84 protein-coding genes and 2 pseudogenes are annotated in these 99,600 nt (G+C 45.9%); 51 read left to right on the plus strand and 35 right to left on the minus strand.

The genetic code is table 11. The features are described 5' to 3' along the window. Positions 1-278: 278 nt before the first annotated feature. Positions 279-626, minus strand: a complete 348-nt coding sequence (locus tag F0232_RS19140) for a RidA family protein (protein WP_004737155.1) — start codon at positions 624-626, stop codon at positions 279-281. An 87-nt stretch (positions 627-713) separates the two neighbouring features. On the opposite strand from F0232_RS19140, the gene F0232_RS19145 reads away from it, so the two are divergent. Continuing rightward, positions 714-962, plus strand: a complete 249-nt coding sequence (locus F0232_RS19145; protein WP_105057654.1) for a DUF3624 domain-containing protein — start codon at positions 714-716, stop codon at positions 960-962. Positions 963-1,195: 233 nt separating this feature from the next. On the opposite strand, the gene argH is transcribed toward F0232_RS19145, so the two are convergent. From argH to argC, 4 genes are all read right to left on the minus strand, one after another. Next, complete coding sequence (gene argH, locus F0232_RS19150; protein WP_004737153.1) at positions 1,196-3,070, minus strand: argininosuccinate lyase; 1,875 nt, start codon at positions 3,068-3,070, stop codon at positions 1,196-1,198. A 347-nt stretch (positions 3,071-3,417) separates the two neighbouring features. Continuing rightward, a complete protein-coding gene (locus F0232_RS19155; protein ID WP_063522850.1) occupies positions 3,418-4,629 on the minus strand; it encodes an argininosuccinate synthase in 1,212 nt (403 codons plus the stop codon). Positions 4,630-4,742: 113 nt separating this feature from the next. Then, positions 4,743-5,531 (minus strand): acetylglutamate kinase, encoded by a 789-nt coding sequence (gene argB / locus F0232_RS19160; protein WP_105057655.1) that lies wholly within the window; start codon positions 5,529-5,531, stop codon positions 4,743-4,745. Positions 5,532-5,543: 12 nt separating this feature from the next. Beyond that, the gene (argC, locus tag F0232_RS19165; protein WP_105057656.1) at positions 5,544-6,548 is read right to left on the minus strand and encodes an N-acetyl-gamma-glutamyl-phosphate reductase; all 1,005 of its coding nucleotides are present in this window, start codon (positions 6,546-6,548) and stop codon (positions 5,544-5,546) included. 154 nt (positions 6,549-6,702) lie between these two features. On the opposite strand from argC, the gene argE reads away from it, so the two are divergent. From argE to F0232_RS19180, 3 genes are all read left to right on the plus strand, one after another. Next, the gene (gene argE, locus F0232_RS19170; RefSeq protein WP_102426332.1) at positions 6,703-7,839 is read left to right on the plus strand and encodes an acetylornithine deacetylase; all 1,137 of its coding nucleotides are present in this window, start codon (positions 6,703-6,705) and stop codon (positions 7,837-7,839) included. Between the two features lie 251 nt (positions 7,840-8,090). Continuing rightward, positions 8,091-10,727 (plus strand): phosphoenolpyruvate carboxylase, encoded by a 2,637-nt coding sequence (ppc, locus tag F0232_RS19175; RefSeq protein WP_171731011.1) that lies wholly within the window; start codon positions 8,091-8,093, stop codon positions 10,725-10,727. A gap of 349 nt (positions 10,728-11,076) precedes the next feature. Further along, positions 11,077-11,616: a PadR family transcriptional regulator gene (locus F0232_RS19180; protein WP_008219678.1), complete on the plus strand. Its 540-nt coding sequence runs from the start codon at positions 11,077-11,079 to the stop codon at positions 11,614-11,616. Positions 11,617-11,739: 123 nt separating this feature from the next. On the opposite strand, the gene metF is transcribed toward F0232_RS19180, so the two are convergent. From metF to F0232_RS19195, 3 genes are all read right to left on the minus strand, one after another. Continuing rightward, positions 11,740-12,639 (minus strand): methylenetetrahydrofolate reductase, encoded by a 900-nt coding sequence (metF, locus tag F0232_RS19185; RefSeq protein WP_004737146.1) that lies wholly within the window; start codon positions 12,637-12,639, stop codon positions 11,740-11,742. 276 nt (positions 12,640-12,915) lie between these two features. Further along, complete coding sequence (locus F0232_RS19190; protein WP_105057657.1) at positions 12,916-15,327, minus strand: bifunctional aspartate kinase/homoserine dehydrogenase II; 2,412 nt, start codon at positions 15,325-15,327, stop codon at positions 12,916-12,918. A 2-nt stretch (positions 15,328-15,329) separates the two neighbouring features. Next, entirely contained in the window at positions 15,330-16,511 is a 1,182-nt protein-coding gene (locus F0232_RS19195) for an O-succinylhomoserine (thiol)-lyase (RefSeq protein ID WP_061033612.1), read from the minus strand. A 208-nt stretch (positions 16,512-16,719) separates the two neighbouring features. Between F0232_RS19195 and metJ the strand changes: the two genes are divergently transcribed. Next, positions 16,720-17,040 (plus strand): met regulon transcriptional regulator MetJ, encoded by a 321-nt coding sequence (metJ, locus tag F0232_RS19200; RefSeq protein ID WP_004415993.1) that lies wholly within the window; start codon positions 16,720-16,722, stop codon positions 17,038-17,040. 181 nt (positions 17,041-17,221) lie between these two features. Here the strand turns inward: metJ and F0232_RS19205 are convergent, their stop codons facing one another. Then, positions 17,222-18,511 (minus strand): malic enzyme-like NAD(P)-binding protein, encoded by a 1,290-nt coding sequence (locus F0232_RS19205; RefSeq protein WP_008219668.1) that lies wholly within the window; start codon positions 18,509-18,511, stop codon positions 17,222-17,224. 333 nt (positions 18,512-18,844) lie between these two features. Beyond that, complete coding sequence (rpmE, locus tag F0232_RS19210; RefSeq protein ID WP_004737142.1) at positions 18,845-19,063, minus strand: 50S ribosomal protein L31; 219 nt, start codon at positions 19,061-19,063, stop codon at positions 18,845-18,847. 331 nt (positions 19,064-19,394) lie between these two features. Here rpmE and priA point away from each other — a divergent pair, with 331 nt between their 5' ends. The 7 genes from priA to rraA all read left to right on the plus strand — a co-directional run bounded on the left by priA (position 19,395) and on the right by rraA (position 27,348). Then, on the plus strand, positions 19,395-21,596 hold the full coding sequence (priA, locus tag F0232_RS19215) for a primosomal protein N' (RefSeq protein WP_105057658.1): 2,202 nt from the start codon (positions 19,395-19,397) through the stop codon (positions 21,594-21,596). A gap of 240 nt (positions 21,597-21,836) precedes the next feature. After that, on the plus strand, positions 21,837-22,841 hold the full coding sequence (cytR, locus tag F0232_RS19220; RefSeq protein WP_004737140.1) for a DNA-binding transcriptional regulator CytR: 1,005 nt from the start codon (positions 21,837-21,839) through the stop codon (positions 22,839-22,841). A 122-nt stretch (positions 22,842-22,963) separates the two neighbouring features. Next, on the plus strand, positions 22,964-23,503 hold the full coding sequence (gene ftsN / locus F0232_RS19225; protein ID WP_105057660.1) for a cell division protein FtsN: 540 nt from the start codon (positions 22,964-22,966) through the stop codon (positions 23,501-23,503). A gap of 201 nt (positions 23,504-23,704) precedes the next feature. Next, complete coding sequence (gene hslV / locus F0232_RS19230; RefSeq protein WP_004737138.1) at positions 23,705-24,253, plus strand: ATP-dependent protease subunit HslV; 549 nt, start codon at positions 23,705-23,707, stop codon at positions 24,251-24,253. 55 nt (positions 24,254-24,308) lie between these two features. Further along, complete coding sequence (hslU, locus tag F0232_RS19235) at positions 24,309-25,649, plus strand: HslU--HslV peptidase ATPase subunit (RefSeq protein ID WP_061033610.1); 1,341 nt, start codon at positions 24,309-24,311, stop codon at positions 25,647-25,649. 189 nt (positions 25,650-25,838) lie between these two features. After that, positions 25,839-26,756, plus strand: a complete 918-nt coding sequence (locus F0232_RS19240; RefSeq protein ID WP_061033609.1) for a 1,4-dihydroxy-2-naphthoate polyprenyltransferase — start codon at positions 25,839-25,841, stop codon at positions 26,754-26,756. Between the two features lie 73 nt (positions 26,757-26,829). Further along, a complete protein-coding gene (gene rraA, locus F0232_RS19245; RefSeq protein WP_004737135.1) occupies positions 26,830-27,348 on the plus strand; it encodes a ribonuclease E activity regulator RraA in 519 nt (172 codons plus the stop codon). A 95-nt stretch (positions 27,349-27,443) separates the two neighbouring features. Here rraA and zapB read toward each other — a convergent pair whose 3' ends face one another. Then, complete coding sequence (gene zapB / locus F0232_RS19250) at positions 27,444-27,686, minus strand: cell division protein ZapB (RefSeq protein WP_008219652.1); 243 nt, start codon at positions 27,684-27,686, stop codon at positions 27,444-27,446. 324 nt (positions 27,687-28,010) lie between these two features. Between zapB and glpX the strand changes: the two genes are divergently transcribed. The 3 genes from glpX (at position 28,011) to F0232_RS19265 (ending at position 30,289) form a co-directional block, all read left to right on the plus strand. Next, on the plus strand, positions 28,011-29,018 hold the full coding sequence (gene glpX / locus F0232_RS19255) for a class II fructose-bisphosphatase (protein WP_102424375.1): 1,008 nt from the start codon (positions 28,011-28,013) through the stop codon (positions 29,016-29,018). Between the two features lie 179 nt (positions 29,019-29,197). Beyond that, positions 29,198-29,824, plus strand: a complete 627-nt coding sequence (locus F0232_RS19260) for a metalloregulator ArsR/SmtB family transcription factor (protein WP_061033608.1) — start codon at positions 29,198-29,200, stop codon at positions 29,822-29,824. Positions 29,825-29,941: 117 nt separating this feature from the next. Further along, positions 29,942-30,289, plus strand: a complete 348-nt coding sequence (locus F0232_RS19265) for a DUF3135 domain-containing protein (protein WP_105057661.1) — start codon at positions 29,942-29,944, stop codon at positions 30,287-30,289. A 65-nt stretch (positions 30,290-30,354) separates the two neighbouring features. Here F0232_RS19265 and F0232_RS19270 read toward each other — a convergent pair whose 3' ends face one another. Both F0232_RS19270 and F0232_RS19275 read right to left on the minus strand, forming a co-directional pair. Continuing rightward, positions 30,355-30,777 carry a DUF805 domain-containing protein gene (locus F0232_RS19270; RefSeq protein WP_105057662.1) on the minus strand — a complete coding sequence of 141 codons (423 nt, stop codon included), beginning with the start codon at positions 30,775-30,777 and terminating at the stop codon, positions 30,355-30,357. A gap of 64 nt (positions 30,778-30,841) precedes the next feature. Further along, positions 30,842-31,189 (minus strand): 5-carboxymethyl-2-hydroxymuconate Delta-isomerase, encoded by a 348-nt coding sequence (locus F0232_RS19275; protein WP_008219643.1) that lies wholly within the window; start codon positions 31,187-31,189, stop codon positions 30,842-30,844. Positions 31,190-31,424: 235 nt separating this feature from the next. On the opposite strand from F0232_RS19275, the gene tpiA reads away from it, so the two are divergent. Then, positions 31,425-32,195, plus strand: a complete 771-nt coding sequence (gene tpiA / locus F0232_RS19280) for a triose-phosphate isomerase (protein ID WP_008219641.1) — start codon at positions 31,425-31,427, stop codon at positions 32,193-32,195. A 149-nt stretch (positions 32,196-32,344) separates the two neighbouring features. Here tpiA and pfkA read toward each other — a convergent pair whose 3' ends face one another. From pfkA to F0232_RS19295, 3 genes are all read right to left on the minus strand, one after another. Further along, positions 32,345-33,307: a 6-phosphofructokinase gene (pfkA, locus tag F0232_RS19285; protein WP_105057663.1), complete on the minus strand. Its 963-nt coding sequence runs from the start codon at positions 33,305-33,307 to the stop codon at positions 32,345-32,347. 317 nt (positions 33,308-33,624) lie between these two features. Then, positions 33,625-34,533, minus strand: a complete 909-nt coding sequence (gene fieF, locus F0232_RS19290) for a CDF family cation-efflux transporter FieF (protein ID WP_050649603.1) — start codon at positions 34,531-34,533, stop codon at positions 33,625-33,627. A 164-nt stretch (positions 34,534-34,697) separates the two neighbouring features. Beyond that, entirely contained in the window at positions 34,698-35,207 is a 510-nt protein-coding gene (locus tag F0232_RS19295; RefSeq protein ID WP_105057664.1) for a CpxP family protein, read from the minus strand. A 180-nt stretch (positions 35,208-35,387) separates the two neighbouring features. Between F0232_RS19295 and F0232_RS19300 the strand changes: the two genes are divergently transcribed. The 4 genes from F0232_RS19300 to trmL all read left to right on the plus strand — a co-directional run bounded on the left by F0232_RS19300 (position 35,388) and on the right by trmL (position 38,707). Next, positions 35,388-36,077, plus strand: coding sequence for a response regulator (locus F0232_RS19300; RefSeq protein WP_061033603.1), 690 nt, complete (start codon positions 35,388-35,390; stop codon positions 36,075-36,077). Further along, positions 36,077-37,456 (plus strand): envelope stress sensor histidine kinase CpxA, encoded by a 1,380-nt coding sequence (gene cpxA / locus F0232_RS19305; RefSeq protein ID WP_061033602.1) that lies wholly within the window; start codon positions 36,077-36,079, stop codon positions 37,454-37,456. Before F0232_RS19300 ends, cpxA begins: the two co-directional genes overlap by 1 nt. Positions 37,457-37,532: 76 nt before the next feature. Then, on the plus strand, positions 37,533-38,150 hold the full coding sequence (locus F0232_RS19310) for a superoxide dismutase (protein ID WP_061033601.1): 618 nt from the start codon (positions 37,533-37,535) through the stop codon (positions 38,148-38,150). A 77-nt stretch (positions 38,151-38,227) separates the two neighbouring features. Beyond that, positions 38,228-38,707 carry a tRNA (uridine(34)/cytosine(34)/5-carboxymethylaminomethyluridine(34)-2'-O)-methyltransferase TrmL gene (gene trmL, locus F0232_RS19315; protein ID WP_004737121.1) on the plus strand — a complete coding sequence of 160 codons (480 nt, stop codon included), beginning with the start codon at positions 38,228-38,230 and terminating at the stop codon, positions 38,705-38,707. A 131-nt stretch (positions 38,708-38,838) separates the two neighbouring features. On the opposite strand, the gene F0232_RS19320 is transcribed toward trmL, so the two are convergent. Continuing rightward, positions 38,839-39,363 (minus strand): FxsA family protein, encoded by a 525-nt coding sequence (locus F0232_RS19320; RefSeq protein WP_102426101.1) that lies wholly within the window; start codon positions 39,361-39,363, stop codon positions 38,839-38,841. A gap of 284 nt (positions 39,364-39,647) precedes the next feature. Here F0232_RS19320 and aspA point away from each other — a divergent pair, with 284 nt between their 5' ends. The 11 genes from aspA (at position 39,648) to F0232_RS19375 (ending at position 54,222) form a co-directional block, all read left to right on the plus strand. Continuing rightward, the gene (gene aspA, locus F0232_RS19325; protein WP_061033599.1) at positions 39,648-41,099 is read left to right on the plus strand and encodes an aspartate ammonia-lyase; all 1,452 of its coding nucleotides are present in this window, start codon (positions 39,648-39,650) and stop codon (positions 41,097-41,099) included. Positions 41,100-41,279: 180 nt separating this feature from the next. Further along, a complete protein-coding gene (locus F0232_RS19330) occupies positions 41,280-42,587 on the plus strand; it encodes an anaerobic C4-dicarboxylate transporter (RefSeq protein WP_105057665.1) in 1,308 nt (435 codons plus the stop codon). A gap of 508 nt (positions 42,588-43,095) precedes the next feature. Further along, positions 43,096-44,544: a YfcC family protein gene (locus tag F0232_RS19335; RefSeq protein WP_105057666.1), complete on the plus strand. Its 1,449-nt coding sequence runs from the start codon at positions 43,096-43,098 to the stop codon at positions 44,542-44,544. A gap of 767 nt (positions 44,545-45,311) precedes the next feature. Further along, on the plus strand, positions 45,312-46,535 hold the full coding sequence (gene arcA / locus F0232_RS19340; protein ID WP_061033596.1) for an arginine deiminase: 1,224 nt from the start codon (positions 45,312-45,314) through the stop codon (positions 46,533-46,535). A 71-nt stretch (positions 46,536-46,606) separates the two neighbouring features. Then, complete coding sequence (arcC, locus tag F0232_RS19345) at positions 46,607-47,518, plus strand: carbamate kinase (protein ID WP_105057667.1); 912 nt, start codon at positions 46,607-46,609, stop codon at positions 47,516-47,518. A gap of 141 nt (positions 47,519-47,659) precedes the next feature. Then, positions 47,660-48,670 carry an ornithine carbamoyltransferase gene (locus F0232_RS19350; protein WP_105057668.1) on the plus strand — a complete coding sequence of 337 codons (1,011 nt, stop codon included), beginning with the start codon at positions 47,660-47,662 and terminating at the stop codon, positions 48,668-48,670. 482 nt (positions 48,671-49,152) lie between these two features. Further along, the gene (gene pyrB, locus F0232_RS19355; protein ID WP_004737111.1) at positions 49,153-50,082 is read left to right on the plus strand and encodes an aspartate carbamoyltransferase; all 930 of its coding nucleotides are present in this window, start codon (positions 49,153-49,155) and stop codon (positions 50,080-50,082) included. A gap of 15 nt (positions 50,083-50,097) precedes the next feature. Continuing rightward, positions 50,098-50,562 carry an aspartate carbamoyltransferase regulatory subunit gene (gene pyrI, locus F0232_RS19360; protein ID WP_004737110.1) on the plus strand — a complete coding sequence of 155 codons (465 nt, stop codon included), beginning with the start codon at positions 50,098-50,100 and terminating at the stop codon, positions 50,560-50,562. A gap of 327 nt (positions 50,563-50,889) precedes the next feature. Then, positions 50,890-51,378 carry an arginine repressor gene (locus F0232_RS19365; protein ID WP_004737108.1) on the plus strand — a complete coding sequence of 163 codons (489 nt, stop codon included), beginning with the start codon at positions 50,890-50,892 and terminating at the stop codon, positions 51,376-51,378. A 174-nt stretch (positions 51,379-51,552) separates the two neighbouring features. Beyond that, a complete protein-coding gene (locus F0232_RS19370; protein WP_061033593.1) occupies positions 51,553-53,382 on the plus strand; it encodes a protein-disulfide reductase DsbD in 1,830 nt (609 codons plus the stop codon). Positions 53,383-53,592: 210 nt separating this feature from the next. Beyond that, on the plus strand, positions 53,593-54,222 hold the full coding sequence (locus tag F0232_RS19375; RefSeq protein ID WP_076655813.1) for a response regulator transcription factor: 630 nt from the start codon (positions 53,593-53,595) through the stop codon (positions 54,220-54,222). On the opposite strand, the gene F0232_RS19380 is transcribed toward F0232_RS19375, so the two are convergent. Then, positions 54,219-55,970, minus strand: a complete 1,752-nt coding sequence (locus F0232_RS19380) for a potassium/proton antiporter (RefSeq protein ID WP_061033591.1) — start codon at positions 55,968-55,970, stop codon at positions 54,219-54,221. The two genes, F0232_RS19375 and F0232_RS19380, sit on opposite strands and share 4 nt — an antisense overlap. Before the next feature lie 401 nt (positions 55,971-56,371). Between F0232_RS19380 and F0232_RS19385 the strand changes: the two genes are divergently transcribed. The 4 genes from F0232_RS19385 to F0232_RS19400 all read left to right on the plus strand — a co-directional run bounded on the left by F0232_RS19385 (position 56,372) and on the right by F0232_RS19400 (position 60,327). Then, positions 56,372-56,638, plus strand: a complete 267-nt coding sequence (locus F0232_RS19385) for a DUF4212 domain-containing protein (RefSeq protein ID WP_008219570.1) — start codon at positions 56,372-56,374, stop codon at positions 56,636-56,638. Between the two features lie 10 nt (positions 56,639-56,648). Beyond that, positions 56,649-58,352, plus strand: coding sequence for a sodium:solute symporter family protein (locus F0232_RS19390; RefSeq protein ID WP_061033590.1), 1,704 nt, complete (start codon positions 56,649-56,651; stop codon positions 58,350-58,352). A 190-nt stretch (positions 58,353-58,542) separates the two neighbouring features. Further along, positions 58,543-58,929, plus strand: coding sequence for a hypothetical protein (locus F0232_RS19395; protein ID WP_004737102.1), 387 nt, complete (start codon positions 58,543-58,545; stop codon positions 58,927-58,929). Between the two features lie 12 nt (positions 58,930-58,941). Beyond that, entirely contained in the window at positions 58,942-60,327 is a 1,386-nt protein-coding gene (locus tag F0232_RS19400; RefSeq protein ID WP_105057669.1) for a lyase family protein, read from the plus strand. Between the two features lie 79 nt (positions 60,328-60,406). Here the strand turns inward: F0232_RS19400 and F0232_RS19405 are convergent, their stop codons facing one another. Further along, positions 60,407-63,838, minus strand: coding sequence for a PAS domain-containing hybrid sensor histidine kinase/response regulator (locus tag F0232_RS19405; protein ID WP_105057868.1), 3,432 nt, complete (start codon positions 63,836-63,838; stop codon positions 60,407-60,409). A 130-nt stretch (positions 63,839-63,968) separates the two neighbouring features. Next, positions 63,969-65,150: a 3-phenylpropionate MFS transporter gene (locus F0232_RS19410; protein WP_105057670.1), complete on the minus strand. Its 1,182-nt coding sequence runs from the start codon at positions 65,148-65,150 to the stop codon at positions 63,969-63,971. A gap of 232 nt (positions 65,151-65,382) precedes the next feature. Between F0232_RS19410 and F0232_RS19415 the strand changes: the two genes are divergently transcribed. From F0232_RS19415 to fis, 9 genes are all read left to right on the plus strand, one after another. Beyond that, complete coding sequence (locus tag F0232_RS19415) at positions 65,383-67,215, plus strand: DUF294 nucleotidyltransferase-like domain-containing protein (RefSeq protein WP_171750958.1); 1,833 nt, start codon at positions 65,383-65,385, stop codon at positions 67,213-67,215. Between the two features lie 11 nt (positions 67,216-67,226). Next, complete coding sequence (locus F0232_RS19420) at positions 67,227-67,859, plus strand: 3'-5' exonuclease (RefSeq protein WP_061033586.1); 633 nt, start codon at positions 67,227-67,229, stop codon at positions 67,857-67,859. Positions 67,860-68,077: 218 nt separating this feature from the next. Beyond that, positions 68,078-70,027 carry an acetate--CoA ligase gene (gene acs / locus F0232_RS19425; protein WP_105057671.1) on the plus strand — a complete coding sequence of 650 codons (1,950 nt, stop codon included), beginning with the start codon at positions 68,078-68,080 and terminating at the stop codon, positions 70,025-70,027. Positions 70,028-70,346: 319 nt separating this feature from the next. Continuing rightward, on the plus strand, positions 70,347-70,796 hold the full coding sequence (aroQ, locus tag F0232_RS19430) for a type II 3-dehydroquinate dehydratase (RefSeq protein ID WP_008219552.1): 450 nt from the start codon (positions 70,347-70,349) through the stop codon (positions 70,794-70,796). 72 nt (positions 70,797-70,868) lie between these two features. Then, positions 70,869-71,336, plus strand: a complete 468-nt coding sequence (gene accB / locus F0232_RS19435) for an acetyl-CoA carboxylase biotin carboxyl carrier protein (protein WP_061033584.1) — start codon at positions 70,869-70,871, stop codon at positions 71,334-71,336. Between the two features lie 15 nt (positions 71,337-71,351). Next, on the plus strand, positions 71,352-72,695 hold the full coding sequence (accC, locus tag F0232_RS19440) for an acetyl-CoA carboxylase biotin carboxylase subunit (protein ID WP_008219548.1): 1,344 nt from the start codon (positions 71,352-71,354) through the stop codon (positions 72,693-72,695). A gap of 189 nt (positions 72,696-72,884) precedes the next feature. Further along, positions 72,885-73,772: a 50S ribosomal protein L11 methyltransferase gene (gene prmA / locus F0232_RS19445; RefSeq protein WP_008219546.1), complete on the plus strand. Its 888-nt coding sequence runs from the start codon at positions 72,885-72,887 to the stop codon at positions 73,770-73,772. A 139-nt stretch (positions 73,773-73,911) separates the two neighbouring features. Then, entirely contained in the window at positions 73,912-74,880 is a 969-nt protein-coding gene (gene dusB / locus F0232_RS19450; RefSeq protein ID WP_008219544.1) for a tRNA dihydrouridine synthase DusB, read from the plus strand. A gap of 23 nt (positions 74,881-74,903) precedes the next feature. After that, the gene (fis, locus tag F0232_RS19455) at positions 74,904-75,200 is read left to right on the plus strand and encodes a DNA-binding transcriptional regulator Fis (RefSeq protein WP_004729744.1); all 297 of its coding nucleotides are present in this window, start codon (positions 74,904-74,906) and stop codon (positions 75,198-75,200) included. Positions 75,201-75,328: 128 nt separating this feature from the next. Here fis and zntR read toward each other — a convergent pair whose 3' ends face one another. Beyond that, on the minus strand, positions 75,329-75,760 hold the full coding sequence (gene zntR / locus F0232_RS19460; RefSeq protein ID WP_008219537.1) for a Zn(2+)-responsive transcriptional regulator: 432 nt from the start codon (positions 75,758-75,760) through the stop codon (positions 75,329-75,331). 22 nt (positions 75,761-75,782) lie between these two features. On the opposite strand from zntR, the pseudogene F0232_RS25260 reads away from it, so the two are divergent. From F0232_RS25260 to purD, 3 genes and pseudogenes are all read left to right on the plus strand, one after another. Then, positions 75,783-75,906 (plus strand): annotated as a pseudogene (locus F0232_RS25260) (phosphoribosylamine--glycine ligase); the annotation flags it as partial. A 179-nt stretch (positions 75,907-76,085) separates the two neighbouring features. After that, complete coding sequence (gene purH, locus F0232_RS19465) at positions 76,086-77,693, plus strand: bifunctional phosphoribosylaminoimidazolecarboxamide formyltransferase/IMP cyclohydrolase (protein ID WP_105057672.1); 1,608 nt, start codon at positions 76,086-76,088, stop codon at positions 77,691-77,693. Positions 77,694-77,826: 133 nt separating this feature from the next. Further along, on the plus strand, positions 77,827-79,116 hold the full coding sequence (gene purD, locus F0232_RS19470; protein WP_105057673.1) for a phosphoribosylamine--glycine ligase: 1,290 nt from the start codon (positions 77,827-77,829) through the stop codon (positions 79,114-79,116). Positions 79,117-79,276: 160 nt separating this feature from the next. Here the strand turns inward: purD and F0232_RS19475 are convergent, their stop codons facing one another. Both F0232_RS19475 and hupA read right to left on the minus strand, forming a co-directional pair. Continuing rightward, complete coding sequence (locus F0232_RS19475) at positions 79,277-79,981, minus strand: DUF1481 domain-containing protein (RefSeq protein ID WP_105057674.1); 705 nt, start codon at positions 79,979-79,981, stop codon at positions 79,277-79,279. Between the two features lie 47 nt (positions 79,982-80,028). Then, positions 80,029-80,301, minus strand: coding sequence for a nucleoid-associated protein HU-alpha (hupA, locus tag F0232_RS19480; RefSeq protein WP_004729753.1), 273 nt, complete (start codon positions 80,299-80,301; stop codon positions 80,029-80,031). A 270-nt stretch (positions 80,302-80,571) separates the two neighbouring features. On the opposite strand from hupA, the gene F0232_RS19485 reads away from it, so the two are divergent. Further along, positions 80,572-81,723 carry a CNNM domain-containing protein gene (locus tag F0232_RS19485; protein ID WP_105057675.1) on the plus strand — a complete coding sequence of 384 codons (1,152 nt, stop codon included), beginning with the start codon at positions 80,572-80,574 and terminating at the stop codon, positions 81,721-81,723. Positions 81,724-81,803: 80 nt separating this feature from the next. On the opposite strand, the gene F0232_RS19490 is transcribed toward F0232_RS19485, so the two are convergent. After that, on the minus strand, positions 81,804-82,391 hold the full coding sequence (locus F0232_RS19490; protein ID WP_061033578.1) for a YjaG family protein: 588 nt from the start codon (positions 82,389-82,391) through the stop codon (positions 81,804-81,806). A gap of 71 nt (positions 82,392-82,462) precedes the next feature. Between F0232_RS19490 and F0232_RS19495 the strand changes: the two genes are divergently transcribed. Continuing rightward, positions 82,463-83,389, plus strand: a complete 927-nt coding sequence (locus F0232_RS19495) for a D-2-hydroxyacid dehydrogenase (protein WP_105057676.1) — start codon at positions 82,463-82,465, stop codon at positions 83,387-83,389. Further along, positions 83,389-83,982 (plus strand): uracil-DNA glycosylase family protein, encoded by a 594-nt coding sequence (locus F0232_RS19500; RefSeq protein ID WP_105057677.1) that lies wholly within the window; start codon positions 83,389-83,391, stop codon positions 83,980-83,982. Before F0232_RS19495 ends, F0232_RS19500 begins: the two co-directional genes overlap by 1 nt. Positions 83,983-84,089: 107 nt before the next feature. Here F0232_RS19500 and hemE read toward each other — a convergent pair whose 3' ends face one another. Further along, positions 84,090-85,157: a uroporphyrinogen decarboxylase gene (hemE, locus tag F0232_RS19505; RefSeq protein ID WP_105057678.1), complete on the minus strand. Its 1,068-nt coding sequence runs from the start codon at positions 85,155-85,157 to the stop codon at positions 84,090-84,092. Positions 85,158-85,456: 299 nt separating this feature from the next. Next, complete coding sequence (nudC, locus tag F0232_RS19510; RefSeq protein WP_105057679.1) at positions 85,457-86,266, minus strand: NAD(+) diphosphatase; 810 nt, start codon at positions 86,264-86,266, stop codon at positions 85,457-85,459. Positions 86,267-86,431: 165 nt separating this feature from the next. On the opposite strand from nudC, the gene rsd reads away from it, so the two are divergent. Then, positions 86,432-86,929 carry a sigma D regulator gene (rsd, locus tag F0232_RS19515; RefSeq protein ID WP_105057680.1) on the plus strand — a complete coding sequence of 166 codons (498 nt, stop codon included), beginning with the start codon at positions 86,432-86,434 and terminating at the stop codon, positions 86,927-86,929. Positions 86,930-87,196: 267 nt separating this feature from the next. On the opposite strand, the gene rpoC is transcribed toward rsd, so the two are convergent. From rpoC to tuf, 9 genes and pseudogenes are all read right to left on the minus strand, one after another. Next, positions 87,197-91,399, minus strand: a complete 4,203-nt coding sequence (gene rpoC, locus F0232_RS19520; protein ID WP_061034323.1) for a DNA-directed RNA polymerase subunit beta' — start codon at positions 91,397-91,399, stop codon at positions 87,197-87,199. Between the two features lie 92 nt (positions 91,400-91,491). Continuing rightward, the gene (rpoB, locus tag F0232_RS19525) at positions 91,492-95,520 is read right to left on the minus strand and encodes a DNA-directed RNA polymerase subunit beta (RefSeq protein WP_008224041.1); all 4,029 of its coding nucleotides are present in this window, start codon (positions 95,518-95,520) and stop codon (positions 91,492-91,494) included. Between the two features lie 234 nt (positions 95,521-95,754). Beyond that, positions 95,755-96,123 carry a 50S ribosomal protein L7/L12 gene (rplL, locus tag F0232_RS19530; protein WP_061034324.1) on the minus strand — a complete coding sequence of 123 codons (369 nt, stop codon included), beginning with the start codon at positions 96,121-96,123 and terminating at the stop codon, positions 95,755-95,757. A gap of 57 nt (positions 96,124-96,180) precedes the next feature. Beyond that, positions 96,181-96,675 (minus strand): 50S ribosomal protein L10, encoded by a 495-nt coding sequence (gene rplJ, locus F0232_RS19535; RefSeq protein ID WP_004737075.1) that lies wholly within the window; start codon positions 96,673-96,675, stop codon positions 96,181-96,183. A gap of 238 nt (positions 96,676-96,913) precedes the next feature. Then, complete coding sequence (rplA, locus tag F0232_RS19540; protein ID WP_061034325.1) at positions 96,914-97,618, minus strand: 50S ribosomal protein L1; 705 nt, start codon at positions 97,616-97,618, stop codon at positions 96,914-96,916. A gap of 4 nt (positions 97,619-97,622) precedes the next feature. Further along, on the minus strand, positions 97,623-98,051 hold the full coding sequence (gene rplK / locus F0232_RS19545; RefSeq protein ID WP_026084318.1) for a 50S ribosomal protein L11: 429 nt from the start codon (positions 98,049-98,051) through the stop codon (positions 97,623-97,625). Between the two features lie 212 nt (positions 98,052-98,263). Then, a complete protein-coding gene (nusG, locus tag F0232_RS19550; protein ID WP_032549909.1) occupies positions 98,264-98,812 on the minus strand; it encodes a transcription termination/antitermination protein NusG in 549 nt (182 codons plus the stop codon). 13 nt (positions 98,813-98,825) lie between these two features. Next, positions 98,826-99,203, minus strand: coding sequence for a preprotein translocase subunit SecE (gene secE / locus F0232_RS19555; protein ID WP_004737071.1), 378 nt, complete (start codon positions 99,201-99,203; stop codon positions 98,826-98,828). Between the two features lie 223 nt (positions 99,204-99,426). Beyond that, a pseudogene (gene tuf / locus F0232_RS19560) lies at positions 99,427-99,600 on the minus strand (elongation factor Tu); the annotation flags it as partial.

Genomic DNA, 99,600 nt, shown 5'->3' on the forward strand with positions numbered 1-99,600 from the left:
TTCCCGACTACGCTCCTTCGTCACTATCGGGAATGACGTTGATTTAGTTAAGCAACTAAGTCCAAACTTAATCCGTCATTCCAGAACTGAGGGACGAAGTATCTGGAGTCTCTTATCAAACATAAACAGAGATTCCCGACTACGCTCCTTCGTCACTATCGGGAATGACGTTGGTTTAGTTAAGCAACTAAACCTAAACTTAATCCGTCATTCCAGAACTGAGGGACGAAGTATCTGGAATCTCTTAAAACCGTTACTTATAGCTAAATGCGAGAGAATTACTTCTCAGCTGCAATCACAGAGATCTCAACTAGTAGTGCTTCACGAGCCATGTCGCCAGTCACACATGCGCGAGCAGGAGCATGACCTTCTGGAACCCATGCATCCCATACCGCGTTCATTTCTTGGAAGTCTTTCATGTCTTTCAAGTAAATGGTTGCTGACAGCATGTGCTCTTTGTCGCTGCCTGCTTGCTCAAGTAACGCTTCTACTTTATCTAGCATCGTCTGTGTTTGCTCTGTAATGCCTTTTGTTGCATCCGCACAAACTTGGCCACATAGGTAGATAGTACCGTTGTGTTTAACAATACGGCTCATGCGTTGCTTGGTTTCTTGGCGCTCAATCATCGATCTTCTCTCTCTATGTCACCGTGATCCAATATCTTGTGACGTGGTATTATCAGGGCAACAAGCATAACGCGAATCAAGCCCAAGATGACATGTCTTCATTGCAATAAAAATGAAAAAATCTTCAACAAACTCGGTCGCTGCCAACGTTGTATGAATCAGCTCACTGTGTTGTCGATATTGAGTTGGGGAGTATGGTGGCTGTTTTTCCGGGAAGATCCGAAAACCATCAACGCCATCGCTTTGATAATGGCGGCTTTCGCGTTTAGTGGCTTATTGTCGCTGCATTGGATAATGAAGTTTGTGGTGCTGCCTTTAAGGAACAAAAAGCGTTAGCAGAAGTGTTTGTTGGATAGGCGACAATAGTTAGATACTAAGTTCAATTATCGAGCTCTTACCTTTCGCCAAACGGCAGATAGAAAAAAGCCCCAAAACCAATCGGTTTTGGGGCTTTCTTAGAAAATTCTAAGAAAAAGCAGTGGTACTTTAATAGACCGGGCTTTTCTTAGTTTGTTCCCAAAAAAGATCGGATTTTTGATCTTTTTTTTAGGGACCATAAAATCAATGCCTTATGCAACATTCACCTTAGCAATAATCTGCTCGACCAAGTTCACTTCCAAAGCCACTTCATCACACGCATGTTGACGAGGACACTGGTCGCAATCTTTCAGTACCTTCTCAGGTAGCAGAGATTTCGATGTTGGTAAGAAATCATGCTTCATGAAGAACTCTGGAGTACGAGTCAGCACAAACACTTTCTTGATGGCCATTTGGCGTGCTTTCTCAACCAAGTGCTGAACAATAGCGGTTCCCTGCCCTTGACCTTGCCAACCAGCTTCAACGCCCAGTGAACGTATTTCCGCTAAGCCAGAGTCATACACATAGAGCGATGCACAACCGGTCACTTCACCATGATGTTCTGCGACGGCGAATGAGCCAATATCACGCACCAGTTCATTACGAGAACGAGGTAGATTTTCACCCATGTTAGCCCAGTAAGCGACCATGCCTTCCAACGCTTCAATGTCAGTCAAACGAGCAGGACGAACCTTAACGATAGAGGTATCACGCTGCGCCAAACGCTTCTCAGCTTGGTCCACCGCGTAAGCCACTTGCTTCGGTGATACACCACCTAGCGCACTACGTTTTTCAAGACACGATTCAATGGTCAGGATGTCGTACACATCTTCTTCTATCACCTCAGAGAACTCTTTCATCTCTGCAATGGTTAACTCTTCTAGAGCGCAGCCTTTCGCGATCGCCGCAACGACGGTTACGCCTACGATATGGTGAGCTTCACGGAAAGGAATGCCTTTCGCTACAAGGTAATCGGCCAGTTCCGTAGAGTTCGCATAACCCTGCTTCGCCGCTTCAAGTGTACGCTCGCCGTTCACTTTGATGCCGTCAAAACAGAGTGCCGCCATTTCCATACAGTCATTCCAAGTATCTAAAGCGTCGAACAGACCTTCTTTATCTTCTTGCATGTCTTTGTTGTAAGCCAAAGGCAGTGCTTTCACTGTCATCATCATGCCAGCAAGTGAACCGTATACACGGCCTGTTTTACCACGAATAAGCTCTAGCGCATCCGGGTTTTTCTTCTGTGGCATCAGAGATGAACCTGATGTCACGGTATCCGCTAACTCGATGAAGTTTGATTCACCAGAGTTGTAGAAAATCATATCTTCCGCAAGACGCGAAAGGTGAAGCATAGAGATAGAAGCGATAGACATCAGCTCCATCACATGATCACGGTCAGATACTGAATCTAGAGAGTTGCGCGTTGCACGACGGAAACCTAAGTTGTGAGCTAACTCTTCACGGTCCATCGGGTAAGCGGTTCCAGCAAGGGCACCAGAACCCAGCGGACATGTATCTAGACGCTTAATTGCATCATTCAAACGCGAGTAATCACGCTCAAACATTTCAACGTAAGCCAAACACCAGTGAGCAAACGTTACTGGCTGAGCACGTTGTAAGTGAGTGTAGCCAGGAAGCACAGTACCTTGATGCTGAGAAGCAACATTAACCATTTGGCTCTGCAGGCGATCAAGCGCTAGCAGCAGTTGGTTACCTTGCTGACGACACCACAGTTTCAGGTCTGTCGCCACTTGGTCATTACGAGAACGGCCAGTATGAAGCTTTTTACCCAAATCACCGACTTTACCGATAAGTTGTTGCTCAACCCAGCTGTGAATGTCTTCTGCATCAGAACGTAGAATCTGTTCAGGATCTTCCATCACCTCAAGTTTTAGCTCATTCAGCGCTAACTCAAGCTTCTGCTGCTCTTCTTCTGTTAATACGTTGACCGACAGTAGAGCTTTAGACCAGGCAATTGAGCCCACAATGTCTTGCTCAGCCAATCGGTAATCAAAACGAAGAGAATCGTTAAAATCTTTAAACCGGGTGTCTGCTGCTTGGGTAAATCTACCGCCCCATAATGCCATTGTGTATCTCCTAATTGCACAGTGCTCACTGTTTTTGCAAATGATAATTCTGATTAAGATTCAGTATTTTTCTGATGGTTTAAACTTACGGCAATTCAAAATGAAAATAAAGTATTAATTCATTTTTTTCACATATTTATTCACCAAAAGATTCATCCATTGATTCTTTACAGCGTAGAGCGCGAATTATATGCCATCCCATAGTAAAAACCGAAGCTGATTTATTAGGCGATTAGAAAGTAAAAAGCCCACTCACTAATCAATAGTGAGTGGGCTTTGCATAATCATGTCTGTTTACTGGCCTTCAATATTTCAGTGAAGGCTAGCTCACTAACTCATTGTTAGTATTACTTTTGACTATTTAGAGCACGGATACGGCTTGATAGCGAGTAAAGACGGATGAAGCCTTCAGCATGGCTTTGGTCGTAAACTTCATCTTCACCAAAGGTTGCAAACTCTTCTGAGTATAGGCTGTTGTCAGAACGCTTCTGAGTTACCGTTGCGTGGCCTTTGTAAAGCTTAACAACTACCTCACCGTTAACGTCTTGCGCTAGCTCTTCTGTCGCAGCAAGAATTGACTTACATAGTGGAGTGAACCAACGGCCATCGTATACAAGGTGAGAAGCTTTAACGCCTAGCTCTTCACGGAATTCGAATGCCGCTTTATCAAGAACTAGTTGCTCTACTGCACGCAGTGCTTCCATCATGATAGTACCACCCGGAGTTTCGTAACAACCACGCGACTTCATACCAACAAGACGGTTCTCTACGATATCGATACGACCAACACCGTGCTTAGCACCCTTCTCGTTCAGGTAAACCAGTGCGTTGTATGGCGTCATTGTTTCACCGTCAACGGCAACCACTTCGCCCTTTTCTACTTTAAGCGTCACTGTTTCAGATTCGTTTGGCGCTTGCTCAGGGTCTACCGTCCAAGCCCAGCAATCTTCGTTTGGCGCGTTCCATGTATCTTCTAGTACGCCACCTTCTGTAGAGATGTGCCATGCGTTTGCATCACGCGAGTAGATCTTAGTCAGAGAAGCAGTACAAGGGATGTTACGCTCAGCTAGGTAATCCAGACATTCCTCACGGCTCACTAGATCCCATTCACGCCATGGTGCAATTACGTGTAGGTCTGGTGCTAGTGCAGCGAATGCACCTTCAAAACGAACTTGGTCATTACCTTTACCCGTACAACCGTGACACAGTGCGTCTGCACCTACTTTACGCGCAACTTCAACCTGTGCCTTAGCAATGATTGGACGAGCCATTGAAGTACCTAGTAGGTATTTGCCTTCGTAGTAAGCACCGGTTTTTAGCGTTGGGAAGATGTAATCAGCAACCATCTCTTCTTTAAGGTCCGCGATGTAACACTCAGAAGCACCTGAAGCTTTTGCTTTCTCTTCAATGCCTTCTAGTTCTTCAGCACCTTGGCCAACATCCGCGACAAACGCCACTACTTCACAGTCATAGTTCTCTTTCAACCATGGGATGATTACTGATGTGTCTAGACCGCCAGAGTAGGCTACTACAACTTTCTTTACGTTAACTTTGCTCATTTTCTTTCTCCTAGTTTCCATACTGCACATGGCGGTCAGCGTTGGAAATGACTTCATAATTATATGTTTATTTAATTTGTCTAAATTCTTTAAGTAGTGACTCGCAGTGAGGCCTACTGAGGTAAAAACTGTGTTCCTATGCTTTTACCTGAAAACAGTTGTGTTAGCTTTTCTGGGTATCGCCACGTAGCGACTTCGATTGGTCGTCCAAGGTCGTTAGCAGCTTCTAGTGCGGCTTGAACCTTCACGATCATGCCGTCAGTAATCACTTTCCCTTCGATAAGCTCATCAGCTTGCTGCTGGTTAAGGCTTGGAATTAGGTGACCTTTGCCATCTAGTACGCCACTTACATCAGAAAGCAGTACCAGCTCAGCATCAAGTGCACCAGCAACGGCTACTGCTGCTTGGTCTGCATTCACATTCATCAGTTGTCCTTGCTCAGTAAGACCAATTGAACTAATAATTGGCAGTGCGCCCGCATTAAGAATCGCTTGCAGAACGGTTGAGTCGCCCGGCTCCGCTTTTCCTACCGCGCCCAGTTCAGGGCTCAGTTCGCTCACTTTGCATAAACCACCATCTGCAAGGCTCAAACCAACGGCATTGATACCGTCTTTAATCGCCTGACCTTGAAGTAGTTTGTTGGCTGTGCCCGCTAATGCACCAGCGATCACTGGGATCTGATCATAAGGAGTAACACGTAGCCCTTCTTTCTTAACGGTTTCGAGGTTCAACTTATTCATCAAGTCATCAACAAGGTAGCCGCCGCCGTGAACAATCACGATTGGTCGTTGTGCTTGTTGTTGGTAAGCAGAGATCGCACCAAATAACTTGCTAAGTGTTTCACCACAAGATAGCGCAGCGCCACCTAACTTTATGATTAATGGTTGATTATTAAGGCTCATATCTAGATTTCCTTACACTAACGCAGTTAATGGCGCAAAACCATAACGTAAATTTAAACACTGCATCGCTTGGCTAGATGCACCCTTTAATAAGTTATCAATCGCTGAAACAACGATGATGTGTTGACCTTGAACCTTCCAACCTAAATCGCAGAAAGGTGTCTGTTCTACATCTTGAATTCTTGGCAATGTCTCTTCGAGTAACCTTACGGCTGGCTTGCCTTGGTAAGCTTGTTCAAAGGCATCTTGTACCTGTTGTTCTGTCACGCCCTGAGCCAGCTTCATAGTAATGGTCGCTAAAATGCCGCGCTTAAAATTGCCTAGGTGCGGAGTGAAAATCACATCACATCCTAAATGTGCTGCCATTTCAGGTTGATGACGGTGGTTAAATACACCATAAGCTTGCAGGCTCACTTCGCAGAAGCTGTTGACCATGGTCGCCTTACGACCCGCTCCAGTAACCCCGCTGGTCGCGTTAATCACAGGCCACTGGTTCTCGTCCAGTAACTTAGCTTCAACTAAAGGCTTAATCGCCAGTTGTGATGCCGTTGGGTAACAACCTGCGACTGCAACAAGCTGAGCTTCTTTAATCTCTTGCTCATTCCATTCCGCTAAACCGTAAGCCGCTTTATCTAGCCACTGTTCATGTTGGTGTTCAAAGCCGTAAAACTCTTGGTAGAAGTTTTCGCCTTTAACTCTAAAAGCACCTGATAGGTCGAATACTTGGCAATCATTCTCTAGAAAGATAGGAGCTAGGTCATGACTCACTTCATGTGCTGTCGCTAGGAAAATCACATCAGACTGCTTTGCCACTTCTTCTGGATTCGTTAATGGCTGTACTGGCATATCAATCAAGCCCGCTAACTTACCGTGCAGTGCTGCAATAGGTTTACCTGCGTCTACACTATTGGCTGAGACATACAAACCTGATAGCGTGAGCTCAGGGTGTCTGTTTATCATTAGAGCCAGTTCTGCTCCTGTGTAGCCGCTTGCGCCAATGATCGTGGTTTTCAACATCTCAACACATCCATTTCTGAGGTAAGTTACATTTCAAAATTTGACTATTCATACTTAATTTTTAGCTTTATTTGATTTCTTATGCATTAAATATGATTTAATATGTGTTTTACCGACTTATAGTTTTCCTGTCAATAGTAGAAGTGAAGATATTATGCAATTACCGAGTTTCCTTGAGGTCTATAAAGGCCTAATTTCCACCGACTCTATTAGTTCTACGGATCCAAGCTGGGATCATGGCAACGAGAAAGTGATCGAAAAAATGGCTCAATGGTTTAAAGATCTGGGCTTTAGCGTAGAAGTCGTGGAAGTTGAGCCTGGCAAGCATAATATGATCGCAAAAATGGGCTCAGGCGAAGGCGGCTTATTGCTGGCTGGACATAGTGATACCGTGCCATTTGATGAAGGGCGTTGGAATTTCGACCCTCACGCACTGACAGAACACAACAATCGCTTCTACGGATTAGGTACTGCCGACATGAAAGGCTTTTTCGCCTTTATCTATGAAGCAGTAAGAAAGATGGATTGGAGTAAACAGGCGAAGCCACTTTATGTATTGGCAACCTGTGATGAAGAGACCACCATGCTAGGTGCGCGTCATTTCACTGAAAACGCACCGTTTAAACCGGATTACTGCATCATTGGTGAACCGACCAGCCTAGTACCGATTCGCGGGCACAAAGGCCACGTGGCGAATGCAGTGCGCGTAACCGGTAAATCAGGTCACTCTTCAGATCCAGCATTAGGCGTTAACGCTATCGAAATCATGCATGAAGTGCTGTTTGCTTTGATGCAGCTGCGCGACAAATTAATTAAAGAGTACCACCACCCAGGGTTCGCTATTCCAAGCCCGACACTAAACCTAGGTCATATTCATGGTGGTGACAGCGCTAACCGTATTTGTGGTTGTTGTGAACTGCACTACGACGTGCGCCCTTTACCGGGTATCAGCTTAGACGGTTTAGATAACATGCTGCGCAGCGCACTCAAAGAAGTGGAAGCGAAGTGGCCGGGCAGAATTGAGATTACGCCACTGCACGAACCTATCCCAGGTTACGAGTGTCAGCACGACCACCCATTTATCGGCGGCATGGAATCCGTTTGCGAAACTGAATCACAAACCGTGAACTACTGTACCGAAGCACCTTTCCTTCAAGAACTTTGCCCAACCTTAGTTCTGGGTCCGGGCTCAATTGACCAAGCTCACCAACCGGATGAATTCTTAAGCTTTGATTTTATCGACCCAACGATTGACGTACTGAGTAAATCTATTCGTAAATATTGTTTCTAGTTATTGCCACCCTTGCGATACTTTTTTATAAAAGCTGCCCTAAAAGGTGGCTTTTATTCTGTTATCCCTGCCAAAGCCTGATCTTGTAATTAAATTTCACTTTATTCCGAAGTCTTGGAAAATTTACTTCTCCCGCATTTCGAAAACTAATAATTGCAAACTTAGAATGCTTTATTTGACTAGATACAGCAGTTTTCGCTAGATTGTGTACTTAACAAGGAACAATGGATGTAATTTTTTTACGAGGCAGGATGACAATGAACGAGAAATACGCCGCTCTCAAGAGTAACGTAAGCATGCTGGGACGCTTGCTAGGTAACACAATCCAAGATGCACATGGTGACGTTATCTTAGAGAAAGTGGAAACTATCCGTAAACTTTCCAAATCCGCCCGCGCAGGCAACAAAGCTGACCGTGACAGCCTAGTTGAAGAAATCAAAAACCTGCCGAACGAACAACTCACTCCTGTTGCTCGTGCATTTAACCAATTTCTCAACCTCACCAACATGGCAGAGCAATACCACACCATCTCTCGCCACTGTGAGGAGCATGTTTGCGAACCAGACGTGCTGCAATCTCTATTTTCCAAATTAAACCAAAACGACATCAGCAAGCTAGATGCAGCTCAAGCTGTTCGCGACCTGAACATTGAGCTCGTTTTGACTGCACACCCAACAGAAATCACTCGTCGCACCATGATCAACAAGCTGGTGAAGATCAACGAGTGTCTGTCTAAATTAGAATTAAGCGACCTATCACACAAAGAGCGCGTGAAAACCGAGCGTCGCCTAGAGCAACTTATCGCTCAAGGTTGGCACTCTGATGTGATTCGTCAGCAACGCCCTACGCCACTCGATGAAGCGAAATGGGGCTTTGCGGTTGTAGAAAACTCGCTATGGGAAGCCGTGCCTGATTTCCTACGTGAAATGGATGGTCGACTTAAAGGCTACCTTGGTGAAGGCCTGCCGATTGATGCACGTCCAGTTCACTTCTCATCTTGGATGGGCGGTGACCGCGATGGTAACCCATTCGTAACGCACACTATTACCAAAGAGGTTCTGCGCCTATCTCGCTGGAAAGCGGCAGACCTTTACCTAGGCGATGTTAATGAGCTGATTACCGAACTGTCGATGACTAAGTGTAATGATGCGGTTCGTGAACTAGCCGGTGATGAGCACGAAGCTTACCGTGCAATCCTGAAGAACCTACGCACTCTACTGAACAACACGCTAGAAGTGCTGGATGCAAAACTGCATGACACCGAGGTTCCGAAGAAAGAAACACTACAGAACATCGACCAACTTTGGACACCGCTTTACGCCTGTTACCAATCGCTGCACGAATGTGGCATGGGCGTAATCGCGGATGGCTCCCTACTGGATACCCTGCGCCGCTTAAAAGCATTCGGTGTGCACCTAGTACGTCTCGATGTTCGTCAAGAAAGTACCCGTCACTCAGATGTGCTGTCTGAACTGACTCGCTACTTAGGCATTGGCGATTATGACCAATGGAGCGAGCAAGACAAGATTGCTTTCTTAACCAATGAATTGAGCTCTAAGCGCCCGCTGCTTCCTCGCGATTGGGAGCCATCTGAACAGGTTAAAGAGGTTTTAGACACCTGTAAGGTCATTGCTGCTCAACCTCGTGAAGCCTTCGGTGCTTACGTGATTTCAATGGCTCGCACAGCATCAGATGTACTGGCTGTTCACTTGCTACTGCAAGAATGTGGCTGCCCATACCGCATGGACGTGTGTCCACTGTTCGAAACGCTAGACGACTTGAACAACTCAGAAGCCGTAATGAAACAGCTAATGAGCATCGACTTGTACCGTGGCTTTATCCAAAACCATCAAATGGTGATGATTGGATACTCTGACTCAGCGAAAGATGCTGGCGTAATGTCTGCAGGTTGGGCTCAGTACGACGCAATGGACAAGTTGGTTAAGGTTTGCGACGAAGAAGGCATTGAACTGACTCTATTCCACGGTCGTGGCGGTACGGTTGGTCGTGGTGGTGCTCCGGCGCACGCAGCCCTTCTTTCTCAGCCACCTAAGAGCTTGAAAGGCGGCTTACGTGTAACTGAGCAAGGCGAAATGATCCGCTTTAAGCTTGGCTTGCCAGATGTTGCAGTAAACAGTTTCAACCTATACGCAAGTGCGATTCTAGAAGCGAACCTTCTGCCGCCACCAGAACCTAAACAAGAGTGGCGTGACCTAATGGAAGTGCTGTCTCAAGTCTCTTGTGAGGCTTACCGTAACGTGGTTCGTGGCGAAGAGAAATTTGTTCCTTACTTCCGTCAAGCGACACCTGAACTGGAGCTAGGCAAACTGCCTCTTGGTTCTCGCCCTGCTAAGCGTAACCCGAACGGCGGCGTAGAAAGCCTACGTGCAATCCCATGGATCTTCTCTTGGAGCCAAAACCGTTTGGTACTTCCGGCATGGCTAGGCGCTGGTGAAGCGATTCAATACTCAGTAGACCAAGGGCATCAAGCCCTACTGGAAGAGATGTGTCGTGAATGGCCGTTCTTCTCTACCCGTCTAGGTATGTTGGAAATGGTGTACTCGAAGTGCAACATGGAAATCGCTAAGTACTACGACCAACGTCTTGTTGACGAAGAGCTATTACCGTTAGGTGAATTGCTGCGTGAACAGCTACAAAAAGATATCAAAGCCGTACTAAATGTTGAGAACAACGAGAACCTAATGCAGAGCGACCCTTGGGGGCTTGAGTCGATTCGCCTACGTAACATCTACGTAGAGCCATTGAACATGCTTCAAGCTGAGCTGCTGTACCGTACTCGTAAGTGCGAAACACCACCAGCTGAGTTAGAAGAGGCGCTAATGGTGACTATTGCAGGCATTGCTGCAGGCATGCGAAACACCGGTTAATTAGTGATTTCTACTACAAGATAGACAAAAGGTCGCCTCGTGCGACCTTTTTATTTCAACAAAATGACCATGATGAGTTTTTTATCAGTTTTTTGGGTTATTTTATCCATGTATTCTACTTTATGCTTATTATTTAGATATACTACTGCTCCACTGCGGAAACACTCAAAAATCATAATCTGCAGTACTTTGACCAATAAACTGGTCGACCTAGGTGATAAACGGCTTTGTAAGGTGACATAACCAACCCATGAGTTGGTACAACTTAAACATAACCAATATAACGTGCCACTAGAAGCACACTTGATGTTTAAGTATTTGTTTACTGTTTACCATTTGGATTTCAGACATGTCATTACCACACGTAATTTTAACCGTTCTAAGTACACGCGACGCTACTGGTTACGATATCACAAAAGAATTCTCTGCAAGCATCGGTTACTTCTGGAAAGCTAGCCATCAACAAGTTTACCGTGAGCTAAATAAAATGGCTCAGAACGAACAGGTAACTTGCGTGCTTGAACCTCAAGAAGGCAAACCTGATCGTAAAGTTTACTCTATCACCGATGCTGGCCGTAGTGCTCTGGGTGAATGGTTTGAACAGCCGACTGCACACCCAACGGTTCGTGACGAATTCTCAGCTAAGCTAATGGCTTGTGCTGTACAACCTTCTGACGCGTACCGTGTACAACTTTCTGAACTTGTAGAAGAATCTCGCAAATTGGTTTCTCATTACCGTGAAATCGAAGCGGCTTACTACGCAACACCAGCAACGCTAGACAAGCAAGCTCGTCTTGAGCGTCTAACGCTTCGTCGTAACCTACTTATCCGTGAAGCATGGATTGTATGGGCTGAAGAAGTACTGCTTGAGCTTGGTGCTATCGCTTAAGCAGAAGCTAGAAGCTAGAAGCTGATAGAAAAATAAAAGGCTTGAACTCTTAGAGTCCAAGCCTTTTTTGTATCTGTAGGATTTGAATTAAACAGCGATGCTTTACAGGAGCTTAAGCTTTACTTAAAGCGCAGCAACTTGCGGACGAACACCTAACGTGTGGCAAAGTGCGTAAGTCATTTCTGCACGGTTTAGCGTGTAGAAGTGGAAGTCTTTCACACCTTCACGGCTCAGTGTACGAACCATATCAATCGCTTGGCTAGCACCAACAAGCTGACGAGTCGTTGGATCATCATCCAAGCCTTCAAATTGCTTCGCCATCCAGCCTGGTACTTTTACGTTATTCATCGCAGCAAAGCGAGACGCTTGCTTAAAGTTAGAAACTGGTAAGATACCCGGTACAATCTCAACATCAACGCCAGCCGCTACACAGCGGTCACGGAAACGTAGATAGCTCTCTACATCAAAGAAGAACTGAGTGATGGCACGATTTGCACCGGCATCCACTTTACGTTTTAGGTTGATAAGATCTGATTGAGCGCTTTTCGCTTCAGGGTGAACCTCTGGGAATGCCGCCACTGAAATATCAAAGTCGTGACGAGATTTGAGTAGCTCAACGAGGTCAGATGCGTACATTTCTGGTGCACCACCGCCTGGGGGAATATCACCACGCAGCGCAACGATGCTCTCAATACCATTTGCCCAGTAATCGTCAGCAATTTGGATTAGCTCTTCACGGCTCGCATCAATACACGTTAGGTGCGGAGCCGCTACTAGACCTGTTTGGTTTTTGATCTCTTTAATGATTGAGTGGGTACGGTCACGCTCACCCGAGTTTGCACCGTAGGTCACTGATACAAATTTTGGTTGAAGCGTTTTAAGACGGTGAACAGAATTCCACAGGGTCTCTTCCATCTTTTCACTGCTTGGTGGAAAAAACTCAAATGACACATTGATGTTGTCAGAAAGCTCAGCGATATTCTGATTTAAAGCGTCGATATGACTAGCGTGTGTGTATCCCATCTTACTCTCCCTGTGGCAAAAGCAACCACTAAAATCTCAAATCCTCAAACGACGTTTAGACGTCTATATGTCCACAGAATGTATTGAATACGATTTAATGTCAACAGATCCATTATGAATTTTTCTCAAGTAGAACGTGAGTAAAACTCAAGTCGTTAGATGGGTCGCAAAGCAGAAATAAGGAAGAAAAAAGGCTGAGAAACACATCGTGCTTTCAGCCTTATCTATCTTAGTGAATAGTATGCTATTTACGTGTCGTAGCAAATGATCTGAGTATTAGAACAAGCTCGACATTCGGTTCAAATCAGACTGAATTGCACCAGCCGTTACTTCACGTCCAGCACCTGGGCCACGAATAACCAATGGGTTATCTTTGTACCATTTACTCTCAATCGCAAAGATATTGTCGCAAGGCAGCAAGTTCGCCAAAGCGTGCTCTTTCGATAACGCTTCAACACCTACCGTTGCTTTACCGTTCTTCTCTAAACGCGCGACGTAACGTAGCACCTTTTGTTGCGAATGTGCTTTCTCCAAACGCTCCGCTAGCTCTTCACTCAGCACAGAAGCTTTGTCAAAGAAGTCATCCACCGATAGGTCTTGCAGCTCTTCAGGAACCAGTGATTCGACTTTTACGTTTTCAGGTTCAATATCTAAGCCCGACTCACGAGCCAGAATCACCAACTTACGCATCACGTCTGAACCATCGAGATCAGCACGAGGATCTGGTTCTGTCAGGCCTTGTTGCCATGCTAAATCCACCAGCTCGCTGAACGGCACCGTGCCATCAAACTGCTGGAACAACCAAGACAAAGTGCCTGAGAAGATACCCGACAGCGCAATAATATCGTCGCCACTTTCACGTAAGTCACGTACCGTGTGGTTAATAGGTAAGCCCGCACCAACGGTCGCGTTGTACAACCAATGGCGGCTGATTTTAGCAAATGCATCTTGTACCTGATGGTAATACTCACTTGATGCTGAGCCAGCGACCTTGTTCGCTGAGATCAGATGAATACCTTGCTGAGCGATCTGTAGATACTTTTCTGCAAGAGCTTGGCTGGCAGTAACATCCAAAACCACAGCTTCGTCGTAGCCCTGAATAGAGCCTAAACGCTCCAGCCAGTCGTTTCCATTGTTAGCAATCGCCTCATCATCAAAGCGCTCACCGACAGAGGTTGCATCAATACCTTGGTCGTCGAACCAATAGGTTTGGCTATCAACCACAGCAACCAATTCAAAGTTCATTCCGCGACGCTTTTCGAGCTCAGCCTTTTGCTCAGCAAACAGGCTTAACCAGCTTGAACCAATGTTACCCTTGCCACACAAGGCGATCGCAACACGCTTCTGCGCTTGGAATAGTTGAGAGTGAATGCCCTTCACTAGGCTCGATGTTTCACTCTTACGAATCACTGCCACTAAACTCAGGCCTGAGTTCGCTTCAGAGATAAACTCAACCGATGAACTCTTTAGCTGCTGATAAAAACCGTAGCAATGGTTCGGGTTCTTCGTTACGCCCGCACCTACAGCAGCAATAAGAGAGAAGCCCTCTTTCAGCTTAATCTCAGCTTCAATCGCGTGATCTTGCAGGTACTCTAGAGCGCCGCCAGCGATCTCTTCTGTATACGCGAGACGCAAGCAGTGTTGATCTGGTTCTAGCTCATAAGCCAGCGGCTCTAGTTGAGCACGCTTAAGCCCTTCAAGCACCTCACTTTCTAGACGGTCGAAATCGTGCCCGTGACCAAACGTCAGTTGCACAATCAGCACTTCATCCAGAGAGGTAATAATTTTTGCACCGCGACCCGATGCCAGAACACGCTCAATCTGAGTCGAACCAGATTCTGGCTGATAGCTGCAACGCAAGCTCAGATCCATCGCACTTTGCGCGACTGGCTGTAGTGTGCGGCTATGAAGCACAGGTGCGGCAAGACGAGCGAGTTCACTTGCTTCATCAAGACGAAGTAGAGGCAGTAAACACGCATCCGACACCAAGCGAGGGTCAGCACTGTATACACCTGCTACATCACTCCAAATCGTTACGCGATCCACTTCAGCTAAAGCGCCAATCACGGTTGCTGAATAGTCTGAACCATTGCGACCAAGTAATACGGTTTCACCTTCAGTGTTTTGCGCCATAAAGCCGGTAATCACCACACGACAATGGGCATGTTGCGCTAACGCTTCTTTAATCAGAGGATAAGAACGAGCACGATCCACTTCAGGCTGAGCGCCCACTTCTGCACGTAAGAAAGCACGAGCATCTTGTGCGACAGCTTGTAAATCATGTTGGCACAACAAAGCAGCCAACAGACGTGAAGACCAAACTTCACCGTGACCTAGGACTTGCGCTTTTTGTGCTTCGCTTAGAGGAGCCGTTAGCTCGCCCAAAGCGGTAAATTCTTGTTGGATAGTCGCCGTAAGTTGCTCTGCAGGCTCACCTTCAAGCAGTGCTTCAATCAGTTCAAGCTGGAACTGGCGAAGGGTTTGTAGGCACTCATGAGCAATACGCCCATCTTTATCAAGCGCTTCTACAAACTCAATCAAACGGTTAGTGGTTTTGCCTGCTGCCGAAACAACCACTAAGTCTGTTGCTGATGAATAGTCTCTAAGAATGTTGACCACGCGTAAGTAACACTCAGGGTCTGCTAAACTGCTACCACCAAATTTATGTAGCTGGCGAAAGGTTGCCATTGTTACCCCTCCCCTTCAGCGATAAAGCCTTGTGTTTTTTCAAACGCTTGCTTGAGGTCATCAATCAAGTCTTCAGCATCTTCAAGGCCAACAGAAAGACGCAGCAACTGTTGAGAAACACCCGCTTCTGCCAGTGCTTCTTCACCCATCGCACGGTGCGTCATCGACGCAGGGTGACAAATCAAGCTTTCAACACCGCCCAGCGACTCCGCCAAAGAGAACAGCTCTAACTTATCGACAAAGTACTTAAGCGCCTCGAATGAGCCCGCAAACTCAAAACTCAGCATTGAACCAAAGCCAGACTGCTGCTTCTTCGCGATATCATGACCTGGGTGTTCAGGAAGGCTTGGGTGGTAAATAGTACCAACGAGATCTTGCTGCTGCAGAGACGCTAGAATTTCACGTGAACTCTCTTCGTGAACTCGCATACGAGCACCTAACGTACGAATGCCACGTAGTGTCATGTAGCTATCAAATGGTGTGCCGGTCGCACCAATACAGTTACCCCACCATGCTAGCTCTTCAGCGTGCTCTTCTGTTTTAGTGATCACCACACCACCAATCACATCTGAATGTCCGTTGATATATTTAGTAGTTGAGTGGATAACAAAATCCGCACCCAGCTCTAAAGGCTTTTGGAACACTGGTGTCAAAAATGTATTGTCGACAGCAACCAGAGCACCAACCTCTTTCGCTTTACGGCAAGTTTCTGCAATATCAACTACACGAACTAAAGGATTCGATGGTGTTTCAATTAAGATCAACTTTGGCTTAAGCGCGATCGCCGCATCCAGTGCCGCTTGATCCGATTGATCAACAAACAGAACTTTGAAGTCACCTTTTAGTGAGCGAGTGTTAAACAGACGGTAAGTACCACCATAGCAGTCGTGTGGTGCGACAATCAGATCATCACTGCCTAAGAAAGCGGAAACCCATAAGTTAAGTGCAGAAGTACCGCAGTTAGTAACCACTGCACCTTTGCCCGATTCAAGCTCAAACAGTGCCGTTTCTAATAAACCGCGGTTTGGGTTACCTGAACGGGTGTAATCGTACTTTGGCACTTCACCAAAAGCGGGAAAACCATAGTTAGTCGAAAGATAAATAGGTGGGACAACGGCATGGTGTTGCGTGTCTGACTCGATACCAGTACGTACTGCGATTGTTGCTGGCTTCCGGCTGCTCATAGGTGCTTCCTTACAAGTTTTGCGTCTGAGAGTCACAGCTGCTTGTCGGCATTTTGCGGCTGTGTTAGATATATGTTATTCACTTTACTTTCATAAACGTGAGACGTCAACACTTCTAGACGTCTATATGTCTTTGCTTATGGCGGTAAATCCCGCTAAAATCACCACTATTAATTTAATCTAACAACTAAAGTGATGAAGGTACGCAATGGCCGACTGGAATGGTGAATACATAAGCCCATATGCTGAGCATGGAAAGAAAAGCGAACAAGTAAAGAAGATTACAGTTTCTATCCCTTTAAAAGTGCTAAAAGTGCTTACTGACGAGCGTACTCGCCGCCAGATCAACAACCTGCGCCATGCAACAAACAGTGAGCTACTGTGTGAAGCTTTTCTACATGCGTACACAGGCCAACCACTGCCAACAGATGAAGACCTTCGTAAAGACCGCCCAGATGATATTCCTGCTGAAGTGAAAAAACTGATGACAGAGATGGGCATCGAGTTCGAAGCGTTTGACGAAGAATAACAATAACTCAGTCACTGCCTTCAATATTGATTCGCTTTAGCTGAATGTTCACATTACTGATTCGTCTTATCAGTATTCTGTGAATAAGAGACATAAAAAAAACCGACTCCAGATGAGTCGGTTTTTTATTATTTGTGCTCTATGGAGCAACCGCTATAACAAGCGACTACGCCATATGCTGCTATGCCATATAGTTAGCAGGCATCTCGATACGCGCAACGCCAGATTCAACGGCCGCTTCTGCTACTGCTTTCGCTACGCGAGGAAGTAGACGTGGGTCCATTGGCTTAGGAATGATGTAACCCTTGCCGAACTCAAGTGACGTCTCACCCGCTGCTTTTAATACTTCCGCTGGCACTTCTTCTTTCGCTAGTTCACGAATCGCTTTAACCGCTGCTAGCTTCATTTCGTCATTGATTTCGCTTGCACGCACATCAAGTGCACCACGGAAAATGAATGGGAAACAAAGTACGTTGTTTACTTGGTTAGGGTAATCACTGCGGCCTGTACCCATAATAAGGTCAGAACGAACTTCGTGAGCAAGCTCTGGCTTGATCTCTGGATCTGGGTTTGAACATGCAAACACAACTGGCTTATCAGCCATTAATGTTAGTGCTTCAGCTGGAAGCAGGTTAGGACCCGATACGCCCAAGAATAGGTCAGCACCTTCGATAACATCTTCAAGCGTACGCTTATCTGTGTTGTTTGCGAATAGCTCTTTGTATTCGTTCAGATCATCACGACGAGTGTGGATCACACCTTTACGGTCAAGCATGTAGATCTTCTCACGCTGAGCGCCACACTTAATCAGTAGCTCCATACACGCAACCGCTGCTGCACCAGCACCTAAACAAACGATCTTACACTCTTCTAGCTTCTTACCTTGAAGCTCGATCGCGTTCAGCATACCTGCTGCTGTTACGATCGCAGTACCGTGTTGGTCATCGTGGAATACTGGTACATCACAACGCTCAATCAGGCGACGTTCAATCTCAAAACAGTCTGGTGCTTTGATGTCTTCTAGGTTGATACCGCCGAATGTATCTGCGATGTTCGCAACTGTATCGACAAACTCATCGATTGTGCGGTGTTTTACTTCAATATCGATAGAATCTAAACCAGCGAAACGCTTAAACAGTAGCGCTTTACCTTCCATTACTGGTTTAGAAGCAATTGGACCAAGATTACCTAGGCCAAGAATCGCAGTACCGTTAGAGATAACTGCAACCATGTTGCCTTTACCTGTGTACTTATAAACGTTATCAACGTTCTGTGCGATCTCACGAACTGGCTCAGCCACGCCTGGGCTGTAAGCAAGTGCTAGGTCTTCTGCAGAGTTTGCAGGCTTCGTCAGCTCAATGGCAATTTTGCCTGGAATTGGGAACTCATGATAATCAAGAGCTTGCTGACGGAATTGTTCTTGAGGTGATAATTCTTGAGAGGATTGATCTTGGCGGCTGTCTTCAGACATAGGTGTAGGTTCCTAGGATATTATTATTTGGGGGATCTTGTTCATGTTAATGGATGTACTTCAAAGTTCCTAGGTGGTAAAAGCCTCTGTCTCATTAAAAAACGAGATTTCACTACTAATAAGACCAGTGAGCAGTTGAAATTACTATCGCTTGTTGAACTTTCGTGCGGATTTACAGTGGTGAGCGATAAGCCAAGAATGACCCGATAATATTCAGTTAAGCGGCTTATTGTTGAAGAGAGTGAAAGCTTGAGGTGAAAGTCTGTGTTTTATCGGATTTCAGGCAACAAAAAAGGACACCGAAGTGTCCTTTTTATGTCTAAATAGCGAGAATTACTTCTTGCTAGAAAGAGCACCGAAACGCTTGTTGAAGCGATCAACACGGCCGCCTGTATCTACGATACGTTGCTTACCAGTGTAGAACGGGTGACATTTGTCACATACGTCTAGGTGGATTGATTCTTTTGCTAGCGTTGAGTTGAACTCAAAAGTGTTGCCGCAAGAACAAGTAGCAGTAACTGCTTTGTATTCTGGGTGGATTCCAGCTTTCATGGGATAACCTCAAGTAGGCCGTGTCGCTATACGATTCTAAGCCGCACACCACACGTAGTTTAAAAAAGAAATAAAGACACCGCTCATCACTAAAGCGCGACGAAGCCATACCTTTAAGGCGCAGTATAGTAATGAATCTGTGAAGTAGGATCAACTGATTTGATACATTTTTCGCCAATATCGGCATTATTTCCTTTGCTGACTGTGATTCTTGGCTTGGCCCCAACCTCACCCGCTTCTCTGTCACATCACATTCAAACTGCTTCTCGAATTTAACCGCCTTATCCTTTAGACTGTTCGCTCTCGTCAATTTAGATAAAGCCGTCCCTTTATGCGTCCAATGATTGCCCGTGTGGCGCTGCCTGTTCCACTCGACAAGCAGTTCGATTACAAGATTCCAAACCACCTATTCCCGATTATTGGTGGTCGAGTCTCTGTGCCTTTTGGACGACAAACCTTAACTGGGATTGTCACGGCTCTAGTTAACGAATCAGAATTCGAGTTAGATAAGCTCAAGCCAATAAAAGCGCTATTGGATAACCAACCTGTTTGGCCTGAATCTGTCTACTCACTATTAACCTGGTGCAGTCAGTTCTATCAATACCCTCTTGGCGAAACCTTTGCTAATGCGCTACCGAGTGCTTTACGCAAAGGCAAAGCAGCAGACTTCGCAACACTCGTCGAATGGCAGCTAACGCCATCAGGCCGCGACCAACTGATGCAAGGATTTGGTCGCGCCGTTAAGCAAGCCAAAGTGATGCACATGCTTGAGCACGGTCCCGTACCTCATCAAGAGTTCATTGATGAAGAAGTGGCTAGCGCCGTACTCAAAACACTAGAAGAAAAAGGCTGGATTGAATCGGTTGAGAAAAAGCCGAAGCGCCAACCTTGGCCTGCCGAGCTCGAAAACGACCAAGACAAACCTAAGCTCAATGAAGAGCAAGCCATCGCGATTGCAACTGTAAATAGTCAAAACGACTTTGGTTGCTTCCTTCTGGAAGGTGTCACAGGTTCAGGTAAGACCGAGGTCTACCTGAATATGATTAAGCCGATTCTTGACCAAGGTAAACAAGCGTTAGTGCTAGTGCCAGAGATCGGCCTAACACCGCAAACCATTAACCGCTTTAAGCGACGCTTTAATGTGCCTGTAGAGGTTATCCACTCTGGTTTAAACGATTCAGAGCGACTGAACGCTTGGCTATCGGCTCGCGATAAGATTGCAGGCATTGTGATTGGTACCCGTTCGGCTTTGTTCACACCGTTTGCGGATTTGGGCATTATTATTGTCGATGAAGAGCACGACGCCTCTTACAAACAACAAGATAGCCTGCGCTATCATGCGAGAGATGTGGCGATCATGCGTGCGCACAAAGCGCAGATTCCAGTAGTATTAGGCTCAGCAACCCCAGCTTTTGAAACACTGCACAACGCGCAGATAGGTAAGTACAGTCACCTGACTCTGACTTCACGTGCGGGTGTCGCGTTGCCAACCACCAATAAAGTGTTGGATGTGAAAGGCGAGTATCTGGAAAGTGGTTTGTCTGCGTCACTCATTGCCGAGATGCAACGCCACTTAAAATCAGGTAACCAGGTAATGCTGTTCCTCAACCGCCGCGGCTTTTCTCCAGCATTAATGTGTCACGATTGCGGTTGGACAGCCGAGTGTAAGCGCTGCGATGCCTACTACACCTATCACCAATACAGCAATGAAATGCGCTGCCACCACTGTGGCTCGCAGCAACATATTGTGCATAACTGCCAAGGCTGTGGTTCAGCAAACTTGGTAACGGTTGGTGTGGGTACAGAACAGTTGGAAGCACAACTTGGTCAGCTATTCCCGGAATACAAAACCATTCGTATTGACCGCGACAGCACTCGCCGTAAAGGCAGCCTAGAGAGCGCGCTTGAATCGATTCGCAAAGGTGAATACCAGATTCTTATCGGCACCCAGATGTTAGCTAAAGGCCACCACTTCCCTGACGTGACACTCGTGGCGTTATTGGATGTCGATGGCTCTTTATACAGCAGTGACTTCCGAGCCTCAGAGCGCCTTGCTCAGCTATTTATTCAAGTGGCAGGGCGTGCAGGCCGTGCGAGTAAGCCTGGTGAGGTGATCTTACAAACGCATCACCCAGAGCACGGATTACTGCAAGCATTGCTGCACAAAGACTATAACCACTTTGCTCAAACGGCCTTAGCAGAGCGTAAACAAGCGATGTTGCCACCATACACCTTTATGACGCTGTTCAGAGCAGAAGCGAACGACACGCGCTTAGTGGAAGAGTTCTTACGTCAGGTACGTCATACACTGGAGTCACACCCACTGTTTGACCAATATTGCATGGTGTTAGGGCCAACCCCTGCGCCACTGGCGAAGCGAGCGGGTAAATCTCGCTGGCAATTGATTTTACAAACCCAAACTCGCTCACTTATGCAGAAGCTATTAATGAGTGCGAAGCCGGCAATTAATATGTTACCCGCCGCGAAAAAAGTTCGTTGGTCACTCGATATAGAGCCGCAAGACTTGAGCTAAACCTCTTCGGGTTAAAACTAATGATAAGTTTGTTCACAAATATTTCATATTTCTCGTGAGCAAGTTCACACGAGTCATGTGATTTTTGTTAATCTAGCCGTAACTTTACGCAGATGAAACGAATAAAATATTGCAATAAAAAAAGTGTTAGCAACACTTTCATAATATCTATTCGATTACATTTATTATTCACGCCTTAGATACTTAGGCAGCAAAGGAACTTAAAAGAGGGTTTAATTTATGGCGACAATGAAGGATGTTGCCCAGCTAGCAGGCGTCTCAACGGCTACCGTATCACGAGCTTTGATGAATCCTGAGAAAGTCTCAGTTTCGACTCGAAAACGAGTGGAAACAGCCGTACTTGAAGCTGGATACTCACCCAATACATTAGCTAGAAATTTACGTCGCAACGAATCAAAAACCATCATTACTATCGTTCCTGATATCTGTGACCCGTATTTCGCAGAAATCATTCGTGGTATCGAAGATGCTGCTGTCGAAAATGATTACCTCGTTCTGCTGGGTGACAGCGGCCAACAGAAAAAACGCGAATCTTCGTTTGTTAATCTCGTCTTCACCAAACAAGCAGATGGCATGCTACTGCTAGGTACCGATCACCCGTTCGATGTCAGCAAGTCTGAACAAAAGAACCTACCTCCTATGGTAATGGCATGTGAGTTCGCACCAGAGCTTGAACTGCCTACGGTACACATCGATAACCTGACTTCTGCATTCGAAGCCGTGAACTACCTTGCTCAATTAGGTCATAAGCGTATCGCTCAAATCTCTGGCCCAATGTCAGCAACCCTATGTAAGTTCCGTCAGCAAGGTTACCAACAAGCGCTGCGCCGTGCTGGCGTGTCAATGAACCCAGCCTACAGCACCATCGGTGATTTTACCTTCGAAGCGGGTGCTCAAGCGGTTCGTCAACTTTTAGCACTACCAGAGCAGCCAACCGCTATTTTCTGTCACAACGATGCGATGGCAATTGGTGCGATTCAAGAAGCCAAAAAACTCGGTTTACGAGTGCCTCAAGATTTATCTGTTGTTGGCTTTGATGATATTCAATTCGCTCAGTACTGCGATCCACCGCTAACCACCATTTCTCAACCTCGTTATGAGATTGGACGCCAAGCAATGTTGATGATGCTAGACCTACTAAAAGGCAACGATGTGCAAGCAGGTTCGCGTCTGTTAGAAGCCAGCCTAGTGGTTCGCGGCAGTACTGCACCACCTCGAATGTAAGTCTTCGAAATACCCATATAAATCTGCGGCACATTTTGATGTGCCGCTTCCATTTCTACACTATTATCCTCGCGCAATCTGGATTACCATGAGAGCAGAATTACCAACTACTGAATTGTCTTGTGGCTAATAGAGATTATGTGAAACGTGGTCGTGGCACGAAAAAACCGACCAAAAAACAAGCCCCTCGCCGTAAACCATGGCGTAGTGGTCTTTTGGCGATCCTCCTTGTTGGCGGGTTTGGTTATGGACTTTACCTATTGAGTAATGATCCTGAGCCACCAGCACCGACTCCAGTAATGAGTAAACCAACACCGAAGCCAAAACCAGCCAAAGTGATTCCACCACCTCCAGAAGAGAAATGGGACTACGTTGAAACGCTGCCAAGTCGCGAAATCGAAGTAAAAGCCAAAGAGCAAGAGATCTCTAAGATCCCTTACATCATGCAATGTGGCGCTTACAAAACGTCAGCACAGGCAGAAGCACGTAAGTTGGATATCGCCTTCCAAGGTATCTCGAGTGAAATCCGTAAGAAAGATGGCAGCAGCTGGTACCGCGTGGTACTAGGACCATACAAACTTAAGCGTGATGCAGAGCGAGACCGACACAAGCTGCAGCGTGCTAAAATCGAGCCTTGCGCCATCTGGAAAGACACCGAATAAATCCAGTAAAGCAGTCGCAAAAAAGACAAATAACGAAAGCCTCCCATTGTGGAGGCTTTCTTTTATTCATCGCTTTTTCTATCTTCTTTCAAACTTACACCGATAAGTTGCACGACATCACTCGCGGTTCCTTGAATTATCCGAGCACCATCCTCATATACTTTTTATACCCAAAGATAAGAACATTAAGAGGCCCTACTCGTGACTACCATAGTATCTGTACGTCGTAATAATAAAGTCGTCATCGCGGGTGATGGACAAGTATCTCTAGGCAACACGGTAATGAAGGGCAATGCCCGTAAAGTGCGTCGCCTATACAATGATAAAGTACTGGCTGGTTTTGCTGGCGGTACCGCTGATGCTTTCACGCTATTCGAAAAATTTGAAAGCAAGCTGCAAATGCACCAAGGCCATCTGACCAAAGCTGCCGTTGAGCTAGCGAAGGATTGGCGTAGTGACCGTGCTCTACGTAAATTAGAAGCACTACTAGCGGTAGCTGACGAAACCGCTTCACTGATCATCACAGGTAACGGTGATGTTGTTCAACCAGAGAACGACCTAATCGCTATCGGTTCAGGCGGTAACTTCGCTCAAGCAGCGGCTACGGCACTATTAGAAAATACTGATTTAGATGCACGTGAAATCGCAGAAAAGTCGCTGAATATTGCTGGCGATATCTGTGTGTTCACCAACCATCACCACACTGTTGAAGAGCTAGAAAGCACTGTTGAACTGCCAAAGCCAGAATAACAAACGCTTCTACCCAAACTTGTATCAACAGTGATTAAAGAATTAAGGAAAAACCATGTCTGAGATGACTCCTCGCGAAATTGTTCACGAACTCAATCGCCACATTATCGGTCAAGACAACGCTAAGCGTTCAGTTGCTATCGCACTGCGTAACCGCTGGCGTCGTATGCAGCTTGAAGAGAGCCTGCGTGTTGAAGTATCACCAAAAAACATTCTAATGATCGGCCCTACGGGTGTTGGTAAAACAGAGATTGCTCGCCGCCTAGCGAAGCTAGCAAATGCACCGTTCATCAAAGTAGAAGCGACTAAGTTCACCGAAGTTGGCTACGTAGGTAAAGAAGTTGAGACCATCATCCGCGACCTAACGGACGTTGCGATCAAAATGACGCATCAGCAAGCGATGAAGAAAGTGCAATTCCGCGCTGAAGAGCAAGCGGAAGAGCGCATTCTTGATGCCCTACTACCACCAGCTCGTGATGCTTGGGGTCAGAATGAGCAATCAAGCGAAGACACAACCTCTTCAAACACTCGCCAAATTTTCCGCAAAAAATTGCGCGAAGGTAAGCTAGACGACAAAGAGATCGAAGTCGATGTAGCAGCACCACAAATGGGCGTTGAAATCATGTCACCTCCAGGCATGGAAGAGATGACTAACCAGCTACAAGGTATGTTCCAAAACCTAGCTGGCGACACCAAGAAAAAGCGTAAGATGAAAATCAAAGACGCATTCAAAGCCCTAACGGAAGAAGAAGCCGCTAAGCTTGTGAACCAGGAAGAGCTGAAAGAAAACGCGATCTTCAACGCTGAAAACAACGGTATCGTATTCATCGATGAGATCGATAAAATCTGTAAGCGTGGCGACAGCTCAGGCCCAGACGTATCTCGTGAAGGCGTTCAACGTGACCTACTGCCTCTTATCGAAGGCAGCACAGTATCAACTAAGCACGGTATGGTGAAAACGGACCACATCCTATTCATCACATCAGGTGCATTCCAAGTGGCTAAGCCATCGGACTTGATCCCTGAACTACAAGGTCGTCTGCCAATTCGTGTAGAACTTGAAGCGCTTTCAGCGAATGACTTCAAACGCATCCTAACTGAGCCAAAAGCGTCTCTGACAGAGCAATACATTGCCCTAATGAAGACCGAAGACGTGAACATTGAGTTTACTGAAGACGGCATCAACCAGATCGCTGATGCAGCATGGCGCGTAAACGAAACCACTGAGAACATCGGTGCACGTCGTTTACACACGGTAATGGAACGTTTGATGGATGAGATTTCATTCGATGCAACAGACAAAGCAGGCAGCACGCTCGTGATCGACCAAGCTTACGTAAACTCGAAGCTGGGTGAATTCGTTGAAGACGAAGACCTAAGCCGCTTCATCCTGTAGCACACGAAACTCCAACTTATTGCTCTATCTCAAAGAAATAGCAGCTAATAAGCGAATTCAAGGCCCACTTTCGAGTGGGCTTTTTATTACCTGAAAAATGGGCGTATACTCAAATCACCGCATGAAACCAATACTTACAATATAGGCGCCCTGCTAATCAAGGTGTCCTTACAACGAAATAGACTTACGATGAAACAATCTCTAATGATTTGGCTTGATGCCGCACGACCAAAAACTCTGCCTCTCGCACTCGTCTCTATTCTTACAGGAAGTAGTTTAGCGTTCGCCAACGATCAGTTCTCTTTATCGATCGCTCTGTTGGCCTTTTTAACCGCCACCCTATTACAGATTTTGTCGAACTTGGCGAATGACTACGGTGACGCAGTAAAAGGCACAGACAATGAAAACCGCTTAGGCCCAATGCGTGCCATGCAGTCGGGTGCGGTAACCGCCAAAACCATGAAGCAGGCGATCATCCTCAACATCGTGTTTACTGTGATTGCTGGTCTGATTCTGATTTTTCATGCCTTAACCTCGATTGAAAGCATTCTTTCTTTCATTGCGTTAGGTGTATTGGCCATTGTTGCCGCTATCGCTTACACCGTGGGTAATAAGCCTTATGGCTATATCGGCCTTGGCGACTTATCGGTATTTATCTTCTTTGGCTTATTAGGCGTTTCAGGTACTTACTTCCTACACACTGGCCATGTGGAACCAAGCCTCTTCCTTCCTGCGTTAGGCTGTGGGTTGATGGCGGTTGCAGTACTTAATATCAACAACATGCGTGATATTGAAAACGACAGTGAATGTGGCAAACGCACAATGGCGGTTCGCCTTGGACAACGCAAAGCCAAGCATTACCACTTTGCGCTACTTGGGTTAGCACTGGTCTCTTTTGCTATCTACCTACTGATTCAAGAGAAACCGGTCTGGATCAGCCTGCCATTTTTGTTGAGTATTGTGATTGTCTACAAGCACGGCAAGGCCGTTTGGGAAACCGAAAAACCCGCTCAAATAGCACCTATGATGCCGGTGATTGTGAAATGCTCGCTGGTTACTAACCTATTGTTTGCAGGGGTTGTCGTAGCTCAAACTCTATTGAGTTAATTGAGACTAATCATTGCAAAGGGATCAAGCACCGATATACTCAAAGTAAGCTCATTGTTCAAAAGGTATACTAATGGAATACAACACTTCAGCACTGTGCGACATATATTTGGATCAAGTTGATGTCGTGGAGCCAATGTTCAGCAACTTTGGTGGACGAGCCTCTTTCGCAGGACAAATCACGACATTAAAGTGCTTTGAAGACAACGCTCTGATCCGCTCGGTATTAGAGCAAGATGGTTTAGGGCGTGTGTTGTTAATCGATGGCGGCGGCTCACTGCGTAAAGCGCTAATCGATGCTGAAATGGCCCTACTTGCCGAAGACAATGAGTGGGAAGGTATTGTGGTGTATGGCTGCGTTCGCGAAGTCGATGAGCTTGAAGACATGAACCTAGGCATTCAAGCACTGGCTTCTATTCCTGTTGGAGCAAGCCAAGATGGTGTCGGTGAGCTAGACGTACCTGTTAATTTTGGTAGCGTGACCTTCTTACCGGAAGATTACCTCTACGCCGATAACACGGGCATTATTCTTTCAGCCGAACCTTTGGATGTTGAACTTGATCTCGATGCTGATGAAGAAGAGGTCGAGTAACTCTAGCTCTGCATAAATCACTCACATTAACCACGAACACAAACAAAAACGCCCGCTACTGAGTAGCGGGCGTTTTTTTAAATCTGAAGAGTGAATTACTCTACTTCATCCATTTTACCAAGAAGGTTACGGATGCGATCTTGCCATGCAGAGTGCTCCTCTTGCATCTGCTGAGTTTTTTGCTCTAACTCGTGACGGCTTGCTTTAAGCTCACCAGCTTCAGTTGCTAGTGCTTGTTTCTCTTCTTTAAGCTCTTCCACTTCCATTTGAAGAAGTGCAATCGTATCTACTGCTGTTTGAATTTTTGCTTCTAGTTGCTCTAGTACTTCAAAAGACATTCTGGCCTACCTTTAAGTTATCCATTTGATGGTGAAGGTTCACTCCACTTATTTCCCCATTCTACTCAGCAGAGCAAGGATAAACACTCAATATATTCGATATTTTGCGCCATTCGATGAAAAAAACAGCGCTTTTTACCGAATATTGACGTTAATTCTTACAGTCACACTCGCAAACCAATTATTTTGATGAATATTAGTGGTTTTTCACTGCTCATTGATCAAAAGCAATCTCCAAAAAGCAAAAAGGCAAACGTTTCCTTTTGGATATGGTAAAATCCGCCGCGAAATTTCTATTCCCCCTTTGAAAATTTTGGAGTCCGCATGAAACGCGATTTAGCAATGTCATTCTCTCGTGTCACAGAAGGTGCAGCACTGGCTGGTTACAAGTGGCTTGGCCGTGGCGACAAAAACGCTGCAGATGGCGCTGCTGTAGAAGTCATGCGTAGCCTACTAAACAAAACCGAAATCAGCGGTGAAATTGTTATTGGTGAAGGCGAAATCGATGATGCACCTATGCTATATATCGGTGAAAACGTAGGTGTAGGCGGCGACGCTGTCGACATCGCAGTTGACCCAATTGAAGGGACACGCATGACAGCAATGGGCCAATCAAATGCATTGGCAGTATTGGCTGCAGGCGAAAAAGGCAGCTTCCTAAAAGCGCCTGATATGTACATGGAAAAATTAGTAGTTGGTCCTGGTGCTAAAGGCGCTATCGACTTAGCTCTACCGTTAAAAGAAAACCTAGTAAACATTGCTAAGGCTCTGGGTAAAACACTCGACACGCTAGTAGTCACCACACTGGCTAAGCCACGTCACGACCAAGTGATTGCAGAGATGCAAGCGATGGGCGTTCGTGTATTCGCAGTGCCAGACGGTGATGTAGCAGCATCAATCCTAACCTGTATGCCAGACAGCGAAGTCGACGTAATGTACTGCATCGGCGGCGCACCTGAAGGTGTAGTTTCTGCCGCAGTAATTCGCGCGCTGGACGGTGACATGCATGGTCGTCTACTGCCTCGTCACGAAGTGAAAGGCGATACAGAAGAGAACCGTAAACACGGTGAACTTGAGCTAGAGCGTTGTGCTGAAATGGGCGTAACCGCTGGTATCGTATTGAAGATGGAAGACATGGCGCGCAGCGACAACGTTGTATTCTCAGCAACGGGCATCACTAAGGGTGACCTGCTAGAAGGCATTTCTCGTCAAGGCAATATCGCTACAACAGAAACGCTACTTATCCGTGGCCGATGCCGTACGATTCGCCGCATCAAATCAATCCACTACCTAGAGCGTAAAGACCCAGAAGTGGTTGGTCACATCCTGTAATCCTCATATCGAGTGAAACAGAATATTCAAAGGCTGATACCAAGTATCAGCCTTTTGTTTTATTGCCCTGTCAGATTCTCATCCTTGCTATTGATAGGTCAGTAACTGTCAAAATAGTAAATGGTTTGCTTTATAAACACCTTGCCTCATAATAGTAAGGTTCATGAGGTAGGGATAGTATGAAAACAAGCGACAAAATCTTACAGACCATTAAGCGTCAAGGCGCGGTAACGGCCAAACAGCTGTCAGAAGAGTTTGGCATGACGACAATGGGTGCAAGGCAACATCTGCAAAGCCTGGAAGATGATGGCATTCTCGCGTTTCATGATGTCAAAGTGAAAGTCGGTCGTCCGACTCGTCACTGGTCTCTTACTCAGCACGGCCATAGTCAGTTTTCAGACCGTCATGGTGAACTTACGATTCAAGTCATTGATGCCGTAGAGAATCTATTCGGAAAAGAAGGCTTAGCTAAAGTCGCTGCCGAGCGTGAACAACACACCTTAAAACAGTATCAATCTGCCCTGTCTGATTGTGAAAATCTAATCAGTAAGCTGGAAAAGCTCACCCAACTTCGTGAAGAAGAGGGCTACATGGCAGAACTGAAAGAACACGACGATCACTACATCTTGATTGAAAACCACTGCCCTATTTGTAAGGCTGCGACTCGTTGCCCGAGCTTGTGTCAATCTGAGCTCAACGTGTTCACCGAGCTACTAAAAGATGAGTGCCACGTCAGCCGAACTGAGCATATTATTGCTGGCGAACGACGCTGTACCTACACCCTAGTACCTGTCGCCACTGCTTAACGCTAAGTGATTGATCTTGTCTCAATATTGAGAAATCAAAAGATCGAACAAAATTCATACAGAAATCTTTCTTAAGCTTAAAGCATATGAAACATGCTTAATGCTAAGGAAGGAATGATGGCACATCCACAACCAGAGCAGAAACTGCCTCCTTTTGATGAACTGGTTCAACTTGCTCAAAACGATCCCAAAGCATTCAACCAATTCAAACACGATATGTGTGAACAGATGATCTGCTCCGCTTCTGAAAGTATGCAAGGCAGACTTCGAGCTCAGCAAAGCCATCTCGATTTAGTCGTCAGCCGTTGTAAAAATCCTCACCACGTCAATGTCGTGTTGATGCAAGAGCTGCGCTGCCAGGTTTGCAAGTTCCAAGACGCGCTCCAAGGGCGCTATACCTTAGAAGAGCCTCAGCCTGAAAATGTGGTTCCATTCAGACCTAACACTGAACCCAAAATGTACTAGATCAGACAGCTCCAGAAAGTAAAAAGGGAGCCTAATGCTCCCTTTATATTAACTGCTGAAAACTCTTATACTGGATCTTCACCGTAATCGTTGCGGCCTTCTGTGCCTTTCAACAAACCACATTCAATCAAAATCCATAAACCACACACTAATGCTGCAACCGTTGCCACCATGTGCATTGGTGATACCGAGTCCGTCGATGTTGCAGCGACAGGTGAAGCTAAACGCCCTAATACCAGCGGTACATTCAGTAGTAACCAGTAGTTAGACTTGTTACGGTCATGCCAACGCTTAGCGGTCACCGCTAAGTCTGGGATTACGAGTAGCAACAAGAAGATTGGCAGTAAAATATAGGAATAGGCAGGAAACAGTACCGAAATCCCAGACGCAAAACCCGTGATCGCGACATAGTAGAAAATGTTCCACATCCAGTAAGTCTTACGACCAATTCTCCCTTTGAAAGAGAGCAGTAAATCTTTCATCGACATCTAAAAATACTCAAAAAATTAATACACTACCAAAAAGTTAGCAGCAAATACTTTATTACACGAATCAGTTAATCACTTTCTGAAAACAACTTTTGTCCATATCTCGAATATTAACCGTTAGGCTTCGAACATGGCTCGCCTGTTCTTGTAAGATTTGCATTAACGAACGTGACAATTCCCGTTTCTGTTCTTCGGTACGCCCAGAAAGTAATTCAAAGCTGATATGAATAAAGTCCACACTGTCCTCTTCATCACCCACTAGCCAGTTATGACAACGTAGAGAGCGTGATTTCACAGACGGAATATCAAACAAGCCACAGTTTAATGTAACTTGATGAAGATCTTCTAGTAAACCTTGGATATTCACTCGCTCGTCCACTGAATTTGAGTACTCTAGAACTAGATTTGGCATTATTACTTCCTATTGTTAACGCAAACGTTTGTCCCTTAATACCAACTAACGATGAAAAATCCGAGAAGTTAGCTATTATTCTGTCTGTCGGATCACTGATATAAGAGCGTTATCTACTCTGACCAATCGATAAGATCCCATAAAGACATGACCACAATCATGATCTAACGCGTTTTATCTGTTATATTCTTACGAAGATTTTTTACATTAATTGATTAAATACGGAGATATTCCTATGCGTCGTCCTGTAGTGATGGGTAACTGGAAACTTAACGGTAGCAAAGCAATGGTAACTGAGCTGCTAACTGGTCTTAACGCTGAACTTGAAGGCGTTGAAGGTGTAGACGTAGCAGTAGCTCCACCAGCACTTTACATCGATCTAGCTGAGCGTCTAATCGCTGAAGGCGGTAACAAAATCATCCTAGGTGCTCAAAACACTGACCTAAACAACAGCGGTGCTTTCACTGGCGACATGTCTCCAGAAATGCTGAAAGACTTCGGTGCAACTCACATCATCATCGGTCACTCTGAGCGTCGTGAATACCACAACGAATCAGACGAGTTCGTAGCTAAGAAATTCAAATTCCTACAAGAGAACGGCCTGAAGCCAGTTTTCTGTATCGGTGAATCTGACGAGCAAAACGAAGCAGGCGAAACTGAAGCAGTATGTGCACGTCAAATCAACGCAGTTATCGACGCTTACGGTGTTGAAGCTCTAAACGGCGCAATCATCGCTTACGAACCAATCTGGGCTATCGGTACTGGTAAAGCAGCAACAGCTGAAGATGCACAACGCATCCACGCTTCTATCCGTGCAATGATCGCTGAAAAAGACGCAGCAGTAGCTGAGCAAGTAATCATCCAATACGGTGGTTCTGTTAAGCCTGAAAACGCTGAAGCTTACTTCGCACAACCAGACATCGATGGTGCTCTAGTTGGCGGCGCAGCTCTAAACGCAGCTGGTTTCGCAGCTATCGCTAAAGCAGCAGCTAAAGCAAAAGCTTAATTTAGACATCACTGTTTAAATTGAATGAAAGGTCAACTTAGGTTGGCCTTTTTTATTGTCTGTCATTTCTCAAGCCCAATAAGCAGGCATAAAAAAACCGCTGATAAATCAGCGGTTTTTAAATTCTTTAAGCTTACGCTAGGCGTTGCTTAGAATAACTCTTCTGCTACGCGGAACAGCTCAGAACGGTCTGGGTTCTGCATGTTCTCGATACAGTCGATGATGTCGTGGTGAACAAGCTCTTCTTTCTCGATACCAACACAACGACCACCGTGGCCTTCTTGTAGAAGGTGAACAGCGTAGTTACCCATGCGAGAAGCAAGGACACGGTCAAACGCAGTAGGACGGCCACCACGTTGGATGTGACCAAGAACCGTTGCACGAGTTTCACGACCCGTTGCTGCTTCGATCTCTTTCGCCAGTTCGTTCGCGTCCATCATTAGCTCAGTTAGAGCGATGATTGCGTGCTTCTTGCCTTTAGCAATGCCATCTTGGATGTTGCCGATTAGCTGCTCTTTATCTAAGCCAGTCTCTGGAGTGATGATGTACTCACAACCACCTGCGATTGCTGACATAAGCGTAAGGTCACCACAGTGACGGCCCATGATTTCAACAATAGAAATACGTTGGTGAGAAGAAGACGTGTCACGTAGACGGTCAATTGAATCAATAACAGTGTTAAGCGCTGTTAGGTAGCCGATTGTGTAGTCAGTACCCGCGATATCGTTATCGATTGTGCCTGGAAGACCGATACATGGGTAACCCATTTCAGTCAGTTTCTTAGCACCCATGTAAGAACCGTCACCACCGATAACAACAAGTGCTTCGATGCCGTGCTTCTTAAGGTTCTCAATGCCTTTCTCACGAACAGCAACGTCTTTGAACTCAGGGAAACGTGCAGAACCTAAGAAAGTACCACCACGGTTGATCACGTCAGATACGCTTGAACGGTCAAGCTTTTCGATACGGTCTTCAACAAGGCCTTGGTAGCCGTCGTAAATGCCGTAAACTTCAATGCCAACTGATAACGCAGTACGAACAACGCCGCGAACTGCTGCGTTCATACCTGGAGCGTCACCACCACTGGTCAAAACACCGATCTTCTTAATCATGCTCACCCTCGATTTTTGGGAATCTATTATTCAATTCTTGTACTTGCTGATTGTATATCAACAAGATTTTAAATCTGTATTTGTGCTTTATGTTACATTTCCTCAAAGGGAATAGCACTTAAATCGCGTAAATTTATGTAACATTTCTACTTCTGTAAGAGTATTACAGTTTTACTCAGTAACTTTGTTGATTCACATCAGAATCAACATTAATTGTTACTAAGGTGTTTTTTGAATCACGAAAGAGTTAGTAATTTTTACTCACTTTAGTTCAAAAGCCACCCACTTACCATTTGCCAGCTAATTTTTAGCACGCATTACCACGAGTGGAATTTCTGCTGCTTCTCTGGTCCAAATACGACCGAATACGGGTCTTGGTGAATTAATACATCAGCATCAGGGAACACGGAGATAAGCTTAGCCTCTACTTCGTCTGAAATGCGATGCGCTTCAATAAGTGGGATATTATCTTCTAATTCTAGATGCAGTTGAATGAAGCGAATTGGCCCCGAACGACGCGTTCGTAATTGATGCACACCTAACACGCCTTCCACGCTCAATGATGTCTCTTTTATCTGTTTCAGCTCATCATCTGGCAGCTTATGATCAAGCAGAGACTGAACCGCTTCCATCGCCATTTGATAAGCGCTGTACAGAATGTAGATACCGATACCGACCGCGAATACTGAGTCCGCCTGACCAATCCCAAACCAGCTCAATGCCAGTGCCAGCATGATCGCAGCGTTCATATAAAGGTCTGATTGATAGTGCAATGAATCGGCTGCAATTGCTTGGCTGCCCGTTTTGTTGACCACATGTTTTTGGAAACGAACCAGACCAAACGTCATCACTATCGCGAACAGGCTGACGTAGATACCAATTTCTGGAGAGTTCAGTTCATGAGGTCGGAAGAAGCGTTCAATACCATTGAGAATAAGGAAACATGCAGAGCCTGAAATAAACATTGCCTGCGCTAATGCAGCTAGAGATTCAGCCTTACCATGACCAAAGGTGTGCTCTTTGTCGGCAGGCTGCAGAGAGTAACGAACCACAATAAGGTTAACGACAGAGGCCGCGATATCCAGCATTGAATCCACGACGGAAGCCAACAGACTCACGGAACCTGTCACCCACCAAGCTGCGACTTTCACTATCAATAAAATAGTGGCGATGGTTGTGGCTGCCCAAGCGGCGAGCGTAACTAAACGTGCGTATTCTTGTTTCATGACTTGGCTATAAAGTGACTGATAGCACAAAGTATAACCTGCAAACCACCAATTGAATATGACAGCCATGATGTAAAACATTCATTTTTAAGGATCAAAAAAAGCGACACTCGGCCGCTTCTTTCTAAACACTTTCATTCAACGCTGATTTCTCAAGCAATGAATTACTTGTCTTTGTTCATGCGTTTTTCCATTTTGTCAGCACACTTAGTCATGCGCTCTTGTTGGATTTCTTTCAGTTGAGTCTTTTGCTCAGCCGTTAGTACGCTCATCATTTCGTGTTGCTTCTTAAGCATTGCTACGCGACGCTCAGTTTGCTTCTCAACCATTTGGCTTGCTAGGTCGTTTGCTGCTGCTTCATCGAAGTTGTCAGCCAGTACCAATGCTTGAACTTTCTCTTGGTGCGCTTTCATTTTCGCCATTTTATCGGCTTTATTGCCAGCGTGTTTTTCTTTCATCTCTGCACGATTCGATTCGCGTATCTCTTTCAATTCTGTTTTTTGTGCATCAGTCAGGTCTAGTTGACGCATCACTTTTTTGTCGAAGCCACCACATTTACCGTGCATGCCTTTGTGGTCGCCTTTATCGCCGCCGCCATATGCGAACGCACTTGCTGTACCTAACATTAGTGGAAGTGCCGCAGCTGCTAGTACAAGTTTCTTAGTCATTTTCATAATTGTTGCCTCAATTCGGTATAATAAGTCATGTGTTGCGTCTGTTTCTCAGCGCTTAGATATAGATTAGTCTTTCCCTCGTAAAGTGACGTTTAGAAAGCGTAAAGAATCGTAAAGAGTGAAAGCTGACGAATAATTAGCAGTATTATTAACCTGTAACTAACCGATTAAGGCTTTCCCATGGCGAACATTCTTCTTATTGATGACGACACCGAGCTAACGAGCTTACTTAAAGACATTCTTAGCTTTGAGGGCTTCACTGTTTCTGAAGCCAATGATGGCTACGCAGGGCTCGAAGCGATCAATGATGAGATTGACCTGATTCTTTTGGATGTGATGATGCCGCGCCTGAACGGCATGGAAACACTCAAGAAGTTAAGAGAACATTGGGAAACGCCAGTGCTAATGCTGACGGCGAAAGGGGAAGAGATCGACCGTGTGATCGGCCTGGAGCTTGGTGCAGATGATTACTTACCAAAGCCGTTTAGCGACCGCGAGTTACTCGCTCGTATTCGCGCCATCTTGCGCCGTACGCAAACCACGAGTACTCCAAAAGCCGCCAGCGATAGGATCCAATATCAAGACATTGAGGTCTTCCCGGGTAAGCAAGAAGCTTACTGTAATGGTCAGCTCATCGACCTTACTACCACCGAGTTTGCTCTATTGAGTCATCTGATTCAAAACCCGGGTCAAGTAATCACCAAGGAAGCGTTAAGCTTAGATGTATTGGGCAAAAGGCTTGCAGCATTTGACCGTGCGATAGACATGCACATCTCTAACCTACGTAAAAAGATTCCAGAACGTAGCGATGGTAAATCACGCATCAAAACCTTACGTGGTCGTGGCTACCTATTGGTAGAGGAGGATTAATGCGCATTCCTAAAATCACTAGCTTATATGGACGTATCTTTGCCATCTTTTGGTTCACCATGTTACTGGTGCTTTTATCCGTACTCTCACTACCACATCTAGACCCGCGAGTAGCGCGTGATGTGCCCGCCGATCACCTCAATAAATTAGAACGTATCGCCAAGGCTACAGAGAAACGCTACGCCAAAGAGCCTAATCTCGGCAAAATTGTCTTTCAACTTGAAGCACCACGCAGCCGCAAAGACTCTCGTGCACGTCTCTATCTGACCGATCTTGAAGGTGCAGTCCTAACCTCCAAAAGACATTCAGACTACAAACTTAAGGCGATTCGCAACTTTGTAACCTCAATTGATAACCCAGAAGTACCAAAGCAGAAGCTTTACGGGCACTACATGGTTGCTGGTCCTGTACCAATCAAGCTGGCAGGTGAAGAACTACTTATGTACGCCGGAGTAAAGTGGAACCAGCCGCCGCCGTTCTTACTGCGACTATTTGATAGACCACTGCAGCTGTTGCTTGCCGTGATGCTAGCCAGTACCCCACTATTACTTTGGTTAGCTTGGGCACTCAGCCAGCCAGCTCGGAGGCTTGAACGTGCTGCACAACGTGTAGCGAAAGGCGAATTCGAAGTCGATCCAACACTTGAAAAAGGCACATCAGAATTCAGACAAGCGGGTGAAAGCTTTAACCAAATGGTTGAGGCCGTAAACCAGATGATCTCAGGGCAACAGCGCTTGCTTTCTGATATCTCACACGAGCTACGTTCGCCTTTAACACGGCTTCGCATGGCCAATGCACTGGCGATTCGTAAGCAAGGAGAGAGTCCAGAACTCGAGCGTATTGATACAGAAGCGCAACGCTTGGAACAGATGATCAGTGAACTACTGACCCTCTCACGCATGCAGGTTGATAGCCACATTACTCGTGAAGTTCAGCCGATATCTAGCTTGTGGGAAGAAATCTTAAAAGACGCGCAGTTTGAAGCAGAACAGATGGGTAAAGAGCTGACATTCTCAGAAATCCCTGAGCGTTCAATTTCAGGTAATCCTAAGCTACTGATGAGTGCCTTAGACAACATTACGCGCAACGCCATTTACTACGGTAAAGACCAAGTCGATGTGCAATTCCATGTAGTGCAAGATCAGCTGACCATTTGCGTCAATGACAACGGTGATGGCGTGCCTGATGATGAGCTCGACTCTATCTTCAGACCTTTCTACCGTGTTTCTACCGCTCGTGACCGTAATTCTGGTGGCACCGGGCTTGGGCTGACCATTACCGAGAGTGCGATTCGTCAACATAGCGGAACGATTACCGCGAGCCGCAGTAAACTCGGTGGATTACAGCTCGAAATTACTCTGCCTATCCTGCCACTGTAATACCCCCACAAAGATCGCAGTTGATAATGATTGTTATTATCATTATGGTAAATCCTCTAATTAAGGAGGATTTACCATGTCTCACATTTTCCCTGAACTGCCCTACGCCTACGATGCTCTAGAACCCTACATCGATGCAAAAACGATGGAAGTGCACTACAGCAAGCACCATAGAACTTACTATGACAAGTTTGTCGCTGCGGTGTCTGGTAGCGAGCTTGAACAGCAATCTCTCACTGAAATCTTCGCTAATATTTCTCAGCACAGCCCAGCCGTTCGTAACAATGGTGGCGGCTACTACAACCATATTTTGTATTGGAACTGTATGTCTCAAGACGGCGGTGGCGAACCAACTGGCGAGCTTGGTGAAGCGATTAAAAGCACATTCGGAGATTTCACAACATTCCAAGATCAGTTCGCTCAAGCCGCTATTAATACCTTCGGTTCTGGCTTTGCTTGGTTAGTAGTAGAAGAAGGACAACTGAAGATCATCTCAACCTCAAACCAAGACAACCCTTGGATGGATACAGTGGCTAGTAATGGTGAGCCGATTCTGGCGCTCGATGTTTGGGAGCACGCCTACTACATCAGCTACCAAAACCGCCGTCCTGATTACATCAACGCATGGTGGAACGTAGTGAATTGGAATGCGGTTTCTGAAAACTACGCACAAGCACTCGCGAATAAAGCATAAGCTAATGGTGGTGAACTGTACTCACTCAGCTTGCCACCGTATACTCTGGCTATCTTTGATTATTCTTGTGAACCAACATGTTTGATATCGCTCTATACGAACCTGAAATTGCACCCAATACGGGTAACATCATCCGCCTATGTGCTAACTGCGGCGCAAACCTGCATTTAATTGAACCACTTGGCTTTGATTTTGAAGAGAAGAAAGTTCGTCGTGCTGGCTTGGATTACCACGACCTAGCGCGAGTGAAACGTCACAAGAACCTAGAAGCTTTTATTGAGTATCTAGAGAACGAACGTGAAGGTGACTACCGTATCTTTGCGTGTACCACCAAGACCACAGGTCATCACGTGGATGCCAAGTTCCAACAAGGTGATGTGTTGATGTTCGGCCCTGAGACACGCGGCCTACCTGCTGAGTTCATCGAAAGCATGCCGATGGAACAACGTATTCGTATTCCAATGATGCCAGACGCACGCAGCCTGAACCTATCCAATGCTGTAGCAATCATCGCATTTGAAGCATGGCGACAAATGGGGTTTGAAGGCGCGGTATAACCACCCCCTTAAACACCTATTATCCGTAATCGCTAATACGCAATAAAAAAGGCTCTTACCATTATCTCTTTCTTACGAAGGATAAAGGTAAGAGCCTTTTCAGTTGTTGTCTTTCTATCTAAGTAAAAGGGTTAGTTTAAGCGGTTACGATCGTTATCGTCGTCTTTCTTCTCAAACTCACCTTCAAAGGTGTTGCCGCCTTTTGATTGGTCAAATGGGTCGCGGTTAAATGGATCATCTCCAAATGGACTCTGACCAAAACCAGCTTGTCCGCCAGCGTGGAAACCGCCAGACATGTTTTTAACGACCATTTTTTCCATCATTTTCTTAGCAATCATGGCTCTTGGTGCTGGCAACAATACCAACATACCCAGAGCGTCTGTCATAAAGCCTGGAGTCAACAGCAGTACGCCAGCCACCGCCAGCATCACACCTTCAAGGATCTGCTGTGCCGGCATCTCGCCTTGCTGTAGTCGACCTTGAACAGACATCAGTGTTTGAATGCCTTGGCTACGAACCAGTGAGGCACCAACAAATGCAGTAATCAACACTAACGCAATAGTTGGCCACAATCCTAAGAAGCCACCAACTTGAATAAATAGCCCAATCTCAATGATGGGTACGAAGATAAATAGTAATAATAAGATAGGAAACACACGCCCTCCTTTGTTGCTTTCAGTTTACGCTGAAAGGTCTACCAATCTCAAATTTATCCTGTAAATAAGCGTGTTTATTGACCCAAATTAACTTTGCGAAATATTGACTAAACAAAAGCGAAAAAGGTGATCAACTTACTATTTTTATGCGCTAGGTACAGTATCATGTGCCACATAAGTCAGGACGGATTTATCAGCCCAATATTCTAGCGAACGGAGTATTTGCACACAGAATAGGCTAATAACTAACTATATAATCAGAATTATTCTCTAAGGATCCTGTTATGGCTACTCTATCAGAAGCACAAGTTGATGCTCCTCAAGCTACTCGTCTCGAAGAAGATCTTTTAGGTCAACGTCATGTTCCGGCTGATGCTTATTACGGCATCCACACCCTACGCGCAGTTGAAAACTTCAACATCTCAAATGTAACGATCTCAGATGTACCTGAATTCGTTCGCGGTATGGTGATGACAAAGAAAGCTGCGGCTTTAGCAAACAAAGAGTTAGGTGTAATTCCTAGCGAAGTGGCTAAATACATCATCCAAGCTTGTGACCTCATTCTAGACACTGGTAAGTGCATGGATCAGTTCCCATCAGACGTTTTCCAAGGTGGTGCTGGTACTTCTGTAAACATGAACGCGAACGAAGTGGTTGCGAACGTGGCACTTGAGCTTATGGGCAAAGAAAAAGGCCAATATGAGTTCATCAACCCGAACGACCATGTAAACCGCAGCCAATCAACTAACTGTGCTTACCCAACTGGCTTCCGTATCTCTGTTTACAACAGCGTACTAAAACTGATCGATGCGATTGAATACCTAAAAGGCGCATTCGAGCTTAAGAGCCAAGAATTCAACAACATTTTGAAGATGGGTCGTACTCAACTTCAAGATGCAGTTCCAATGACGGTTGGCCAAGAGTTCCACGCTTGGGCGGTAACCATCAATGAAGAAATCAAAAACCTAGAATACACATCTAAGCTACTGCTTGAAGTTAACCTAGGTGCGACAGCTATCGGTACTGGTCTGAACGCAGCACCTGGTTACCAAGGCCTAGCAGTGAAACACCTAGCTGAAGTAACTGGTCTAGAGTGTGTTCCTGCAGAAGACCTAATCGAAGCAACGTCTGACTGTGGCGCATACGTAATGACGCACGGCGCACTTAAGCGTCTAGCAGTTAAGCTGTCTAAGATCTGTAACGACTTGCGTCTGCTTTCTTCAGGTCCACGTACTGGTTTGAACGAGCTAAACCTACCTGAACTGCAAGCAGGTTCTTCAATCATGCCTGCTAAAGTAAACCCAGTTGTACCTGAAGTAGTAAACCAAGTTTGCTTCAAAGTTCTAGGTAACGACAACACGGTTTCTTTCGCTGCGGAAGGTGGTCAACTTCAACTAAACGTAATGGAACCTGTTATTGCACAAAGCATGTTTGAGTCGCTAGACATTCTAACAAACGCTTGTGTGAACCTGCGCGATAAGTGTGTAGACGGCATTACGGTAAACAAAGAAGTATGTGAAGCACACGTATTTAACTCTATCGGTATCGTCACTTACCTAAACCCATACATTGGCCACCATGAGGGTGACATTGTTGGTAAAATCTGTGCAGAAACAGGTAAGAGTGTTCGTGATGTGGTTCTAGAGCGCGGTTTATTGACCGAAGAAGAACTTGATGACATTTTCTCTGTTGAAAATTTGAAGCATCCTCAGTATAAAGCGAAACGCTACGAGTAAAACTCGCGAGACAGGGCTCCAAACGGAGCCCTTTTTTAGGCTCCAATACGGTTAACCCTGTTTATTCTGTGGTTTTCTGTGTGTTGCACTTTTGCTTAATTGAATCTAAACCATAGAACTATTATCTGAACATTCGAACAACGAGTGGTCACATAATAAAATCTAAATGAGGTGTTAATTATGATTGCAGTAGAACTGTTTATCGTCCTGCTCTTTATCTTCTTAGGGGCCAGAATTGGCGGCATCGGTATCGGCTTTGCCGGTGGTGCTGGTGTTATTGCTCTTTCACTTATTCTTGGCGTTCCAACAAGCCAATCTTTCATCCCAATCGATGTCATCTTGATCATCATGTCAGTTATCACTGCAATCGCTGCAATGCAGGTTGCTGGCGGTATGGACTGGTTGGTACAAATTGCAGAAAACTTTTTGCGTAAACACCCAGAACGCATCACCTTTTACGCGCCAATCGTGACCTTTTTAATGACACTAATGGCGGGTACTGGCCACACAGCATTCTCAACTCTGCCAGTTATTGCGGAAGTAGCGAAAGGCCAAGGTGTACGTCCTTCTCGTCCACTGTCTATCGCTGTTGTTGCGTCTCAAATTGCGATCACAGCTTCGCCAATCTCAGCAGCGGTTGTAGCTTTCGCAGCAATGCTTGCACCATTCGGTGTTGATTACCTAACACTGCTGATGGTTTGTATCCCAACAACCTTCATCGCTTGTATGGTTGGTGCTGTTGTTGCTAACTACATGGGTAGCGAACTTAAAGACGATCCTGTTTACCAAGAGCGTCTAGAGAAAGGCCTAATCAAACTAGCGACAGATGAGAAACGCGAGATCCTGCCAACAGCGAAGAAAGCAACTTACATCTTCCTAGCAGCAATTGGCTTCGTGGTTTGTTACGCAGCGGCTATCTCTAGCTCTGTTGGCCTAATCGAAAACCCTGCACTAGGTCGTAACGAAGCGATCATGTCGGTAATGTTGGCAGCAGCAGCGGCAATCGTAATGTTCACTAAAATCGATGCAGCGAAAATTTCTTCAGCACCGACATTCCGCTCTGGTATGACGGCGTGTGTCTGTGTACTTGGTGTGGCTTGGTTAGGTTCTACGTTTGTAAACGCACACGTTGCTGAAATCAAAGACGTTGCAGGTGCACTACTGGCTGACTACCCATGGATGCTGGCTCTTGTTCTGTTCTTCGCTTCTATGCTGCTTTACTCTCAAGGCGCAACAACGGTTGCATTAATGCCTGCAGCACTAGCAATTGGCGTAGCACCACTAACAGCCGTTGCTTCTTTCGCTGCGGTAAGTGCGCTGTTCGTTCTTCCAACTTACCCTACGCTACTGGCTGCGGTTGAGATGGATGACACAGGCTCAACGCGTATCGGTAACCTAGTATTCAACCACCCGTTCTTCATTCCTGGTGTGGTAACAATCAGTACTGCGGTAGCACTAGGCTTCGCATTCGGTGGTCTATTTATCTAAAAACCACTGATGATATGACTCTAAAAGGAAGCTTCGGCTTCCTTTTTTGTTTATGGCTTAATGTGATTTTTGATGCCCGTCAAATAACCATAACAAACTTTAAAACTCACTTAAAAATAAAGTTTGAATAAAATTCCAAGACTATCCAACCCATTCACCATCAATACCTATCAAATCAACCCTCCCCTATTTACCAACTAACCAAACCGAATATTAATCCGAGCTAATTAACCAAAAAACCTTACGATTTTTCTCACATTTTTTAGCCCTTTTACTGGCCACTATTTTTGTGAACAGCACCAAACTTAAATGATTAAGTAAAGAATAAAATAACCGCAGCTAAATTAAATACAACTTCATCTGGATTAGTAAATATCAAATAACTTTAATTTAAATCCCGCAAATTTATATCGTTGGGTAATTTATAAGTGTCAGTGTATTTACAGTCTATAAATCATTAGTCGCTAATTCACATCACTTTTATTTAAGATGATGTAAGGAGATAGCCATGACAACTCAAACGATACCAAGCGAGAAAAAAAAGGGCGGCTTCTTTGCCAACTTTAAATTCCCTTCTGCTTATACCATTCTATTTATTTTAATTGCATTCGTTGCTCTACTGACCTGGATTGTTCCAGCGGGCCAATACGACCGAGCAATGAATGAAGAATTAGGCCGAGAAGTGCCGGTAACCGGAACCTATCAAGCAGTTGAAGGTAACCCTCAAGGCGTAATTGACGTACTGCTAGCGCCGATTGACGGCTTCTACGACCACAATAGCTATGAAGCAGCAGCAATCGACGTTTCACTGTTCATTCTCATCATTGGTGGCTTCTTAGGGCTAGTTACCAAGACTGGTGCAATTGATGCTGGTATAGAACGCGTCACCGCGCGCCTCGAAGGGCGAGAAGAGTTGATGATACCAATACTGATGGCACTGTTTGCCGCTGGCGGTACTGTCTATGGCATGGCGGAAGAGTCACTCCCATTCTACACGCTTCTTGTACCTGTCATGATGGCGGCTCGCTTTGACCCTCTAGTGGCAGCAGCGACTGTACTTCTAGGCGCGGGCATAGGGGTGCTAGGCTCCACCATTAACCCATTCGCAACGGTTATCGCTGCTAACGCCTCTGGCATCCCATTTACCGACGGTATCGTGCTGCGTGTAGCAATGCTGATTATTGGTTGGGGGATCTGTGTCGCTTACGTCATGCGTTATGCAAGAATGGTGCAAGCTGATCCAAGCAAATCGATTGTGTATGACAAGTACGAAGAAAACAAAGCGCACTTCCTTGGTAACTCAAGCGGAGAAAAACTGGAATTCACTGCAACTCGTAAGCTGATTCTGACTATTTTTGGTGGCTCATTCGCAGTAATGATTTACGGTGTATCCGTTGCTGGATGGTGGATGGCAGAGATCTCAGCAATGTTCTTAGCGGCGACCATCATTGTCGGTATTGTGGCTCGCATGAGCGAAGAAGAGTTTACCTCAAGCTTCATTGACGGTGCACGTGACCTGCTCGGTGTAGCGCTAATCATAGGTATTGCGCGTGGTATTGTGGTGGTGATGGACCGCGGTATGATCACCGATACGATTCTGTTCTCTGCAGAGCAGATGGTCACCGGGCTCTCATCCGTTATCTTTATTAACGTGATGTTCTTCCTAGAGATTCTACTGTCATTCTTAGTGCCATCGACATCTGGCCTAGCGGTACTGACCATGCCTATCATGGCGCCATTGGCTGACTTTGCAGGCGTTGGCAGAGACCTTGTTATCACCGCTTACCAATCGGCTTCAGGCTTAGTAAACCTCATTACCCCAACCTCTGCTGTGGTAATGGGTGGCTTGGCGATAGCTCGTGTACCTTACGTACGCTGGGTGAAGTGGGTCATGCCATTAGTTGGTATCTTAACGGTGTTCTGCATCATCGTACTGAGTATTGGTGCGCTTATCTAGGCATCTCTTCAACAAACATACTCCCATTCAAAGCCGCTTCGATAGCGGCTTTTTTAGCTCTATCGCTCGCTCAGCCAGTTTTGTCATCACAGCAGACCATAGCGAACTCACCAATTCCCTAGAAGCCCCATATCAACACTCCAACTCATCTGCAAACATCAGAGGCGGAGCTAACAATACAGCGCATTATTTACCAAAGTGATATATGGCAAAATATTTAGTCATTTATTAGCGCTAATTATATTTAACGTTTTATCAAAAGTAACAGTAAAAGATAAGCAAACGCCTAAAACTAATTAAAAACCCCCTCATAAGTCCTATTTTAAAATGTGACCTCAATAACTTTATACGAATTTAATTTGTTAACAGATAATTAATTCCACATTCAAAATTAAATATATAAATAAAAACACTGCATACTTCCACTTTAAGCTCACTTTTATCAATTAAAGTATATTGCATATAAACCCCTACTATTTGGAGTTTACTAATCTGGATTAGAAAAACATGAATAATGTTCCCAAAGGATTAACTATTTAGAAGCAATAGATGATAGCCCAAAGTGCATAAAATTTGTTAAAACCCTTATTTTTAAAGGGCTGCGGGATAAAAAATGATTTGTGATAGATCTCTAAGAATACCAGAGCAGCAGGCGTAATATTAATTCCAGACAAGAGATATGAATAAATAATTCATTCTTCTCAACTGAAAATAAATAATTACTCTTAGCAATAAAAGTAATTCAAATATATAAGAGAGAGACGATCATGAGTAAGTTCTATGTAGGTTCTGAAATAGGTCAATTGCGTCGTGTTCTAGTTCATCGCCCAAGACGCGCACTGACTCACTTAACACCATCTAACTGTCACGATTTGCTGTTTGATGACGTACTGGCTGTTGAGCGTGCAGGTAAAGAGCATGACGTATTCACTCAAACACTACGTGATCAGGGTGTTGAAGTTCTTCTTCTTACTGACCTACTAGCAGATACGCTAGCCGTGCCAGAAGCGAAAGATTGGCTACTGAATTGCCAAGTGTCTGATTACCGCTTGGGTAAAACTTTTGCTAACGACGTACGCTGCTACTTGGGTGACTTACCAAACCTAGAGCTTGCAAAAATCCTAACCGGCGGTCTGTCTTACGCTGAAATGCCTATGAAGTCTTCTTCAATGATGCAAGGCATGTTCACACCAACCGACTTCATTATTGAGCCTTTACCAAACCACCTATTTACCCGCGACACCTCTTGCTGGGTTTACGGTGGTGTATCGATCAACCCAATGGCGAAACCAGCACGTCAACGTGAAACCAACCACGTGCGTGCGATTTACCGTTGGCACCCAACCTTCGCAGGCCAAGACTTCATTAAATACTTCGGCGATGAAGAGAGCATCAACTACGACAACTCAACGATTGAAGGTGGTGACGTTCTGGTTATTGGCCGCGGCACAGTGCTTATCGGTATGTCGGAGCGTACCACGCCACAAGGTGTTGAGCACTTAGCGTCGAGCCTGTTCAAACACGGTCAAGCGAAGCAAGTTATCGCTATGCAGCTACCAAAACACCGCTCTTGCATGCACCTAGACACGGTAATGACACATATGAACGAAGATACGTTCTCTGTTTACCCTGAAGTGGTGAGTAAAGATGTGAAGTGCTGGAACCTAACCGGCGATGAGTCTGGTGCCGTGAAAGTGAAAGAAGAAGGCTACTTCGTTACCGCTATCGAAAAAGCACTGGGCGTAGACAAGCTAAACCTGATCACCACTGGTGGTGACAACTTCCATGCAGAACGTGAGCAGTGGAACGATGCAAACAACGTACTGACCGTTAAACCTGGTGTCGTTGTTGGCTACGAAGGTAACACCTACACCAACGAGAAATACGACAAAGCTGGCATCACAGTACTGCCAATTCCTGGAGACGAGCTTGGTCGTGGCCGCGGTGGCGCACGTTGCATGAGCTGTCCAATCGAGCGTGATGGTATCTAATCACTAAGACGAAACGGCCAAGTTGGCGAAAGCAAATTACCTCAACTTGGCCACAATGAGAGAACACAATTATGACTAAACAAACTGTTGTTGTTGCACTCGGTGGTAACGCCCTACTTCGTCGCGGTGAGCCGTTAGAAGCTGACGTTCAGCGCCGCAATATTGAAACGGCGGTGAAAACCATCTCTGAAATCGCCAAAGAGTACAACGTGGTGTTAGTGCACGGTAATGGCCCACAAGTTGGCTTACTTGCTCTGCAAGGTTTGGAATACAAGAAAGTAAATCCATACCCACTGGATGTACTAGGCAGCGAAACGCAAGGCATGATCGGTTACATGCTGATGCAAGAGTTCAAAAACTATCTGCCAAACCGCAACATCTCATGCATGTTGACCCAAATGACGGTTGATCCAAATGACCCTGCATTTGCCGATCCAACCAAACCGATTGGCCCAATCTACGAAGAAGCAGAAGCGCGTGAATTGGCAGAAAAATTCCACTGGGTCGTAAAACCAGACGGCCAACACTTCCGTCGCGTTGTGCCAAGCCCAAGACCAACCGGCATTGTTGAGCACGAAGCGATCACCCAGCTTATCGAAGCGGGTCACCTAGTTATCTGTACTGGCGGTGGCGGCATCCCAGTGAAAAAAGAGCATGGCAAATTGGTTGGTGTCGAAGCGGTTATCGACAAAGACATGTCTGCCGCTTTCCTAGCGAAACAATTGAATGCCGATGCACTACTGATTCTGACAGACGCAGACGCGGTTTACCTAGATTGGGGCAAGCCGACTCAACACGCACTGCGCAGCACTACACCAGGTGAACTAGCGAAGTTTGAATTTGATGCCGGCTCGATGGGACCAAAAATTGAAGCATCGTGCGAATTCATCCAACAAGGCGGCAAAGTCGTCGGTATCGGTGCGCTCGAAGATGGTTTGCAAATTCTGCAAGGCCAAGCGGGTACCAACATCACCAAAGATTAACCCACTCGCGAGCTTTTCAAACCTTGCGAGAAAACTGAATCACCGTTTGAACTGAAATTAATACACAAAAATTGAATCGCGCTTTCTTGAATTTTCTTTCCCTGTAACAGGAAAGCGCCTAAATCTAAGAAGGAATACATCATGGCTTTTAACCTACGCAATCGTAACTTCCTAAAACTACTAGATTTCACTCCACGCGAAATTCAACACTTGTTAGATCTTTCAATGGAGCTTAAAAAAGCGAAGTACAACGGTTACGAACAGCCAAAACTGACTGGCAAAAACATCGCACTAATCTTTGAGAAAACCTCAACTCGTACTCGCTGTGCATTCGAAGTAGCAGCATTCGACCAAGGTGCTCGCGTCTCTTACTTAGGCCCATCTGGTTCTCAAATTGGCCACAAAGAATCGATGAAAGATACTGCTCGCGTTCTTGGCCGTATGTACGATGGCATTGAATACCGCGGCTTCGGTCAAGAGATTGTTGAAGAGTTAGGCGCTTACGCTGGTGTACCTGTATGGAATGGTCTGACTGACGAGTTCCACCCAACTCAAATCTTGGCAGACTTCCTGACCATGACCGAATACGGCCGTGGCAAACAGCTGCATGAAATCAAGTTTGCTTATCTAGGCGATGCTCGCAACAACATGGGTAACTCTCTAATGGTTGGCGCAGCGAAAATGGGCATGGACATTCGCCTTGTTGCTCCTAAGCAATTCTGGCCAGAAGAAGGACTATTGGCTCAATGTCGTAAAATCGCAGAGCACACTGGCGGCAAAATCACCCTAACTGAAGATGTTCAAGAAGGCGTGCAAGGTTGTGACTTCCTATACACCGACGTTTGGGTATCGATGGGTGAAGCGAAAGAAGCGTGGGCTGAGCGCATTAACCTAATGATGCCTTACCAAGTGAACATGGAAATGCTAAAGGCAACGGGCAACCCACACGTTAAATTCATGCACTGTCTGCCAGCTTTCCATGGCGAAGATACCACGGTAGGCAAACAGCTTGCGGCTGAATATCCACAGCTAAAAGACGGTGTGGAAGTGACTGATGAAGTGGTCGAGTCTGAATACTCTATCGTGTTCGATGAAGCTGAAAACCGCATGCACACCATCAAAGCTGTGATGGTTGCTACGCTAGGCAGTTAACAAACGAAACAGTTAATAAAACATAGAAGCAGAGCACTCTCTTATTTACAAACAAGTCGATAAGTTGAGTGCAATAACAGGGAAATGCGGGTGGCGTGCATGGGAGTTTTCCCTTGGATAAAACCCGCATTTTTTTTCATTCGTTTGAAAAGATTATTGCCGAAAAAGTCGAAGTTCTTCAGCCCCAACAAAGGCTTAAAAAGAAGTGCAAATGCAGGCCAATTTGGCATAAATATCCATAAAATGAATACTTTACATAAACTATTGCGTGCTGTTTTTATCTGAGTATAATCCTCCGCAATTTGTCTAAAGAGAGCAAAAAATGAACCGCAGTTTTGTCGCACATGATTGTCAAACTACACGCCAAAGAGTGGCGTTGGTGTCATTTTTATTTTGTTCTATTGATCGTTTCGAAGCCTCCTATTTTTAGGGGGCTTTTTTTTGTCCGCAATTTGACTGTATGCATAGAAGGAAGACCCGTTATGGCGCATTCGTTATTTAACAAGCACATCATCTCCATTCCTGAGCTCTCTCGTGATGAACTGGAGCTTATCGTCGATACCGCAGCAAGGCTCAAGGCTGAACCAAATCCAGAGTTGCTGAAAAATAAAGTCGTTGCGAGCTGCTTCTTTGAGCCTTCAACTCGAACTCGTCTCTCATTCGAAACCGCAGTTCAACGCCTGGGTGGCACAGTCATCGGTTTTGATAATGGCGGTAACACATCGCTGGCTAAGAAAGGTGAAACACTTGCCGATTCAGTGCAGGTGATTTCATCTTACGTTGATGCCTTTGTGATGCGTCACCCACAAGAAGGGGCTGCACGCTTGGCGTCTGAGTTCTCTAACGGTGTGCCAGTAGTGAATGGCGGTGATGGCGCGAACCAACACCCAACTCAAACCCTGCTAGACCTGTTCTCGATTTACGAAACGCAAGGCACACTCGACAACCTCAATGTGGCGTTTGTAGGCGATCTTAAATATGGCCGTACCGTGCACTCACTGACGCAAGCACTATCAAAATTCAATAACGTACGTTTCTTCTTTATCGCGCCAGAAGTATTAGCGATGCCAGATTACATCTGTGAAGAGCTGGAAGAGATGGGCATTCAATACAGCACCCACAGCAGCATTGAAGAAGTGGTACCGGAACTGGATGTACTGTACATGACTCGCGTACAGAAAGAGCGCTTTGATGCATCAGAATACGCACACATGAAATCGGCTTACATCCTCACCGCCGACACATTGAAAGACGCCCGCCAAAACATGAAAGTGCTTCACCCACTGCCACGCGTTGACGAGATCACCACCGACGTCGATAAAACACCACACGCTTACTACTTCGAGCAAGCTGAAAATGGTGTCTACGCTCGCGAAGCCCTATTAGCCCTAGTTCTAAACGACACTTTATAAGCAGGAGACACAGTCATGGTTAAACAAACTCAGCTACAAGTAGAAGCGATCCGTAACGGCAGCGTCATTGACCACATCCCTGCTCACTTAGGTATCAAAATCCTTAAACTGTTCAAGATGCACAAAACAGAACAGCGCATCACCATGGGGTTAAACCTGCCATCGTCCGCGCTGGGGCACAAAGACCTGATCAAGATTGAGAACATCTTTCTAACCAAAGAACAGGCGAACCAATTGGCTCTTTATGCGCCACAGGCAACGGTCAATCAGATTGAAGAGTACAAGGTAGTGAACAAACTGACGCTTGTACTGCCAGAGCAAATCAACAGTGTATTCTCATGTCCAAATAGCAACTGTATTTCACACGGTGAACCCGTTGAAAGTAGCTTTAAAGTGCAGCTAAAACAGGAAAATGTGCAGCTAAAATGCCATTACTGTGAAAAAGTATTCTCTCGCGAGATCATGAGTGAAATTCGCTAGCCCTTACCTTCATTAACACCAAGGCTAAAACCTTTCAAAACACATGGATATTTATTCCCAATGCGGAATAAATATCCACTCACCCCAAGAATAAAGCACCAAAATATAAGCAAATAACCAGAATTTTGTTTGGTGATCGCCTTCAAAAAGATAACTATCCTTTAGTGGTAGACTAAATGAATAGATGATCATACATCTCGCATACCCGCCCTTCTTTACTTCAGGATTCGTCGGTAAGCCCTAATTAACAAATCGTACTCTACGGCTTTGGGAGTGCGCACGACGCTACGGACAAGCGGTATCACTGTTGACCTTAAGGAGTTGTTCATGAACCCGATCACTGAGCACGGTTGCTTGTATTCAGCTGAAGATAAAACACTGACTGCAGCGTGCAAACGCTTACTACAACAACAAAGCTTCTCAACCCAAAACCAGCTGCGCGAAAAGCTAGTCGAGATCGGCTATACCGGCATTAGCCAGTCGACAGTATCTCGTATTTTGTCACAGCTCGGCGTAGTCAAAATTCAGAATGCCTGTGGTAAAAAAGTCTACTGCATTACGGTTGAAAGCGCGCCTGTACGTGTCGATGCGTCCATCTCTTCGCAAATCGAATTAATAACTCATAACCAAGCAATGGTGATAGTTAAAACTCATCCAGGTTGCGCACAGTTAGTTGCAAGATTAGTCGATATCGACCCGCATACTGAGATTATCGGTACTGTTGGTGGCAACGACACCGTGTTAATTATTCCAAAAGACACAACCAACATCGATGCTTGCGAGCAAGTCGTAAAAGCACGCTTGGGTGTGGCTTAAATGCCTAACTGGCAAGGGCTCCCTATGCCTGCTGCAAGGCTGACCTTATCTCGATTACCTAAGAAAGTGGATTTCCCGCCCTAAGGGATATTTGCTAGCCAATGAAACTAATAGCAAACTATTACGGTCTGATTGAGTTAAGATACCCATAACTCCATTAAATGACTAAATAGTATGCGACGACTTGCCACATTACTTTTTGTTTGTATTTCCCTGTTCACCCAGCCTGCGTGGGCGCTTTTTGGAAATGACAACGCCGAGCCAAGCTTCGGAGGCAATAACAACGGTTTTGTTCCTGTAGACCAAGCTTTCCCTTTCAATTACTACCAGCAAGACGGCAAGGTGCTTCTCGACTGGCAGGTAAAAGAAGGCTACTACCTCTATCAACATAGCCTCTCTTTTAGCGGCCAAAATCTCGCTATCGGTAATGTTGAGTTAGAAGATGGTAAGCCACATCAAGATGAATTCTTTGGTGAGGTGAGTGTTTATACTCAGCCGCTATTCGTACAAGTTCCCCTACAAAGTTACCAAGATGGCTCGCAGCTGATCGTTAAGTATCAAGGCTGTGCCGAGGCTGGCTTCTGCTACCCTCCAGAAACTCGCGTCATCGACATTGCACCGTTTGAAGCGACGGGTTCAAGCGACACTGCTACCGACACGACTAGTAACCAAGCGAACAGCTCACCACAAGTTGCTTCTCCAAAAGCAGATGTGGCCAATAACACAGCACCACAATCAAGCGCACCCGTTTCAAAAGAAGCAAGCCTAGCCGATAAACTCGGTGACAGTTGGTGGACCCCGTTACTGTTCTTGGCGCTCGGTGTTGGCTTAGCCTTCACACCGTGTGTTCTGCCTATGTATCCAATCCTAACGGGCATCGTGTTAGGTGGTGGCAAGCTCAGCCAAGGTCGCGCGTTGATGTTGTCCTTCATCTACGTGCAAGGTATGGCACTAACCTACACACTACTAGGTTTGGTGGTTGCGTCTGCGGGTATGCAATTTCAAGCTGCGATGCAACATCCTTACGTGTTGATTGCGTTGAGCGTTCTGTTCGTAGCGTTAGCGATGTCGATGTTTGGCGTGTATAACCTACAACTGCCGAGCAGTGTCCAAACCTGGCTCAACAACCAAAGCAACAAACAGCAAGGCGGCAATACCTTGGGCGTATTCGCGATGGGTGCTATCTCTGGTTTGGTGTGTTCACCTTGTACTACGGCACCACTGTCGGGTGCGCTGCTGTATGTGGCTCAAAGTGGCGACCTATTTACAGGCGCGATTGCTCTGTATGCATTAGCTATGGGTATGGGCATTCCACTAATCTTGGTGGCGGTATTTGGCAATAAGCTACTGCCAAAAGCAGGCAGCTGGATGGATAAAGTGAAGGTCGTATTCGGCTTTATCTTGTTGGCAGCACCTATCTTCCTGCTAGAGCGCATTATCCCTGAATTATGGGCAACCGTGCTTTGGTCTGGCCTTGGCTTCATCGCCTTCGGTTGGCTTTACCATAGCAAGAATGCATTGCCATTCGGTGGTTGGAAGCAGAGCGCTGTGGGCATCATCGCAATGCTTGGTCTGTTTGCTTCTGCTCAACCAGCACTAAATTACTGGTTTGCAGAAAAGAGCGTTGTAGTGGAACAACAGATCCAGTTTGCTCGTATCAACACCGTTGAAGAGCTTGAAATCCAGCTCATCGAAGCGAAGAAACTAGGCAAGCCAGTGATGCTCGACTTCTACGCCGATTGGTGTGTGGCGTGTAAAGAGTTTGAGAAGTACACCTTCCATCAAGCAGACGTCGAGAACAAGCTGTCTGACTTCGTGTTACTTCAAGCAGACGTGACGCGAAACATGCCTCAAGACATTGAATTACTGAAGCAACTGCAAGTACTTGGCTTACCAACCATTGAGTTCTGGGATAGCGAGGGTAACCATGTTCCAAATGCTCGTGTGACTGGTTTTATGCCTGCCGATGTATTCTTAAAACACATGCAAGACCACCAGCTATAACGGCAACATTGGTCTGAATGTAACACCAGACAAAGCCGCACCGCCCCTCATAACGAGATGGCAGTGCGGCTTTTTTGTGATTATAGGAAACACTTTCCAAGAACAGGGATAAAAGTCGATATGGTTCAGACTTTTAATGCATAGATATTGTCCACATACTCAATCAGGATGATAATAAATATTAACTAAATTGTTAAAAGTATGGACGTCATGGACTCGACCTACACCATCATCATTGCAGATGACCACCCTCTCTTCCGCAACGCCCTATTTCAGTCGGTTCATATGGCGATCAGCGGTGCGAACTTACTTGAGGCCGACTCTCTCGACGCGTTACTGACTCTGCTTAAAAAAGAAGATGAACCCGACCTACTGCTGCTCGACCTAAAAATGCCGGGAGCCAATGGAATGTCTGGTCTCATTCAACTTCGTGCGGAATACCCAGATCTACCGATTGTCGTGATCTCAGCGAGTGAAGACGCTAGCGTTGTCACTCAAGTGAAAAGCCATGGTGCGTTTGGCTTTATTCCAAAGTCGAGTGACATGCGTGAATTGGTAAGTGCACTCAATCAAGTGCTGAATGGCGACCCGTTCTTCCCTGAAGGGCTGATCACTAACAATGCGGCTTGTAGCGACCTTGCGGAAAAAATTGCCACACTGACGCCACAACAATACAAGGTGCTAGGAATGCTTTCCGACGGACTGCTGAACAAGCAAATCGCCTATGAATTGAATGTTTCGGAAGCGACCATCAAGGCGCACATGACAGCCATCTTCCGTAAACTGGATGTAAAGAACCGAACTCAAGCGGTTATCTTACTGCAAGAAGTCCATAATTAAGCGCCACTGATATCCTCTTCTAAAGTCGTCTTAGGCAAACATAAACCCAGCTTGACGACTTTATGATCCTCTATCTCTGCAACCACCCAATTGATGTCATGCCACTCGAAGCTATCACCCAATACTGGATGAGGGCCAAGTTCGCGTTCAGCCAGTTGTTTTAGCGTCATCTCACGCTCTTCTTCAGAACCAAGCTCGATGCCATAACAGTCACTCACCGCAGCAATCGACAAGCCAACCTCTAGGAAGAAATCACCAAAGAATCGCGCAGCCTCTTCAGCCTCAGGCGCTTCACTGAACAACTCACTTAAGCTATCTAAGTCTTTGTCTTGACCAAGCACACAAAGAATATCGTTCGCTTCCAATACTGTACTGCCCGATGGATGAAGCAAGACGTCCTGTCGAAACAGTGCGGTAATACGTGTTCCTTCCGGCATCGATAAGCGCTTAAGCGGCTCACCGACACACCACTTCTCTTCTTTCAACTTGTAGACAAACATCTCCCACTCACTGGTCGGGTAGATCTCGATACCAGTGCGTGAAACAGGTGTCGGCGTTGGTGGTAAGGTAACTTGAGCCAGCCTCGCCACTTTCATCAAGCTGCCACCTTGAACAATCAGCGACACCATAACCACGAAGAAGGCGATATTGAAATACAGCTGAGCATTAGGCAGACCAGCCATCATCGGGAACACCGCCAAAATGATCGGCACCGCACCACGTAACCCAACCCAAGAAACAAACCAACGCTCCTTGGTGGTAAAGCTTCTAAACGGTAGCAAGCCCAACCAAACAGACAGCGGACGTGCAAACAAAATCATACCGAAAGCCAATGCTAGCGCAGGCAGAGCAATGTCCATCAGTGTCGATGGCGTCACCAGTAAACCCAACACCAAGAACATCACGATTTGGCTTAACCACGTCATGCCATCAAGGACATTGAGAATCGAGTGTCGAGAGCGTGTTGGACGATTACCAATGAATAAACCCACCAAGTAAATCGATAGGATGCCACTACCGCCAAGCATGTTAGAGAAAGCAAACAGAGCCACACCGCCGCTCAGTACCAGAATCGAGTAAAGACCATCAGCCAGCTGCACTCGGTTGATGAGACTCCACAGAACCCAACCACCACCAAGGCCGATAAGCGTGCCAACACCAAATTGCATCGCGAAACTTTTCAGCAGGAAGTTCATCCCCATCTCGGCATCTGGGGTGCCAAGTAGTGCGATTAAGGTCACCGTTAAGAAGACCGCCATAGGGTCGTTGGTACCCGATTCGATCTCTAGAGTTGATCCAACACGCTCGTTGAGGCTCTGCCCTTTGAGCAGAGAAAATACCGCCGCTGCATCGGTTGAGCCCACAATAGCGCCCACTAGAATGCCTTGCATCAGTGATAGATCGAATAGCCAAGCCGCCATTAAGCCGGTGAGAGTGGCAGTACAAGCCACACCTATCGTGGCTAACGACAGCGAAGGCCAAAACGCAACCTTGAAACTCGCCACCTTGGTGCGCATACCGCCATCCAGTAAGATCACAGCAAGTGCAAGGTTACTCACCAAGTAAGTTAATGAATAATCATCAAAATTGATGCCGCCGGGACCATCTTCACCCGCCAACATACCAACAAACAAAAAGATCAAAAGAATCGGAACGCCCAATCGTGAGGACACTTGTGAGAAAAGCACACTGATGGCGATGAGCACGGCACCAGTTAAAAATAAGTGATTAATAGTTATTGCGTCCAATTCATTCCCCCAAAGAATAAAACTCGTGATTTAAGCATGTCGAATTTCTGCCATTAAGCAAGAAAAGGGCTCTAAAAGCAGCGTAATTACTATAACAAACTTATATTTCCCTTAGTGTCATAAGCAGGACTAAATACTGGTTATCTGTCATTTAGTTGTTAAATTTTATTACTCACTCATTAATTCCCCCCTTTTTGTTAGACTTTTGGCTAATTTAACAACCTTGTAACATCACATTTTTATATAGTTTTGTCTCCCGACTCCCATATTTCAGTGGATTAGGGCTAAAACTGTCCCGACTAAAGTTGCACAGATCCCTTGACTTATCCTTGCTACATTTCAAATCGTAACATTACGTTAACACAACGACATTCTACGGAAACGGAATAAAGGAGAAGGCAATGGCGTTCGAATCTACGGAACATGCTCAAGCCTACTGGAAGGAAAACTTGGGAATTATGGGAACACTGCTCGCGATCTGGTTCGCAGTGTCTTACGGCGCAGGCATCTTATTTGTTGATGCCCTTAACACCGTTCAGTTTGGCGGGTTTAAGCTAGGCTTTTGGTTCGCTCAACAAGGTTCGATATACACCTTCGTGGCGCTGATATTCATTTACGTTGTCCGCATGAATGCGCTCGACAAAAAATACAACGTACAGGAAGACTAGAGGCTAGAACATGGATATTCAAACTTGGACGTTTATTCTCGTCGGTATCACTTTCGCACTGTATATCGGCATCGCAATCTGGGCTCGCGCAGGGTCTACCAGTGAATTCTACGTTGCGGGCGGTGGTGTACACCCAGTAGCAAACGGTATGGCGACAGCCGCTGACTGGATGTCGGCAGCGTCATTCATCTCAATGGCAGGTATCATCTCATTCGTTGGTTACGACGGTGCGGTTTACCTAATGGGCTGGACAGGTGGTTATGTACTACTTGCGCTATGTTTAGCACCTTACCTACGTAAGTTCGGTCAGTTTACGGTTCCTGATTTTATCGGCGAACGTTACTACTCGAAAACAGCACGTATGGTAGCGGTATTCTGTGCAATCTTCGTATCATTCACATACGTTGCAGGTCAAATGCGTGGTGTGGGCGTAGTATTCTCTCGTTTCCTAGAGGTCGACATTAACCTAGGTATCATCATTGGTATGGGTATTGTGTTCTTCTACGCAGTACTTGGTGGCATGAAAGGCATCACTTATACGCAGGTAGCTCAATTCTGTGTCCTCATTTTCGCCTTCCTTGTTCCAGCAATCTTCACGTCAATCATGATGACAGGTAACCCGCTTCCACAAGTTGGTATGGGTTCAACGATTTCAGGCACAGACGTTTACCTACTCGATAAACTGGATGGATTGACTGAAGAGCTCGGATTTACCGCCTATACCGAAGGTAACAAGAGCATGGTGGATGTATTCTTCATCTGTGCAGCTCTAATGGTGGGTACTGCAGGTCTTCCACACGTAATCATCCGTTTCTTCACAGTACCTAAAGTACGTGATGCTCGTATCTCAGCAGGTTGGGCACTACTGTTCATCTCATTGCTATACACAACAGCACCAGGCGTTGCAGCATTCGCTCGTGTAAACATGATTGAAACGATTAACGGCCCAGACATGCAAGGTGTCGCAGCAGCAGACGCACCTAGCTGGTACAAAAACTGGGAAAGCACTGGTCTAGTCGGTTGGGAAGATAAGAACGGCGATGGCAAAATGTTCTACTCGGGCGATGAGCGCAACGAGATGAAGATTAACCGTGACATCATCGTACTGGCTTCTCCAGAACTAGCAAAACTACCAAACTGGGTTGTAGCGCTACTGGCAGCCGGTGGCCTAGCAGCCGCACTATCAACAGCCGCTGGTCTACTATTGGTTATCTCAACATCGATTTCACATGACTTGTTGAAGAAAGGCTTCAGACCAAACATGACCGACAAGCAGGAGCTACTAGCCGCTCGTTTGGCAGCAATGGTCGCGATTATCGGTGCAGGTTACTTGGGTATTAACCCTCCAGGCTTCGTAGCTCAGGTAGTAGCGTTTGCCTTCGGCTTAGCCGCAGCATCCTTCTTCCCAGCAATTATCCTAGGCATCTTCTACAAGAAGATGAACAAGGAAGGTGCGATTGCAGGTATGTTGACAGGTATTGCCTTCACAGCAAGCTACATCATCTACTTCAAGTTCGTTAACCCAGCAGCAAGCACACCTGAAAACTGGTGGTTTGGTATCAGCCCAGAAGGCATCGGTACGCTAGGTATGTGTCTAAACTTCGTAGTTTCAATTGCGGTAAACAAGGTAACTGCTGAAGTACCACAAGACGTACAAGAGATGGTTGAAAACATCCGTTACCCGAAAGGTGCAGGTGAAGCTCACGACCACTAAACAAAGATGTTTAGCAAAAAAATGAATCAGTACTTACATTGTAGGGATTAGGTACTGAATCTCAGAAAGCCGATACGTTATGTATCGGCTTTTTTCTTTTGCCTACCGTTTTATAAAAACAGAAACAAAGGGTTGTTTTTAAACCTCTGTTTGATAATAATTATCATTAACATCCAATGTAGAGATGAAAATGATGATGAAAGAGCAGCAGGTTCTCTATTCGAGGTTCTACAAAGCGCAGGATCGCTTTACCTCCTCAGAGCAAGTTCACGGGCACGAGCCGTTTGTAATTCGAGACTACATCGAGTGTGCACAAACGCTTGCCGCATACTATGAAAAACACGCCGCCCAAGAAAACATCTTGCTGTGCGAGCTGTACCTGCGCCAAGTTTTCTTCCATCTGATTGAAGCGATTGAGTCACCTGAGCGCAGTTTTACCTTTCGTCATATCTGCCTAGACTCAATTCACTCACCACTATTTTATCTAAAACGCCACTACTGCCAGCAACCACATGGCCAAGCGCGTTTTTTGAATCTCAGCCAGACACTACAACAAGTCCAAGCCCCACTTGGCTAACAAGGATAGAAGATGACCCTACAATATCGAATTGAAAAAGACAGCATGGGAGAAGTAAAAGTCCCTGCTGATGCGCTGTATCAAGCACAAACTCAACGTGCCGCAGATAATTTCGCGTTTAGCTCCCACAAGATGCCCACCAGCTTCATTCAAGCATTGGCATTCATTAAACAGGCCGCCGCTGACACCAACGCTCAGTTGGGGTTATTGGAGGGCGATATTGCCAATGCGATTGCCGAAGCGAGCCAAGAGATCATTGATGGCAAACATCTCGATCAATTCCCGATCGATGTTTATCAAACCGGCTCAGGTACTAGCTCCAACATGAACGCCAACGAAGTGATTGCAACACTCGCTTCAAGAAGTTTGCAAGGCGACGTGAACCCGAACGATCACGTCAACATGGGACAAAGCAGTAACGATGTGGTACCAACCGCGATTCAAGTCAGTGTCGCACTCACTGCTGAAAACAAGCTGCTACCAGCACTAACCCACCTGTCTGAAGCCCTGAACGTTAAACAGCAAGAGCTTGCCGAGGTAGTGAAAACCGGCCGTACTCACCTAATGGATGCGATGCCGATTACCTTTGCTCAAGAATTAGGTGGCTGGAAGTTCCAGATTGAACACGCTAAGCAAGCCATTGAAAGCACCCTGCCCGCTATTAAAGCGCTTGCTCAAGGTGGAACGGCGGTAGGTACAGGCATCAATGCTGACCCTCGCTTTGCCGATAAGTTTGCAAGTAACCTGTCGCAGTCGACAAAGATCAGCTTTAACTCGAGTGAAAACTTCTTTTTCAACCTCAGCAGTCAAGACGCGATCGTTGCCTTTTCGGGTCAGCTCAAAACTGCAGCAGTTGCGATCATGAAGATCGCAAACGATCTTCGCTGGATGAACTCTGGTCCATTAGCTGGCTTAGGAGAAATTGAATTGCAGGCGCTACAACCAGGCTCATCTATCATGCCGGGCAAGGTGAACCCTGTAATACCAGAAGCTGCAGCGATGGCGGCAGCGCAGGTGATTGGTAACGACACCACCATTACGGTAGCGGGCCAATCTGGCAACTTCCAACTGAATGTGATGCTACCAGTGATTGCTCATAACGTATTAGAAAGTATCGAGCTTTTAGCTAACAGTTCAGTCGCGCTAGCAGATAAAGCGGTTGCAACCTTCACGGTGCGCCAAGACAATCTTGATTTAGCGCTTTCAAAGAATCCTATTTTGGTGACTGCACTTAATCCTGTGATTGGTTACCTAAAGGCAGCAGATATTGCCAAGAAAGCTTACAAAGAGGGTTTACCTATCCTTGATGTTGCCGAGCGAGAAACCGATCTTAGCCGAGAAGAACTCAGCAAGCTGCTTGACCCAACTGCTCTCACTCAAGGTGGTATCGCAGGTTAAAACCAGTAACTCATAACAAGTCTACCGGATCGAAAAAGGCCTCATCAGAGGCCTTATTAGGATCTAATAATGACTTAAATTAACTCACACGATTCAACACTGCTCTGAGTTTTAGTGGTTTCACTGGCTTGGCAATAAAGCTAAAGCTGTTGGCCTTTATCGCCGCCAACATGTCATCGGTTCTATCGGCACTAATGATGACCCCTTCAAAGGAATCTCCAAGGCGCAAGCGACACTGTTGCAACACCTCAAGCCCTGTTCGCCCATTATCGAGGCGGTAATCAGAAAAGATCACATCGGGTTTCCAGTCACCATCGAGGCACTTCAAACTCTCGACCAAATCAACTGCCGTTTTAACCTCACAACCCCAGCGACCAATCAGGTTCTCCATACCAACCAAAATCTCTCGTTCATTATCAACACACAAGATTTTAAGGTGCTCGATGTCACTGCTCGCCACTGACGCAGTAGCTTGCACAACCGGAGCCACTTGTTCCGCTCTTGCTAAGGTTATAGAGAAAACACTGCCTTGCTCCGGCCATGAGCGCATCGATATTTGATGACCAAGCACATGAGCAATACCTTTAGAAATCGCAAGGCCAAGCCCTAAGCCTTGATCGGAACGCACTTGGCTACCACGAGTAAACTCTTCGAAGATCTCTTGTTGCTTGTCCTCATCAATACCGGTTCCGTTATCCCACACATCGATTCGCACCTGCCCGTTGACTCGTCTTGCTCCCAGCACCACTTTCCCCTCTGGGTTATAGCGGAAAGCGTTAGTCAAAAAGTTCTGAATCACACGCCTTAACAGCTTAGGGTCAGAATGAATAAACAGGGATGATGGGATCATCTTGAAATCAATTTTTTGTTGCGTCGCTAAGGCACTAAATTCAGCATTCAAGTTAGCGAGCACATCGTGCACCGCAATGGCGTGAATGTTAGTTTCCAGCTTGCCGGACTCTAATCGTGAGATATCCAACAAATCACCAATCAAGTCCTCTGCCGCACCCAGTGCACTTTCAATATGGGATGAAAGCTGCTTCACCTCTTGCTCTTTTGCTACCTCCGAAAGTGACGAAGCAAACAAGCGCGCCGCATTAAGTGGCTGCATCAAATCGTGGCTTACTGCCGCCAAGAAACGACTCTTAGATTGCGATTCTTGATCAGAAATTTGTGTCGCCTTGACCAAGCGATGATTGAGTTTTTCGAGTTCTTGAGTTCGTTCGTGCACTCTTGATTCCAAGCTTTCATTGGCGTCTTTTAGTGCCTGTTCTGCTTGTCTGAATACCGTGATATCGGTAAAGCTCATCACAAAGCCGCCGCTTGGCATTGGATTGCCTTGCACCTCAATCACGCGACCATCAGGGCGAATGCGAGAAGAGGTGTGTCGTGTACCTTGCTCCAAATGATAAACACGGCGACGCACATGATCTTCAGGGTCACCCGGACCACACAAACCTTGCTGAGCATTGTGGCGAATCACATCGGAGATCGGCCTGCCCACTTGTATCAAGCCAGCAGGGAATTCAAACAGTTCTAAGTAACGCTGATTCCATGCCACCAGCCTCATCTGTTTATCAACCACTGCAATACCTTGACCAATATGCTCAATCGCACCTTGTAGCAAGCCACGACTGAAATCGTACAACTCAGAGGCTTCATCAACGATGGTCGCCACTTCTTCAAGCTGCATATTTCTGCCCTGCAGAGCGGAAGTGAGTACTAACTTAGCAGAGGAGGCTCCAAAAACACCCGCCAGTACACGCTCAGCATGTCGAATCAAGCTTGCTGGCGCTTGTTGATTAGGAAGCAGCGGTTGACCGTGTTGCTGCCAGTAACTTTGGATAGCGCTTTTCGCTCGCTTTCGACCGACAAACCGAGATGCCAACATCTCTAGTTCAGCCACGGTTACACGGCTTTGATAAAGGCTAATGTTCTCATTTTCAGGCAGCGGCGTACCAACAAATGCCGCCGATTGTAAGCGCTCACTTAGGCTTGGCCTGGTCGAAATAGAAACCACGGCATAACACAAAGTATTGAGCACAATACTCAGCACTATCCCCCAATTTGAACTGCTAATATCCCAACTACTGAGTAACTCTGGTGGTGTGATGATCCACAGCAGCAAGTTGCTTTGACTGTCGCCAGCCAACATACTGGTTTGACTCATCAAGGTAATGAGCCAAATCACCGAGCCAACCATTAAACCGACATAAACACCCTTGCGATTACCCGGACGCCAGTACAAACCACCAATCAGTGCCGGAGCAAATTGAGCAATCGCCGCAAACGAAAGGAAGCCAATCGCAGACAAGGAATGAATGGTATCGAGCGCCTGATAGAACAACCAAGCACCAAGTAGAAGCAATAAAATAAGCCCGCGACGAATCACCAATAGCAACCCAGAGAAGTGGCGATGAGTCCTTTGGGTAAGGCGCATACGGCGCAGCAATAGCGGCATCACTAAATCGTTCGACACCATGATCGCCAACGCGATGGTCGACACAATTACCATACCACTAGCAGCAGACGTACCACCAAGGAACGCAAGCAAGGCAATATGATTGGCGCCTTCAGCCATCGGCAGGCTGATCACATACGTATCTGCAGGCATGCTTGGAAGCAGCCCTTGCCCTGCCCATGCGATAGGAAGAACAAACAGCCCCATCAAAATCAGATAAAGCGGAAACAACCAACGAGCGGTGTGCAAGTCTTGAGGGCGCTCATTCTCAACAACCATGGTATGGAACTGACGCGGTAAGCAGACAATCGCCAACATGGTCAAAACAGTATGGATAATTAAGGTCGGAATATTCGGCGATTCATAAGTGCTCGCCGCCACGTCGAGCAGATCAATCTTGTCGCTGCTCATCGCCAAATACATGATAAACAAGCCAACAATCAAAAATGCCGCCAGCTTAACGATCGACTCAAACGCCACCGCCATCATCATGCCACGGTGATGCTCCGTGTTATCAATGTGCCTTGTACCAAACAACATGGTAAAAATAGCTAGCGCACCGACCACAAACCAAGAAACATGGTAATCCTGATAGCCAAAATCTTGCGCCAGACTAGGTGCGACAATATCTAGCCCCATGGTGATGCCACGCAGTTGTAAGGCGATATAAGGCAGAATACCGATCACAGCGATAACCGTCACCGCTACCGCTAAACCTTGAGATTTACCATAACGAGCCGCAATGAAATCGGCAATTGAGGTGATATGTTCCCGCTTCGCGATCAGAATCAGTCGCGCTAAGATCCGCCACCCAAGGGTGAAGACCAAAATCGGAGCAAGATAGATGGGTAAGAAAGACCAAGGGTTATTGCTCGCCTGACCCACCGTTCCATAGAAGGTCCACGAGGTACAATACACCGCAATAGAAAGGCTATAGATCCACGGTCGCCAACGCGATAGCCAACGAACCTGCCTGTCTCCATACCAAGCGATCAGAAATAACACGCCCAAGTAGGCTAAAGAGACTGGAATTACTACCCATCCTTGCATTGAAAACCCTTTCTTCATCCATAAAAAACCTCTCCATAAGGGAGAGGTTTCATTTAACTAAGGATGAGTCATTAACTCAATCGCATCGCTTAAATTCTGTGCTTTAGACTCTAATAATCACGATTGGTTATCAGCTATGAACTTCTGACTCAGGTTGATTAACTTCAACCACAGAGCTTCTTTCATCAAGCTTGATAAACAGGGCAATTGCACCCATCGCAGCCATTCCCCAGAAGATATTCGCACCCCACAATTCGTAGCCCCAGCCACTTAGGGTCGTCATTAATGCGATAAAGGCGCCAAGTGGTATCGCATTGTACAGAGCCTGCAATGCCACCATTTTGTTCGACTCTTGAGATTGGATGTATTGAATCGCAGCGATGTGTGCCATGGCGAATGTCACGCCGTGCAACAGCTGAGCCACTATCAATACTGGAATCGCAGTCGTTGATGCGGTGATCCCCCAACGAGCCATTACTCCGATACCAGCAATCACAAACAGAGTGCGCAATGATAATCCAGCAAACAGTCGCTTACTCAGAGCAAATACTGCCACCTCAGCAACCACAGCCAAGCTCCACAGATAACCGATGATCGCCTCAGAGTGCCCCGCCTCTTTCCAGTAAATCGCACTAAAGCTGTAATACGCAGCGTGGCTTCCTTGAAGCAGTGCCATCAATGCAAGAAACTTCACTACCGATGACTCACGTAATAGTTGACCAAGTTTAGGTCTTTCAGCCACTTGCTCTGATTCTGTCACCGGCATTACGTTCGGGTTTCTCATCGCGAACAATAAAGACACTAACACCCCTGCCAGTGCAGTATACAAAATCATATCCGTACCAAATTCAGCCACCAGATAACCAACCACGGTAGAACCCGCAATAAATGCCACTGAACCCCACAAGCGTGTACGTCCGTAGTCGAGCATCTTGAGACGGCTGTAATGGTTCGCCATTGCATCAGAAAGCGGAATAATCGGTCCATAGCAGAGGTTGAACATTACCGTTGCTAGCAGCATCAATAAAAAGCTACCACCAGTAAAGAAATGGAAACCAACAAATAATAGCGCGACAAAACTGAGGCAACGCAATGCTGGCATTAAATGCTCAACTTTATAGATACGTGGTGTTATCACAAAGTTGGCAACACAACGCGTAGCCAAACCCACACCAATCAATACGCCAATGTCCCCCGCAGAAACGCCTTGGTCTTCAAACCACAGCGCCCAAAATGGCAGATAAACGCCATAGGCAAAAAAGAAACCAAGAAAATACTGGGATATCCAGCCATAAGGGGAAGGATTAAACATAGGCGACCTATAAAAATGTGTGGAACAAGGAAGCGCCAATTATGCCTAGGTCACAAAAGATGAAAAAGGGAATTATTGCGGGGATAGCATTCCCATATTCAATAAATATCTCTGTCGTATTTAACTCAAAAATCCAACGTGCAAAAGTCGTAACTCTCTCATTTAGACTAAAGTCGTCTGGAGCTTCGCTGGTAATTTGTCACACTAAAAAGAGACTCTCACTCCCTTGCGATTGCTTATGCCTGACAAATTTAATATGCAGCACCCGCCCTTCGATAGCTTGTCTGAAGCGGAACAGTTAACGCTACGCTCAGCTTTAGATGTGGTTTACTACCGAGCTCACGAAGTGATATTGGAGGCCGACCGCCCGAGCCGCCACCTGCATATTCTGATTAAAGGGGCTGTCGAAGAGCGCGCTAGCAGTGACGGAGAGATCTATGCGCACTATGCCAATGACGATATTTTCGATGTGCGCAGCCAGTTTGAGCCTCATACCAAACATCAATATATCGCATTAGAAGATACCTTAAGTTACCTATTACCAAACGACGTTTTTCTTGAGCTATACCACGCCAACGGCCAGTTCGCCGCTTACTTTGATAGTAACCTCTCGACCCGAAAAGCATTGATTGAAGCCGCTCAGCAACAGCAGAATCTTGCTGAGTTCATACTGACCAAAGTCGACGACTCAATTTACCACCCACCACTGATACTTGAACCTGACCAACCTATCAATCAAGTCACTCAAACCCTTAAAGAACAAGGCTTAGACTCGGCCTTGGTTCATTTGGAACATGATAATCCAAAAGCTTTTGGATCATCATGTTCCTTTCCGTACGGAATCGTCACACGGACCAATTTATTACACGCGGTGATGCTTGATGATCGCCCGCTCGATACACCTGTCGGCGAGATAGCAACCTACCCTGTTTTGCATGTTAATCATGGTGACTTCTTATTTAACGCCATGATCACCATGACAAGGAATCGTGTAAAAAGGCTGATGGTTTGTGATGGGTTAAATGCGGTCGGCATGGTGGATATGACGCAAATACTCAGTGCGTTCTCCACTCACTCGCATGTTCTTACTTTGCGTATCGCTCGAGCCACCAGCATTGAAGAATTGGCCCTGGCCTCCAACAAGCAACGTCAATTGGTCGAAAGCCTGCTCAATAATGGTATTCGTACACGTTTCATCATGGAGCTAATTTCTGCCGTCAATGAACAGATTATTGAAAAGGCATTTGAACTGGTTATTCCCCCTGCACTACACAACCATTGCTGCCTCATCGTGTTAGGCTCAGAAGGTCGCGGAGAACAGATACTCAAAACCGATCAAGACAATGCGTTGATCATTCAAGACGGATTAGAGTGGCACCAATGCCAAAACGCCATGAATGATCTCACTCATACGTTGCAACAGTTAGGTTATCCACTGTGTCCTGGCAACGTCATGGTCAACAACCCGAAGTGGGTTCACTCAGAACAAGAATGGAAACAAACTCTCACCAGTTGGGTAAGAAAAGCGACGCCAGATACGGTGATGGATATTGCCATCATGGCGGACGCACATGCTGTTGCAGGCAATAGAGACCTGTTACTCCCCGTTAAGCAGCACTTGAGTGATTTGATGCTCGGACAGGAATTGATTCTGACCGAGTTCTGCCGCCCTGCCCTAAACTTCTCAGTTCCCCTGACCCTGTTTGGTAATGTGAAACAGTCCAAGTCCGGACTCGACATCAAACAAGGTGGTATTTTCCCTATAGTGCATGGTGTTAGAGCACTGAGCCTTGAGCACGGCGTGACGGTCAATAACACCTTTGAACGCATCGAGCATCTCGTAAATAAGAAGGTACTAGAGCAAAGCACCGCGGATAACCTCAGTGAAGCGCTCAAGCAGTTTTTTAAGTGGCGTTTATCACAACGCCTGTCGCAACAGCACAGCAGCAATAAAATCGACGTCAAACTAATGGAGCGAGCAGATCGAGATCTGCTTCGTCATAGCCTGCACGTGGTTAAGAAATTCAAGCAATGGCTCGGCTACCACTATCAGATAAGGGACTAGGCGATTGCACGATGAATAGACTGGTTCGCTATTACTGGCATCACAAGCTCAAAGGCTCTCCCTATCAGCCTCTGTTTACTGCGCCTGTTCATCAAGAATATGTCTCACTCGATTGTGAAACCACCAGCCTCGACCCTAATCAGGCTGAACTGGTGACCATTGCCGCGACCAAGATCATCGGTAACCGAATCATCACCAGTAAGCCCTTCGAAGTTAGATTGCGAGCCCCTCAATCGCTCGACTGCAATTCAATAAAAATCCACCGCATCCGCCATCAAGACCTCAAACACGGAATCGAAGAGAAACAAGCCCTAATTGAACTACTAAGCTTCATTGGTAATCGTCCTTTAGTCGGCTATCACATCCGCTATGACAAAAAAATTCTCGACCGCGCCTGTTTAAAACAACTCGGATTTCCGCTGCCTAACCGATTAATCGAAGTGAGCCAACTCTATCAAGACAAACTCGAAAGACAGCTGCCCAATGCCTATTTCGACCTCAGCATGGATGCGATTTGTCGCCAGCTCGACTTACCAATTCCAGTCAATAAACATGATGCATTACAAGATGCTACCTCTGCTGCGCTGATCTTTGTCCGCCTAAAACATGGTGATCTTCCCCGCTTCAACTCTTCGTACACCTAATTCAACCCTTGCAGTTCGACATAGAGAGCAACATCTCAAAAATGAACTTAACTCGCTATTTTGTAAGTGAAAAGCGGCGTCTCATCCTAAAGTCTAATTGTGGAAATCGCCTTCCTAGCCGAGAGTGATAACACAAAGACGGTTCTGTAATAGACCTAGAAACTGAACACAAAGGAAGTTGCCAGTTCATTAGGAATGTAGGCACAAGGAGAGATGCAATGAGTGAAGCCCACGTTTATCCGGTAAAAGAAAATATTAAATCAACCACACACGCGGATAATGACACTTACCTAGCCATGTACCAACAATCTGTTTCTGACCCAGAAGGCTTTTGGGGTGAACACGGAAAAATCGTGGATTGGATTAAACCTTTCACACAAGTAAAAAATACCTCTTTCGACCCAGGCCACATCGATATTCGCTGGTTTGAAGATGGCACATTGAATGTGTCGGCGAACTGTATTGACCGCCACCTTGCTGAGCGCGGTGATGAAGTCGCAATCATCTGGGAAGGCGATGACCCTGCTGATGATAAAACCCTAACTTTTAATGAACTGCACAAAGAAGTATGTCTGTTCTCTAACGCTCTAAAAGAGCAAGGCGTACGTAAAGGCGATGTGGTTTGTTTATACATGCCTATGGTTCCTGAAGCTGCAGTTGCTATGCTGGCGTGTACTCGTATTGGTGCGGTTCATACCGTGGTATTTGGTGGTTTCTCACCAGAAGCACTGTCAGGTCGTATTATCGATTCGAATGCTAAAGTCGTGATCACAGCGGATGAAGGCGTGCGTGGCGGCCGAGCTGTCCCTCTTAAGAAAAACGTCGACGAAGCACTGACCAACCCAGAAGTGAAAACCATCGAAAAAGTGATGGTGCTTAAGCGTACTGGCGGTGAGGTTGCATGGCATGAGCACCGTGATATTTGGTGGCATGAGGCGACAGCAAACGTGTCAGCAGACTGCCCACCAGAAGAGATGAATGCGGAAGACCCACTATTCATCCTTTATACATCAGGCTCAACAGGCAAACCGAAAGGTGTAATGCACACTACCGGTGGTTACCTTGTTTACGCAGCGATGACCTTTAAATACGTATTTGATTACCAAGAAGGCGAAACCTTCTGGTGTACTGCAGATGTGGGTTGGATTACTGGCCACACATACCTTATATACGGACCACTGGCTAACGGCGCTAAGACAATCCTGTTTGAAGGTGTACCAAACTACCCGAACACAAGTCGAATGAGTGAAGTGGTGGATAAGCATCAAGTCAACATACTTTACACTGCACCAACGGCTATTCGTGCATTGATGGCGAAAGGCAATGAAGCGGTTGAAGGCACCTCTCGTGACAGTTTGAGAATCATGGGCTCGGTAGGTGAGCCTATTAACCCAGAAGCGTGGGAGTGGTACTACAAAACGATTGGTAACGAGCAGTCTCCTATTGTTGATACATGGTGGCAAACCGAAACGGGCGGTATCCTAATTGCTCCACTACCAGGCGCTACCGACCTAAAACCGGGGTCAGCGACTCGTCCATTCTTCGGTGTACAACCTGCGCTAGTAGATAACATGGGTAACATCATTGAAGGCGCAACCGACGGCAACCTGGTCATTCTAGACTCGTGGCCAGGTCAAATGCGTACTGTTCATGGCGACCATGACCGTTTTGAGCAGACATATTTCTCTACTTTCAAAGGTATGTACTTCACCAGTGATGGCGCTCGTCGTGATGAAGACGGCTACTACTGGATTACTGGTCGTGTTGATGACGTGCTGAACGTATCTGGTCACCGTATGGGTACTGCAGAGATTGAGTCAGCGCTCGTTGCATTCGATAAGATTGCAGAAGCTGCGATTGTCGGTATTCCTCACGACATCAAAGGCCAAGCGATTTACGCTTACATCACGCTTAATGATGGCGAGTTCCCAACCGCAGAGCTTCATAAAGAAGTGAAAGACTGGGTGCGTAAAGAGATAGGCCCTATTGCGACACCAGACGTGCTGCACTGGACCGATTCATTACCGAAAACACGTTCAGGTAAGATCATGCGTCGTATCCTGCGTAAGATCGCAACGGGCGATACTGGCAACTTTGGTGATACTTCAACGCTAGCAGACCCAAGTGTGGTTGATAAGCTGATTGCAGAGAAAGCTGAATTGGCATAATAGCTATCACACCAGAATCACTGTTTAAAACAGAGCATTTCCAAACCGTCACCTATGTGGCGGTTTTTTTATGGCTGATCTTACTCTCAAATATCCACACCACAATTAAGGTAATAACGCTTTTTTGTTAAGTTGGTAACAATTTCACTTGCTATCAATAGGAGATTAGACCAGTAAATTGCTGCGATTTGCGCTGAATTAGCTATAATCTGGTTCTAATTTTTAAATTTGGGTTTTTCTCACTGGAAATTAACCCCAAATTTTCAATAAAATGGCAACATTCACGGTCGTAATCACGATAAAGGAAGATAGCCCCACGATGTCTACAAAGTTTCGCATTCTAGTTTTAAATGGCCCAAACCTTAACCTGTTAGGCCTAAGAGAACCGGCACACTACGGCTCTCAAACACTTGACCAGATTATTAGCTCACTAACAGAGCAAGCGAAAACACAAGATGTTGCGCTATCTCACTTACAGTCAAATCGTGAGTATGAACTGATCGAAGCTATCCATAGTGCATATCAAGATATTGATTTCATTATCATCAACCCAGCGGCCTTTACACATACCAGTGTGGCGTTGCGTGATGCACTACTTGGCGTAGCGATCCCATTTATTGAAGTGCACCTATCGAATGTTCACGCACGTGAACCTTTTAGGCACCACTCTTACCTCTCAGATAAAGCCGAAGGGGTAATCTGTGGCTTAGGCGCACAAGGCTACCAATTTGCTTTGACTGCTGCGATTCACAAGTTGCAGTCAAAATAACGAACATAACCGAACTAATAGACACCAGCTCTAGTCATAGAGCATGGTTAATTAACAAAAGAGAAAGAAACGATGGATATTCGCAAAATCAAAAAGCTAATCGAATTGGTTGAAGAGTCTGGTATCGCAGAACTAGAAATCTCTGAAGGTGAAGAGTCAGTACGCATCAGCCGCAACGGCACTGCACCTGTAGCAGCACCAATTCAATACGCAGCAGCTCCGGCTCCAGCAGCGGCACCAGCTCCTGCAGCAGCACCAGCTCAAGCGGCAGCTCCAGAAGCAGCAGAAGCTCCAGCAGCACCTGCAGGTCACCAAGTTCTTTCTCCAATGGTTGGTACGTTCTACGGCGCACCAAGCCCAGACGCAAAACCATTCGTAAAAGTTGGTCAACAAGTTAACGCTGGCGACACACTATGTATCGTTGAAGCAATGAAGATGATGAACCAAATTGAAGCTGATAAGTCTGGTGTTGTAACTGCAATCCTTGTTGAAGACGGCCAACCAGTTGAGTTCGATCAAGCTCTAGTAATTATCGAATAATAGAGAAGCCTCATTATGTTAGATAAATTAGTAATCGCGAACCGTGGTGAGATTGCACTACGTATTCTGCGAGCATGTAAAGAGCTAGGCATTAAAACGGTTGCTGTTCACTCAACAGCTGACCGTGACCTTAAGCACGTACTGCTAGCAGATGAAACCATTTGTATCGGCCCTGCTCGTGGTATCGATAGCTACCTAAACATCCCTCGTATCATCAGTGCAGCTGAAGTTACAGGCGCTGTTGCTATCCACCCTGGCTACGGCTTCCTATCTGAAAACGCAGACTTCGCTGAACAAGTTGAACAAAGCGGTTTCATTTTCGTTGGTCCTAAAGCAGAAACTATCCGCATCATGGGTGACAAAGTTTCAGCAATCACGGCAATGAAGAAAGCAGGTGTACCTTGTGTACCTGGTTCTGACGGCCCGCTAAATGACGACGAAGCAGCAAACAAAGCACATGCTAAGCGCATTGGCTACCCAGTTATCATCAAGGCGTCTGGCGGCGGCGGTGGTCGTGGTATGCGTGTTGTTCGCACTGAAGGTGAACTAACAGAAGCAATCGCAATGACACGTGCTGAAGCGAAAGCATGTTTCAACAACGACATGGTTTACATGGAGAAATTCCTAGAAAACCCACGTCACGTTGAAGTACAAGTAATTGCTGACGGTCAAGGCGGTGCTATCCACCTTGGTGAGCGTGACTGTTCAATGCAGCGTCGCCACCAGAAAGTTGTGGAAGAAGCGCCAGCTCCAGGTATCACTGAAGAGATGCGTAAATACATCGGTGAACGTTGTACTCGCGCATGTCTAGAAATCGGCTACCGCGGTGCAGGTACATTTGAATTCCTATACGAAAATGGCGAATTCTACTTCATCGAAATGAACACTCGTATTCAAGTAGAGCACCCAGTAACAGAGATGGTAACTGGCGTTGACCTAATCAAAGAGCAACTACGTGTTGCTGCTGGTCAACCTCTATCTTTCACGCAAGACGATATCAAGATCAAAGGTCACGCGATCGAATGTCGTATCAACGCGGAAGATCCAGAGAAGTTCCTACCTTCACCAGGTAAGATTGAGCGCTTCCACGCTCCTGGTGGTATGGGCGTTCGTTGGGACTCTCACATCTACACGGGTTACACAGTTCCACCACACTACGATTCAATGATCGGTAAGCTAATCACTTACGGTGAGAACCGTGATGTTGCGATTTCTCGTATGAAGAACGCACTAGGTGAGATGATTGTAGAGGGCATCAAAGTAAACATCTCTCTACAAGAAGCAATCATGAACGACGAGAACTTCCAACACGGTGGTGCAAACATCCACTACCTTGAGAAGAAGCTTGGTCTTCAATAGAAATTAGCCTCGTGTAATTTGTTCTTAAATGAACAAAATAAAATGCTCACTTTGGTGGGCATTTTTTGTTTTTAAGCGTCCAAAAAACGCAATCAATATTCCCCATCATATTCCTTGGGGTTTTGGTGAATTTGCTCATATTTTCTGCTAGACTCGCCATCCAATTTTTCTCATATAGAAGATTCAGCCATGCCTTGGATTCAAATCAAGCTTAATGCTACCAATGAAAATGCCGAACAAATCGGCGATATGTTAATGGAAGAGACTGGTGCTCTTTCTGTAACTTTCCTGGATGCACAAGATACCCCTGTATTTGAGCCTCTGCCGGGTGAAACTCGCCTTTGGGGTGACACTGACATTCTTGCGCTTTACGACGCTGAGATTGATACAGGTGTCGTTCTAGCGCAGATTAAAGCAAGCAACATGTTCCCTGCAGACTTTGCTCATAAAGTTGAGCAAATTGAAGACAAGGATTGGGAACGTGAATGGATGGACAACTTCCACCCAATGAAGTTTGGTGAGCGTTTATGGATCTGCCCTAGCTGGCGCGATATCCCTGAACCTGACGCGGTAAACGTAATGCTAGACCCTGGCCTTGCATTCGGTACCGGTACTCACCCAACAACAGCATTGTGTCTTGAGTGGCTTGAGGGATTAGATCTTACAGGCAAAACCGTCATCGACTTCGGTTGTGGCTCAGGCATCCTAGCGATCGCAGCGATCAAACTAGGCGCAGAAAAAGTTATCGGGATCGACATTGATCCTCAAGCACTACTTGCATCAAAAGATAACGCAGAGCGCAATGGCGTTGCTGAGCAACTTGAGGTGTTCTTACCACAAGATCAGCCTGAAGGTTTGCTAGCAGACGTTGTTGTTGCCAACATTCTTGCCGGTCCATTGCGCGATCTTTCAGGCATCATTAAAGGCTTAGTTAAGCCAAATGGTGTGCTGGCGATGTCGGGTGTTTTAGATACACAAGCGGAAGATGTTGCGACTTATTATCGTGATGAGCTTCACATTGATCCGATTATCGAGCAGCAAGAGTGGTGTCGAATCTCTGGCCGCAAGCAAGGCTAGACAAGACTTTGGGCGCTAATTGATTGAATTTTATGCAAATTACAAAAACAAATTGTAAATGCTCAAATATTAGTCTTTTCACGCAGCGAAAAAATGCGTAAAATGCGCGCCCTTGCTGGTACAGAACTGTGATGACGTTTTGAAAATCGGAAATTATCAACTTAAGAACAATCTAATCGTCGCTCCAATGGCTGGCGTAACGGATAGACCATTCCGTGAGTTGTGTCTTCGCTACGGTGCGGGGATGGCAGTCAGTGAAATGATGTCCTCCAATCCAAAGGTTTGGAAAACGTCGAAGTCTCAGCAGCGTATGGTACATGAAGGCGAATCGGGCATTCGTTCAGTACAAATCGCTGGTGCAGATCCACAGCTTATGGCCGAGGCTGCGCAATTCAATGTCGATAACGGTGCGCAAATCATCGATATCAATATGGGTTGTCCAGCCAAAAAAGTGAATAAGAAGCTTGCGGGCTCTGCCCTACTTCAGTACCCAGATCTCATTGAAGAGATCTTGAAAGCTGTAGTAAACGCAGTCGACGTTCCAGTAACGTTAAAGACTCGTACAGGCTGGGATACAGATAACAGAAACTGTGTCCAAATCGCTAAAATAGCCGAAGACTGCGGCATACAGGCACTTGCCCTTCACGGGAGAACTCGCGCTTGTATGTACAAAGGTGAGGCAGAATACAAACACATTAAAGCGGCGAAACAAGCTGTATCTATTCCGGTTATTGCTAACGGTGATATCGATAGCCCGGAAAAAGCTAAGTTTGTGCTGGAGTACACCGGCGCTGACGCTTTGATGATTGGTCGTCCTGCCCAAGGTCGTCCATGGATTTTTAACGAAATCCTACACTATTTGGAAAACGGCACCACGATGGATCCACTCCCGGTTTCGGAAGTGAAAGACATCATGCTTGGCCATGTTCACGCTCTACATGAATTTTATGGAGAGTTTTTAGGCCCTCGCATCGCTCGTAAGCATGTGGGTTGGTACCTAAAAGAGCATGAGCAAGCGAGTGAGTTTCGCCGTACCTTCAACGCACTCGAAGCAGGTGATCTGCAGCTTGAGGCGCTAGAAGGTTATTTTGATAACGTTGCACCATAATTACGAGAAGAGCTAGACCGAATATGTTCGAACAAAATCTGACTTCAGAAGCATTGACAGTGACTACAGTAACATCACAAGACCAAATCACGCAGAAACCACTACGTGATTCAGTGAAAGCATCATTGAAAAACTACCTTGCTCAATTAAACGGTCAAGAAGTCAGCGAGTTATACGAACTAGTATTAGCTGAAGTTGAACAGCCACTACTAGACACCATCATGCAGTACACTCGCGGTAACCAAACTCGCGCAGCAACTATGATGGGTATCAACCGCGGTACTCTTCGCAAGAAACTTAAAAAATACGGCATGAACTAATCGTTCTTTCGTAATTAATTGAATTGAAAGCCAAGCTCATTATTGAGTTTGGCTTTTTTTTGGCTTGTAGATTAGAGAACAGATAAATTGGTACTAATGGATAGGTTACCCATTTACCAGAGCGCCTGTTAGCTGCAGCAGCGCCCTTTTTCAACATTAGCTGAGTCTAACGCTGCCAGAATTGAACAATGGCTAGCATCGTCGTCTATATGGCCACAACACGCATCGTTAATCTTTTTAAGCGCGGTGCGAATCTTGGTTAATTCAGTAATCTTCTCATCGATCATCTCCAACTTGGCAGTGGTGATGGACTTCACTTCGGCACAACTATGTTGTGTTGCTTCTAGGCGAATCTCGAGCAATTCTTTAATCTCATCTAAACTCAGCCCCAACTCTTTGGATTTGAGGATAAAGGTCACCTGTTTTTGGTTATTTTCATCATATAGGCGATAACCCGATTCACTACGGCTCGCTGGTGCAATCAAATTATTTTTTTCGTAGAAGCGCAAGGTATCGGCTGTCACACCGCATCGTTTCGCTAATTCACCGATCTGAAACATGTTTTTCCCTATTCCTTCATCCATTTCACAATTAACCTTATCGTTACTTTTTAGGCTGAAATGGCACTTTTCATAATTATTTTTGAGATGCCAAACGATTGCGCGAGCTTTTTTGTAATAAATTAGTTAGAATCTGCGCCATCAAATTTGGAGTTGGTTATCTTATAGCTTAATCGTAAGACTAACCTCAAAGGTCTTTACCAAAACTGGCCAATATTTTATCTCTTACTGGAATCTAAAATAATCCACGTTGAGAAGATAGAAACAAGTTCTTTTTTGGCAAATATCTTTATTTTAACCCCATGAATTTGAGGAAGATGGAAGCATGAATAACGCTCGTCCAATTCGCCGCGCTCTAATCAGCGTATCAGACAAAACTGGTATCGTTGAATTTGCACAAGCTCTTGCTAACCGTGGTGTAGATATCCTATCTACCGGTGGCACTGCTCGCCTGCTTGCTGAAAAAGGCATCTCTGTTACAGAAGTATCTGACTACACTGGTTTCCCAGAAATGATGGACGGCCGTGTTAAGACTCTGCATCCAAAAGTTCATGGTGGTGTTCTAGGCCGCCGCGGCCAAGACGATGACGTGATGGAAACTCACGGTATCAACCCTATCGATATGGTTGTTGTAAACCTATACCCATTCGCAGAAACCGTTGCTAAAGAAGGCTGTACGCTTGCTGATGCCGTTGAGAACATCGACATCGGTGGTCCAACAATGGTTCGCTCTGCAGCGAAAAACCACAAAGACGTAACTATCGTTGTTAACGCTCACGACTACGACCGCGTTATCGCTGAAATGGACGCGAACGAGAAGTCTCTAACATTAGAAACGCGCTTCGACCTAGCTATCGCAGCTTTTGAGCATACAGCTTCTTACGACGGCATGATCGCAAACTACTTCGGCACTATGGTTCCATCTTACGGTGAGAACAAGGAAGGTGATGAACCTTCTCCTGAAAACAAGAGCAAGTTCCCTCGCACGTTCAACCAACAGTTCGAGAAAAAACAAGACATGCGCTACGGTGAGAACAGCCACCAAGCGGCAGCATTCTACGTTGAAGCAAACCCTGAAGAAGCGTCTGTTTCTACTGCTCGCCAAATCCAAGGTAAAGCACTTTCTTACAACAACATCGCTGACACTGACGCAGCACTTGAGTGTGTGAAAGAGTTCGATGAGCCAGCATGTGTGATCGTTAAGCACGCTAACCCATGTGGTGTAGCACTAGGTGAAGACATCCTAGAAGCTTACGACCGTGCATTCAAAACAGACCCAACGTCTGCATTTGGCGGCATCATCGCATTCAACCGTGAGCTAGACGCAGCAACAGCAACCGCTATTACTGAGCGTCAATTCGTTGAAGTGATCATTGCTCCTTCTGTTTCTGCTGAAGCAGTAGAAATCGTAGCGGCTAAGAAAAACCTTCGCCTACTTGAGTGTGGTGAGTGGACAACTAAGACGACTGGCTTTGACGTGAAACGCGTTAACGGCGGCCTACTGGTTCAAGACCGCGACCAAGGCATGGTGTCTGAAGATGACCTTAAAGTGGTTTCTAAGCGTCAACCAACCGCTGAAGAGCTAAAAGATGCCCTATTCTGCTGGAAAGTAGCGAAGTACGTGAAATCTAACGCGATCGTTTACTCGAAAGGCGACATGACTATCGGTGTGGGCGCAGGCCAAATGAGCCGTGTTTACTCTGCGAAAATCGCAGGCATCAAAGCTGCAGACGAAGGTCTACAGGTTGAAGGTTGTGTGATGGCATCAGATGCATTCTTCCCATTCCGTGACGGTATCGACGCGGCGGCAGAAGCGGGCATCAAGTGTGTTATCCAACCAGGCGGCTCTATGCGTGATGACGAAGTTATCGCAGCAGCAGACGAGCACGGCATGGCGATGATCTTTACTGGTATGCGTCACTTCCGCCACTAGAAAGAAAAGATACGAGAGCGCTTCGCTACGAGAAACGGGAACGCTGCGCTCCGAGATGAGCAACACTCTCATTTAGTGTTGCTCAGACATTTTCTAGTTCTACTACTATCAATTTTGATTGAAGGTTTAAAACATGAATGTACTAATTATTGGTGCCGGCGGCAGAGAACACGCTTTAGGTTGGAAAGCAGCACAAAACCCAAACGTTGAAACCGTATTCATTGCTCCAGGTAACGCAGGTACTGCACTTGAGCCAAAACTTGAGAACGTAAACATCGGCGTTGAAGACATCGCTGGTTTAGTGGCGTTCGCTCAAGAGAAAAAAATCGAACTGACTATCGTTGGCCCTGAAGCGCCATTGGTTATTGGTGTTGTTGACGCGTTCCGCGAAGTAGATCTGCCTATCTTTGGTCCAACTCAAGCGGCAGCACAGCTGGAAGGCTCTAAAGCATTCACTAAAGACTTCCTAGCTCGTCACGACATCCCAACCGGTTCTTACGCGAACTTCACTGAGATTGAGCCAGCTATCGCTTACGTTCGTGAGCAAGGTGCACCAATCGTAGTTAAAGCTGACGGCCTTGCGGCTGGTAAAGGCGTTATAGTTGCGATGACTCTGGAAGAAGCAGAAGACGCAATCAAAGATATGCTAGCAGGCAACGCATTTGGCGAAGCAGGCAGCCGCGTGGTTATCGAAGAGTTCCTTGAAGGCGAAGAAGCAAGCTTCATCGTAATGGTTGACGGCTCTAGCGTTCTACCTATGGCCACCAGCCAAGACCACAAACGTGTTGGCGACAAAGACACTGGCCCTAACACGGGCGGCATGGGTGCTTATTCTCCGGCTCCTGTAGTAACGCCCGAGATCCACAACCGTATCCTTGAAGAAGTTATCTACCCAACGGTACGTGGCATGGATGCAGAAGGCGCACCTTACACTGGTTTCCTTTACGCTGGCCTAATGATCGATGCTGACGGCACTCCGAAAGTTATCGAATACAACTGCCGCTTTGGCGACCCAGAAACGCAACCTATCATGATGCGTATGGAGTCAGACCTTGTTGAGCTATGTCTAATGGCTATCGATGAGAAACTAGACCAAGCTGAGTCTAAGTGGGATCCACGTGCTTCAATTGGTGTTGTTCTTGCGGCTGGCGGCTACCCTGCTGACTACGCAAAAGGTGACGTAATTTCACTACCAACAAGCGAAGTTGAAGGCCAAAAGGTTTTCCACGCAGGTACTGCAAATAACGAAGCTGGCGACGTGGTGACAAACGGTGGTCGTGTACTTTGTGCAACAGCACTGGGTAACACGGTTTCTGAAGCTCAGGAACGCGCATACGCGTTAACGAAGCAAGTGAGCTGGAATGGTATGTTCCACCGCAATGACATTGGTTACCGTGCGATTGCGCGCGAGCAAGAGCAGTAATCAAGATTGTCACTCGCTTACTATCCAATAACAGTGAGCAAATGACAGCAAGCGAAGAACAGAAAAAGGCGCCTTAGTGGGCGCCTTTTTTATTGTCCAACGTACATATGTACAGACTAAAGAGTGTTTGGCCTACAGTAGGCCAAATACTCTTAATGATTTATTCGCTGCTCTTTAGCAATGATGGTCTTACGACACAATCGTGGCTTTCTTCCGCTAACATCAATAGCTCTTCTACAGTGATTTTTCCGAGTGAATCACTACCAAGAAACGCAGCATAGCTTTCTACTGACGCTAAGCGATTAATCACAAAGTTTGGTAAGGCTTGATTAATATCGATACTTGAAAACTCTTTACCCGAGCAAGTTTCGAAAGATTGACCATTCCAATAGCCTTGGATCAACTTGAAGCCTTCGTCATTCTGCTTAGCCGTGGTATCTAAGGACTGTGAGGCTTCATTCTTGTAAGTTTCAAGCTGCTTAGCGCGGATTGGTAGGATTTTACCGTCAATACGGTACTGCTGATACACAGCTTCGCCTGATTTGTTGAAACGGACATGAACCCGAAATGGAGCCAGTTCATTTGATGCGTTTCGCTGCTCACCTTCACGAATAAATTCACGAAGCACACCATCCGACCATGCATAGTCAGTTTGATACCAGCCATAATCACCCATAGTGACGTAGTCTGCTGAAGTATGAGGTTGTGTGAGCTTGTTAGTCACCCAGTAGAAACTTGTCGCGTCGCCCATGACTTGGCCGCCGGTGTAGGTTTCAAATTGCTCTAGGTTTTTGCGAGGGCTTGTTGAAGAACAGCCAATGAGAAATGTAGATAACAGTGAAACGAGAAGAAATGCTTTTTTCATAAAAACCTGTACCGAGGTGGAATACGACTACCTCGGTACAGTTTAGATTATTTCACTGAATCTTTCAGCGCTTTACCTGCAACAAATGCTGGAACGTTTGCAGCAGCGATTTGGATCTCATCACCAGTTTTTGGGTTACGACCAGTGCGAGCTGCACGGTGGTTTACTTTAAAAGTACCAAAACCAATTAGCTGAACTTGATCGCCATCTTTAAGAGCATCTGTTACACCACCAAGAGTCGCTTCTAGAGCAGCTTTAGCTTGTGCTTTAGAAAGGTCCGCTTTTTCAGCAATAAAGTCGATTAATTGAGTCTTGTTCATTTTAGGTTTCCCTTCTTTGTATTTTTGAATTCAATTCACTCTAAAACATAAATGCCCCATCTGGCAAAGGTTTGTCGTCGATCTTTGACTCTAATGCCGTAGTTTTAGCCATAATATGAGTAATAACTCACAATTTGTTACTGATTTATTTAAGCAAGCCCTTGTTTAAAAGGGGCTGAGCGCAAAATTAATGATGACCTAGCCACTACTTTTTCTCTATAATCCACGCTGAATCGCTGATAAAGCGTACAATTTAATTTAAGGGCAAACATGCTGCTGCTAACTATTTACGTCTCCATCGCCATTGGAGTTTCTTTCATTTGTTCTGTTTTGGAAGCTGTACTTTTGAGTATTAGTCCGAGCTACATCGCTCAACTAAAACAAAATGGGCATCCTGCAGCAGAGTCATTAGACAAACTGAAAACAGACATCGACCGCCCACTGGCGTCAATTTTAACGCTTAACACCATCGCGCACACAATCGGTGCTGCGACAGCAGGTGCACAAGCGGCGGTGGTTTTTGGTAGCCAATGGCTAGGTGTATTCTCTGCCGTGCTAACTCTAGGTATTTTGGTACTGTCTGAGATTGTTCCAAAAACCATTGGAGCAACTTACTGGCGTCAACTTGCGCCAGCATCGGCGAGCGTGCTCCGTTGGATGGTGTTCTTCCTAACACCGTTTGTTTGGTTCTCTGAGCAGATCACTAAGCGCCTAGCTCGTGGTCACGAAGCACCAAAAATGCGAGATGAATTGTCTGCGATGGCGATTTTGGCAAAAGAGAGTGGTGAATTTGCAGAAGGCGAATCGAAAATCCTAAGCAACCTGCTTGGCATTCAAGATGTACCTGTGACGCAAGTAATGACACCGCGACCAGTAGTATTCCGTGTCGATGCTGAGATGAGTATCAATCAGTTCCTAGCGGATCATAAAGATACGCCATTCTCACGTCCGTTGGTTTACAGCGAGCAGAGTGACAACATCATCGGTTTTGTGCACCGCTTAGAGCTGTTTAGGCTTCAACAAGCTGGCAGCGGAGAGAAATCTCTAGGCGATGTGATGCGCCCTATTCATGTATTACTGAATAACTTACCGTTACCAAAAGCGTTTGACCAAATGATGGCTCAACGTTTACAGCTATCTCTCGTGGTTGATGAGTACGGCACTATCCAAGGCATCATTACCCTAGAAGACATTTTTGAACACCTTGTTGGCGAAGAGATCGTTGACGAAGCGGATAAGACGACCGACATGCAGGAACTGGCATTTCAGCGTTGGGAAAAGTGGAAAGAAACCCACGGTGTGATCGAAAACCGCGATGAAGAAGACGAGCTAGAGCAAGAAGCTTCAGCAGAAGACGATAACTCAGATTCAAAACTAGCGGATGAAGAGCAAACGTCAAAAGCAGATAAAAAAGACGCTTAATCGTAATTTGCTATCAATGGATACAACAAAGGCTCCCTTGGGAGCCTTTGTTTTTATTCGTACTTTGGTGCGATGTTGAATTACAGAGCAACACCAATGTTACTAACGGGTTCTTCACGCAGTTCATGACGTAGGTCTTTAATCAACTCGATGTCACGTTCCGTCGTTTCACGCAATGGTCGGAAGATAGCCCACTGAACGTCCCACTCTTCACATACCGCTTCGTTTTCTTTCTGGTTTTCGTTAGTCACTTCTTCAGCACCTTGAGCAAACTCAAGCTCAGCAACCGTCTTCACCGACTGTTGGCTCACTTTAATCACGGCTTCAAACATGTGCTCGCGGTCAAGCAGGCCATGAACAAGCGTTGCCAAACCTTGGCAAGCGTCCATTGCAGGGTAAACACCATAGAAGTCAAAATCGTCTGCGCTAGGGAAAAGCTCTTCAACTTTCTCTAATTGGCGTTCAAAGTTCACCTTTGCCGTTTTTACCGTTAGGATTTCCCAAATGCTATCCAAAACATCACGATAGATGCGAGCTTCGGCAAATTCTGTATTCTCACAAAACATGGCATAGTTAGGGTACATACGCTCACACAGACACGCCATAAAGGTAATTTGTTGCCAAGGTTCTAACTTTTCAAGACGAACCTGCAGTGGATTCTGAAGCATAGTCACTCAATAATTGCAGAAAAAGACAGCGAAAGTGTACTTGATAAACTCTGGGGGGAAAAGGTAAGCCGATGAACAATTTTACGAATAAGCTCTATATTATGACTGAGCATGACGATACCTATACGCAACTGATTCTAAACCGGGATTTACCCGACCTAGAAATCACTCAAAACCCCGAGTTAGCTGAGATTGTATTAGCGTCGCCTCCCCTGATAGCCGAGCGTCTTAATGAGTTTAAAACGCTTGAGTGGGTACAAAGCACCTACGCTGGCATCAATAAGCTCACTCAACCAGAACTTCGTCAGGATTACACGCTAACCAATGTAAAAGGTATCTTCGGCCCAGCTATCGCGGAGTACGTTTTGGGTTACGCAATCAGCCATTTTAGACACTTCCGTCACTACCACCAGCAACAACAGCAACGAAACTGGCAGCCTCAGCTTTATTCTAGCCTAACTGACAAAACTATGGTGATTTTAGGCACAGGGTCTATCGGCAGCCATTTAGCAAAAACCGCTGCGGCGTTTGGCATTCATACCATTGGTGTCAACCGTACTGGTATCCCATCGAAGCAAGAAACCTTTAAAGACACTTTCCATATCAATGAACTGGAGGCAGCTCTCAAGCAAGCGGACATTGTGGTCAACACCTTGCCTTCGACCGCTGAAACCTACCAACTGCTCAACCAAACGACCCTTGGTTATTGTTCTAACGTGCTGCTATTTAATGTTGGCAGAGGCGAAGGCATCGACAACAAAGCGCTGTTGCTGGCGATTAAAAACCGTTGGGTTGAGCATGCATTTCTTGATGTGTTTGAAAGCGAGCCCCTTTCGCAAGATCACCCTTTCTGGAAGCTACCACAAGTCACCATTACGCCACATATCGCTGCACTCAGTGAACCGAGACAAGTGGTAGAGATCTTTGCTGAGAATTACCAACAGTGGCGAGATGGCTTTACCCTAAACCATGTCATTGATTTTAATAAAGGCTACTGATGTCCTCTTCACTACTTAAAGAGATACGACAATGCACTGCGTGTGAGCCTCACCTCTCACACGGTGCCAACCCTGTCATTCAAGCACACCCAAACGCGCGCTTGTTAATCATTGGTCAAGCGCCGGGTATCAAGGTACATGAGTCATACATCCCATGGAATGATGCCAGTGGGGAAAGATTAAGAGAGTGGCTAGGGATAGGCAGCGATACCTTTTATGACGAACAAAAGGTCGCGATTGTACCTATGGGGTTCTGCTACCCAGGTAAAGGAAAGAGTGGCGATCTACCACCGCGCAAAGAGTGCGCAGAGCTCTGGCATAAGAAAGTATTGCAGTCACTGCCCAATATTCAAATGACACTTTTGATTGGTCAGTATGCGCAAAACTATTACTTGAAGCAAAGAACCACCAATACGCTGACAGAGACCGTCAAAAACTGGCAGGTTTGGGCACCAGAGTTTTTACCACTTCCCCACCCTTCACCACGCAATAATATCTGGCTCAAGAAGAACCCATGGTTTGAAAGTGAGGTTATTCCTTACATCCGCAAACACATCTCAGAGCATTTGGCCTACTATGATCTAAATGCCTAATGAACTGCACACAACCGAAATTAAACGAGTATAGAATTACCAATCTGAAGGCAATAAAAAAAGCGCTGCTGGTTACCCAGCAGCGCTTTCAATTATCTTACTCAGAATTACTTATGGTAAGGCTTAGACAGTTCGTGAACAGCGTCAACGAACACACCAGCGTTTTCTGGCGGCACATCTAAGTGAATACCGTGGCCTAGGTTAAATACGTGGCCAGTACCCGCATTACCAAAGCCTTCAAGGATAGTCGATACTTCTTCACGGATACGCTCTGGAGAAGCATAAAGCATTGAAGGATCCATGTTACCTTGCAGAGCAACCTTATCACCCACACGCTTAACTGCGTCTTGGATGTTGATAGTCCAGTCTAGGCCAACTGCATCACAGCCCGTTGCTGCGATCTGCTCTAGCCACATGCCACCGTTCTTAGTGAATAGTGTTACTGGTACACGACGACCATCGTTTTCACGGATCAGACCGTCAACGATTTTGTGCATGTATTGCAGTGAGAATAGGTTGTAATCACGAGGAGTCAGTACACCACCCCATGTATCAAATACCATCACCGATTGAGCACCCGCTTTGATTTGCGCGTTTAGGTATTCGATGACACTGTCAGCCAGCTTATCTAGAAGTAGGTGCAGCGTTTGTGGCTCTGCGTACATCATCTTCTTGATCTTAGTGAACGCTTTAGAGCTGCCACCTTCAACCATGTAAGTCGCTAGAGTCCATGGGCTACCAGAGAAACCAATCAGTGGCACTTCGCCTTTTAGATCTTTACGGATCTGGCGTACTGCGTTCATTACGTATTGAAGCTCACCTTCTGGATCTGGCAGGCCAATTTTTTCTACGTCAGCTTTACACGTGATAGGACGCTCAAACTTAGGACCTTCACCTGTTTCAAAGTACAAACCTAGGCCCATAGCATCAGGGATCGTTAGGATGTCAGAGAACAAGATTGCCGCATCAAGCGGGAAACGACGTAAAGGTTGAAGGGTTACTTCTGATGCAAGTTCCGCGTTTTTGCACAAAGACATGAAATCGCCTGCTTCAGCACGCGTTGCTTTGTACTCTGGAAGATAGCGGCCAGCTTGGCGCATCATCCATACCGGTGTGTAATCAACAGGCTGCTTTAAAAGTGCGCGTAAATAGCGATCGTTCTTTAATTCGGTCATTCCGTTAAATTCCAATTCAATCTTGTCTAGTTTTGATAGCAAGTATTCTAACACTGATTGAGGGGTAAAAGCTGTGTGCTTTGCAACCTAGATCAAGTTATTAACTTTTAAATCAATGCTTAATTTGCACCCAATTAAGGGAGCATGTTAAAAATTTGTTCGCTAGCGAAAATTACAATTATAACACCTGAGTAGTCACTACTCAGCATCTCATAACGACATCTTACTTACCCCCTCCACTTGTGGAGGGTTTTTTTTAGCTTTTGACCACCCATAGGCCAAATACTACTGTAGGCAATTTAGTGCTCCAATGCTTGTTCAGCTGCGCCTGCTTTAATCACGTCATCAACCGTTTTCTCTATCAGTTGTCTAGCAATGGTGCCCACTGGCGCCACATCTGGCAGAGTCGTCACGTCAAACCATTGCGCGTCAGATAGCTCGCTATAATCTGGCTTGAGCGTACCACCAGCATAGTCAGCAAGAAAACCCATCATCATACTCGACGGGAATGCCCAGGGTTGGCTGCCAAAATAGCGAACATTCCCTACATCAATCCCCGTTTCTTCTTTCACTTCGCGTGCTACGCACTGTTCTAAGGTCTCTCCGACCTCTAGAAAGCCCGCTATAACGGTATACATGCCCGTTTTATGTCTTGGGTGCTGCGCGAGTAATATCTTGTTATCGTTTCGTACAGCGACAATGATGCATGGGAAAATGCGCGGGTAATGCAGAGTACGACAGTCTCCACACTGCATCGCCACTTGATTGTGGTTTAGGTGATTGCGACCACCACACTGCGGGCAGAAACGCATGCTCTGGGTCATATGGCCATATTGGATGGCTTTACTTGCAGTAAGAAAACTCGATTCAGGCCAGTGTAATAACTCTCTTAGGTTGGCCATCGTCAGCTCACGCTCAACATCACAGTCGTTCAACCAGTACACTTTGCGACCTTGATGCTGACCAATGCAGATTGCGTGCTCAACACTGAGCCCAAGTTCATCAGCGGAGCCGAAAGGAAACTGGTCATTATCAACCCAAATATCACTACCGGAAACGACGCACCAATAAGCTTGCTCTGTCATTTTCTTATCACTTTTTTTTAACATCCCTATGCCTCATTGCTTGCAGTTCGTTCATTTTACTGGCAATCTAATTTCATACTAGAGTTGTGGCAGAGAATATTTCAAGCTATTACTTTTAGTAGATATCGATAAACGGACCCTGCTTAGGCAATTTCAATGATCACAAGGTTGTGATCAGATCATGAGGACATGGTCATGCTAAATAAATTTAAACAAATACAAGAACAATGGGGTGGCTCAAGCGAGGTCATCGATCATTGGCTCGAAACTCGACAAGCTCTCATCGTCGAATATTGCAAGCTAGGTGCCTTGCAGCCAGCTAGCAACGGGCAATCAAACGTTGTTGAACTCCCTTCTCCTAAAGAAATAAGCTCATTCTGCGATCATGTTGTCGATTATATCTCAGAAGGCCATTTTAAGATCTACGATATGGTCATGAAGAAATGGCAAGCAACAGGCTTTAAAACCAATGACGAGATTGATACAACTTACGCGAAGATCGTACTCACAACCGAGCCGCTTCTAGAGTTCAATGATAAGTACGTTAAAGTAAGTGCAAACGATGAGTTGCCTAGCTTCGAAGGAGATATGTCGAAAGTAGGTGAACTACTCGAAGTGCGTTTTGAAGTAGAAGATAATCTTATCCAGCTTATTGCAGACAGCTTAGCGATTCCACCAGGCGCTTAGTTAACTGAACCCTTAAGAAGCTTGCCTCTGTGCAAGCTTTTTGTTTTGCCCATAATTCCCCTACCCACTCAACTTTGTTGAAGTCTAAGTACCACCAGCAAACCACCAAACCGTATCTACGACTCATCCACGATTATCCTCTTTCCACCAATGCTTGCGATTTACCGGCTAGCATCAGTAAAAGCAGGCCTAAACACATACACCAATAACCCAAACGCCAGATACAAAAAAGGCACCCGAAGGTGCCTTTTTGTTATCTCTTAGAGATTACTCTTCTGAAGAGAAACCTGCATTTAGAAGTGCTGCAAGGTTGTCAGTAGCTTGTTCAGCTGATGGACCTTCCTGCTCTTCTTCACGCTTAGCTTGACGCTCTTGGTGGTATGCGAAACCAGTACCAGCTGGAATCAGACGACCAACAATTACGTTCTCTTTCAGACCGCGAAGGTCATCACGCTTACCAGAAACCGCAGCTTCTGTTAGTACGCGAGTCGTTTCTTGGAACGATGCAGCTGAGATGAATGACTCAGTTGCAAGAGACGCTTTAGTAATACCTAGTAGATCACGTTCGAAACGTACTAGTTCTTTACCTTCAGCTTCTAGCTTACGGTTAGCAATCTTCACGTTGTGGTACTCAACTTGTTCGCCAGGTAGGAACTGAGAGTCACCAGAATGTGTGATTGTACACTTACGTAGCATTTGACGAACGATAGTCTCAATGTGCTTATCGTTAATCTTAACGCCTTGTAAGCGGTAAACTTCTTGAACTTCGTTCGCGATGTACTGAGTTACTGCGTGGATACCACGTAGACGCAGGATATCGTGTGGAGTTTCAGGACCGTCGGCGATTACATCACCACGTTCAATCTTCTCACCTTCGAACACGTTCAATTGACGATGCTTAGGAATCATCTCTTCGTAAGTGTCACCACCTTCACGAGTGATTACTAGACGACGCTTACCTTTCGTTTCTTTACCGAAAGACACAGTACCTGTGTGCTCAGCAAGGATCGCAGGCTCTTTTGGCTTACGAGCTTCGAATAGGTCTGCTACGCGTGGTAGACCACCGGTGATATCTTTGTTACCGCCAGATTTCTGAGGGATACGAGATAGTGTGTCACCAATGCCAACTTCAGCGCCATCTTCAATGTTTACAATCGCTTTACCAGGTAGGAAGTAGTGAGCTGGCATTTCTGTACCAGGGATCATTACATCGTTACCTTGCTCGTCAACAAGTTTGATAGCTGGACGCATATCTTTACCTGCTGCTGGACGAGCCGCTGCGTCTGTAACTTCAGAAGAAGAAAGACCAGTTAGATCATCCGTTTGACGAGAAACAGTTACGCCATCGATCATATCAACGAACTGGATGCGACCTGCCACTTCAGTGATGATTGGCATAGTGTGCGCTTCCCAGTTAGCTACAACTTCGCCAGCTTCTACTGCGTCGTTGTCCGCTTTGCTCAGTACAGAACCGTAAGGAAGTTTGTGCTTCTCTTTAGTACGACCGAACTCATCAATAATCGTCATCTCAGATGCACGAGAAGTGATAACTAGCTTCTTGTCTTTGTTGATTACGAACTTAGCGTTGTGAAGTTTCACAGTACCAGTTGTCTTAGCTTGGATGCTGTTCTCTGCTGCTGCAGTAGATGCCGCACCACCGATGTGGAACGTACGCATCGTTAGCTGTGTACCCGGTTCACCGATAGACTGTGCAGCGATAACACCAACTGCTTCACCTTGGTTCACTAGGTGGCCACGTGCTAGGTCACGACCGTAACACTGTGCACAACAACCGAAGTCTGCATCACAGGTAACAACAGAACGCACTTTCATGCTATCTACAGAGTTGTCTTCCATGATCTGACACCACTTCTCATCAATCAGAGTATTACGTGGGATCAGTACATCTTCAGTACCAGGCTTAAGAACGTCTTCAGCTACTACACGACCTAGAGCAAGCTCAGAAAGTGCAACTTTAACGTCACCACCTTCGATGTGAGGCATCATGTCGATACCTTCGTGCGTGCCACAGTCATGTTCGTGTACTACAACGTCTTGAGCAACGTCTACTAGACGACGAGTTAGGTAACCCGAGTTCGCTGTTTTCAGTGCCGTATCCGCAAGACCCTTACGAGCACCGTGCGTTGAGATAAAGTACTGAAGGACGTTTAGACCTTCTTTAAAGTTCGCAGTGATCGGCGTTTCGATGATTGAACCATCTGGACGCGCCATCAGACCACGCATACCTGCTAGCTGACGAATCTGAGCTGCAGAACCACGTGCGCCCGAGTCGGCCATCATGTAGATGCTGTTGAACGATTCTTGCTGTTCTTCTTCGCCGTCACGGTTGATAACTGTTTCAGAAGATAGGTTATCCATCATCGCTTTCGCAACGCGGTCATTCGTAGATGCCCAGATATCGATAACTTTGTTGTAACGCTCACCCGCAGTAACAAGACCAGATTGGAATTGCTCTTGGATTTCGCGAACTTCTTCTTCAGCAGATTCAATTTCATCGTATTTCGCTTGAGGTACAACCATATCGTCGATACCTACAGAAACACCTGAAAGTGCAGCGTATGCAAAACCTGCGTACATGATTTGGTCAGCGAATACTACTGTGTCCTTAAGACCAAGCTTACGGTACGCTTCGTTAAGTAGGTTAGAAATTTGCTTCTTACCTAGCTTTTGGTTAACGATGCTGTACGGTAGACCAGCTGGAACGATTTGCCATAGCATTGCACGGCCAACTGTTGTGTCAACCAGCTTCGTTTCAGTAGTGCTGTTACCATCTTCGTCTACTACGGTCTCAGTGATACGAACTTTAACGCGAGCGTGAAGCTCAGCAGTCTTAGTACGGTATGCCTTCTCAGCCTCTTCAGGGCCAGCAAGGTACATACCTTCGCCTTTCACGTTGATCTTTTCACGAGTCATGTAGTAAAGACCCAATACAACGTCCTGAGAAGGTACGATGATCGGATCACCTGACGCTGGCGACAGAATGTTGTTTGTCGACATCATCAGTGTACGTGCTTCAAGCTGTGCTTCTAGAGTTAGAGGCACGTGTACCGCCATTTGGTCACCATCGAAGTCGGCGTTGTATGCCGCACACACTAGTGGGTGAAGCTGAATCGCTTTACCTTCGATTAGTACTGGTTCAAACGCTTGGATACCTAGACGGTGAAGTGTAGGTGCACGGTTAAGTAGTACTGGGTGTTCGCGGATAACTTCGTCTAGGATATCCCAAACGATCGCTTCTTCGCGCTCTACCATCTTCTTAGCAGCTTTGATTGTCGTAGCCATGCCACGAGTCTCTAGCTTGCTGTAGATGAACGGCTTAAATAGCTCAAGTGCCATCTTCTTAGGAAGACCACACTGATGTAGACGAAGGTATGGACCTACTGTGATTACAGAACGGCCAGAGTAGTCTACACGTTTACCTAGAAGGTTCTGACGGAAACGACCTTGTTTACCCTTGATCATATCAGCAAGAGATTTCAGAGGACGCTTGTTCGAACCTGTGATTGCACGACCGCGACGACCGTTATCTAGAAGTGCATCAACAGACTCTTGCAGCATACGCTTTTCGTTACGTACGATGATGTCCGGAGCAGCTAGCTCTAGAAGACGCTTCAAACGGTTGTTACGGTTGATCACACGACGGTAAAGGTCGTTCAGATCTGAAGTCGCAAAACGACCGCCATCTAGTGGTACTAGAGGACGTAGATCTGGCGGAAGAACCGGAAGTACAGTCAGAATCATCCATTGCGGATCGTTACCCGATGCAATGAACGCTTCAACTAGCTTCAGGCGCTTAGTGATCTTCTTACGCTTAGTTTCAGAGTTAGTTGTTTCCAACTCTTCGCGCATTTCTTCCACTTCTTGATGAAGGTCCATTGTTGCAAGCAGATCTTTGATCGCTTCTGCACCCATCTTAGCAGTGAATTCATCACCCCACTCTTCTAGGCGATCTAGATACTCTTCTTCAGTAAGCATCTGAGATTTTTCTAGATCAGTCATACCTGGTTCAGTTACTACGTACATTTCGAAGTAAAGAACACGTTCGATATCACGTAGAGGGATATCCATTAGTAGACCGATACGAGACGGTAGCGATTTTAGGAACCAGATGTGAGCAACTGGTGAAGCAAGCTCGATGTGGCCCATACGGTCACGACGAACTTTAGTTTGTGTAACTTCTACGCCACACTTCTCACAGATAACACCACGGTGTTTCAGACGCTTGTATTTACCACAAAGACATTCGTAGTCTTTAACTGGACCAAAAATACGCGCACAGAACAGACCATCGCGTTCAGGTTTGAACGTACGATAGTTGATCGTTTCAGGTTTTTTAACTTCACCGAAAGACCATGAACGGATCATGTCTGGTGAAGATAGACCGATTTTGATTGCATCAAATTCTTCGGTCTTATGCTGCGCTTTTAGAAAGTTTAATAAGTCTTTCACAATCAGCTCCTGTAAGGAGTTAAAAGGGGCTCACCCGCAAAAGTGAGCACCTTCAACCAAATAATCTCTTTTCTCTAGAAAGAAAGAAGGGATTACTCTTCGTCTTCTAGCTCGATGTTGATACCTAGCGAGCGAATCTCTTTCAACAGTACGTTGAACGATTCTGGCATGCCAGGTTCCATGCTGTGGTTGCCATCTACGATGTTCTTGTACATCTTAGTACGGCCGTTAACGTCATCCGACTTAACTGTTAGCATTTCTTGAAGCGTGTAAGCAGCACCGTATGCTTCTAGTGCCCATACTTCCATCTCACCGAAACGCTGGCCACCGAACTGAGCTTTACCACCAAGTGGTTGCTGAGTTACTAGGCTGTACGAACCAGTAGAACGAGCGTGCATCTTGTCATCAACAAGGTGGTTCAGTTTCAGCATGTACATGTAACCTACAGTTACAGGACGCTCAAACGAGTCACCAGTACGACCATCAAACAGTTTAAGCTGACCAGATTCTGGCAGATCACCCAGTTTAAGTAGTTCTTTGATTAACGCTTCAGAAGCACCATCGAACACAGGAGTAGCAATCGGTAGACCGCCACGTAGGTTCTTGATCAGTGTACGAACTTGATCATCAGACAGTTCAGCAATATCAACTTTCTGACGAGTATCACCAAGATCATAAACCTTCTGTAGGAACTCGCGGAACTTATGAAGTTCTTGTTGTTCCTTAACCATTTGGTTGATCTTGTCACCGATACCTTTCGCTGCCAGACCTAAGTGTACTTCTAGGATCTGACCGATGTTCATACGCGATGGTACACCCAGTGGGTTAAGTACGATGTCTACAGGCTGACCTTTCTCATCGTATGGCATGTCTTCAACAGGGTTAATCTTAGAGATTACACCTTTGTTACCGTGACGACCCGCCATCTTATCACCAGGCTGGATACGACGTTTAACCGCTAGGTAAACTTTAACAATCTTAAGAACGCCAGGCGCTAGATCATCACCTTGAGTGATCTTACGACGCTTAGTTTCAAACTTCTTATCGAAGTCTGCTTTTAGCTCATCCCACTGCTCAGCAAGTTGCTCAAGCTGTGTTTGTAGCGCATCGTCTTCTAGAACTTGCTCTAGCCATTGCTTACGACCGATCGTATCAAGCTTAGCTTCAGAGTAACCACCAGACAGAAGTACAGCTTTAACACGGTTAAGAAGGCCACCCTCAAGAATTTGGAACTCTTCAGTTAGGTCTTTCTTAGCTTCTTTAAGCTGCATCTGTTCGATTTCAAGTGCACGCTTGTCTTTCTCTACGCCATCGCGAGTAAAGACTTGTACATCGATGATAGTACCCGAAACAGAGTTTGGTACACGTAGAGAAGTATCTTTAACATCAGATGCTTTCTCACCGAAGATTGCACGTAGTAGCTTCTCTTCAGGAGTCAGTTGAGTTTCACCTTTAGGTGTTACTTTACCAACTAGGATGTCGCCACCCTTAACTTCAGCACCAATGTAAACGATACCTGACTCGTCTAGTTTAGAGAGAGCAGACTCACCTACGTTTGGAATATCAGCTGTGATCTCTTCAGAGCCCAGCTTAGTATCACGAGCCACACAAGATAGTTCTTGGATGTGGATTGTCGTGAAACGGTCTTCTTGAACTACGCGCTCAGATACTAAGATCGAGTCTTCGAAGTTGTAACCGTTCCAAGGCATGAACGCGATACGCATGTTTTGACCAAGTGCTAGCTCACCAAGGTCTGTTGAAGGACCGTCAGCTAGTACGTCGCCACGTGATACAGGTTCACCCGGTAGCACTGTAGGACGTTGGTTGATACATGTGTTCTGGTTTGAACGCGTGTACTTAGTTAGGTTGTAGATGTCGATACCAGCTTCGCCAGGTACTAGCTCATCTTCGTTAACCTTAACTACGATACGAGAAGCGTCCACAGACTGGATCATACCGCCACGTTTAGCAACCGCCGTAACACCAGAGTCAACTGCGATGTTACGTTCGATACCAGTACCTACTAGAGGCTTATCAGCCTTAAGTGTTGGTACCGCTTGACGTTGCATGTTCGCACCCATCAATGCACGGTTCGCATCATCGTGTTCTAGGAACGGGATAAGCGATGCAGCGATAGATACTACTTGGTTTGTCGCAACGTCCATGTAGTCAACGTGGTCGCGAGGGTGAAGACCAGATTCACCTTTTTGACGAGCAGTGATTAGCTCATCTGCGAACGTACCTTCTTCAGTAAGAACGGTGTTCGCCTGCGCGATTACAAATTGACCTTCTTGGATTGCAGACAGGTAATCAACTTCGTCTGTTACTACGCCATCTACTACACGACGGTACGGAGTTTCTAGGAAACCGTAATCGTTACAACGTGCAAATGCAGACAGTGAGTTAATTAGACCGATGTTTGGACCTTCAGGCGTTTCGATCGGACATAGACGACCGTAGTGAGTTACGTGAACGTCACGTACTTCGAAGCCTGCGCGCTCACGAGTAAGACCACCAGGACCTAAAGCAGAGATACGACGCTTGTGCGTAACTTCTGACAATGGGTTGTTTTGGTCCATGAACTGTGAAAGCTGTGAAGAGCCAAAGAATTCTTTAACTGCAGCAGAGATAGGCTTAGCGTTGATTAGATCTTGAGGCATGATTGCATCAAGGTCACCAAGGCTTAGACGCTCTTTAACGGCACGTTCTACACGAACTAGACCAACACGGAATTGGTTTTCTGCCATTTCACCTACAGAACGGATACGACGGTTGCCAAGGTGGTCGATATCGTCCACTTCGCCTTTACCGTTACGGATGCCGATCAGTTTCTTCATCACTTCGATGATGTCTGATTCATCCAGAGTACCGCGCTCTTCTTCTTCTTCACGCTCGATAGAGCTGTTGAACTTCATACGGCCTACAGTTGATAGATCGTAGCGTTCTTCTGAGAAGAATAGGCTTTCGAATAGAGACTCTGCAGCTTCTTTCGTTGGTGGCTCGCCAGGACGCATCATGCGGTAGATTTCTACCAATGCAGAGATGCGATCTACTGTGCTATCTGCACGTAGAGTGTCTGACATGAATGGACCATGGTCTAGGTCATTCGTGAACAGTACTTCTAGAGCTTTGTGACCTGCTTGAGATAGGTTAGCAAGTGCCTCTAGGCTGATCTCTTGGTTCGCGCCAACGATGATCTCGCCAGTTGCTTCGTTGATGTAATCTTTAGATGCAACTTTACCAACGATGTACTCTACAGGTACTTCGATGTGCTCAACGCCATCTTTCTCAAGTTGACGGATGTGGCGAGCAGTAACACGACGACCAGTCTCAACGTAAACTTTACCGTTTGCTTCGATGTCGAATGACGCAGTTTCACCACGTAGACGATCAGGAACCAACTCCATAAGAAGAGTTTGGTCTTTCACTTCGAAGTTCACCTTGTCGAAGAACAGATCTAGGATCTCTTCAGTTGACTTACCTAGTGCACGAAGGATGATTGAAGCTGGTAGCTTACGACGACGGTCGATACGTACGAATAAGTTATCCTTAGGATCGAACTCAAAGTCTAACCATGAGCCACGGTAAGGAATTACACGTGCGTTATAAAGAACTTTACCAGATGAGTGGGTCTTACCCTTATCACTGTCGAAGAACACGCCTGGGCTTCGGTGCAGCTGGGATACGATAACCCTCTCGGTACCATTAATTACGAAAGTACCATTGTCTGTCATAAGCGGAATTTCGCCCATGTAGACTTCTTGTTCTTTAATGTCTTTTACAGTACCTGCTGGCGCATCTCGATCAAAGATAACTAGACGTAGTTTAACGCGTAGTGGCTTTGAGTAAGTTACACCACGGATTTGACATTCTTTAACATCAAAAACTGGCTCACCAAGACGGTAGCTAACGTATTGCAGCTCAGAATTGCCGTTGTAGCTCTGAATTGGGAATACAGAACGAAAAGCAGCCTCAAGACCGTATTGACCTTCTGGATCCTGTTCGATGAATTTATCGAAAGAATCAAGCTGGATCGATAACAGGTATGGAATGTCCAAAACTTGTGGACGAGTACCAAAGTCCTTACGGATGCGCTTTTTCTCGGTATAAGAGTAAACCATGGGGTTCCTCAGCTCGCTGATAAGTGACCCAAACTACCCAAAACACTCCTCAGAGGGGGTAGTGACTAACAGCTGTTTAATGTAGTGAACAATCATATCGAAAACATGACTGTTTTTTTGCTCGGGTTATGACGCTTAAACAGCGGAAAATTCGTCATAGCCCTACAGCGCAAAAAGGCCGGTGGTTAAATAACCACCAGCCATTAGCCTTGCGGCTAAGAAATTAAGTAATAATTACTTAACTTCAACAGAAGCGCCAGCTTCTTCTAGCTGTGCTTTAAGAGCTTCAGCTTCAGCTTTGTCAACGCCTTCTTTTAGAGGTGCTGGAGCTGAGTCTACAAGACCTTTAGCTTCTTTAAGACCTAGGCCAGTTGCGCCACGTACAGCTTTGATAACTTGTACTTTGTTAGAACCAGCAGAAGTTAGGATAACGTCGAATTCAGTTTGCTCAGCAGCAGCGTCGCCGCCAGCAGCGCCACCAGCTACAACTGCAGCAGCAGCTGATACGCCGAATTTCTCTTCCATAGCTTCGATAAGCTCAACAACTTGCATTACAGACATTTCTGCAACTGCGTCTAGGATTTGCTCGTTAGTAATAGACATAACAATTCTCTTTTAAGTCAACAATAAGTTTAATTTGCAACCAGTGAAAAGCAAGGCTTAAGCCGCTGCTTCTTCTTTTTGGTCACGTAGTGCAGCGATAGTACGAACCAGCTTGCCAGCAGAAGCTTCTTTCATGCACATCATTAGGCGTGCGATAGCTTCGTCGTAAGTTGGTAGTGTCGCTAGTACTTCAGCATCAGTAACTGCGCCTTCAAATGCAGCAGCTTTGATCTCGAAATCTTTGTTCTCTTTAGCGAAGTCTTTGAAAAGACGCGCTGCAGCACCTGGGTGCTCGTTAGAGAACGCGATCAGAGTTGGACCAGTGAAAGTGTCAGTTAGACACTCGTAGTCTGTACCCTGAACCGCACGGCGTGCTAGTGTGTTACGAACAACTTTCATGTAAACACCCGCTTCGCGAGCTTGTTTACGTAGAGAAGTCATTGCGCCAACTTCAACGCCACGAGAATCAGCTACAACTGCAGAAAGTGCACCATTAGCTGCTTCGTTGACTTCAGCAACAATTGCTTTTTTGTCTTGAAGATTTAAAGCCATTTGGATTAACCTCTGGTTGTGATTACAGCACCCATTACAGTGTGTAATGAGCGTTTACGATGCTAATAAATATGAATCACTTCATTTAAATTAGGCACCGCCTACGTAGGTTTTATTAAGCTGTAGCTCCGAAAAGTACAGCGCCTACGGTCTTGGGATAGATAATTTGAATTGCTTCAAATCACCCAACCACAAATATTAGGCGCAGAAGTATACACTAAATCTGCGCCTAAGCAAATTAGTTTGCTTGAGTGTTCAGGCTAGCCTGATCAACAGCAACACCAGCACCCATAGTAGTAGAGATGCTTACTTTCTTCAGGAAAGTACCTTTCGCTGAAGAAGGCTTAGCTTTCTTAAGAGCAACTAGAAGAGCTTCTAGGTTCTCTTGAAGCTGGTTAGCTTCGAAAGATGCTTTGCCGATAGTAGTGTGGATGATGCCGTTCTTGTCGTTACGGTAACGAACCTGACCAGCTTTAGCGTTCTTAACCGCTTCAGCAACGTTAGGAGTTACAGTACCAACTTTAGGGTTTGGCATAAGGCCGCGTGGACCTAGGATAGTACCTAGTTGACCAACAACACGCATTGCATCTGGAGAAGCAACAACAACGTCGAAGTTCATTTCGCCTTTCTTCACTTGCTCAGCAAGATCTTCCATACCAACAACATCTGCGCCAGCTGCTTTAGCTGCTTCTGCGTTTGCACCTTGAGTGAACACAGCAACGCGGATTTCACGGCCAGTACCGTGAGGTAGCACAGTTGCGCCACGTACGTTTTGGTCAGATTTACGAGCATCGATGCCTAGGTTAACAGCAACGTCTACAGACTCAACGAATTTAGCAGTCGCTAGTTCTTTAAGAAGTGCAACAGCTTCGTTGATTTCGTATTCTTTAGTCGCGTCAACTTTGTCGCGGATTACGCGCATACGCTTAGTAAGTTTTGCCATCTTATTAACCCTCTACCACTAGGCCCATTGAACGAGCAGTACCAGCGATTGAACGCTTCATTGCTTCGATGTCAGCACCAGTCATATCAGCAGCTTTAGTTTCTGCGATTTCTTGGATTTGAGCGTCAGTTACAGTACCCACTTTTTCAGTGTTTGGACGACCTGAACCAGACTTAACGCCAGCAGCTTTCTTAAGAAGAACAGCAGCAGGTGGAGTCTTAGTTACGAACGTGAAAGAACGGTCGTTGTATACAGTAATAACTACTGGAGTCGGTAGACCTTTCTCAACAGATTCTGTTTTTGCGTTGAACGCTTTACAGAATTCCATGATGTTAACACCGTGTTGACCTAGAGCAGGACCAACCGGTGGCGACGGGTTTGCCATACCAGCTGCAACTTGCAGTTTGATATAAGCTTCAACTTTCTTAGCCATGATATTTCCTAATATTTGGGTACATGCGCTAGCCGTAAGGCAAGCTCCCCATAAATTCAATTAACGCTTTTTACTTCCATAGAAGCAAAAAGGCGCGAAATTATAATCATAATTCGCGCCTTTAACAACCCTAAAAAGGTGATTTTTTATACTCTTTTATTTTGAACAAGTTGCTAATAAGTTATCCACAACTTAGTTCAATTAATCGAGTCTTAGTCCAGTTTTTCAACCTGACCAAATTCAAGCTCAACCGGTGTTGCACGACCAAAGATCGATACAGATACCTTAATGCGGCTCTTCTCGTAATCTACTTCTTCAACAGTACCGTTGAAGTCAGCAAATGGACCATCGTTAACACGAACCACTTCACCTGCTTCGAACATAGTCTTAGGACGTGGAGCTTCGCTCGCTTTCTCTAGACGGTTCAAGATAGCATCAGCTTCTTTATCAGTGATTGGTGCTGGACGATCAGAGGTACCACCAATGAAGCCCATAACACGCGGAATGCTGCGTACTAAGTGCCATGATTCATCATTCATGATCATTTGAACTAATACGTAGCCAGGGAAGAATTTACGTTCACTTTTACGACGTTGTCCAGCACGCATTTCCACTACTTCTTCAGTAGGTACTAGCACATCGCCAAATAGTTCTTCCATGTTGTGCATTTTAATATGCTCGCGTAGCGATTGTGCAACACGACCTTCAAAACCAGAAAAGGCTTGAACTACATACCAACGTTTTTTTGGAGCTTCACTCATGAATCAGAACCCTCTACACCCCAGTCGCTAGAGAAACTAAACGGACCATAATGCCGTCAATTCCCCAAAGCACTAGAGACATAACAATACATACAGCTAAAACGATCAATGTAGTTTGCATAGTTTCTTGGCGAGTAGGCCAAACCACTTTACGAATCTCCATGCGAGATTCTTTTGCAAAATCGATCGCAGCTTTACCTTTAGTTGTTGTTGCTGCAACGCCTAGTGCGGCAGCAATCAGCACAACTACACCTGCAGCGCGAATTACAACAGACAATTCACCATACAGGTAATTACCCACAACAGCAGCGGCTAACAGTACAAAAGCGACTACCCACTTCATTGTATCTGCTGCACTTGAGCTATCAGGAGTTTCAGCGTTTGCTTTCATAAAACCAACCTGTGATAAGTCTTAAATATAGACGACAATAACCCCGCTGTTGCAGGGCACATTCCTTTGCGTTGCAGAACAACACATCTAACAGTCATTTTAGTCAAAAAGACTGTTTAATTCTTTACTAAGAGCTGAAATTGATGCCAATTCGTTCAACTCTTTTTTTAGCGCAGAAAAAGGGCATCAAATGATGCCCTTTTTACTAGTGGTTCGTCAAATCTTATGCAAAGATTTTAGCTACAACACCAGCACCAACTGTACGGCCACCTTCGCGGATTGCGAAACGTAGACCTTCGTCCATTGCGATTGGAGCGATTAGCTCAACAGTCATTTGAACGTTGTCACCTGGCATTACCATTTCTACGCCTTCTGGTAGAGTGATGTCGCCTGTTAC

Source organism: Vibrio sp. T3Y01 (assembly GCF_013114525.1).
Lineage (GTDB): Bacteria > Pseudomonadota > Gammaproteobacteria > Enterobacterales > Vibrionaceae > Vibrio > Vibrio chagasii_B.

Coding starts and splice junctions, on each gene's coding strand:
- F0232_RS19140 (WP_004737155.1), bottom strand. CDS start 626: ATGATTGAGCGCCAAGAAACCAAGCAACGCATGAGCCGTATTGTTAAA.
- F0232_RS19145 (WP_105057654.1), top strand. CDS start 714: ATGACATGTCTTCATTGCAATAAAAATGAAAAAATCTTCAACAAACTC.
- argH (WP_004737153.1), bottom strand. CDS start 3,070: ATGGCATTATGGGGCGGTAGATTTACCCAAGCAGCAGACACCCGGTTT.
- F0232_RS19155 (WP_063522850.1), bottom strand. CDS start 4,629: ATGAGCAAAGTTAACGTAAAGAAAGTTGTAGTAGCCTACTCTGGCGGT.
- argB (WP_105057655.1), bottom strand. CDS start 5,531: ATGAGCCTTAATAATCAACCATTAATCATAAAGTTAGGTGGCGCTGCG.
- argC (WP_105057656.1), bottom strand. CDS start 6,548: ATGTTGAAAACCACGATCATTGGCGCAAGCGGCTACACAGGAGCAGAA.
- argE (WP_102426332.1), top strand. CDS start 6,703: ATGCAATTACCGAGTTTCCTTGAGGTCTATAAAGGCCTAATTTCCACC.
- ppc (WP_171731011.1), top strand. CDS start 8,091: ATGACAATGAACGAGAAATACGCCGCTCTCAAGAGTAACGTAAGCATG.
- F0232_RS19180 (WP_008219678.1), top strand. CDS start 11,077: ATGTCATTACCACACGTAATTTTAACCGTTCTAAGTACACGCGACGCT.
- metF (WP_004737146.1), bottom strand. CDS start 12,639: ATGGGATACACACACGCTAGTCATATCGACGCTTTAAATCAGAATATC.
- F0232_RS19190 (WP_105057657.1), bottom strand. CDS start 15,327: ATGGCAACCTTTCGCCAGCTACATAAATTTGGTGGTAGCAGTTTAGCA.
- F0232_RS19195 (WP_061033612.1), bottom strand. CDS start 16,511: ATGAGCAGCCGGAAGCCAGCAACAATCGCAGTACGTACTGGTATCGAG.
- metJ (WP_004415993.1), top strand. CDS start 16,720: ATGGCCGACTGGAATGGTGAATACATAAGCCCATATGCTGAGCATGGA.
- F0232_RS19205 (WP_008219668.1), bottom strand. CDS start 18,511: ATGTCTGAAGACAGCCGCCAAGATCAATCCTCTCAAGAATTATCACCT.
- rpmE (WP_004737142.1), bottom strand. CDS start 19,063: ATGAAAGCTGGAATCCACCCAGAATACAAAGCAGTTACTGCTACTTGT.
- priA (WP_105057658.1), top strand. CDS start 19,395: ATGCGTCCAATGATTGCCCGTGTGGCGCTGCCTGTTCCACTCGACAAG.
- cytR (WP_004737140.1), top strand. CDS start 21,837: ATGGCGACAATGAAGGATGTTGCCCAGCTAGCAGGCGTCTCAACGGCT.
- hslU (WP_061033610.1), top strand. CDS start 24,309: ATGTCTGAGATGACTCCTCGCGAAATTGTTCACGAACTCAATCGCCAC.
- F0232_RS19240 (WP_061033609.1), top strand. CDS start 25,839: ATGAAACAATCTCTAATGATTTGGCTTGATGCCGCACGACCAAAAACT.
- rraA (WP_004737135.1), top strand. CDS start 26,830: ATGGAATACAACACTTCAGCACTGTGCGACATATATTTGGATCAAGTT.
- zapB (WP_008219652.1), bottom strand. CDS start 27,686: ATGTCTTTTGAAGTACTAGAGCAACTAGAAGCAAAAATTCAAACAGCA.
- glpX (WP_102424375.1), top strand. CDS start 28,011: ATGAAACGCGATTTAGCAATGTCATTCTCTCGTGTCACAGAAGGTGCA.
- F0232_RS19260 (WP_061033608.1), top strand. CDS start 29,198: ATGAAAACAAGCGACAAAATCTTACAGACCATTAAGCGTCAAGGCGCG.
- F0232_RS19265 (WP_105057661.1), top strand. CDS start 29,942: ATGGCACATCCACAACCAGAGCAGAAACTGCCTCCTTTTGATGAACTG.
- F0232_RS19270 (WP_105057662.1), bottom strand. CDS start 30,777: ATGTCGATGAAAGATTTACTGCTCTCTTTCAAAGGGAGAATTGGTCGT.
- F0232_RS19275 (WP_008219643.1), bottom strand. CDS start 31,189: ATGCCAAATCTAGTTCTAGAGTACTCAAATTCAGTGGACGAGCGAGTG.
- tpiA (WP_008219641.1), top strand. CDS start 31,425: ATGCGTCGTCCTGTAGTGATGGGTAACTGGAAACTTAACGGTAGCAAA.
- pfkA (WP_105057663.1), bottom strand. CDS start 33,307: ATGATTAAGAAGATCGGTGTTTTGACCAGTGGTGGTGACGCTCCAGGT.
- fieF (WP_050649603.1), bottom strand. CDS start 34,533: ATGAAACAAGAATACGCACGTTTAGTTACGCTCGCCGCTTGGGCAGCC.
- F0232_RS19295 (WP_105057664.1), bottom strand. CDS start 35,207: ATGAAAATGACTAAGAAACTTGTACTAGCAGCTGCGGCACTTCCACTA.
- F0232_RS19300 (WP_061033603.1), top strand. CDS start 35,388: ATGGCGAACATTCTTCTTATTGATGACGACACCGAGCTAACGAGCTTA.
- cpxA (WP_061033602.1), top strand. CDS start 36,077: ATGCGCATTCCTAAAATCACTAGCTTATATGGACGTATCTTTGCCATC.
- F0232_RS19310 (WP_061033601.1), top strand. CDS start 37,533: ATGTCTCACATTTTCCCTGAACTGCCCTACGCCTACGATGCTCTAGAA.
- trmL (WP_004737121.1), top strand. CDS start 38,228: ATGTTTGATATCGCTCTATACGAACCTGAAATTGCACCCAATACGGGT.
- aspA (WP_061033599.1), top strand. CDS start 39,648: ATGGCTACTCTATCAGAAGCACAAGTTGATGCTCCTCAAGCTACTCGT.
- F0232_RS19330 (WP_105057665.1), top strand. CDS start 41,280: ATGATTGCAGTAGAACTGTTTATCGTCCTGCTCTTTATCTTCTTAGGG.
- F0232_RS19335 (WP_105057666.1), top strand. CDS start 43,096: ATGACAACTCAAACGATACCAAGCGAGAAAAAAAAGGGCGGCTTCTTT.
- arcA (WP_061033596.1), top strand. CDS start 45,312: ATGAGTAAGTTCTATGTAGGTTCTGAAATAGGTCAATTGCGTCGTGTT.
- arcC (WP_105057667.1), top strand. CDS start 46,607: ATGACTAAACAAACTGTTGTTGTTGCACTCGGTGGTAACGCCCTACTT.
- F0232_RS19350 (WP_105057668.1), top strand. CDS start 47,660: ATGGCTTTTAACCTACGCAATCGTAACTTCCTAAAACTACTAGATTTC.
- pyrB (WP_004737111.1), top strand. CDS start 49,153: ATGGCGCATTCGTTATTTAACAAGCACATCATCTCCATTCCTGAGCTC.
- pyrI (WP_004737110.1), top strand. CDS start 50,098: ATGGTTAAACAAACTCAGCTACAAGTAGAAGCGATCCGTAACGGCAGC.
- F0232_RS19365 (WP_004737108.1), top strand. CDS start 50,890: ATGAACCCGATCACTGAGCACGGTTGCTTGTATTCAGCTGAAGATAAA.
- F0232_RS19370 (WP_061033593.1), top strand. CDS start 51,553: ATGCGACGACTTGCCACATTACTTTTTGTTTGTATTTCCCTGTTCACC.
- F0232_RS19375 (WP_076655813.1), top strand. CDS start 53,593: ATGGACTCGACCTACACCATCATCATTGCAGATGACCACCCTCTCTTC.
- F0232_RS19385 (WP_008219570.1), top strand. CDS start 56,372: ATGGCGTTCGAATCTACGGAACATGCTCAAGCCTACTGGAAGGAAAAC.
- F0232_RS19390 (WP_061033590.1), top strand. CDS start 56,649: ATGGATATTCAAACTTGGACGTTTATTCTCGTCGGTATCACTTTCGCA.
- F0232_RS19395 (WP_004737102.1), top strand. CDS start 58,543: ATGATGATGAAAGAGCAGCAGGTTCTCTATTCGAGGTTCTACAAAGCG.
- F0232_RS19400 (WP_105057669.1), top strand. CDS start 58,942: ATGACCCTACAATATCGAATTGAAAAAGACAGCATGGGAGAAGTAAAA.
- F0232_RS19405 (WP_105057868.1), bottom strand. CDS start 63,838: ATGCAAGGATGGGTAGTAATTCCAGTCTCTTTAGCCTACTTGGGCGTG.
- F0232_RS19410 (WP_105057670.1), bottom strand. CDS start 65,150: ATGTTTAATCCTTCCCCTTATGGCTGGATATCCCAGTATTTTCTTGGT.
- F0232_RS19420 (WP_061033586.1), top strand. CDS start 67,227: ATGAATAGACTGGTTCGCTATTACTGGCATCACAAGCTCAAAGGCTCT.
- acs (WP_105057671.1), top strand. CDS start 68,078: ATGAGTGAAGCCCACGTTTATCCGGTAAAAGAAAATATTAAATCAACC.
- aroQ (WP_008219552.1), top strand. CDS start 70,347: ATGTCTACAAAGTTTCGCATTCTAGTTTTAAATGGCCCAAACCTTAAC.
- accB (WP_061033584.1), top strand. CDS start 70,869: ATGGATATTCGCAAAATCAAAAAGCTAATCGAATTGGTTGAAGAGTCT.
- accC (WP_008219548.1), top strand. CDS start 71,352: ATGTTAGATAAATTAGTAATCGCGAACCGTGGTGAGATTGCACTACGT.
- prmA (WP_008219546.1), top strand. CDS start 72,885: ATGCCTTGGATTCAAATCAAGCTTAATGCTACCAATGAAAATGCCGAA.
- fis (WP_004729744.1), top strand. CDS start 74,904: ATGTTCGAACAAAATCTGACTTCAGAAGCATTGACAGTGACTACAGTA.
- zntR (WP_008219537.1), bottom strand. CDS start 75,760: ATGTTTCAGATCGGTGAATTAGCGAAACGATGCGGTGTGACAGCCGAT.
- purH (WP_105057672.1), top strand. CDS start 76,086: ATGAATAACGCTCGTCCAATTCGCCGCGCTCTAATCAGCGTATCAGAC.
- purD (WP_105057673.1), top strand. CDS start 77,827: ATGAATGTACTAATTATTGGTGCCGGCGGCAGAGAACACGCTTTAGGT.
- F0232_RS19475 (WP_105057674.1), bottom strand. CDS start 79,981: ATGAAAAAAGCATTTCTTCTCGTTTCACTGTTATCTACATTTCTCATT.
- hupA (WP_004729753.1), bottom strand. CDS start 80,301: ATGAACAAGACTCAATTAATCGACTTTATTGCTGAAAAAGCGGACCTT.
- F0232_RS19485 (WP_105057675.1), top strand. CDS start 80,572: ATGCTGCTGCTAACTATTTACGTCTCCATCGCCATTGGAGTTTCTTTC.
- F0232_RS19490 (WP_061033578.1), bottom strand. CDS start 82,391: ATGCTTCAGAATCCACTGCAGGTTCGTCTTGAAAAGTTAGAACCTTGG.
- F0232_RS19495 (WP_105057676.1), top strand. CDS start 82,463: ATGAACAATTTTACGAATAAGCTCTATATTATGACTGAGCATGACGAT.
- F0232_RS19500 (WP_105057677.1), top strand. CDS start 83,389: ATGTCCTCTTCACTACTTAAAGAGATACGACAATGCACTGCGTGTGAG.
- hemE (WP_105057678.1), bottom strand. CDS start 85,157: ATGACCGAATTAAAGAACGATCGCTATTTACGCGCACTTTTAAAGCAG.
- nudC (WP_105057679.1), bottom strand. CDS start 86,266: ATGTTAAAAAAAAGTGATAAGAAAATGACAGAGCAAGCTTATTGGTGC.
- rsd (WP_105057680.1), top strand. CDS start 86,432: ATGGTCATGCTAAATAAATTTAAACAAATACAAGAACAATGGGGTGGC.
- rpoB (WP_008224041.1), bottom strand. CDS start 95,520: ATGGTTTACTCTTATACCGAGAAAAAGCGCATCCGTAAGGACTTTGGT.
- rplL (WP_061034324.1), bottom strand. CDS start 96,123: ATGTCTATTACTAACGAGCAAATCCTAGACGCAGTTGCAGAAATGTCT.
- rplJ (WP_004737075.1), bottom strand. CDS start 96,675: ATGGCTTTAAATCTTCAAGACAAAAAAGCAATTGTTGCTGAAGTCAAC.
- rplA (WP_061034325.1), bottom strand. CDS start 97,618: ATGGCAAAACTTACTAAGCGTATGCGCGTAATCCGCGACAAAGTTGAC.
- rplK (WP_026084318.1), bottom strand. CDS start 98,051: ATGGCTAAGAAAGTTGAAGCTTATATCAAACTGCAAGTTGCAGCTGGT.
- nusG (WP_032549909.1), bottom strand. CDS start 98,812: ATGAGTGAAGCTCCAAAAAAACGTTGGTATGTAGTTCAAGCCTTTTCT.
- secE (WP_004737071.1), bottom strand. CDS start 99,203: ATGAAAGCAAACGCTGAAACTCCTGATAGCTCAAGTGCAGCAGATACA.